We start from the raw sequence: 115,343 nt of genomic DNA, 5'->3' as shown, positions 1-115,343 counted from the left end.
GGCTCCGGGGGTGTCCCCCCGGGAAATCGCGGTCATGTGCTGTGGCGCTCCCGGTCCGGGCCCCGCGCGGTGCGGCGCGCGGGCCTGTTGTGCGCGACACGGTACCGCGCGGGCGGCCTTCTCAGCCGAGCAGGACCACCTCGACGTCGGTGCCGGGCTCCACCGATGTGGTGGCCTCGGGGACGACGATCAGCGCGTCCGCGTGCGCGAGCGCGGCGATCAGATGCGAACCGGAACCGCCCACGGGCGTCACTTCACCGGCCTCCGCGTCGTACTTCCCGCGCAGGAACTGTCGGCGTCCCTCGGGAGAGCCGAGCGCCTTGTCCGCGACCAGCTCCGCGCGCGTGGTGGGCCTGTGCACCTCCGGGAGGCCCATCAGGGCGCGGATCGCGGGGCGCACGAAGATCTCGAAGGAGACGTACGACGACACGGGGTTGCCCGGCAGCGCGAGGAGCGGCGTGTGGTCGGGGCCGATCGAGCCGAAGCCCTGCGGCTTGCCCGGCTGCATGGCGAGCTTGCGGAACTCCACGCCGCTGCCCGCCCCGATGCCCTCCTCGTCGTCGGGGTCGCCGATGGCGGACAGGGCCTCCTTGACGACGTCGTACGCGCCGACGCTCACGCCGCCCGTGGTGACGATGAGGTCGGCGCGGATCAGCTGGTCCTCGATGGTGGAGCGCAGCGTCTCCGCGTCGTCGGCCACCGCGCCGACCCGGTAGGCGATGGCTCCGGCGTCCCTGGCGGCCGCCGTGAGGGCGAAGCTGTTGGAGTCGTAGATCTGCCCCTCGGCCAACTCCTCGCCCGGCTGGATCAGTTCGCTGCCGGTGGACATGACGACCACGCGCGGGCGCGGGCGCACCTTCACCGTGCCGCGGCCGATCGCGGCGAGCAGGGCGATCTGCGGCGCACCGAGCACCGTGCCCGCGGTCAGGGCGCGGTCGCCCGCCTGGACGTCGCTGCCACGCGCGCGTACGTGCGCGCGTGCCTCGGCGGGGCGGTGCACACGGACCTCGCCCGACGCGCCCTCGGGGGCCGCGCTGTGGGCGCGCATGCCGGAGACGGGGCCCTCGCCGAGGCCTCCGTCGGTCCACTCCACGGGGACGACGGCCTCGGCGCCGGGCGGCAGCGGGGCACCGGTCATGATGCGCGCGGCCTGCCCCGCGCCGACGGTGGGTCCGGCGCCCGCGCCCGCGGCCACGTCGCCGATGACGGTCAGGACGGCGGGGAACTCCTCGCTCGCGCCCGCGACATCGGCGACGCGCACCGCGTACCCGTCCATGGAGCTGTTGTCGAAGGGCGGCAGCGAGACGGGCACCGTGACGTCCTCGACGAGCACGCAGCCCTGGGCGTCGAGGAGTTGGAGCTCGATGGGTTCCAGCGGGCGGACCGTGCCGAGGATGTCGTCCACGTGCTCGTCCACCGACCAGAGGTGGTTCTGGCCGGTGACCGGTGTCGTCGTGCTGCTGCTCAAAGTGCTACATCTCCTCGGTGACGTAACTGCGAAGCCAGGCCTGGAAGTCCGGGCCCAGATCTTCACGTTCGCACGCGAGTCTGACAATGGCACGCAGATAGTCGCCGCGGTCCCCGGTGTCATAGCGGCGGCCCTTGAAGACGACGCCGTGCACCGGGCCGCCGACCTTCTCGTCCGCGGCGAGCTGCTGGAGGGCGTCGGTGAGCTGGATCTCGCCGCCGCGGCCCGGCTCGGTCTTGCGCAGCACGTCGAAGACGTTCGGGTCCAGGACGTAGCGGCCGATGATCGCGTAGTTCGACGGGGCGTCCGCGGGGTCCGGCTTCTCGACCAGGTCGGTGACCTTGACGACGTCGTCGCCGTCGGCGGTGGCCTCGACGGCCGCGCAGCCGTAGAGGTGGATCTGCTGCGGGTCCACCTCCATGAGCGCGATGACGCTGCCGCCGTGCCGCGCCTGGATCTCGACCATGCGGGCGAGCAGCGGGTCGCGCGGGTCGATGAGGTCGTCGCCGAGGAGGACGGCGAACGGCTCGTGGCCCACGTGCGGAGCGGCGCACAGGACGGCGTGACCGAGCCCCTTGGGGTCGCCCTGACGTACGTAGTGCATGGTCGCCAGGTCGCTGGGCTCCTGGACCTTGGCGAGGCGGGCCTCGTCGCCCTTCTTCAGGAGGGCGGACTCCAGCTCGTAGTTGCGGTCGAAGTGGTCCTCCAGGGGGCGCTTGTTGCGGCCCGTGATCATGAGGACATCGTCGAGACCGGCGGAGACGGCCTCCTCGACCACGTACTGGATCGCCGGCTTGTCGACGACCGGCAGCATTTCCTTGGGAGTCGCCTTCGTGGCGGGCAGGAAGCGCGTGCCGAGGCCGGCGGCGGGGATGACCGCCTTGGTGATCCTGGGGTGCGGGGGGTGAGACTCAGTCATGGCGACCACCATATCCGGTACGTATGCGCGGAATCTGTGGGTCCAGATAATTGATTGTGATATGCGAGCACACGGAAGGATTTGTGATTGCCGATGAGCGGAACCGACCCCGGCGGGCAGCCAACCAAGCGGACGTTGCGGCGGGACTTCCTCGCGGTGAGGAGCCGGTTTACTCAGGATGACGTGGAAAAGGCCGCTTCGGTTCTCGCCGGGCGCGCACTGGAACTCCCCGAACTGGCCGCGGCACGCACGGTAGCGGCCTACGTCTCCGTGGGCGGCGAGCCCGGCACGCGCGCCCTCCTCGACGCCCTCCACGCGCGCGGGACACGGGTTCTGCTGCCCGTACTACTCGCCGACAACGACCTGGACTGGGGCGTGTACGACGGAGCGGGCGCACTCGCCCGCGTGCAACACCAGGGAAAGATCGAGCTGTTGGAGCCCTCCGGGGAGCGGCTCGGCCCCGACGCCGTCCTGACGGCCGACGCCGTGCTGCTTCCGGGGCTCGCCGTGGACGAGCGCGGGATGCGGCTCGGGCGGGGCGGCGGATCGTACGACCGGGTCCTGGCCCGCCTGGAGCGCGCGGCCGCCGATCCCGCGCTCGTGGTGCTTCTGTACGACTCCGAAGTGGTCGCGCACGTCCCGGTGGAGGCACACGACCGAGCGGTGCACGCCGTCGTGACGCCGTCGGGCGCGCGCCGCTTCCGCTGAGCCCTCCGCCGAGCCCCCTCCGATGCTGAAAGGGCCCTCCACGCGTGCGTGGAGGGCCCTTTCAGGATGTGCCGTGCGCGGTCAGGGAGTCAGCACCAGCTTGTCGCTCGTGCTGTCCTCCACCGCCTTGTCGTTGAAGGCCCACGGCAACAGCTCGCCCTTGGCCCACTTGTCGGTCTGGTCGGTGTAGTGCGCGTTGTACGCGTGTCCCGAGGCGCCGGTGAGGTTGATCCACTTGGACTTGTCGAGGTCCTTGAGGTTGACCACCATGCGCATCGACGGCACCCAGACCACTCCGTAGCCGCCCGCCGCGTTCCAGCCGGTGGCGTTGACCGCGGCCTCGCCGCCGCCGAGGTTCCACGGGCCGCGGTTGAGCACGAACTGCAGCCAGCCGGGGCCTTCGGTGCCCAGCGTCTGGTTCTTCAGCGTGAGGCGGTGCAGGCGGCCCCAGCTCCAGGTGTCGACGTCCTTGCCGAGCTTGGCCGTCAGGTCCCAGCGCGCGTCCTCCAGGGCCCGCTTGAACAGCTGGTCGCGGGTCTTGGTCTCGTCGTCAGTGCGCGTCGCCGGGGACTTCCACCAGTCGTTGTCCTCGTCGTCGATGATCTTGCGGATCACCTCGTAGTAGCGGTCGCCGCCGTCGGGCTGGGCCGAGTCCGCGTCGCGCTCGCCGCACTCGCGGACCTTCTCGCCCTCGTCGGCGGGGCCGGTGTTGCCTGCCGGTTCGACGTTCAGGCACTGGCCCTTGACGCGCAGCTCCTTGGGGAGCTTGTTGCCGAAGGCGAGCTTGAGGACGCTGCGCCAGACCGCGTTGAAGTACGCGGCGGCCGCCGAGTCGGCGTCCTGGGTGTAGTCCCAGCCCTCCAGGAGCTTCTGGGCCTCACGGACGTACTTGTCCTTGACGTCGATCTTGAGCAGCTTGGGCACGAGCAGCTTGGCGATCTCGCTGCTGTTGTCCATCTGCATGAGGCGCATGTCCTCGGTGGAGATCTTGCCGCCGTTCTTGATCTTCGACTGGATGAGATCGTCGATCCGCTGGCTGCGCGCCCCGTAGCCCCAGTCCGCGGTGAGGTCGTAGGGGTAGCTCTTGCCGACCACGGCCTGGTTGGCGGTGACGATGTAGCCGCGCTTCGGGTCGTACTCGTAGGGCAGCGCGTCCTGCGGGATGTAGCCGGTCCAGCGGTAGGCAGGGTCCCAGCCGGGGGCGGGGAGCGAGCCGTCGCCCTTGCCGCGGACCGGGATCTTGCCGGGTGCCTGGTAGCCGATGTGTCCTTCGGTGTCCGCGTAGATCAGGTTCTGGGAGGGCACTTCAAAAGAAGCGGCCGCCTTGCGGAACTCCGTGAAGTCCTTCGCCCTGTTGAGCTCGAAGACGGCGTCCATGGACTTGCCCGGGGTCAGCGCGGTCCAGCGCAGCGCCACTCCGTAGCCGTCGCCCCGGTCGGGGGCCGCGGTGTCGACATGGGCCTTCTTGCCGACCTTGACCAGCTCGTCGTCGCGGTCGGAGATCAGCGGACCGTTGTTGGTCTCGCGGACCGTGATCTTCTTCGAGCTGCCGCCCGCGACCTTGATGACCTCTTCGCGGGTCTTGAAGGGCAGCACCTTGTCGTCGTACTGGTAGCCGTCCCCGGTGAACTTCTCCAGGTACAGGTCCGTGACGTCGGCGCCGAGGTTCGTCATGCCCCAGGCGATGTCCTTGTTGTGGCCGATGACCACGCCCGGCATGCCGGCGAAGGTGTAGCCCGAGACGTCGTACTGGCACTTCGAAGAGACCGAGCGGCAGTGCAGGCCCATCTGGTACCAGACGGACGGCAGCTGCGGCGCGAGGTGCGGGTCGTTGGCCAGGAGCGGCTTGCCGGTGATGGTGTGCTCGCCCGAGACCACCCACGAGTTCGAACCGATGCCGTTGCCGTTCGGGCCGAGGATCGCGGGCACCTTGTCCAGGACGTTCGACAGGCCCGAGAGCTGGGACTGCAGTCCCGACGGCGCCTGCGCGCCGCCCGCCAGGCCGGTGCCCGTCGCGCCGTTGGTGCCCGTCTGGGTGCTCGTGGTGCCCTCGGGGTCGTACTCCTTGGTGACGCTGTTGAGGGCGCCCTCCTGGACGATCGGCTTGTTCCGCTTGTACGGGTAGGCCGGGTACAGGTCCTTGATCTGCTCGGGGCCGAGGCGGCTCGTCATCAAGGAGCGGTCGATCTCGTCCTGCATGTTGCCGCGCAGGTCCCAGGCCATCGCCTTGAGCCAGGCCACGGAGTCGACGGGCGTCCACTCCTTGGGCGCGTAGTCGTTCTCGAAGCCGAGCGCCGCGTACTCGACGGAGATGTCCTTGCCGTCCTTGCCGGCCAGGTAGGCGTTGACTCCCTTGGCGTACGCCTGGAGGTACTTCTTCGTCTCCGGAGAGAGCTTGGAGTCGTACTCCTTCTTCGCCACCCGGTGCCAGCCCAGGGTGCGCAGGAATTCATCGGTCTTGACCTGACCCTTGCCGAACATCTCGGAGAGCCGCCCGGAGGTCATATGACGGCGTACGTCCATCTCCCAGAAGCGGTCCTGCGCCTGGACGTAGCCCTGGGCCATGAAGAGGTCGGCGTCGGTGTCGGCGTAGATCTGCGGGATTCCGTTGCCGTCGCGCTTCACCTCGACATTGCCGGAGAGGCCGTCGAGTTTGATCGATCCCTTGGTCTGCGGGAAGGAGGCGCGCACGGTGCTGACGCTCCAGTACGCGCCGAAGCCGATGCCTCCGACGATGGCCAAGACCAGGACGATCACGATGAGTCGGGCTCGGCGCCCCTTCTTCTTGCCGGACTTATGACCGGAAGAGGCGGTGGTGTTGGAGGGCATCGCTGTCCTTGCTGTCCTTACGCGAGCGGCAGGGCGGGCTGTGCTGTCGACTGGGCGGCTCTGGGAGCGCTGGAGCAACCATAGGCGCAGGGCGTTGCGGCTCCGGACGCGGAGTCAGGAACGCGAGGCCGTCGAGTCCGGAACCTACATGCCCGGATATCGGAAGAGTGTTCGATGGCATCAAGAAGGCGTTAACAATTAGGTAAGGTAACGAAGTACTTGGCTCGGTACTTGGCTCGCATGAGGTCCCAAGTACGCGCACGGAGGAAGGAACGGCCCCTGACTGTCCACCACCTCAACCAGCTCCTGCTCGTCTGCTCGCTCGTTCTGCTCGTCGCGGTGGCGGCGGTCCGCATCTCGTCGCGCAGCGGGCTCCCCAGCCTGCTGCTCTACCTCGGAATCGGCGTCGCGATAGGCCAGGACGGCATCGGCAACGTCACCTTCAACAACGCCGAGCTGACGCAGGTCATCGGCTACGCCGCCCTGGTCGTGATCCTCGCCGAGGGCGGCCTCGGCACGAAGTGGAAAGAGGTCAAGCCGGCCCTGCCCGCGGCGGCCGCGCTCTCCACCCTCGGCGTCGCCGTCAGCGTCGGCGTCACGGCCGCCGGAGCGCACTACCTCGTCGGCCTGGAATGGCGGCAGGCCCTGATCATCGGCGCGGTGGTGTCCTCCACGGACGCGGCGGCGGTCTTCTCCGTACTGCGCAAGGTGCCGCTCCCCTCCCGAGTGACAGGTGTCCTCGAAGCGGAGTCGGGCTTCAACGACGCCCCCGTGGTGATCCTCGTCGTGGCGTTCTCCACGGCGGGCCCCGTGGACGCCTGGTACCTGCTGATCGGCAAGATCGCCCTGGAGCTGGCGATCGGCGCCGCGATCGGCCTCGCGGTCGGCTGGCTCGGCGCCTACGGCCTGCGGCACGTGGCCCTGCCCGCCTCAGGCCTGTATCCCATCGCCGTCATGGCCATCGCGGTCACGGCGTACGCGGCGGGCGCCATGGCCCACGGCAGCGGCTTCCTCGCCGTCTACCTCGCCTCGATGGTCCTCGGCAACGCCAAGCTGCCGCACTGGCCCGCCACCCGAGGCTTCGCCGAAGGGCTCGGCTGGATCGCCCAGATCGGCATGTTCGTCCTGCTCGGCCTCCTGGTGACCCCGCACGACCTGCTCGACGACACCTGGCCGGCGATCATCATCGGCCTGGTCCTGACGATGGTGGCGCGCCCCCTGGAAGTCGTGCTCAGCCTGCTGCCGTTCCGCATGCCCTGGCAGGAGAAAGCACTGCTCTCCTGGGCGGGCCTGCGCGGCGCCGTGCCCATCATCCTGGCGACCATCCCCATGGTCGGCGGCGTCGAGGACAGCCAGCGGATCTTCAACATCGTCTTCGTCCTGGTCGTCGTCTACACCCTGATCCAGGGCCCCACGCTGCCCTGGCTGGCCCGGAAGCTGCGCCTGGGCGACTCCTCGGAGGCCGCCGACCTCGGCATCGAGTCGGCGCCCCTGGAGCGGCTGCGCGGGCATCTGCTGTCGGTGGGCATCCCCAAAGGGTCGCGGATGCACGGCGTCGAGGTCGGCGAGCTGCGGCTGCCCCAGGGCGCCGCGGTCACGCTCGTCGTACGCGACGGCGAATCGTTCGTTCCGCTACCGGCCACGGTGCTGCGGCGCGGCGACGAGCTCCTGGTGGTGGCCACCGACCCGGTGCGGGACGCCGCCGAGAAGCGGCTGCGCGCGGTCGGCCACGGCGGCAAGCTCGCCGGATGGCTGGGAACTGCTGGAGAAAAGCACCAATCGTAGGTGGCAGGGGTCTCATCGGCTGCGATCACAGGGGCAGATGAGGCCCTTCCCTGTAGGATGAAGGCACCAGATCGAACCAACTCTGCCTGAAGCAGAGCTGGCGCGACCGTATGGCGGTCGAGGCACCCCCGCAGTGGAGCCCGGCATCTACCGCAGTTCCGCGCAAGAGGACAGCTCTCGGCGCCCCCGCACGGGCGCGCTACCAGGCGGCAGAAAGGCACGGGCCGTGGCATCCACGGTCACCGAATCCCGCCCGGGCTACGGACAGCTCCTGCGCACCCCTCGCGCCTGGACGTTCCTGCTTCCCGGCTTCGCCGCACGTCAGCCGTTCGCGATGCTCACCATCTCGATCGTGCTCCTTGTGCAGCACACCACCGGCTCCTACGGCATCGCGGGCGCCGTCTCCGCCGTCACCGGCGTCTCCATGGCGATGTTCGCGCCGTTCAGCGGCAAGCTCGCCGACCGCTTCGGACAGCGCGCCGTGCTGCTGCCCGGCGTGCTCGTGCACTCCGCCTCGGTGCTCACCATGACGGTCCTCGCGCTCTCCGACGCCCCCTTGTGGGCACTTTTCGTCGCCGCCGTGCCCGCGGGCGCCTCGACGCCGCAGATCGGCCCCATGGTGCGGGCCCGCTGGGCCGCCAAGCTGCAGGACTCCCCGCTGGCCGGTACGGCGGCCGCCTTCGAGTCGGTCACCGACGAGCTGACCTTCGTCCTCGGCCCGCTCTTCGCGACCGCGCTGTGCACCACGATCGACCCGGCCGCCGGACTGCTCACCGAGGCCGGACTCACGCTGGTGGGCGGCCTGCTGTTCGCCGCCCAGAAGAGCACCCAGCCCAAGCCCGCCGCGCACGGCGCGGAGCACGCACGCGTGGAGCACGTTTCCGCGCTGCGCATCCCCGGTGTGCGGGTCCTGATCGTCACGTTCCTCGGCATCGGCGCCGTCTTCGGCGGCATGCAGGTCTCGCTGGCCGCCTTCACCGAGTCGATCGGCGAGCCCGGCCTGAACGGTGTCCTGTACGGGACGTTCGCCGCGGGCAACATGCTCTCCGGCATCGCCTGCGGCGCCATCGCCTGGAAGGTCTCCCCGCAGCGGCGCCTCCTCGTCGGTTACGCGGCGCTGACCCTGATGGCCTCCGGACTGTGGGCGGCGCACTCCGCGCTCCTGCTCGCCGGGCTAGGCCTGCTCGTCGGCGTCTGCATCGCTCCCGCGCTGATCAGCGGCTACACCCTGGTCGACAAGCTGGTCCCGCCGACCGGGCGCACGGAGGCCTTCACCTGGCTCACCGGCGCCGTCGCGCTCGGCCAGGCCGCCGCCGTCACGGTCGCGGGACAGCTGGAGGACCGTTTCTGGGACGGTGCCGGATTCCTGGTCCCCCTGGGGGGCACGGCACTGGCCTTCGTGGTGCTGATCGCCCTGCGGTCACGGCTCGTGCCGAAGGCGCCGGGGCGGACGGTGGCGCGTGGCGTGAGTCACCGCACGCCGGTCACGGTGGACTGATCTCGCGGAATACGTCACTATGGACCGTCGTTAGCACTCATCGAGTGAGAGTGCCAGGAGGAAGCAAGTGCCGACGTACCAGTACCAGTGCACCGAGTGTGGCGAGGGCCTCGAGGCGGTGCAGAAGTTCACCGATGACGCCCTGACCGTGTGCCCCAACTGCGACGGACGCCTCAAGAAGGTGTTCTCGGCGGTCGGCATCGTCTTCAAGGGATCCGGCTTCTACCGCAACGACAGCCGCGGCTCGTCGTCGAGCAGCACGCCGGCCACGTCGAAGGGCTCCTCCGACGCGAAGTCCTCTTCGTCGTCCTCGGATTCTTCTTCGTCGTCGTCTTCCTCGTCGACGTCCTCCTCCTCGGACTCGAAGTCGTCCGGCTCCTCCTCGTCGACGTCGTCGTCCTCGTCGTCGAGCTCGGCCGCGTAGCGCTTCAGCATCTTCCTCAGGACCTCGCCGTTCTCTACGGCGGGGTCCTTGGTGTTCTCCGGGGTCCACGGGATCTCCGGGTTCCCCGGGTCCTCCGGGTTCTCCCGCTTTTCGCGCGCGGATACTGTGCGGTCCATGGTGAACACGGCGAACGCGACGCGGGCCGAGATCGGCGTGATCGGCGGATCCGGCTTCTACTCCTTCCTCGACCGGGTGACCGAGGTCCAGGTCGACACCCCCTACGGAGCTCCCAGCGACTCCCTCTTCCTCGGTGAGGTCGCGGGACGCCGGGTCGCCTTCCTGCCCCGGCACGGCCGCGGCCATCATCTGCCACCGCACCGCATCAACTACCGCGCCAACCTCTGGGCGTTGCGGTCCGTGGGCGTACGCCAGGTGCTCGGTCCCTGTGCGGTGGGCGGGCTGCGGGCCGAGTACGGGCCCGGGACGCTGCTGGTCCCCGACCAGCTGGTGGACCGCACGAAATCGCGTGCGCAGACATACTTCGACGGGGTGCCGCTGCCCGACGGCGACGTGCCCAACGTCGTGCATGTCTCGCTCGCCGATCCGTACTGCCCCGTGGGGCGCGGCGCCGCGCTGAAGGCGGCGCGCGGCCGGGAGTGGGAGCCGGTGGACGGCGGGACGCTCGTGGTGGTCGAGGGGCCGCGCTTCTCGACCCGTGCGGAGTCGCTCTGGCACGCGGCGCAGGGCTGGTCGGTGGTGGGCATGACCGGGCACCCCGAGGCGGCGCTCGCCCGCGAACTGGAGCTCTGCTACACGTCGTTGACACTGGTCACCGACCTCGACGCGGGTGCGGAGACCGGCGAGGGCGTCTCGCACGACGAGGTGCTCCGGGTGTTCGCCGCCAATGTGGACCGGCTGCGGGGCGTCCTGTTCGACGCGGTGGCGGGGCTGCCGGCGGACGGGGAGCGGGAGTGTCTGTGTGCGGGGGCGCTGGGTGGGATGGAGCCGGGGATCCGGCTGCCGTGACCGGCGGGACCGGCGGGTGACCGGCGCGTGACCGGCGGCTGAGGGCGCGGAACTTCCCCTTCGGGTGAGGGAGTTATCCACAACCGGCGGGCAGTCCACAGGGCTCAGCGGGATTCGGCGCGGGCCTGCATCGTGAGAGCGCAAGCCCGGCTCTTCGCATCGCAGGCGGTGGTTGTCGTGTCCCACGTCCCTTCTCAGCCCTCTGACGCCCTTCAGTCCCGCGTCCCTTCGCAGGCCCCATCTCCAGACCGTTGCCCGGTCCCGCTCTTCACCCCCGTGCGAGTGCGCGGCGGGCATCCGCGGCTGCGCGGGCTGCTGCGGCACAGACGGCGTGCCATGGCCGCGGGCCTCGCGATGGCCGCGGCGGCGCTCGCGGCCGCGGGCCCCGGGGACACCGCGCCGCCCCGGGCGCGCGCGGCGGCCGCGGAGCCCGCGCGCGAGCGGCGGCCCGTGGAGCGGGTGACGGCGCCGGTGCGGATCGCCGACGCGGACGCGGTGCGTCTGCTGCGCCCCGGCGACCGGGTGGACGTGATCGCCGCGGACGGGTCACCCGCCGGCGGCGGCGCGCCCCGTGTGGTGGCCGCGGGGGCGCGGGTTTCGGAGGTGCCCGAGCGAGGGGAAGGTCCCGTCGAGAGCGGCGCGTTGGTGGTGCTCTCGGTGCGCCGGGACACGGCGGCACGGCTCGCGGGAGCCGGTGCGCAGGCGCGTCTGGCGGTGACCCTGCGGTGAACAGGAGTGTTCACGATCGCACTGAACCCCTGTCAAGTCGCCCATTCGTGCGAGCGAATTGGACAGGCCAACCACGGTCTGACGTAGGTTGCGAAGTTGTTTGTTCCGCAACCCGCACATGCAACGAAAGGCCTCGTGGTGAGCGAGAAGAAGGAACCGGGCGTCTGGGAGGGCTTCAAAGCCTTCCTGATGCGCGGCAATGTCGTCGACCTGGCGGTCGCGGTGGTCATCGGCGCCGCGTTCACGAACATCGTGAACTCGGTGGTCAAGGGTGTCATCAACCCGCTCGTCGGCGCCTTCGGGACGAAGGATCTCGACCACTACAGCTCGTGCCTGAAGGCACCGTGCGAGATGAAGGCCGACGGGACGGTCGCCAGCGGCATCCCGATCATGTGGGGTTCCGTGCTCAGCGCGGTCCTCAGCTTCGTGATCACCGCGGCCGTCGTGTACTTCCTGATGGTCCTGCCGATGGCCAAGTACCTGGCCAAGCAGGCCGCGCGGAAGGCCGCGAAGGAGGGCACCCAGGAGGTCATGGAGCTGTCCGAGCTGGAGGTCCTCAAGGAGATCCGCGACGCCCTGGTGGCGCAGCGCGGCTCGGGGCACCGCGAGGAGTAGCGCCCGCTCAGAGGTGGTGGGGCGGCTTCTCGTCGAGGAAGCGGGCCAGGTCGGCGGCGCTGTCGCCACCGGCTTCGGCCCGCTCTCCCCACCCTCGGTCCGTGTCGTCCGAAGACTGCTGCGACAGCGGGTCGTCGAAGATCAGCGCGTTCTTCGGCTTCTTCGGCCCCTCCGGATCACGCGGTTCGGGGGCGGGGGCGGTGCTCATGCCTCCAGGGTACGTCCAGGGCGCGGACGGACCCCGGTCAGCTCGGGGCCTCCGCGCCCTTGCGGACGTAGAACCACCAGCAGACGACCAGGCACGTGGCGTAGAAGCCGATGAACATCCACAGCGCGGTGGTGACGGCCAGGTTGGCGAACATCGCGGGGATGAAGAAGAAGCCGTACGCCGCGATGGCCGCGGAGAACCCGGTGACCGCGCCCGACTCCATCTCGGCCTGCTTCAGCGCGGCGCCCTCCGCCTCGGGGCCCTGGCCCGCCGCCTTCTTCAGGTGCAGGTCCCTGAAGATCACCGGGATCTGCCGGAACGTCGAGCCGTTGCCGACGCCGGAGAACGCGAAGGCGCAGAGGAACCCGACGTAGAAGGCCCAGAAGCTGCCCTTGTCCCCGCCGGACGGCAGCGCGCTGATCACGACGACCAGCGAAGCGGCCATGCCGACGAAGGACACCAGGGTGACCCGGGCGCCGCCGATCTTGTCCGACAGCCACCCGCCGGCCCAGCGGGTGAGGGCGCCGATGAAGGGGCCGATCCAGGCGTAGGTGGTGGCCTGGTAGCCCGAGGCCGAGAAGTTGTTCTTGATCAGCAGCGGCAGGCCCGCGGCGAAGCCGATGAACGAGCCGAAGGTGCCGACGTAGAGCCAGGTCATCAGCCAGTTGTGCTTGCGCTTGAAGATGACCTTCTGGCGGCTGAAGGGCGCGGCGGCGACCTTGAGGTCGTTCATCAGGAACCAGGCGAGCAGCGCCATGATCACCAGGAGCGGCACCCAGAGGAACGCGCCGTTCTGCAGCCAGACGTCCTCGTTCTTGACGGTGTCGCGCTGGGGGTCGCCCGCGGGGGCGCCGAGGACGGCCGCGGTGACGACCAGCGGGGCGACCAGCTGGACGACGGAGACGCCGAGGTTGCCGAGGCCGCCGTTGAGTCCCGCGGCGCTGCCCTTCTCCTTCTTGGGGAAGAAGAAGCCGATGTTCGCCATCGACGAGGAGAAGTTGGCGCCGCCGATGCCGCAGACCGCGGCGATCAGGGCGAGCTCCCAGTAGGGGGTGCCGGTGTCCTGGAGCGCGAAGCCCAGCCAGAGCATGGGGGCGATCAGGATCAGCGTGGAGAACGCGGTGAACTTCCGCTCGCCGAAGATCGGCCCGATGAAGGTGTAGAGGATCCGGAAGGTGCCACCGGTGAGGCCGGGGATGGCCGTCAGCCAGAACAGCTGCGAGGTGGTGAGGCCGAACCCGACGTCGTTGAGGCGGACCGCGGTGACCGACCAGACCTGCCAGACGACGAAGCCGAGCATCAGGGCCGGGATCGACACCCACAGATTGCGGTTGGCGACCTTGTGTCCCGTGGTGCGCCAGAAGGAGTCGTCCTCGGGCTGCCATTCCGCGATCGCCGATCCGGGACGGTAGGTGTCGCCCGTCCGCCGGTGGCTGGTGGGAGCACTCATGCGGCCACGCTAGGCACAGCCCCTGGTGAGCGCCTGTTCGATGGACCGTTCGATGGGCCGTTCGGGTGGCGCGGGCCGGGTGGACCGGGTGGGCCGTGGCCGACGTCAGACGGCCTTGAGGCCCTGCGCCTCGAAGATCTTCTTGGCGGCGGCGACCTGCTCCGGTGTCGGCGAGGGGGTGTCACGCAGCGTGAAGTCCTTGCCGAGCGCGTCCCACTTCGCCTCGCCCAGCTTGTGGAAGGGCAGCACGTCGACGCGCGAGACGTTGCCGAGCGAGGCGGCGAAGCGGGCGACGCCCTCGATGTTCGCCGGGTCGTCGGTCAGGCCGGGCACGAGGACGAAGCGCACCCAGACGTCCTTGCCGAGGTCGGCCAGACGGTGGGCGAAGTCGAGGGTGGGTGCCAGCGGACGGCCCGTGACCTTCTGGTACGTCTCGGGGTGCCAGGACTTGATGTCGAGGAGCACCAGGTCGACGTCGCGGAGCAGGGCGTCGGTGGCGCGTGCGCCGAGGAAGCCCGAGGTGTCCAGGGCGGTGTGCAGGCCCAGTTCGTGCTTGAGGCGGTGCAGGAGTTCACCGGTGAAGACGGGCTGCAGGAGGGGCTCGCCGCCGCTGACGGTGGCTCCTCCTCCGGCGGCCGAGATGAACCTGGTGTACTTGGCCGCTTCCGCGATGACGTCGTCGGCCGTGGTCCGCTTGCCGTCGCGCATCCGCCAGGTGTCCGGGTTGTGGCAGTACAGGCAGCTCAGCGGGCAGCCGGCGAGGAAGGTCACGAAGCGCGTGCCGGGGCCGTCGACGCCGGTGGACAGGTCCCAGGAGTGGATGGACCCGGTGACGGGCCGGTGGGTCGCGGCCGCGGCGGGCGTGGCCGCGTCCTCATCGGCCACGACGGGGCGTACGGGGATGTCGGTACCGAGCAGGACAGCCATGGCGGAACTCCCGAACTACTGGCAGGACGTGGTGTGCGCGGCACCCGGGGCCGGGGTGAGGGCCCGGCCCCGGGGCCGCGGATCGGGGGCGGCTCCTTGGTGGGAGCCGGTGGCTCAGAGCGAGCCGTGGAAGGTGCGGTTGATGACGTCGAGCTGCTGGTCGCGGGTGAGCCGGATGAAGTTGACCGCGTATCCGGAGACCCGGATGGTCAGCTGCGGGTAGTTCTCCGGGTTCTCCATGGCGTCCTCGAGCGTCGTCTTGTTGAGCACGTTGACGTTCATGTGGAAGCCGTCGCTGGCCATGAAGCCGTCCAGGACGCCGGAGAGGTTCGCCACCCGCTCCTCGGGGGTGCGGCCGAGCGCGTCCGGGGTGATGGTGTTGGTCAGCGAGATGCCGTCCTCGGCGTCGTCGTAGTTGAGCTTGGCGACCGACATCGCGGAGGCGATGTAGCCGTGCTCGTCGCGGCCGTTCATCGGGTTGGCACCCGGGGCGAACGGCTCGCCCGCGCGGCGGCCGTCGGGGGTGTTGCCGGTCTTCTTGCCGTAGACGACGTTCGAGGTGATCGTCAGGACCGACTGGGTGTGCACCGCGTTCCGGTAGGTCGGGTGCTGGCGGATCTTGCCCATGAAGTCGGAGACGATCCGCTGGGCGATGGCGTCGGCCCGCTCGTCGTTGTTGCCGTAGGCCGGGTAGTCGCCCTCGATCTCGTAGTCGACGGCGAGGCCCGTCTCGTCGCGGATGACCTTGACCTTGGCGTGCTTGATGGCCGAGAGGGAGTCCGCCGCGACCGAGAGACCCGCGATGCCGCAGGCCATCGTGCGCAGGATCTCCTGGTCGTGCAGGGCCATCTCGATGCGCTCGTAGGCGTACTTGTCGTGCATGTAGTGGATGACGTTGAGCGCGTGCACGTACGTCTTGCCGAGCCAGCCGAGCATCGCGTCGTACTGCGCGGCGACGGTCTCGTAGTCCAGGTACTCGTCGGTGATGGGCTCGAAGCCCTCGACGACGAGCTTGCCGGACTTCTCGTCGCGGCCGCCGTTGATCGCGTAGAGCAGCGCCTTGGCGACGTTCACGCGGGCGCCGAAGAACTGCATCTGCTTGCCGACGGCCATCGCCGATACGCAGCAGGCGATCGCGGTGTCGTCGCCGTACTTGGGGCGCATCAGTTCGTCGGACTCGAACTGGATGGCCGAGGTGTCGATGGCGACCCTGGAGGCGAACTCCTTGAAGCCCTGGGGCAGTCGCTGCGACCAGAAGACCGTGAGGTTCGGCTCGGGGGCCGGGCCGAGGTTGTAGAGGGTCTGCAGGGCGCGGAAGGTGGTGCGCGAGACCAGCGGGCGGCCGTCCTCGCCGATGCCCGCCATCGACCAGGTGACCCAGGTCGGGTCGCCGGAGTAGAGCTCGTTGTACTCGGGGGTGCGCAGGAAGCGGACGATGCGGAGCTTGATGACGAAGTCGTCGATGAACTCCTGGGCCTCGGCCTCGGTGATGCGCCCTGCCTCGATGTCGCGCTGGAGGTAGATGTCGAGGAAGTTGTCGATGCGGCCGATCGACATGGCCGCGCCGTTCTGCTCCTTCACGGCGGCGAGGTAGGCGAAGTACAGCCACTGGATGGCCTCGCGGCCCGTGGTGGCGGGCTTCGAGATGTCGTAGCCGTACGACATCGCCATGGTCTTCAGTTCCTTGAGGGCCTTGATCTGCTCGGAGACCTCCTCGCGGCCGCGGATGACCTCTTCGGTCGCCCACTGCTCGCCGAGCGCGGCCTTGTCGGCCTCCTTCGCGGCGATCAGGTGGTCGACGCCGTAGAGGGCGACGCGGCGGTAGTCGCCGATGATGCGGCCGCGGCCGTAGGCGTCGGGCAGGCCCGTGATGATGCCGGAGGAGCGGCAGGCGCGGATCTCGGGGGTGTAGGCGTCGAAGACGCCTTCGTTGTGGGTCTTGCGGAGGTGGGTGTAGACCTCCCTGACCTCGGGATCGGCCTCGTAGCCATAGGCGTTGAGGGCGGTCTCGACCATGCGCCAGCCGCCGTTGGGCATGATCGCGCGCTTGAGGGGGCCGTCGGTCTGCAGGCCCACGATCAGGTCGCGGTCGGCGTCGATGTAGCCGGGCTTGAAGGCGTCGATGCGGGACGGGGTCTTCACGTCCACGTCGTAGACGCCCTGCTCGATCTCCGCGGGGAACATCGAGAGGAGCTTCTCCCAGACCTGGGTGGTGCGTTCGGTCGCACCGGCCAGGAAGGAGTCGTCCCCTTCGTACGGGATGTAGTTCTGCTGCACGAAGTCGCGGACGTCGACGGCGTCGCGCCACAGACCGCCCTTGAAGCCGTCCCAGGCCCCGTCGTGCACTGTCGTTTCCGCAGGAGTGGCAGTCATGACCCGCACCTTCCGTATCGCTTCGTCGCTACGCCTCCATTCCACTCCTGTTTGATCGATCAGGGGCCCCGCAATGGTCCTCGATTGGGGACCGATAGTCCCCAATTCCCGCACGCCGGGGCCCACATCAACGCTCTGACCAGGTGTTTTCCATGGGACTTTGGACCTAAGTTCGCTTGTGAATGCATTCACAAGAAATTCCCGGCCGCCCCGTGGTACGGGATGACCGGGAAAGGCGGGTGGCGCGACGCGTCAGCTCGGGGCCTCCGCGCCCTTGCGGGCGTAGAACCACCAGGCGACCGCGATGCAACTGACGTAGAAGCCCACGAAGCCCCACATCGCGCTGGTCACCGCGAAGTTGGCGAACATCGCGGGGATGAAGAAGAAGCCGTACGCCGCGATGGCGGAGGTGAAGCCGGTGACGGCGCCCGCCTCCATCTCCGACTGCTTCAGCGCCTTCGTGTACTCGGGCGTGCCCTCGGTCAGGCCCTTCAGGTGCTGGCTGCGGAAGATCACCGGGATCTGCCGGAACGTGGAGCCGTTGCCGATGCCCGAGAAGAAGAACGCGCTCAGGAAGCAGGCGAAGAAGCCCCAGAAGTTGCCGTTGTCGCCGCCGGAGGGAAGGAAGTTGATGACGCCGATGATCGAGATCGCCATGCCGACGAACGAGATGATGGTGACCCGCGCACCGCCGATCTTGTCGGCGATCCAGCCACCGGCCCAGCGGGCGAGCGCGCCCACGGCCGGGCCCATCCAAGCGTAGGTGGCCGCGGAGTAGGCCGCGTCGATCGGGGTGAACGTGGTCTTGATCAGCATCGGCAGGGCCGCGGCGAAGCCGATGAAGGAGCCGAAGGTGCCGACGTAGAGCCAGGTCATCAGCCAGTTGTGCTTGCGCTTGAAGATGACCTTCTGCTGGCTGAAGGGGGTCGAGGCGACCTTGAGGTCGTTCTGGCCGAACCAGGCGACGACGGCCAGGATCACCAGGACGGGCACCCACAGGAACGCGGCGTTCTGCAGCCACACGGGAGTGCCGTCGGCCTTGTGCTGGGCCGAGCCGACCGCGATGACCGAGCTGGTGATGACGATCGGGGTGAGCAGCTGGACGACGGAGACACCGAGGTTGCCGAGGCCGCCGTTGATGCCCGTGGCGTTGCCCTTGTCCTTCTTGGGGAAGAAGAAGCCGATGTTGGCGAGCGACGAGGCGAAGTTGGCGCCGCCGATGCCGCAGAGGGCGGCGATGGCGATCATCACGCCGTACGAGGTGTCGGGGTTCTGGACCGCGATGCCGAGCCAGATCAGCGGGATGACCAGGACGATCGTGGAGAGCGCGGTGAAGCGGCGCTGGCCGATCATCGGGCCGAGGAAGGTGTAGAAGATGCGGGCCGTGCCGCCCGTCAGGCCGGGGACGGCCGTCAGCCAGAACAGCTGGGAGGTGGAGAAGCCGAAGCCGACGTCCTTCAGGTTGGTCGCGGTGACCGACCACACCTGCCAGACGACGAAGGCCACCAGGAGGGCCGGGACCGCGATCCACAGGTTGCGGGCGGCGACCTTCTTGCCGGTGGACTTCCAGAAGAGTTCGTTCTCCGGCTCCCAGTCGGTGATGGTGCGACCGGGGCGGTACTGCGCGGGGTCGTAGGACGTTCCCTCGGGCGCGGTCCGCGCTCGTTGGGCGGCAGGCGATCTCATGTTGGTTCCCAGTTCGCTCAGGGTCCCGACCTTGCCACGGGGCCTGACGTATCCACCTTCCGTCGCACCGGTCCCTGGCAGCAGAGGCGTAGGACACCAGCTGACCAGGCCAAAGACCGGGAGTGCGACGGGACTTCAGACCTCGTCCACGGACACCTGGGGTACCGGCACCACGTGCACGGGCAGCGTGACCGACGGGTCGTCCAGGCACTCGCCGGTCCGCAGGTCGAACTCCTGCTTGTGCATCGGGGATGCCACGACGGGGCGGCCGTCACGCGTGCCCAGGACGCCGTGGGCGATCACGTCGGTGCCGGAGAACGGGTCGCGGTTGCCGACCGCGTAGACGATGCCGTCGCTGTCCTTGAAGAGGGCGGCCTCGGAGCCGTCGGGCAGGACAGCCGCCCGGCCGCGGCCCGGCTCAAGGAACTCGGGCGACGGCTGCGGCAGGTGCCGCTCGAAGCGCGCGAGCGCCTGCGGGTCTTCGAGCACGGCCTGCCACTCGTCCCGGTAGGCCGCCGCGTGACGGTCCATCTGGGCCTCCAGCTCGGCGCGGATGCCAAGGGAGTCGTCGATCAGGACGGACTTCAGGTGGTCGAGGCCGCCGATGCGCTCGAACCACGGGGCGGTGCGCTCCAGTCGCTCGCCGGTGCGCAGGTAGTACATGAGGAAGCGGTCGACGAGGCGCAGGAGTTCGTCGGTGGACAGGTCGGCGGCGAGCAGGTCGGCGTGGCGCGGGGTGGCGCCGCCGTTGCCGCAGACGTAGAGGTTCCAGCCGTTGGCGGTGGCGATGACGCCGATGTCCTTGCCGCGGGCCTCGGCGCACTCGCGCAGACAGCCCGAGACGCCGCCCTTGATCTTGTGCGGGGTACGCAGACCCCGGTAGCGCAGCTCCAGGTCGATGGCGAGCTGGACGGAGTCGCCCTGCCCGAACCGGCAGAACTTGGCACCGACGCAGGACTTCACCGTACGCAGCGACTTGCCGTAGGCGTGGCCGGACTCGAGACCGGCGTCGACCAGGCGGCGCCAGATGGCGGGGAGTTGGTCGGCGCGTGCCCCGAAGAGGTCGATGCGCTGACCGCCGGTGATCTTCGTGTAGAGGCCGAAGTCCCGTGCGACCTCGCCGATCACGATGAGCTTGTCGGGGGTGATCTCGCCGCCGGGGATCCGCGGGACGACGGAGTAGGTGCCGTCCTTCTGGAGGTTGGCGAGGAAGAGGTCGTTGGAGTCCTGGAGGGTGGCCTGCTCGCCGTCCAGGACGTGGCCGAGGCCCAGTTCGGGGGCGAGCGTGCCGAGGACGTTGCCGACGACGGGCTTGCAGACGACGCAGCCCTCGCCGCCCAGGCCGTGCTTGGCCAGCAGTTCGGTGAAGGAGCGGATGTGTTCGGTGCGGACCGTCTCGTAGATCTCGGCGCGGGTCAGCGCGAAGTGTTCGCACAGGCCCTTGGGCCTCTCGATCCCCGCGGCGGCGAGCTCCGCGTCGAGCACGGACTGGAGGGTGGAGAGGCAGCCGCCGCAGCCCGTGCCCGCCTTGGTGCAGCGCTTGATGCCGCCGATGTCGGTGAGGGAGTTCTCCGCGACGGCGGCGCGCACGGCGCCCTTGGTGACGTTGTGGCAACTGCAGACGACGGCGTCGTCGGGCAGGGTGTCGGCGCCGGGGAGTTCGACGCCGGACGCGGGCAGGACGTAGGCCTCGGGGGGTGCGGGCAGGGCGCGGCCCGCGTGCGGCCTCAGGGTGCCGTAGGCGTCGGCGTCGCCGACCAGGATGCCGCCGAGGAGTCGCCCGTCCGGGCCGAGGAGCAGCTTCTTGTAGACGCCCTCGCGGGTGTCGGAGAAGACGACGGAGACGGCCCCGTCCACGCCCTCGGGCGCGAAGGGATCGCCGAAGGAGGCGACGTCGGCGCCCATCAGCTTCAGCTTGGTGGAGGTGTCGGCGCCGGTGAAGACCGCGGTGCCCTCTCCCGCGAGGGCGTCGGCCGCCGCCTCGGCCATCTGGTAGCCGGGGGCGACCAGGCCGTAGACGCGGCCGTCGGCGCTCTGGGCGCACTCGCCGATCGCGTAGACGTAGGGGTCGGTGGTGCGGCAGTGCTCGTCGACGGCGACGCCGCCCCGGTCGCCCACGGCCAGACCTGCTTCGCGGGCGAGGCGGTCCCTGGGGCGTACGCCCGCGGAGAAGACGACGACGTCGGCGTCGATGGTGCGGCCGTCGCTCAGCCGCAGCGCGCGCACGGAGCCGTCGGTGTCCGTCTCGACCTGACTCGCCCCGACGCCCGTGTGCACGGCGACACCCATCGACTCGATGGTGGCGCGCAGCGCGGCCGCGCCGCCGTCGTCGACCTGGAGCGGCATGAGGCGGGGTGCGAACTCGACGACGTGGGTGCGCAGCCCGAGCGTGCGCAGGGCGCCCGCCGCCTCCAGGCCGAGCAGGCCGCCGCCGATGACGACGCCGTGGGTACGGCCCTCGTCGGCGGCGTACGCGGTGAGGGTCTCGACGTCGTACAGGGTGCGGTACGTGAAGCAGCCGGGGGCGTCGGCGCCCTCGATGGGCGGTACGAAGGGGTAGGAGCCGGTGGCGATGACCAGGGCGTCGTAGGCGACGGTGGCGCCGGATGTCGTGGTGACCGTGCGGGCGGCGGTGTCGATGTGCTCGGCCGGGTCGCCGAGGCGCAGGTCGATGCCGTGGCGGGCGAGGAAGTCGGCGTCGCAGAGGGAGAGTTCGGCGTCGGTGGCGCCGGTGAACGCGGAGGACAGGTGGACCCGGTCGTAGGCGGGCCTGTCCTCCTCCGCGAGCACGGTCACCTGCCAGCCGGGGCCCTGCGGAGCGGCGGGGTCGGCCAGGGCGCCACGCTCGGCGAGCACCTCGAGGAAACGCTGGCCCACCATTCCGTGGCCGATGAGCACCAGGGTCTGGATCATGGGGGCACACTCCGTCGTCTGAGGTGGCTGCGTTGCCTGAGGTGGCTGCGTTGCCTGAGGTGGCTGCGTTGCCTGAGGGGGCTGTGTTGCCTGAGGGGGCTTGGTGCGTTCCTCTTGACGGTAGGCCGGTCGGAGCGGGCCGCCGGGCCGATAAGGACCCCTCTGCGGGGGCCCAACGGCCCATGGGGTCGGGGCTTTTGGCGGCGTTCGACCGGCGGGCGCGGGCGTAGCGTCGTCGGTGACGGGCTGCTCCCCGACCATGAGCGCAGCCCGACGCGATGCGGTTTCGGGGCGGGAGTGCGGCGACACCACTTTCCCGCTCCGGGCCCGCTCGCCACGATCCCCCGTCGTCGAGTTCCGGGTGGGCCGAGCTGTGCGACCTTTCGTCCTCGCCGTGCACGGCAGTTCCTTGCCGACGGCCGCGGCCACGCTGGAGCGGCTGTGCGACGCCGTCGAGAGCCTCGGTGGGATCCGTCCTGTCGTGGGGCATCTCGACCACCAGGCGCCGTCCCTCGCCGAGGCGCTGTCGGAAGGAGCCGTCGTCGTCCCCCTCCTCCTCGGGGACGGCTACCACCGCACCGTCGACATCCCCGCCGTCGTCGCGGAACACGGAACCGGCTGCCTGCTCGCGCGGGGCCTCAGCGGGGAGCCCGCCATCGCCGTCGCCCTGCGGGACCGGCTGCGCGAGGCCGAGGAGCGGGCGGGGGTGCGGGCCGACGCGGTCGTGCTCGCCGCCGCGGGGTCGGCGCGGCCGGGTGGCAATGACGGGGCGCTCGTCGCCGCGCGGCAGTTGCGGCTGCTGCTGCCCGGGGTGCCGGTGCGGACGGCGTACTGTTCCGCCGCTGAGCCCTCCGTCGCCGAGGCGGTGGCGGGGTTGCGGGGCGCTGGGCACCGGCGGGTGGTTGTGGCTGCGCATCTGCTTGCGCCTGGGCGTTTTACGCTTGCGCTTGGCTTGGCGGGGGCCGATGCGGTGGGCTCGCCTCTGGCGGATCATTCGGGGGTGGCGGGTCTGGTGCTACGCCGCTACGAGGCTGCGGCGCTGCGCCTCGGGGTGTCCCTGTCACCCGAGACGACTCTGCTCTCCGAGGCCGCCTGACCCCGGCCCTCCGCACCGTGGCTTGTGCCCGCCCGCGCCGGGGCCTGTGCCCCCGTTCCCGCCCCTCGGCGCCGGGGGCTGTGCCCACCCGTTCCGCCCTGCGGAACAATTGCCCACAGCGGGAGCGGCAACGGCACGACCCACGGCGCGCGGTCGCCACAGCGCGAGCGCCAGCGGCCCGGCCCACGGGCCCGCACCAGCCCACAGCCGCGAGCGTGCCCCGCCCCCCAGACTTCGCCCGTGGCGCAGCCCCGTTCCGCGTGGCGGTTCTGCTGTTGTGGACTTATGACGTCCGCTTCTGCACGCCCCGAACCGCCCGACTTCGCCAAGCCGCTCCGTCCCCTGCTGGCCCGCGGCCGTGACGAGGAGCATCGCGCCGCGACGCCGCTGGAGCTCTTCTTCGACCTCTGCTTCGTCGTGGCGGTCGCCCAGGCCGGTGCCGAGCTCGTGCACGCCGTCGCCGAGGGGCACGCGGGCGAGGGCGTCCTCAACTACGCGATGGTCTTCTTCGCGCTGTTCTGGGCCTGGGTCAACTTCTCCTGGTTCTCCTCCGCGTACGACAACGACGACGCGCTGTACCGCGTGGTCACGCTCGTGCAGATCGCGGGCGTCCTGGTCTTCGCCGCCGGGGTCTCCCGGGCCTTCGAGGAGCACGACTTCCTCCTCGTCTGGCTCGGCTACCTGATCATGCGCATCGCGCTCTCCTCGCAGTGGCTGCGCGTCGCACGAGCGGCGAGCGGCGCCGAGCGGGCCACGGCGATCCGGTACGCCGTCGGGGTGCTGATCTGCCAGATCGGCTGGACGGGACTGCTGTTCCTGCCCGAGGCCGGAAGGTCTTGGCTGTTCCTGGGGATGGCGGTCGCCGAGATGTGCGTGCCGGTGATCGCCGAGCGGACGTACACCACGGCCTGGCACCCGCACCACATCTCCGAGCGGTACGGCCTGTTCACGATCATCGTGCTCGGCGAGACGATCGCGGCGGCGACCGTGGCCGTGAAGGAGGGCATCGAGGAGCACGACGCCCTCGACGAGCTGCTCCCCATCGCCGCGGGCGGTCTCCTCATCGTCTTCGCCGCGTGGTGGATCTACTTCGTGGTGCCGATCCACGGACGGCTGAACAGCAACCGGCAGGCGTTCCTGTGGGGTTACGGGCACTACGTGATCCTCGGCTCGGCCGCGGCGATCGGCGCGGGGATCGAGGTCGCGATCGAGCAGGCCGTGGGCAAGGCGCACCTCTCGACGCTGGCGGCGTCCGCCGCGGTGACCGTGCCGACGGCGCTCTACCTGATCACTGTCTGGGCGCTGCACTCCCGCTACTTCAAGGTGGGGCTCGCTCAGCAACTGGTGTTGCCGGTCAGCGCGTTGGCGGTGCTCGTGAGTACGTTCGCGGGGCGCTGGGCGGTGCTCGTGGCGGGCCTCGTGGTGACGGCGACGGTCGCCACAGGGGTGACCCTCACCACCCGAACGAGCCGACGCGTCTAGCCCACGCCCCGTGATACGCATCGAGGCATGACTGACACAGCTCGTACGGACAGTACGCACAGTGCGGACAGTACGGACAGTACGGACGCCGGTTCCCTGACCGATGTCGCCGGACTGCGCGTCGGGCACGCCACGCTCATCGGCGACGGACACCTCACCGGCACCACCGTCGTGCTGGCGCCGGAGGGCGGAGCGGTCGCCGCCGTCGACGTACGCGGCGGCGGCCCCGGCACCCGGGAGACGGACGCGCTCGACCCGCGGAACCTGGTGCAGCGCGTGGAGGCCGTCGTCCTGACCGGCGGCAGCGCGTACGGCCTCGACTCCGCGGCCGGGGTCATGGCGTGGCTGGCGGAGCGGGGCCGGGGCGTGCGGGTCGGGCCCGACCCCACGCACGTCGTGCCCGTCGTCCCCGCCGCGGCCGTCTTCGACCTGGGCAGGGGCGGGGAGTTCGCGGCCCGCCCCGACGCGTCGACGGGCCGCGCCGCGGTCGAGGACGCCGCGCGTACCGAGCTGTTCGCCCCCGTCAGGGAGGGCAACGTCGGCGCGGGCACCGGCGCCGTGGTCGGCAAGGTCAAGGGCGGCGTCGGCAGCGCGAGCGTCCGCCTCGCGTCGGGGATCACGGTCGCGGCGCTCGCCGTGGCGAACGCGGCGAGGTCGGGGATCGATCCGGCGACGGGGGTTCCGTACGGGGAGTACTTCGCGGGGCGGCGGGTGGACTACCCCGCCCCCGGGGCGCACGAGGAGGCCGTGCGGCGGCTCGCCGAGGCCGGGCCCAAGAACGGGGCGCCGCCGCTGAACACCACCCTCGCCGTCGTCGCCACCGACGCGGAACTCACCAAGGCCCAGGCGCAGAAGCTGGCAGGCACCTCGCACGACGGCATGGCGCGCGCCGTGCGGCCCGTCCACCTCCTCAACGACGGGGACACCGTCTTCGCCCTCGCCACCGGCGAGCACGCCCTGGCTGCCGAGAACCCCCTGGCCCTCAACGAGGTGCTCGCCGCGGGCGCGGACGTGGTGACGAGCGCGATCGTGCGGGCGCTCCTCGCCGCGGAGTCCGTCCGGACGCCGGGCGGAACCTTCCCCTCGTACCGCGACCTCTACGCCCGATAACGCCACCAAACCGCCCATACGGTCAAGCCCCGTCGCCAGACGGCGCATTGGGCATCTCCGCGCGCCCCAATGTGCCCGTACTCACACCAAGCGGAGGGAACCTCTCCGCACCACAGGCCGCTCTTTACTCGTACTGGATCAGAACGTACTGGATCAGAAAACGTACTTGGAGCAGCCCGTGACAAGGTCGGTCATAGTCAACCCCCGGCGCCGTGCCCTGCTGGCAGCCACCGCGCTCGCCGCCGTGGGCGCGCTGACCCTCACGGCCTGCGGCGGTGACGCCGATGCCAAGGACGACAAGAAGGGCGGCAGCTCCGCGGCCAAGGGCGCGGACATCACCATCTCCTCGAAGGACGGCGCCACCGACGCCTCGATCAACGCCACCGGCGTGAAGGTCAAGGGCGGCAAGCTGACCGACGTGAAGATGACGGCCGTCCCGTCCGGCACCGCGGTCGAGGGCACCATCTCGGGCGACGGTTCCAGCTGGAAGCCCAAGTCCCAGCTGGAGCGCGGCACCAAGTACAAGGTCACCGCCAACGCCAAGGACTCCGGCGGCAACGCGGCGACCGAGAACGCGACGTTCACCACGGTCTCCTCGGCCAACAGCTTCATCGGCAGCTACACACCCGACGGCGGCACCAAGGTCGGCGTCGGCATGCCGGTCTCCTTCACCTTCGACAAGGCGATCACGGAGAAGAAGGACGTCCAGTCGCACATCACGGTCAGCTCCAGCAGCGGCCAGAAGGTCGTCGGCCACTGGTTCGGCAACCAGCGCCTCGACTTCAGGCCCCAGGAGTACTGGAAGGCCGGTTCGACGGTCACCATGAAGATCGCCCTGGACGGTGTGAAGGGCGCGAACGGCGCCACCGGCGTGCAGAACAAGACGGTCACGTTCACCATCGGCCGCGCGCAGGTCTCCACGGTCGACGCCAAGACCCACCAGATGACGATCGAGCGCGACGGCAAGGTCCTCAAGACCATCCCGATCTCGGCGGGCAGCCCGTCCAACCCGACGTACAACGGCAAGATGGTGATCTCCGAGAAGTTCACGCAGACGCGGATGAACGGCTCGACGGTCGGCTTCGGCGGCGAGTACGACATCAAGGACGTCCCGCACGCGATGCGCCTGTCCACCTCGGGCACGTTCATCCACGGCAACTACTGGGGCGCGCCGTTCGGCAGCGGCAACACCAGCCACGGCTGCGTCGGCCTCCAGGACGCGCAGGGCGCGGGCGACCCGAACACCCCGGGCGCGTGGTTCTTCAACAACTCCCTGATCGGCGACATCGTGACGGTCAAGGGTTCCCCCGACAAGACGATCGCCCCGGACAACGGCCTCAACGGCTGGAACATGTCCTGGAGCGAGTGGACGGCGGGCAGCGCGGCCTGAGCCCCGCCCCGGCGGCCTGAACCCCGCCACGGCGCGCAGGGCCTCCTCCCGGCGGCCCGGCGCGCGCCCCCTTGCGCGCCCCAACTGAGCGAGCCACGTGGGAACTTCCCACGTGGCTCGCACGTTTTCCCGTTCCCGGGCATGATGTCCGACCCAGGGGCTACGGTATGCACTCACCAGGTGACATGCAGCAACGCCGGGAGAAACCTTGAGCGTTCCGTACGAAACTGCGTACGAACCACCCGAGTCGCCCGAGCCGGACTCCCCCGAGGAGCATCTCGAGCGACTCCTCGGCCGTGCGCTGAACTCCTTCGACCTGCCGGACGAGGTGATGCACCGCCTCGACTCCGCCCTCGCCCACAACAGCTCGCTGCACTCCGCGCACCACAGCGCGGGCCTGCACCGCGAGACGTTCAGACACACCTGGCTGCTCGCCGACGCCTCGGTGCTCACGCTCTGGGAGCTCGTCCACAACACCGCGCCGGGCCGCGCCCCGCAGCACGAGATCTACACGGACGAGGAAGAAGCGGGCGTCGCCACCTCACGCCTGCCGCTGCCGCCCGACACCCCCGCCTGCGACCGGCCCGTCGTGCTCCAGCTCCCGGCCGACCCGGGCCCCCGGCACGCGTACGCCCTGGACGACTCCGCGGACCACGCGCGCAGGCTCCTGCGCCGCGCGGAGAACACCGGCGACCGCCCCGGCGACGACGCCGCGCGCCTGCTGCGCTCGGCGTTCGCCCACCAGATCACCCAGGCCTTCGGCCGCCCCTGCCTGGCCGGTGAGGCCCGCCTGTGCTTCTCGCTGTACGAGCACGCGTTCCTGCTCTTCGACGGCGGCGAGGTCAGCCTCTGGGAGGTCGAGCACACACTCACCCCCGACGGACACCACCGTTGCGAGGTGTACGAGACGGAGGAGGCGGCCCGCGCCGCGATGGAGCGGACGGCCCGCGAGGCGGCCGCCCCGGACAGACCGTAGGACCGGACAGGCCGTAGGACCCTGCCGCCAGGGTCAGGCCCTGTCGCCGAACCGCTGGACCAGACCCGCGAAGGCGTCACGCTCGTCCGCCGAGAGCTGCACGGTCTCCGCGCGCGGCGGGCCCTGCTGGGCCGGAAGCACGCGGAGCGCCTGGGACTGACGCCACGCGTCCACGTCGAGCCGGTCCCTGCGCATGACCCGCACCAGGCCGACGGCCCAGCCGACGGTCGCCACGGCGAGCACGGTCACGCCTATCTGCTGAACGATCGAGACACCCTGGAACATGCGGCCCAGTAGACAACACGGGCCAGGACTTACGACAGGGGGGTTATGGGACTTAGGTCCCGAAGTGACGCAAGTCGCATGCTCCGGGACCAACGTGCCTCAGACGGCCGCGGGGACTCGCTCGCCCTCGGCCGACGCGGCCTCGGCGGCCTCCGGCTCCGAAGGCACCTGCTTCCGCGCGCCCTTGAGCAGGACGACCACGACCGTCGAGACGCACACGCCCGCGGCGATGGCGACCAGGTAGAGCAGCGGCTGGCCGATGAGCGGGACCACGAAGACACCGCCGTGCGGGGCGCGCAGCGTGCAGCCGAACGCCATCGACAAGGCACCCGTGACCGCGCCGCCCGCCATCGAGGCGGGGATCACGCGCAGCGGGTCGGCCGCGGCGAACGGGATCGCGCCCTCCGTGATGAAGGAGGCGCCGAGGAACCAGGCGGCCTTGCCGTTCTCGCGCTCGGTCTTCGTGAAGAGCCGCCCGCGTACGGTCGTGGCCAGGGCCATGGCGAGCGGCGGGACCATGCCCGCCGCCATCGCCGCGGCCATGACCTTGAGGCTGCCGTCCGTCGGGTGCGCCAGGCCGCCGACCGCGAAGGCGTACGCGACCTTGTTCAGCGGGCCACCTAGATACCTTGAAAGCACATCAAGGCATCAAGGAGACCACCGATGTCAACAACTCGCCCACTGACCAGCCAGAACGCAACTACCCTCCCCCTCAACGACGTTGAGGAGGAGGCCCCGCGCGTGCTCCAGTTAGGTGCTTATCTTCGGATCTCCGATGACGACCGAGACCCCGAGACGGGTGAGCTCAGCCGAGAGGGAGTCACCAACCAACTCAAGGAATGCCACGCTCTCGCGGCCGACCTGAGGGGAGAAATCGTCAGGGTCTACGACGACAACGACACGTCGGCGTCCGACCCCTTCATCGTGCGCAAGGACTTTGAACAGCTCCTCAAGGACTTGCAAGCAGGCATTATCGACGGCTTCGTCTTCAAGCACTCTGACCGCGTAGCGCGGCAGGCATTCGACGCGGCCCGCGTATGTCAGATATTCGAGCGTAACGACAAGCTTGTTGGTCGCGCCGTCACGGGCGGCACCGACCTCAGCACCGATAATGGCCGCGCAATGTTCGTCATGCAAGCCGTCATGGGTGGAGTTGAGGCATCCTCGATCCGACGCCGCAAGGCAGACGCCAACCGCCACAAGGCCGTTGACGGAAAGGATCACACCGGCCGTCGAGCTTGGGGATGGGACGAGAATGGGAGATTGGTCCAGCCGTACGCCGAGCTGCGGAAGAAGGCAATCCTCGACATCGGTGATGGCGCTACAGTTTCGCAGATTCAGGCAGACTGGGCAGAAGCCGGGATTCTTGGAAAGAACGGAAAGCCGGTCCTCTATAAGACCGTCATCCTGCGAATCACCCACCCGCGCAATTGCGGGTACAAGGCATACATGCCTACGCGCGAACGCCGGGGCAACCCTCCCCCATGGGGGCCCGACATCATCATGTACGACACAAAAGGGAAACCCGTCATCGGGGAATGGGAGCGTCTCGTCACCCCTGAACAATATTGGCGAGCTATTCGAGTTCTAGAGAAGCGAAAAGATGCCGCCAAGCAGAAGGGGCAAACCGGAGGCAGTAGGCCCGGGCACAGAACACACCTCCTATCTGGCCTCCTTCGGTGCGGAAAATGCAGCACTCGCCTTACCGCCTCTGCACGCACAATCAAGGGCGAAAAAGTCCCGTTCTATCGGTGCCCCATAACCAACAACGGATGTGGAGGAATTACACGTTCGGCAGCAAAACTTGAAGAGTACGTAGAAGAGCTTTACTTAGAGGCATTCGCCAAGAAGATCGCACGACAGGCAAAGCGAACCGGCGCCACGGAGACAAGGAAAATCACTGCCGCCGAATCTCGCCTTTCGGAAATCTCCAAGGAGATCGAAGAAGTGATGGCACGAAGGAAGCCTGAGGCAAAGCGGCGAATCTCCACAACCCAAGCCCTGGATCTTATTTCTGAACTTGAAGAGGAGCGGGGAAAGCTACGGCATCAGGTCCGCGAGCTATCCGCAAAGATCGAGGAGCACAGGAAGACCAGCCCAGCCCTCCTGAAGGAGTGGGTGGATTACACGACGGACAAGAAGCGCCACGAGATGGGGAAACTCATCAAAGCCGTCATCGTGGAGAAAGCTCCCCGCGGAAGGCATTTCGACCCCAACTCCGTCGATATCGGATGGGTAGAGGAAGACTGAAATCCGGGGAGCCCTCAATCATCGAAGGGCTCCCACGTTTCTCTACAGTTCTAGGCCCCAGCCCCGCAGGAGCCTCCTACGGAACTCATCACTGTAGTCAGGCATCTTCGCCAACTGCTTTGCTTTCCAAGCTTCCTTGGCCAGGCTCTCTCTACCCCAACGATTCAACCGAGCTCGACATTTATGGCATTCATCCATAACCGCCACCCCCAGCTTCTCCGACTTCGGCGTAGAGCTCCCGAGACTGCGCGAGGTCTTCCGCGATGCCTGCCGCTAGTTCGGCTTCCGCCAGGGAGTGCCCCGAGCCGACGTAGCGCCAGGTCGATTCCGTGACCGTCGGGTTCTCCGGGTCGGGCGGTCTGTCCGTGCTGCGGTAGTGGGTCCGTGCGTTCCGGAGTGCTCCGTAGGTCGTGGAGTAACAGCGGGACTTGGTCAGGACGTGGCCCCGGAAGCCGAGGGTGTGAGTCCAGGAGCGCAGGTTCAGACCCGCCAGTTCGGGCAGGCCGCCCAGGCGCCAGCAGGTGCCCATGAGGGCGCGTAGATGGGCGTTGACCGGAGCCAGCCGGATGCTGTCGACGTCCGTGATCCGATGGTCGATCCCGCCCGCGTCGCCGACAGACTTGGATACGTACTTGGCGACGTAGGCCGCAACAGCGTCATCGGTCACCGCGGATTCCGTGAAGGCCCTGCTGCGGATCGCGTGCACGTCGAGCTGAACGCCCCAGCGAATGACCCGCTCACCCGTCGCCGGAGAGTAGGGCGTACGGACCTCTACAGAAGCCGCAGCGGACCGCACGGCGGCTTCCAGGAGTTCCGTCGTGGCCCACAAGGGTGGGGGCGATGCAGGACCGAGTGGACCGTCCAGACGGACGACGGCATGGAAGTGCACTGCCCCGCGCTTTTGGTACTCGGCGACCTTGGCGAAGGAGAGCGTCAGGTGCTCGCGAAGCCGGGTCTGTGTGATGCCTGCGGCCGAGGCCAGGTGCCGCCGCACGGTGTGGACGTAGCGGCTCCACAAGAGGCCAGCGGACGCGTGCCACAGGACGTGGCCTGTGTAGTCGTAGCAGTCCGGGCAGAGTGGCTGGCCTAGTGCCGGGTCGGTGTCGGAGTGCTGCCTGCCGCATCCCAGCGGCCGCCCGTGTGAGCATTGCCCGCCCTCGCGCCGGGGGTGGCAGTAGGCCGAGTTGGCAGTGCCGGACCGGTGCACGCTGCCGAAGGAGGGAGCGGTCAAGGTGACGAAGAGCCGGGGGTGCAACTGGACGCGGTCAGCAACGCCCTTGCCGCCGACCAGGCCCGCGCGCACGAGGTGGAAGGTGTCGCCCGCATGCAGGCGTGCGCAGGGCTGGCAGCGGGATGCGCGGCGGTTGCGGCAGCGGACCGGCATCCGCCCGCCAGGCTCGCCGCTGGTGTCGTAGTGGCGCAGCACGGTGCCGGTGGCCGCGTCGCGCACGGTGGTGTGCCCGCTCAGGTAGATGGGGTGGGCACAGCCGCCGGTGGCTTGGATCTGGTCGAGCCAGCGCGGGAATCCCGGCTCATGTACGAGCCGGATCAGATCGCGCTCGGTGGATGAGAGAAGGCGCAGACGCTCAGCCTGATCGAGCACTGAACGCCGCGCCTTGTCCGTGGTCGGATACATGCGGAGGTCCCCTTTCGCGAGGGGTAGGCACAGCGGTCATGGCAACTCCTGATATGTCGTGGCTCAGCTATGGCAAAGATGCGCAGCAGAGAAATATTCGATGAGTGAGAGCGTCAATTCTGGATTTCACACCTCAATGGGGACTGGCCCGTCTTGAGGCCGGATCGGTCCCGTACGGGTTGGCGCACTGCGCCGGGACGTATCCGTTGATTCGCTTGCCGTCTTGCTTTCGGGTCACCTTGCAGACGCTTCCCGGGTACGCGGCCCGCATCCGCGCGACTTCCGCGACCGACCGGGTAAGGGTGTTGAGCTCCATTGCCGTCCTTTTCGTTGAGTGTCAGCCGAATAGATGGTTTCCGACGAACAGGAAGCTCCACCAGACCGGATAGCCGAAGGGCGTCATGGCCATGAGGAATCCGCAGAGCCCGATCAGGATCACCTGATAGGTCTTGATCTCCCGGGACCGGGCGAGCATGAACGCGTACAGCACTAGGAAAAGGTCGATGATGACGATCGTGCTTTCCGTCATGGCGCCGTCCCGCCTTTCCGCACGGACACGGTGGCCGACCGGTCCCGCAGGAACGGGTCCACCGGAGCGGGAGCAGTGGCGATGACCGCGACGTCGGACGCCGTGACGAGGTGCGAGCGAGCCCGGACCCATTGGCCGCCCGAGGCGTAGACCGCTACGCCTTTCTCGTCTTCGGTGATGGTCTGCGCGACGATCACCGCGTCCGGGTTGATGTCGCCCAGCGTCATCTGTGCCGACGCTTCATCGTGGGCCCGATGCGCGATCCGGCCGCCCAGTTGAGCCCGCAGCGCGGTGACCCGGGGGCCGAGATCGGAGCCGACCCGCTGTCCGGCCACCACCAGGTGCAGGCCGAGGGCCGCGCCGAGCTGGGTCAGCCGCAGCAGCAGTACCCCGCATTGCTCCGCCTCGTCCCGCTCTTCGCGGGAGCCATCGGTCAGGTACAGCTCTGCCAGCTCATCGACGATCACGACGACCGGCACCGGACGCTCGATCTCGGGCAGGTCCCAGATGGAGCGCACGCCCTCAGCCCGGCACAGTGCCATGCGTTCGCGGATCTCCTCCACCAGGTGGAGGAGCAGGACCAGGGCCTGTGTGCGGTCGGTGGCCAGCTTGGTCAACCGGCCGCCGAACAGGCCGAGTTCCATGCCGCCCTTGCAGTCGATGCCGACCAGGGCGACCCGCTGTCTGCTCAGCCCGCGCACCAGGGCCGCCAGGAGGGACGACTTGCCGCTTTGGGTGGCCCCGGTCACCAGCCAGTGCGGTACCCGCCGCAGGTTGATGATCCAGGCCGGGCCGTCCTCCAGGGTGCCCACGTCCGCCGCCAGCAGTTCCGGCGGATCAGGACGGCCCTGCGGTCGGGCCCCGGTCAACGGGTCCAGGGCGATCACGGTGATCTGGACGAACCCGCGACGCGGTGAGGCGACCCGGACGCGGTAGACGCGCCAGGCGTGTTCCATCGCGCCCGCCGCCGCGAAGTACGGCGCAGGGGTCTGCCCGGGGTGCAACAGCACAGTGACGGTCAGCCCGTTGCGGGTAGGCCGGGCGATGCGCAACCGGGGCGTCCTGGGGCGCAGCGCCTGACCTTGCACCACCACGTCACCCAGCAGGCGCCCGGTCGGGCGGTGACTGACCGAGAGGGTGTTGAGCAAAGACAACTGACGCCAAGTCAGCCGCATCCGTAGGACGACCCGGGGGTAGCCCAGCAGCCACCACCGCCAGGGCCAGTCAGCGGTGTTGACGCCCCGCGCCGCCAACTTGGGCTCCCACCAACTCTGGGTCAGCGCACCCAGGGTCAGCAGTGCCGAGAGGATCCAGACGATCAAGGAGCCGGGCATCAGTCCTCCCGCAGCGTCATGCGGGCAAGGAGCTTGCGCGAGCGGATCATGGCCTGCTCGGACTGCACCGCCGCCATCTGCAACAGGAACCGGAGGGTGGCCAGGTCGTCCACGGTGGCGAGCAGCGCTTCCGCGCCCACCAGAATGCGCAGGTCCCGCAGCAGGCGCCCGAACTCGCCGTCGGCCCCCAGGCCGCTGTCGTCCGCCTGTCCCGCCGATTCCCGCATCTCACGCGCCAGGCGTTCCGACTCCTCCGCGATCCTCACCGCGCACGGCTCCGCACAGGCGTACACCTCCCGGTCGGTAGCCGGATCACGTCCGACCGGAACGTGCCGCATCTGCTTGCCCAGGTCGACGCCGCACACCACGCAGGCCAGTCCCCGCGCCTGCGAGGGCGACAGGTGCCAGAAGTAGCGGTCCATCAGGAGTCACCACCCTTGCCCCGACCGCCCGCCGCCGAGGGCGAGGCCGAGGGCGCCGAACTCGCCGTCGGCACGGGGGTGATCGCATCTGCCCGCCACGATGTGCCCGTCCGGCCGTCGACCGCCCATTCATTGGCCCACAGACCCGTGACCCGCACCTCCGCGCCCTCGATCACGCCCTGCGGCTCGATGCCGGACACGATCACGTGGATCACGTCCGTACGGCGCCCTTCCGCCTGTCTCACCGATAAACCGGTGATCCACTGCGGGTTTCCCTCCCGGTCCCTGCGCACCTCCCCTTCCGGGGTGACCCGCGCTTCCGGTGCGATCACGCACCTCATGGACCCCAGCCGACTCACGTCAACCGGCTTGTTCTGCATGGAACTTCACCCACTTCCTTCGTTAGACCTCATCTCCACATAACCGGTTATGTGGAGACCACAAGAGTTGCTCTCTATGCCGGTGAGCGTCAACCACTTATGCTCATCTGTGGCGCAACAGCCGCTAGCACAGAGCGCCGACGAAAGCCCGTGGAACACGCGCGCATTCAGCCACTCCCTGAGGAGAGCGCATGACGAAGAAGCCCCTAGCGCGCCCGCGCCCCATGTACCTGGAGATGGCGCAGCAGCTAGCCGCAGAGATCAAGAACGGCGACTACCAGGCCGGTGACCTCCTCCCCTTTGACGGAGATCTCGCCGACACCTACGGGGTCAGCAAGCACACGGTGCGCTCCGCCATCGCCGAGTTGCGCAGCATGGGCCTGGTCTACACCCAGCAGGGCAAGGGGACCCTCGTGCGGGACCAGGGCGGCGCCGCCCCGGCAGTCACCATCGACCGGTCCGTTCAGCGCTCCGGGAAGGCGTGGCGACTGTCGGATCTGCCCGAGCACGAGCCGCCCGCCGTCACGCGCACCACCCTGGAAGGGCGCGTTGCGGCACTGCTCGGTCAGCCAGACCAGGATGCGATCAGCGTTGACCGACTCCTCAGCGACCCCGCCACGGGGGTACGGGCCGCCCACCGGATGCTCATCCCGCTCGCCACGGCCGCCGAGGTGCCCTCGCTCGCCGAGGTCCCGGACGTGCCTCCCAGCGATCTCCTCAAGCAGCTCTCCGAGGCGGGCAAGACCCTCACCTTCAAGGAGCACGTCACCGCACGGGCCCCCTACCCCGACGAGCGGATCACCCTGGGGCTGACCGATTCCAGCCCGCTCCTGATCAGCTACCGCATTACCGCCGAGACCCGGGACGGTGAGGAACACCCGCTGCTCTGCGAGGAGTTGAGGGCACCCGCCTCGTGCGAGCTGGTCTTTGCGGTGGCTGCGGCCAAGGCAGCCACCCAGCGGACCCCGCGCCGGTCCGCATCGGCGTAACTCTTCTCTACTTGCTCCAGGGCGCGCCTTCGGCGCGCCGGGCGGCTTGGCCGTCCCGGTCGGGCATGCGGCCTTCGGCCGGTCCCGACCGGACGACCACCGCCCGACCGCCGACCGGTCCCAGCAGCAGAAGGCCCCCGCGATGCATCCCGCAGGGGCCTTCGTTCTGCCCCGCCCCACCCCCAGGACCCAGGTGCCGGCCGGTGGCCAAACTCCAGGTCAGAGCGCCGATGATGACCGCACCGGGTTCGGCGTCTCCTCGGCCCCGGGGGGCCTGCGGTGCCCCGACGGGGACCGCGCGAGCGTCGGCGTCCCAAGGTCGTCGGGGGTGGACAAGACATGGGTAGCGTGGCCAGGGCCGGGACAGGGTTCAGGTGGCCACTGCCGCACCGCGGATTTCCGCGCCGCCGCTGGGGCTGACTTTCGGTGGTGCAGGCCGCAGACCAGAGACGATCATCTGCGGAGTCATTTCCGGCACTCCTGCGCATGCTGCCGGGCCGCGAACATCGCCGGACCGACACCCGTGATCTTGATGTCGCGCCGACAGCCGTCACAGTCGATGAACTCACCGCGCCGCGTGGTCTTGATCCTCACCCGCGAGCCCGCCTTGGTCCGCCACTCATCGCGCGACATTCCCGCCCTCCTCAGCGTTCGCCGTACCCCAACGAGCCGTACTTGCCCCGCCCCCGCAGGGGTGCGCGCCGTTCCTCGCATCCAGTGCCGCCGCGATCATCCGGGCATCGGCCGGACGCAGCCACACCACAGACTCACCCACGGCCGACGCGTGCGGTATCGCCCTCACCACATCACGGCCTAACCCCACCGTCTCAGCGGCTCTGTTGATCGCTAAGGCCGCTTCGTGAGCCGCCTGCCACGCCGACACGTAGTCCATGCCCCGCGTGAACGTCATCTCATCAGATATGCCATTGCAGTCATCCCCCCGCGTGCCAGTCATTTGCACCCTCCCTGGTCAGGCCCTCAGGGTCTCGCCGACCTTGCGCAGAGTGGCGCAAGTGGCCCACGTCCGCCCGGAATTGGGCGGCATGTCATCCGTACCGCGCCCCAGATGCTACGCGCGGTCACCCTGCAACGCAGTAGGTTGGAGTACTCAATTGCAAATCAAGATGCAAACGTCCGTTCTCGTGGCATATGTCGAGCGCCCGTGACGCACTCACGGCGCAGGCCCCCTCTCCGCCGCAGCAGAGAGGGGGCCCAACTCACCCAGCCACACGGCCAGAGCGGATCGCTCAGTACAGATACGCGGCGGTCACCCAGCCCTTGAACCCGCGCGGCAGCCCGCCCGCCGAGTGCCGCTTGAGGACCACGCGGTGCCATATCTGCCCGCGCTTGTCCTGTCGCGCCCCGATCAGCGTCACGCGTTCACCCTCGTATAACTGCCCCAGGATGCGCCGGGACGTGCCGGGCCCTGTGCGCACCCGCAAACCGTCCACCGTCACCGAAGCGACGTCACCGCGCTTGGCCTTGCCACCGGAGGAGTAGGCACTCCTCTCATGCCCGGACGGAGCACTGTTGCGCGACGAGCCGACACCATCCGGCCCCGGCAGCGGCGCAGCCGAGGCGACCGCCGCCCCCGTCATGCCGACACCCGCCACCAGCGCACCGGAAACGATCAGCGTCCGCAGCTTGGTTCCCATCATCTGACGACCTCTCAGGTTGAGTTGAGACGAGCCGCCGACCGACGGTCAGCGACTCATCCGGTTGAGTGGCCAGCATCGAACACTCGCAACCTATGGGTCAACCACATAACCGGTTCTGTGGTTGGGGGGGGTCTCCTTGAAAGTGCCGTTAGAGATCGGTGGCCAGCACAGAACGACCGCGTTCGACGGGGGCGAGGGCAAGAGGGGCGAGTTGGAGCCCCTCTCCTCTCACTTACGCGGTGGCCAGGGGCTTGGACCTGCACGGAGGAAGCCCCGTCAGCACGGGGGGTACTGACGGGGCGGTTGAGGGTGCCGCTAGTAGCCCGGGGCTTGAGCTACAAGAAGGTTGTCCACCCCCAGCCGGAACCGGGAACCGTCAGCAACTGCCGGGGGTGGTATCGCTTCCCCCTCGATCGCCGACGACCGAGGGGGAAGTCCATTACTCGGAGTCGAACCGAGATCCCCGAACGCCCCGGGGTGCGATTCCAATACCCCTACGTTCAGACTCTTCCACATTGAGCTACAAGGGATAGAGAGCGCCTACAGGACCCTTGGCGCTCTAAGACTGACGTCAGTTCCGACGGAACGACCGTCCTCCGGATGTCCATAGGTCTTGTGCACTGCCATGGCTAAGACAACCTCGCGGGCACTCCTCAGATCCCTACTTCGGTCGGCCGCCCGAATCTTCTTACGCAGCGTCGCGCACTGAAGACACGACTCCGGGTCAACTTTGCCCCCTCGCTGCACGATCAGACTCAGCAGTTCCGATACTGACATGGCCACTCCTCTCGCTGTCGCCTCTTGTCTCAACCTCACCGCCCAACAGGAAGGACTCGGAGTCAGTAGGTGGCTTCAGGTGAGCAATCCGCCTGCTGACCGTGGAGTTATGTACACCGAACTCTGCGGCCACCTCCCTCTGCGTCAGCCCATCCCGGTAATAGCGCGTAGCCATGGCCCGAGACTTCGCGTCATCCTTAGAGAGGGCAGGCTTACCGACCGAGCGAAATTTAGTGCCCATTCGACGAAGCTTTTTCGCTACGCCTTCGCGACTGAACCCAAACTCTCTCGCTATCTGCTGCGACGACTGCTTGTCGACCTCATATCGACGCTTCATGGCAGCAGCCTGCTTATCACTGATTTTGGGCACGTTCCCTATACCTGATTGGACCACCCCCAGCCGAAGCGGCTGCTATCCACGGTCAAGCAACGGCCAGGGGTGGAGTCTGTTTTTAAACGATCACCGAGTGCCTATCTGGTTCGTCGCGATGAGGTAGACCAAGAAGGCGATTGATCCACACCCCATCAGGACGAGAAGGCCGCTCACGATGGCGCCGTCCGGGTCGAGCCTGCGAGGCCGCCCCTTCCGCGTGGTCACGGGTGGGCCCTAGCGGCGTGCACAACCATTTGCTCGTCGATCTTGTCGGTTGATTCGTTGCGCGCAAGCAGACTGGCACGCTCCGATTGGAGCGCCCCGCAGTGGTCACAGCATGGAACCGGTGCGGGGAGCCGCCTGCTGCCCTTCATGCCGCCGAGCATCCGAACCGTGAGATCCCAGTCCCGACGCTCAACTTCTGTCGCGTACCGGAGGTCTTCGGCACCCACAACCCACGCGAGGCCGGAGGGTCGCATCACGACCAGCGTGCCTGAGCCGCCCTCACCAGCGACCTTAACGATCTTTGCCCGCGTCGTGTCCACCACGATTTCACCGGAATCGAACTCCGTCGCATCGGTCACTTGCTGCCACCTCCCTTGGGAGCATCTGTCAAGCTGACGTTCGCAAGGTCACCAAGAGACGCTTCCCATTCCTCGCCACCACCGAGGGAGCGGAGTAGGAACAACCCGCATTCACGACCAACGACCTTGCCCACGCGATCACGTGACGCGTCCCAGACAAGTTGATCCATGACTGACTGTGCCGTCATCTACCGGTCCTTGGTGCCTAGTTGACCTGTCGCTGTTCTGGTTCGAGCTTGGCCCGTTCCAACCAGGGTGACTAGGGGTAGCGGTATCAACACGGAGCCCTTGATATGGAGATGATCATGCCAGCTGCGAATCAACTTGACCCCACAACCTCTGTGGCTCACCTACTCGGGTACAGGGTCAAGAAGGGGCGCGAAGTGCTGGGTTGGACACAGGCGCAGCTAGCCGCAAAAATCCCGACCAAGCAAAACCGGATCTCCCAGATCGAGAACGCAACCGATCCCCCAAGTCTCCGGATGACGCAGCAACTTGACGCGATCTTGGGTCTCAACGGCACTCTTGTGGAACTGTGGCACTTCGTTGGCATGTCCGGCTTCCAGGACTACGCACAGACGTTCCTTCAGCGACAACAAAGCGCGCGCACTATCCACGAGTTCTCGCTGACCGTCCCAGGCCTGTTGCAGACGGCGGAGTACGCGAACGCAATCATGAGTCTCGGCGTCCCCGACGGTAGTAGAGACCTTGCCGACAGCGTCGCGCGACGCATGGAACGCCAAGAGATTTTTGAGCGGGAAGAGCCACCATGGCTGTGGGTGCTACTAGATGAAACCGCCCTCAACCGCGTGCAAGGGTCTGTAGAGACGATGGCGGCACAGATAGAGCATCTACTTACCTCGATGCAGCGCCCGTTCATCAACATTCAGGTACTACCGGCGACGAAGCCATGCATCCCCGGCTCGTTCAGTCTGCTGACCATGCCGGATGGCGAACGCGCGGCGTACTCGGAAGGGTTCAACACCGGCGCGTTCTTCGAGGAACCGGGCAACGTCGACAACTGGCAGAGGATCTATGATCGGCTGCACTCTGACGCCCTGGGGACCAACGAGTCAGCAGAGCTCATGCGGAACGCACTGGAGAAGCACAGATGACACCCAATTGGCATAAGAGCACATACAGCGGCAACAACGACAACTGTGTTGAGGTTGCCACCGACCCGAAGACGGTCATGGTGCGTGACACGAAGGACAACGAGACGGGTCCGGCGCTCGCCTTCGGTACTGCGGCATGGGGTGCCTTCATAGACGCCACGCAGCGCTAGAACTGTCCGTGCCCTACGCAGAGGGCAATGGTCACAAGCCCCCGGCATCACGCCGGGGGTTTTACCGTGCGCCAAGTTCGTCGTCAGGGGCTTGCAGCGACGGGATGCGGCCACTCGTCAGACCTGTGTACTCCCTAGAACTCGCCCTGATGTGCCTCTGGACACCATTGGTCCGCCGAGGTCGAAGCACATCATCAGGCCGAGGATGACGCCGAGGATGATCGCGTTGGCACCGGAGAGGCCCTCCAGCCAGTCCGTCAACGCGCTCTGCAGGGACGCGATCGGCTTGCCCACGACGAGGAACATCAGGAAGCCGACGACCGCCGACGAGATCAGCGGGATCACCACGACCGGCATGATGCCGCGCAGTACCGCGGGGATCCTGACCCGCTGGATGCCCAGCACCACGGCGCCCGCGATCAGACCGGCGGCGAGGCCGCCGAGGAAACCGGCGTTGATGGTGACCGCGACCGAGCCGCCGACGAATCCGGGGACGAGGCCGGGCCTGTCGGCCATTCCGTACGCGATGTAACCGGCCAGGACCGGGACGAGGAAGGCGAAGGCGAGGCCGCCGATCTGGAACAGGAGCGCGGCCCAGCTGGTGTGGTCCGTCCAGATGAAGTGCTCGGCGACGGACGGAGCCTTGTCGATCTTCCAGCCGCCGATGGCGAAGCCCAGGGCGATCAGGAGGCCGCCCGCGGCCACGAACGGGACCATGTAGCTGACGCCGGACATCAGCCACTTGCGGAGCTTGGTGCCGTAGCCGTCGCCCTCGTCGCCGGTGCCTTCCACCGGGGTGGGGCCCGTCGGCGCTGTGGTCTCGCCCCTGGCCGCCTTCTCCCGCGCCTCCGCGATGAGTTCGGCGGGGCGGTTGATGCCCGCCTTCACTCCTACGTCGACGGTGGGCTTGCCCGCGAAGCGGGGCTTGTCCCTGACGGGGACGTCGTGGGCGAAGACCACGGCGTCCGCGGCGGCGATGACGGCGGGGTCCAGGCGCGTGAAACCGGCCGAGCCCTGGGTCTCGACCGTGATCTCCACGCCTGCGGCGCGGGCCGCGTTCTCCAGGGACTCGGCGGCCATGTAGGTGTGGGCGATGCCCGTGGGGCAGGAGGTGACGGCGACGATTCTGAAGGGGTCGGCCGCGCCGGGGCTTGTGCCATCGTCATCTTGCTCCGCACCGGGGGCTGTGCCCACCCGTTCCGCCCCAGCGGAACTGCTGCCCACAGCAGTAGCGGGCTCGTCGCCCCGGATCAGTGCCGCCGCCGACTCCGCGTCGGCGGCGCCCCGCAGCGCCCCCGTGAACTCCCCGTCCATCAACTGCCGCGCCAGCGACGAGAGGATCGTCAGGTGCGCGTCGTCCGCGCCCGCGGGAGCCGCGATCAGGAAGATCAGGTCGGCGGGGCCGTCCGGGGCGCCGAAGTCGATGCCACGGGCCGACCGGCCGAAGGCCAGGGTCGGCTCGGTGACGTGCGCGCTGCGGCAGTGCGGAATGCCGATGCCGCCGTCCAGGCCGGTCGGCATCTGCGCCTCGCGGGCCGCCACGTCGGCGAGGAACCCCTCGAGGTCGGTCACCCGGCCGAGCGCCACCATGCGCTCGGCGAGCGAACGGGCCGCGGCTTCCTTGGTTTCCGCGGACAGGTCGAGTTCGAGGTCGACCAGATCCGCAGTGATCATGTCGGTCATCGCGGGCTCCTTCGCACGCGTATCGCCCAACGGGCGGCGGACATTCGGGGAGGGGGGTTCATGACGCGGGTTCCGTCAGCGGGCGGTTCAGCGGGGGCTCGGCCGTCAGCGTGACCGCGTCCGGTGCCAGGTCCGACGGGGACGGCATGGCGCTGCCGGGGAGTTGGACGGCGGCCGCGCCGTGGGCCACGGCCGAGGCGAGCGCGGCCGGGCCCGTACCGCCCGCGATCAGGAAACCGGCGAGCGAGGAGTCACCCGCGCCGACGTTGCTGCGCACGGCGTCGACGGGAGCGCTCGCGAAATACGTGCCCGACGCGTCGACCAGGAGCTGGCCGTCGGCGCCGAGGCTGGCGAGTACGGCGCGGGCGCCGCGCTCGCGCAGCTCCTCCGCCGCCTTGACCGCGTCGCCGACGGTGGCGAGCGGGCGGCCCACGGCCTCCGCGAGCTCCTCGGCGTTCGGCTTGACGACGTCGGGCCGCTCCGCGAGCGCGGCGAGCAGCGCGGGGCCCGAGGTGTCCAGGGCGATCCGGGCACCGGCGGCGTGCGCGCGGGCCACCAGATCGGCGTACCAGGAAGGCTCCAGGCCGCGCGGCAGGCTGCCGCAGCAGGCGATCCACTCGGCGCCGACGGAGCGTTCGCCGACCGTGGCGAGGAGCGACTCCTGCTCCGCGTCGGAGAGTTCGGGGCCCGGCGCGTTGATCTTCGTGAGCGTGCCGTCCGGCTCGGCGACCGCGATGTTGGACCGGGTCTGCCCGGCGACCGGGACCGGGGCGGCCTCGATGCCCTGTTCGTCGAGGAGCTGGGCGACCAGCGCGCCCGGCGCGCCGCCGAGCGGCAGTACGGCGACCGTCCGCACGCCCGCCGCCGCCACGGCCCGCGAGACGTTGACGCCCTTGCCGCCCGGGTCCATGCGGTCGCCGGTGGCGCGGACGACCTCGCCGCGGTCCAGGGAGGGGACCTCGTAGGTGCGGTCGAGGGAGGGGTTCGGGGTGACGGTGAGGATCATGCTCGTACCGGCTGCTTCCTTGCTCATGCGCGTACTACTTCCGTCTTGCTCATGCGCGTACTACTTCCGTGCCTGCGGACTCGATGGCCGCGGCGTCGTCGGGGTCGAGGCCGGTGTCGGTGATCAGGAGGTCCACGTCGGACAGGTCCCCGAAGCGCGCGAAGTGCTCCTGGCCGTGCTTGGCGGAGTCCGCGAGCAGCACGACCCGGCGCGCGGCGGCGACGGCCGCGCGCTTCACGGCGGCCTCCGCGAGGTCGGGGGTGGTGAGGCCGCCCCCGACGGAGAAGCCGTTGGCGGCGAGGAAGAGGACGTCGGCGCGGATCTCGCCGTACGCGCGCAGGGCCCAGGCGTCGACGGCCGCGCGCGTACGCTGCCTGACCCGGCCCCCGATGAGGTGGAGCTGGATGCCGGGGTGGTCGGCGAGGCGGGCCGCGGTGGGCAGTCCGTGCGTGACGACGGTGAGCGTCGACTCCAGCGGGAGCGCCGCGGCGACCCGTGCGACGGTCGACCCGGCGTCGAGGATGACGCTGCCCTCCGCGGGCAGTTCGACGAGCGCGGCGCGCGCGATGCGGTCCTTCTCGTCGGCGGCCGTGCCCTCGCGCTCGGCGAGGTCGGGCTCGAAGTCGAGCCGCCCCGCCGGTATGGCGCCGCCGTGCACGCGCCGCACGAGCCCCGCCCGGTCGAGCGCCTTGAGGTCGCGCCGGATGGTCTCGGCGGTGACCTTGAACTCCTCGGCGAGGGAGAGCACGTCGACCCGCCCGCCGTCGCGCGCGAGCCGCAGGATCTCCTGCTGCCGCTCCGGTGCGTACATGTCCGTTTGCCTCCGCCGCATGCCCGAACGTGTGGTTTCACTCGGAGACTACGGCCGGATTTCCGGAAAGTAAACAGATTCGGGGGTCAACCAGACATGAACGGACTTCAGTCCCGACGGGACACCCCCTTGGCCCCGGGGTGCGCGGGGACCTACGGCCAGGGAAAGCCGTCCAGCGCCCCGAGGCAGCGCACGGCGAGTGCGGCGAGCCCTCCGGCTCCCCCGGCCGGGGCGTCCCCGGCCGCCCACGACTCGACGGCCACCCGCACCGCGGCGCTGGCCACGCCCGCGGCGAGGCGCAGCTCGGGCGAGGGCTCGGCGGCGGACACCCGCTCCATCAGGAGCGCGAGCAGCGTCTCCTCCGAGGCGTGGCACGCGTCCGCCCACACCGCGCGCAGCGCCGGACTCTCCCCCGCCATGCGCAGCAGGGACCGCACCCAGTCCAGGGACGCCACCGCCGCGGCGTCATCGGCGGCGAGCGCGTCCGTCACCGCGTGCCGCAGCGCCTGGGGGACCGAGAGCCCCTCGGGGGCGCGGCGCACCGCCTCCGCCCACTGCTGCGCGCCCGCGGCGAAGAGCGGCGCGACGGCCTCCTCCTTGGTCGCGAAGTAGCGGTAGAAGGTGCGCGGCGCGACGCCCGCGGCCCGCGCGATGTCCTCGGCGCGGGTGGCGCGCAGCCCGTCCGCGACGAAGAGCGACGCCGCCGTGCGGGCGATGTCCAGGCGGGTCTCGTTCTTGCGTCGCTCCGTCAGCGAACTTGCAGCCATGTCAGGCAGGTTATGTCAGCCCTCGGGCGGGTCGTTCCGGCCTCCACACGGGGGCCCGAAGGCATGTACTGCCTGTGTGGCAGAATCTGCCACCGTAAGGCGCGGTGCGAGGCGCGGTGCGAGCAGCGCGCACCCGCGCACGCGGTGCGAGCAAGAGGTGGCAAACAGCGGTGCGTCGTCGGCAGTTCCTTCTCCACACGGCCGGTCTCACCGGCGCCACCGCACTCGGCACCGCCGGTCTCAGTGCCTGCTCCGCGGAGACGGACACCCCTCTCAAACTCCTCGTCGCCAGTTACGACGAGAGCGTGGGCTCCTCGATCGGTGACCAGTGGGGCAGCGTCATCGGCGCCTTCGAGAAGGCCCACCCGGACATCAAGATCGCCCTCGAACGCATCCCGTTCGGCAAGCTCGACCAGACCCTCGCCCGACGCGTGAAGGACGGCGACGCGCCCGACATCGCGCAGTCCAACTTCTTCGCGCCCTACGCCGAGGAGGGCAAGCTCTACGGCGCGTCCGACCTGTTCGACGTACGCACCGAGGGCGACTTCATCCGCTCCTACGCGGAGGCGGGCATGGTCAGCCGCGTCCAGTACGGCATGCCGTTCCTCGCCAGCACGCCCCGGCTCTTCTACAACAAGGCCCTGTTCAAGCAGGCCCGCATCACGGCCCCCAAGTCCTGGGCCGAACTGCGCGACGCCGCGCGGGCGTTGAAGGGGATCGGCGTGGAGACCCCCTACGGCCTCCAGCTCGGCCCCGAGGCCGCCGAGGACGAGGCGCTCGCCTGGCTGCTCGCGGACGGCGGCAGCTACTCGGGCCTCACCGGCTACGACTTCGCCAACCCCAGCAACATCGAGACCTTCACCTGGCTGCGCGACAACCTCGTCACACCGGGCCTGGCGGGCGCCAACCCGGCGACGCTGACGAGGACCGACGCGTACGCCCAGTTCCTGCGCGGCAAGATCGGCATGATGATCGCCCACCCGGTCCTGATGGGCGCCGCCGACAAGGCCAAGTTCCCCTACGCGCACGCCGCGTTCCCCAAGAAGCTCGGCGGCGCGGCGCCGCCGGTGGGGCTCAACGACTGGCTGATGGCGTTCAAGCGCAACGGGCGGCGCGAGCAGTGCGGGACGTTCATGAGCTTCCTGTACGGCCGCAAGACCGCGATGGCGTACGGCGGCGGGCAGTCGGCCCTGCCCGTCACCAGCTCGGCGTCCGACGCGCTGCGCAAGGACCCTCGGCAGCGGCCCATGTGGGACTTCATCGACCAGATGCCGTTGGCGCAGTTCCAGCCGACGAACCTCGGGTCGTGGCCCGAGGTGCGCGGGGCCGTCCGCAAGCGGATCGGCTCCGCCGTGGTCAAGGGCGGTAGGCCCAAGGCCGTCCTTGAGGAGCTGGACTCCGCGGCTGTGCAGGCTGAGCTTTAGCGCTCCGCTGGGTTGAGTGGAATTCTGCGGGCCGCAGGGGGCTGGGCGCGCAGTTCCCCGCGCCCCTTACGGGGCGCGTCTGGCCCGCGCCCCCTTGAGGGCGCGGGCCAGACGTCGATCAGGAGGCCAACGCGGGCTCCCGGTCCGTGAGTTCGGCCTCCGGGGGCGCCGTCTCGTCCTCGCCGCCGCCCTCCACGTGCTGGCGCGGCTTGGCGGGCAGGGCGAACATCAGGAGGAAGATGACCGTGAGTACGCCCGTCACCCACCACAGCGCGTTCTGGAAGCCGTCCACGAACTCCAGGGGAATCCGCCCCGGCGCGACCCGCTCGTCGATCACGCCGAAGAAGACCACCGAGACCAGGCCGAGGCCGAGCGCGGTGCCCATCTGCTGCACGGTGTTGATGAGCCCGGAGGCCGAACCCGCGTGCTCCTTCGGGACGTTCGAGAGGACGGCGTCCGTCAGCGGGGCCACGATCAGGCCCATGCCGAGGCCCATCACGGTCAGCGGCAGCGCCATCTGCCAGGACGTGATGTCCGCGCCGTACCGGTCGGCCTCCCAGATGTAGATCAGCACGCCCGCGGCCATCGTGAGGGCGCCCGTCTGCAGCACCTTGCGGCCGAACCGCGGCACGAACTTCTGCACGGAGAGACCGGCCGCCACCGAGACGGCGATCGAGAACGGCACACCGGTCAGGCCCGCGCGCAGCGCCGTCCAGCCGAGGCCGACCTGCATGTAGAGAGTCCAGACCAGGAAGAAGATGCCCATCGCGACGCCGAACACGGTCTGCACCGCGATGCCCGCCGCGAAGCTCTTCACCTTGAACAGGGAGAGCTCGACGAGCGGCGAGCCGTCCTTCGCGGCCTTCCACTTCTCGTACGCGATAAGGGCGCCGAAGACGACGACGGAGCCCGCCATCATCACGTAACCCCACACCGGCCAGCCCAACTCCCTGCCCCGGGTGAGGGGGTAGAGCATCATCAGCAGGCCGAGCGTGACCAGGACGACGCCGACCAGGTCGAGCTTGAGGGCCTTCGGCGCCTTGGACTCGGTGATGAACTTCCGTCCGAGGATGATGCCCGCGATGCCGACCGGCAGGTTGATGAGGAAGATCGGCCGCCACTCCAGGCCGAAGATGTTCCACTCGGTGAGCAGCGCGCCGAGCAGCGGTCCGGAGACCGCGCCGAGGCCGACGATCATGCCGAAGAGCCCGAAGACCTTGCCGCGCTCGTGCGCGGGGAACGTCGCGTGCACGATCGAGAGCACCTGCGGCACCATCAGCGCGGCCATGGCACCCTGAAGGATGCGCGAGGCGACGAGCATCTCCGGGTTGGCCGCGAAGCCGCAGAGCGCGGAGGCGACGGTGAAGCCGGTGATGCCTATCAGGAACAGCCGCTTGCGGCCGTGGATGTCGCCGAGCCGCCCGCCCGTGATGAGACCGGCGGCGAAGGCCAGGGTGTAGCCCGCGGTGATCCACTGGATCTGGCTGAACGTGGCGCCCGCGTCGCGCTGGATCGACGGGATCGCGATGTTGACGATCGTGACGTCGACGAGGTCCATGAAGGCGGCGGTCATCACGATGGCCAGCGCGAACCAGCGCCGCCGGTCGCCGGCGGGTGCCGGTTCCTCCGGGGTGGAGAGGGTGTTCGGTGAAGTCATGCCACCAGGCTAGAAGGCATATAGGACAGTGTGTGACCTAGTTCTCCGGCACGCTGGGCGTATGACGATGGGCAGCAGTACGGAGGAGGCGGTCGGCGCATGACAACGACGCACGGTACGGCGGAGGCGGTCGGCGCATGACATCGACGCACGGTACGGCGGCGGGTGCCGACACCCCCGCGCGGCTCTTCCAGCTTCTCTCCCTCCTCCAGACGCCCCGCGAGTGGCCCGGCGCCGAGCTCTCCGAACGGCTCGGCGTCAGCAGGCGCACCGTGCGGCGCGACATCGACCGGCTCCGCGACCTCGGCTATCCGGTACGGGCCAGCCAGGGCGCGGCGGGCGGCTACCGGCTCGTCGCGGGCAAGGCGATGCCGCCGCTCGTCCTCGACGACGAGGAGGCGGTGGCGATCGCGGTGGGGCTGCGGGCCGGGGCCGGGCACGCGGTGGAGGGCATCGAGGAGGCGTCGGTACGGGCGCTCGCCAAACTGGAACAGGTCCTGCCCGCCCGCCTGCGCCACCGGGTCTCCGCGCTGCAGATCGCCACGACGCCGCTGACCAGCGGGGACGGGGCGAGCATCGCGCCGGAGACGCTGACGGTGATGGCGTCGGCCGCGGCGGGCCACGAACGTCTCCGCTTCGCCTACCGCGCGGGCGACGGCACGGAGTCGCGCCGCCTGACCGAGCCGTACCGCCTTGTCTCCACCGGGCGGCGCTGGTACCTCGTGGCGTTCGACATCGACCGCGAGGACTGGCGCACGTTCCGGGTCGACCGGGTGTCCGACCCGTTCGCGACGGGGGCGCGGTTCGTGCCGCGGGAGCTGCCGAAGGGGGATGCGGCGGAGTTCATCCGGGAGTCGATGTGGCGGGGCCGTCAGACGTACGACGTGGACATCACGTTCGCGGCGCCCGCGGTGTTCGTCGCGGCGCGGTTGCCCGCGGTGCTCGGTCCGCTGGAGGTGCTGGACGACGACAGCTGCCGGCTGCGGTGCGCGGCGTCCGACTCCATCGAGTGGCTGGCGGTCCGCCTCGCCCTCACGGACTGTGAGTTCACGGTGCGTGAGCCGTCGGATCTGGTGGCCCACCTGTCGAGCCTGGCGGAGCGGCTGTCGCGTGCGACGGGGGGCGCGGCCCGGCCCTGACGGCGGGTTCGGGAGCGCGGTGTTTGAGGACTGCACGGGCCCCGGCGCCGAGGGGATGGCGCCGGGGTCCAGGCACAGGGGCCCGCGAAAGGCCGGCCGCCTAGGCCGCCGCGTCGAACCCCGTGTCCCGCGCCAACTTCTTCAGCTCAAGAAGCGCATGCTTCTCGATCTGGCGGATCCGCTCGCGGGTCAGACCGTGCTCCTTGCCGACCTCCGTCAGCGTCCGCTCCCGGCCGTCCACGATGCCGTACCGCATCTTGATGATGGAGGCCGTGCGCTGGTCGAGGCGGCCGATCAGGCCGTCGAGCTCCTCGCTGCGCAGCAGCGAGAGGACGGACTGCTCGGGCGAGACGGCCGAGGTGTCCTCCAGGAGGTCACCGAACTGGGTGTCGCCGTCCTCGTCCACGCCCATGTTGAGCGAGACGGGGTCGCGCGCCCAGTCCAGGACGTCGACGACGCGCTCGGGCGTCGAGGACAGCTCCTTGGCGATCTCCGTGGGCTCCGGCTCCCGGCCGTTCTCCCTGTTGAACTCGCGCTGGACGCGGCGGATCCGGCCCAACTCCTCCACCAGGTGGACGGGGAGGCGGATGGTGCGCGACTGGTCGGCTATCGAGCGCGTGATGGCCTGGCGGATCCACCACGTGGCATACGTGGAGAACTTGAAGCCCTTGGCGTAGTCGAACTTCTCGACCGCGCGCACCAGGCCCGCGTTCCCCTCCTGGATGAGGTCGAGCAGCGGGAGGCCGCTGCGCGGATAGCGGCGGGCGACCGCGACGACGAGCCGGAGGTTCGAGCGGATGAAGACGTCCTTGGCCCGCTCGCCGTCGGCGACCAGCGCTTCCAGTTCCTCGCGGGACGCGGTGACCGCGCTGTCCTCGACCGCTCCGGCGAGGATCTTCCGCGCGTACACACCTGCCTCGATGATCTGGGACAGCTCTACTTCCTTGGCGGCGTCGAGAAGCGGCGTACGCGCGATCTCGTCGAGGTACATGCCGACCAGGTCGCGGTCGGCGATCTCCCCGCCTACGGCGCGAACACTGCGTGCCGCGTCGGTCTCGCCGGAGGCGGACTTACGACGGGCGACGGCACGGGTTGCCATGCGTGCTCCCTTGCGATGAGTGCGGTCTGGTCGGCCCATTTCTGGAGCCTCTGTGGTGGATGGCACACCCTCGGGTGCCCTGCATCCGATGGAAACAACGACTGGAATCCGGACAGAATTCCCAAGCCGCCCATCTTTTTTCCTGACGTTGCAGTACCCTGTGCCGCCACAAGGGGAGGCAGGATGCCGTCGATGCCGGAAGAGGTGCAGGTCAGGCCGGGGGCCGAGGCCGACCTCAAGGCCCTCACGGACATCTACAACCACTACGTACGTGAGACGGCCGTCACCTTTGACACCGTCGCCTTCCTGCCGGAAGAGCGCCGCCCTTGGCTGCTCTCCCACCTCAAAGACGGCCCCCACCGCTTGATGGTTGCCCGGGAGCGGGATTCGGCCGCCCGTCCCGGGCGGCTGCTCGGGTACGCCACCAGTAGCCCTTTCCGACCCAAGCCCGCCTACTCCCCCTCGGTGGAGGTGAGTGTCTACTGCGCGCCGGACGCCGCGGGCCGCGGCATCGGGACGCTGCTCTACAAGGCCCTCTTCGAGGCCCTCGCGGACGAGGACCTGCACCGCGCGTACGCGGGCGTGGCGCAGCCGAACGAGGCGTCGGTGCGGCTGCATGAGCGCTTCGGCTTCCGGCACGTGGGGACGTACGGGGAGGTGGGCAGGAAGTTCGGCCGGTACTGGGACGTCGCCTGGTACGAGCTGCCCCTCGGCACCGGATCCCCGCCCGCCCCAGGACCTCGGACCTAGGGCCGCAGCCCGTTACGGATCACGAGGTCAGCGGCCTACCGTCCCGGCATGACCGACACCACAGGCACCCTCGACGAAGCCCTGCAGCGGCTGCACTCCTCCGGTCCCGAGCGGCTCGGGCGGCTCACCAACCACGCCCCGATGGCCGTCGAGGCGCTCGCCGCGCGCGGGCGGGCCGGAGCGGTCCACCGGTGGCTCGATCTCTACGCGCCGAAGCTGGAGGAGTTCCCGGCTCGCGTCGAGCCGGTCACCGACGCCGACTGGCGTGCCGCGCTCGGTGACCCGCGCAGGGCCGCGGACTGGATCGACTACTTCGTACGCCGTGTCGCCGATGCCTCCGACCAGGCGCGGCCCTGGCGCGAGGTGCTCGCCGAGTGGTGGCCGCGGCTGCTTCCGGGGATGTACGGGGGTTCGACGCATCCGGTGATCCGGGTGGGCCACGCCGTCCGCACCCTCGAAGCGGGCGACGTGACGGAGCCGCGCCTCGCCGAGCTCGCGCACGGCCTCGGCTACTGGGCCGCCCGGCATCGCACCGTCACCGGCGTCGCCCTCCTGCCGGGCGCCGTCGCGGCGGCGGACGCGCTGGACGCGGTGCCGCCGATCGCCGACCGGGCGGAGGGCGGCTTCCCCGCCCGCCTCGGCCGGGTCGAGGCCCTGCCGGTGTGGGCCGTGTCGGTGGACGAGCCCGAGGAGGCGCGGCGCGCGCTGACCGAGCTGGTGCGGGCGGCGACCCATCGGTACGCCACGCACGGTCATGGCGAGGCGACGATGCTGGTGCACGCGGCGACTGCGCCCAATGCCGTGCTCCGCGCCTTGCCGGCGCTGCCGCGGGTGCTGTGGGTGCCTAGTCTGCGGGCTGCCTGGACGGCGTCTGCGGCCGTCACCGCGATGTACGCGCCGGACGCGGCCGTGGCGTACGTCGCGCCCGGCGCGCCCGGCGCGCCCGGCGCCCTCCGTGCGGAGGAGGTCTTCGAGCGGGCGCTTGCCCATGGGGACGAGCATGTCATCAAGCTGACGGACACGGCGTTGGATGTCGGCGACGAGAAGGCCCTGGCCGCGGCCCTGCGCGCCGTCGAGCTCAGCGAGCCGTTGGTTTGAGCGGCGCCCGGTGCCGGTGGGCTCGGATTCCGCGGGCCGCGTGTGGCTGATCGCGCAGTTCCCCGCGCCCCTGAAACCCCGCCTCTGCGCGGGCCGTACGTGGCTGGTCGCGCAGTTCCCCGCGCCCCTAAAGGGGCACCCCACCCCTGCGCAGGCCGTATGTGCCGGTCGCGCAGCCCCCGCGCCCCTGAAACCCCGTCCCCCGTGCGCGCCGCATGTGGCTGAGCGCGCCGTTCCCCGCGCCCCTTGCGGGGCCGTCCCTACCCGAACTGCACCGACCTCTTCGCCAGCCCCATCCAGAAGCCGTCGATCACGCTTCGCTGGTCGGTCAGGTCGCCCGCCGCGTCCGCCGCGCCCAGTGTGACGAACAACGGGGCGAAGTGTTCGGTGCGCGGGTGGGCCAACTGGCCCGCCGGGGACTTGTGGGTGAAGTCGAGGAGCGCGTCCACGTCGGCCGTCTCCAGGGCCTCGTGGCCCCACGCGTCGAACTCCGCCGACCAGGCGGGGATGCCGCCCTGGCGCAGCGCGGCCAGGTTGTGCGTGAAGAAGCCGCTGCCGACGATCAGGACGCCCTCGTCGCGCAGCGGCGCCAGCTTGCGGCCGATGTCCATGAGGCGGCTCGGGTCGAGGGTCGGCAGTGAGATCTGGAGCACGGGGACGTCGGCGTCCGGATACATCTCCACCAGCGGTACGTACGCGCCGTGGTCGAGCCCGCGGTCCGGCACGTCCTGGACGGGCGTGCCGGGGGCGTGCAGCAACGCGCGTACGGAGGCGGCCAGTTCCGGTGCGCCCGGCGCCGCGTACGTCACCTCGTAGTAGTGCTCGGGGAAGCCCCAGAAGTCGTACACGAGGGGCAGCGTCTCGGTGGCGCCGAGCGCCAGCGGGGCCTCTTCCCAGTGGGCGGAGACCATGAGGATCGCCCGGGGGCGCGGCAGCCCGGCCGACCAGGCGGCGAGCTCGCCGGGCCAGAGCGGGTCGTCGGCGAGCGGCGGGGCTCCGTGGCTGAGGTACAGGGCGGGCATGCGGGACATCGCGCACCTCCAGGAGGACGGCCAAGACCTCGTAGAGGAAATACGCCCTACGAAGTACTGGATACTTGAACTCTCAAGCTCTACGGTCCCAGCGTACGTATGGTTTGTTCAAGATTCAAGGAAGGGCCTCGTACAGTGGAGTACATGGATATGGCACCCACTCCGCCCCCGGCCGCTGAGCCGCGCTGGCTGGACGGCGACGAGCAGCGCGTTTGGCGGGTCTACCTTCAGGCGTCCACTCTCCTAGACGACCACCTCGACCGCCAGCTGCAGCGCGACGCGGGCATGCCGCACATGTACTACGGCCTATTGGTCCAGTTGTCCGACGCCCCCAGGAGGCGGCTGCGGATGACCGAATTGGCCAAGAACATGAAGATCACCAGGTCCCGGCTCTCGCACGCGATCGCGCGCCTGGAGAAGAGCGGCTGGGTGCGCCGCGAGGACTGCCCCTCCGACAAGCGCGGGCAGCTCGCGATCCTCACGGACGACGGTTTCGAGGTGCTGCGCAGGACCGCGCCCGGACACGTCACGGCCGTCCGGCAGGCGCTGTTCGACCGGCTCACCCCGGAACAGCAGAAGTCCCTCGGCGAGATCATGACGATCGTCGCCGAGGGACTTCAGCCGAAGGAGGCCGGGGCGGACCTCCCCTGGCTCCGTTAGGCGGGCTTGCGAGCGGGCTTTCGCCTGCCGTGGGCGGGCCGGATCAGTGGGCCATCACCGGCACCTTCAGCTCGTCCTCCACGCCGTCCGCCGAACCGGCGGAGGCCGAGGAGCCGCCCTGGGCGCCGGTGTTGATGAACGTCGCCGCGATCAGCGCGGAGACCGCCAGGATGCCGACCGCCCACCAGATGGCGCTGGTGTAGCCCTCGACCATGGCCTGCGCCTGGAGGAGCTTCGGGTTGGTGGCACCGGCCGCGTGGTCCGTGAGGTACGCGGTGGTCGCCGACGCGGCGATGGTGTTCAGGAGGGCGGTGCCGATGGCGCCGCCGACCTGCTGCGAGGTGTTGACCATCGCGGAGGCGACGCCCGCGTCACGGGCCTCGACGCCGTGCGTGGCCAGGGACATCGCGGGCATGAACGCCGTACCCATGCCGAGGCCCAGCATCAGCTGCGCGGGCATGATCAGACCGGCGTACGAGGTGCCGATCTCCAGCTGCGTCAGGAGCAGCATGCCGAGGGCGGCGAGCAGGAAGCCCGGGGCCATCAGCAGGCGCGGCGGGACGCGGGTCATGAGTCGGGCGCCGATCTGCGTGGAGCCCGTGATCATGCCGACGATCATCGGCAGGAACGCGAAGCCGGTCTTGACCGGCGAGTAGCCCTTCACGATCTGCAGGTAGTACGTGAGGAACAGGAACAGGCCGAACATCGCGATGACCGCGAGGCCGAGCGACATGTAGACGCCGCCGCGGTTGCGCTCGGTCAGGACGCGCAGCGGGAGCAGCGGCGACTTGACCTTGGCCTCGGTGATGACGAACGCGGCGAGCAGCACGACGGACGCGACGAACATCGTGATCGTCACGGTGTCGGACCAGCCCGCGGACTCGGCGCGGGTGAAGCCGTAGACGAGCGCGACCAGACCCAGGGTGGACAGGACCACGCCGGGGATGTCGAGCGGCGAGCGGTTGCGGCCACCGGCCGGCTCACGGATGACGAAGTACGCGCCGAGGGCGGCGACCACCGCGAACGGGATGTTCACGAAGAAGGTCCAGCGCCAGTTCAGGTACTCGGTGAGGAAGCCGCCGAGGATCAGGCCCACGGCGCCGCCACCACCGGCGATCGCGCCGTAGATGCCGAACGCCTTGGCGCGCTCCTTGGCGTCGGTGAACATCACCGCGAGCAGCGAGAGGGCGGCGGGCGCGAGCAGCGCGCCGAACACGCCCTGGAGGGCGCGGGCGCCCAGCATCATGGCCTCGCCGGTCGCGGCGCCGCCGAGCGCGGAGGCCGCGGCGAAGCCGATGAGACCGGTCACGAAGGTGCGCTTGCGGCCCCACAGGTCGGCGATGCGGCCGCCGAAGAGCAGCAGACCGCCGAAGGCGAGCGCGTAGGCCGTGATGACCCACTGGCGGTTGCCGTCGGATATGCCGAGGTCCTGCTGGGCCGAGGGCAGCGCGATGTTCACGATGGTGGCGTCGAGGACGACCATCAGCTGGGCGAGCGCGATGAAGATCAGCGCTTTCCAGCGGTTGGAGTCGGATCCCGTGCCGGGCCCTGAGCCCGGCTTGAGAGCTGTTTCAGACATGGAAGTGCCCACCTAGCGGTACGGAGTGGTGAAAAAGAGACCTACGGGTTGTGCGTAAGGACGTGGCTCAAGGGTCAGTGCTGCCGGAGTGCCTCCAGAGTCGTCGCCTCGCCCGGGAGCTCCGAACGGGCGGGCGCCATCAGACCGTCGAGGAACAGCTGCAGATGACGGTGGATGAAGCTGTCGGCGCCGGGGCAGGCCGTGCCCGGCAGGGGCCGCGCGAGCTGGGAGAGCGCGACCATCAGGTCACCGACGGCGATGTCGGTGCGCAGCTGCCCGGCCGCGCGGGCGCGGTCCATGAGCCCGGTGATGGCACCTTCGAGGCGCTCCCGGCCGTCGAGCAGCTCGGGGTGGTACGGGTCGAAACCTTCCGAGAGGAGCGGGCACAGGGCGCCGATCCGCTCGTCGGCGGCCGCGTGCACGAAGGTGCGCAGCGCGTCGAACGCCTTGTCCGGATCGGCGTCCGCGGTCGCGATGCCCGCCTCGGCATGGTCCGCGACGCGGTCCGTCACCGAGAGGACGACCTTGCGCACCAGTTCGGGGCGGTCGGCGAAGTGGCGGTAGACCGTGGCATTGCCGACGCCCGCCCGGCGCGCGACCTCGTCGAGGGGCACGTCGGGTCCGTGCTCCACGAACATCTCGCGCGCGGCGGCGACGATCCGCTCCCGGTTGCGCAGGGCGTCGGCCCGCGGGCGGGGCACTCGGCGCTGCGTTGCGGTGGCGGTGTCCACGGCTCCTCCTCGGTTGGATTCGGTTCGGTTCGATTCGGTTCATTCGTTCGCTGGTGCCGGATCCCGGCGATGCGGAGAAGAACTCCCCGTTTCACGCGAACACACTTCTAAACGGGGAGAGAGTCCCCGGATATTTCCCGCCGCCGCCCTCAATCCATGTGACCTGAGTCACACGCTTTTCGCCGAGAAACCCACGATCGGTCCCACTCAGCGAGCGCCCGCGCACCCCCCGGCACAGGGTGATCGGACAGGGTGCAGCCAGGACCGGCGGCTGCCGCGGAGTGGAAGGCCCACGCATGCAGCAGCCGACCCGGCGGCGGATACGCCCCGCCCGCCGCGGCATCGCCCTCGCCTCGCTGACGGCGCTCGCCCTCACGGTCACCACGTCGGCGAGCACCGGCCGCCTGATGGAGGAATCACCGAGCACCGCGGGCCCCGTCTCGCTGGCCCGCAGCACCGCACTCGGCCCGTGCATGATCGGCGGGACGCTGGGTGTGCAGATGTCGGAGGGCGTCCCGACCCCGCCCGGCTACGCGCGCTCCACCGGCACCGTCCGGGCCCTGAACCTCATGGTCGACTTCTCGGACGCGCCCGGTCAGGGCAGCGCGATGGACCGCCTCGCCGAGTTCTTCCCGCAGACCTCCGACTGGTTCCGCGCCAGTTCGTACGGGCGCCTCGACTACCGCCCCGAATCGCCGGTCCCGCACTGGCTGCGGATGCCCAAGTCGTTCGCCGAGTACGGCATAGAGCGCGGCGCCCCCTTCGACCCGGGCTACCGGGAGCTGGTCGAGGACATCGTGGCGGCCGCCGACCCGGACGTGGACTTCCGCTCGTACGACCTGGTGAACATCCTGATCACCCCGAACGCGGGCCCCTCCGCGCTCGACACGGTCCTCTCGGTGACCTTCGCGGGCAACCACGAGGCGCCGGTCGCGGACGGCGTGCCCGTCGCCAACGCGTCCTTCGTCTACAGCCGCCAGGACGACGGCTCCGGCAGCTACCGCGAGACCGGCTACCGGGTGCTGCCGCACGAGAACGGCCACGTCTTCGGCCTGCCCGACCTCTACACGCAGGACGGCGGAGGGGCGGCGGGCCACTGGGACATCATGAGCGAGGACTGGGGCGCCAACAACGACCTGCTCGCCTGGCACAAGTGGAAGCTGGGCTGGCTCGACGACGACCAGATCAGCTGCGCGGCCAACCCCGGCACCACCGAGCACGTCCTGTCGCCGCTCGCGGGCCCCGGCGGCACCAAGCTCGCCTTCGTCCCGCTGAGCGCGAAGACGGGGTACGCCATCGAGGTCCGCACCCCGGGCGGCAACGACGAGGCGGTCTGCAAGCCGGGCGTCCTGATCTACCGCGTGGACGCGGACGTCGACACGGGCCACGGCCCGGTCACGGTCGTCGACTCCACGCGCGACAGCGGCGGCTGCACGCGCCGCCCCAACGTCCACGCGGAACTCTCCGACGCCCCCTACGGGCCCGGCGAGACCTTCACCGACCGCAGGACAGGGGTACGGGTGACGGTCGCGGGCGTGACGGACGAGGGGAACTACCGGGTGCACGTCACCCGGCCGTAGCGCCGGGACCCGCGACGGCGCCCGGCACGGTCTGGCGCACCTGCCGCAGGAACGCGGCGTTGCTGGGGGTCTTCTTGACCTGTTCGAGCAGCGCCTCGAGGCTGCTCTGGCCGTCCCTGCCGCGCAGGGCGCGCCGCAGCCCCCACATGGCGGCCAACTCGTCGGCCGGTACGAGGAGTTCCTCGCGCCGGGTGCCCGAAGGCGTGACGTCGACGGCCGGGAAGACGCGCCGCGCGGCGATGCCCGCGTCGAGCCTGAGCTCCATGTTGCCGGTGCTCTTCAGCTCCTCGAAGTAGTAGTCGTCGGCGCGCGATCCGGTCTCCACGAGCACGGTCGCGAGCATCGTCAGGGAGCCGCCCTCCTCGGCGAGCCGGGCCGCGCCGAAGAGCTTCTTGGGGCCCTGGATGGCGGCCGCGTCGACGCCACCACTGAGTGTGCGCCCGCCGCTGGACGCCGCGTTGTTGTACGCCCGGCACAGGCGCGTCAGCGAGTCGAAGAGCATGACGACGTCGCGGCCGTCCTCGACCATGCGCTTGGCGCGCTCCACGGCGAGTTCGGCGAGGGCGATGTGCTGTTTGGCGGGCCGGTCGAAGGTCGATGCGAGCACCTCGCCGCTGACCGAGCGCCGCATGTCGGTGACTTCCTCGGGGCGTTCGTCGAGCAGCACCACCATGAGGTGGGCCTCGGGGTGGTTCTCGGCGACGGCGGCGGCGATCTGCTGCAGGAGGACGGTCTTGCCGGTCTTCGGCGGCGCGACGATCAGGCCGCGCTGCCCCTTGCCGACGGGGGCGACGAGGTCGACGAGCCGCCCGGCGACGGGCCCGCCCGCGGTCTCCAGGTGGAGCCGCTCGCGGGGGTGCAGCGGGGTGAGGTCACCGAACCGCCGCCGCCCCCTGAGCGCTTCGGGCACGCGGCCGTTGACCCGGTGGACCCCGCTGAGGGTGCGGGTCCTGGCCCCGTGCTCACCGTCGAGCACGTCGCCGGTGCGCAGACCGAGCTGGCGGATGAGCGGGGCGGACACCTGGATGTCGGCGGAGGTGGGCAGGCAGCCCGGCCCCCGCAGAAACCCGCGGCCGTCGCGGGCGATGTCGAGAACTCCGGTGCAGGACACGGGAGTCGCGGTACGGGTGGTGGTTACTGGTTCTGTTGCTGTGGCGGTCATGATGTGGGTCCTTTCGCGGACATGCGAATGAGGGGCCCGGCGGGGCGGCATGAACCACGCCCCGTACTACGGGCGGAACGCGCGCTGTCGAGAGCGCGAAGCGAGGGCCGGACAAGCGGCCTGAGGAAGACCCCGGATGATCGGGGGAAATGAAGCGACGCTCCCGAAGCGGGGAGCGGAAGGTCAGTACGGGCGCCCCGACAGGGCGTAACACGCGTACTGATGGCAAGGTAACACACGAACCGACGGCGGCCACAGGCCAAAGGTCCCTACGCCCACGCGCCGGTACGGAGCAACGGGTGGGCGGGCGGGGAATATCCGCCGCGAAGCGGCGGTACAGGGTCAGCTAACGACGGCCCGAGGCCGAACCGCAGGAACAACCACAGGCGCCCCATCCGAAGCCGACCGAAGAATCTCCGCCTCAATGCCATAAAGCTTCCGCACGAGATCCTCGTCCACGACAGCCCGCGGCGCCCCCGTGGCAACGATGCGCCCCGCCAGCATGGCGACGACGACATCCGCGTACCGCGCCGCCGCGGCCAGGTCATGGACGACCATGACGATCGTCCGCCCCTCCGAGGCGACCTCTCGTACGAGATCGAGCACCTCCACCGCATGCCCGATGTCCAGCGCGCTGGTCGGCTCGTCGAGGAGTACGACAGGGGTCTCCTGCGCAAGGGCCATGGCGAGCCAGCACCGCTGCCGCTGGCCGCCGGACAGCTGGTCGATGCGCCGCTCGGCGAGCCCCGCGGTCCCGGTGGCGTCGAGGGCGCGCGTCACCGCGGCCTCGTCCTCGGCGGACCACTGGCGGAAGAGCCCCTGGTGGGGATGGCGTCCGTACCGTACGAGCCCCGCGACGGTGACCGCCTCGGGGGCCTGCGGCGACTGCGGGAGCAGGGCGACGCGGTGCGCCGTCTCGCGCTGCTTGAGCCGCCAGATGTCGGCGTCGCCCGCGAACACCCGCCCGGACGTGGGCTGGTGGAGCCGCGCCATGCAGCGAAGGAGCGTCGACTTGCCGCAGCCGTTGGGGCCGACGATGGCGACGACCTGGCCGGATTCGACGGTGAGGTCGACTCCGTCGACGGCGGTGTGACCGCCGCCGTATCCGGCGGTGAGCTGCTCGACGCGGAGTTCCACGGGACGTGCCTTTCCGTGTTCGAGGGGCTTCGAGGGGCTTCGAGGGGCTCAGCCCTTGCGACGTTGGCCCGAGGCCCTTGCGGGATTGGCCTAAGGTAAGGCTAACCTTAGCGAAAAAGCATGGTCGCTGACGACCATCTCATCATGTCCACTTGACCCCGGAGCTGTTGATGACCGTCCCCCGCCGCCCCTTCTCCATCGCCTCCCGACGCGCGACCCAGTCGGTCGCCGCGCTCGGTGCGGCGGCGCTGCTCCTGACCGGCTGCGGCTCGGACGACGGCTCCGACAACGACTCGTCGGGCAAGGCCGGTTCCGGCTCCTCGGACACCCGGACCATCAAGGACGCCACGGGCAAGGCCGTGAAGGTGCCCGCGCACCCCAAGCGCGTGGTGACGCTGACGCAGGAGGACCTGGACGCCGTCCTCGCGCTCGGCGTGAAGCCGGTCGGCATCACCAACGGCCAGGGCCTGGACAAGCCCCCGGCCTACCTCGCCGACAAGGTGAAGGACATCGACGTCGTCGGCAATCTGCTGCAGCCCGTGATGGACAAGGTCGTCGCCGCCAAGCCCGACCTGATCCTCGCCGGTGACATGCAGGACGAGCAGGTGCTCAAGCAGCTGCGCGAGATCACGCCCGCGACCGTCGTCACGATGGCTCCCACGGACGACTGGAAGCTGACCCTGCGCGGCATCGGCAACGCCGTGAACGACCTGCCCAAGGCCAACAAGGTCATCTCCGACCACGAGGCCGCCGCCAAGAAGGCGGGCACCGAGCTCGGCACGAACAAGGGCGCCGAGGTCTCCATCGTCCGCTGGAACCCGGACGGCCCGAGCTGGATGGAGAACAAGCAGTTCGCCAGCGGTGTCGCCCTGGAGATGGGCCTGAAGCGGCCCAAGAACCAGAACAAGGACGGCAACGCGCACACCCCGTCGCTCAGCCTGGAGAAGATCAACGAGATCGACGGCGACTGGCTGTTCCTCTCCACCCTGACCTCGGACGGCGACAAGGCCCTCAAGGACGTCCAGAAGAAGCCCGCCTACAAGGACCTCGGCGCGGTCGAGAAGAACCACGTCGTGACCGTGGACGGCTCGGTCTGGTCGACCCGCGGCGGCCCGCTGGCCGCCGCCGAGGTCATGAACGACTACACCAAGGCGCTCAAGAAGTAGCGGCACCGCGGGCGTGGGCGGCGGTGCCCGCGAAGTCGGCCGCCGTCCACGCCATCCCCAACGCGCCGTCGAGCAGCGCCTGTTCGGCGGCCGGGGAGACGGCGGCCTCGGCGAACTCCCGCTCGTGCGGGCCGCAGGCGCCGCCGCTGATGTCCAGGACGGGGTGGATGGACGGCACCAGGTGCGAGACGTTGCCCATGTCCGTGCAGGCGAACGGCTCGCGCTCGACCGGCTCGGCGCGCCCGAGCGCCCGCGCGTTCGCCTTCCACAGGGCGATCAGCGCGGGGTCGCCGCGGAAGTCGAGGTAGTCCGGTTCGGGCCGCTCCAGAGTGACCTCGCAGCCGGTCGCGAGGGCTCCGGCGCGGAAGCAGTTCTCCACGCGTTCGCGCAGCTCGCGCAGTTCCTCGGCGGCAAGCGCCCGGATCTCGTACTCGGCGGTGGCGCGGTCCGGTATCGCGTTCGGCGCCGACCCCGCGGCCGTGGTGACGCCGTGCACCCGCCACTGCGGCGGGAGTTGCTGGCGCAGCAGACCGATGGCGACCTGGGCGACGGTCAGGGCGTCGGCGGCGTTGCGGCCCTCGTGCGGATTGAGGCTGGGGTGCGCGGACTTCCCCGTGTACGTCACCGAGAGCGTGCCGAGCGCGAAGGAGCGGAAGTCGGCCATCTCGAACGGACAGGGGTGCACCATCATCGCCGCGTCCACGCCGTCGAAGGCGCCCGCGTCGATGAGCAGCGCCTTGCCCGCGCCGCGCTCCTCGGCCGGGGTGCCGAGCACCCTTACGGTGAGCCCGAGTTCATCGGCGTACGGAGCGAGGGCGAGCGCCGCGCCGACGCCCGCGGCGGCGATCAGGTTGTGACCGCAGGCGTGGCCGAGTCCTGGCAGCGCGTCGTACTCGCAGGCCAGGGCGATGGTGACCGGCCCCGATCCGATGCTCGCGCGGAACGCGGTGTCCAGGCCGAAGGCGGGCGCGGTCACCTCGAAGCCGTGCTCGCCCAGGAGTTCGGCGCACCAGGCGGCGGCGCGGTGCTCCTCGAAGGCCGTCTCCGGGTGGCCGTGGATGCGGGAGCTCAGCGCGAGCAGGGTCTCGCGGTGGCTCTCGATCTCCTTGCGCAGGGCGGACTTGAGCTCGGCGGGGGCTGCGGGCGGCTCGGCCGGGGCGGTGTTCGGCTCGGTGGGGGCGGTCGTCTTCTCCATGACCAGCAAGATAGCTTAGGCTAACCTAAGTTAGTACTGGTAGGTTCAGGTTCACGGGAGTCGTCACACACATGCATCAGCGACCTGATCGCCTTCCCCTGCTCACCGCGCAGGCCGGCATCCTCTACGCGCAGCAGCTGGCCCCGGAGAGCACCGCGCTCAACACCGCCGACCGCGTGGAGATCCAAGGCCCTCTGGACGACGCCCTGTTCGAGGCGGCGCTGCTGCGCACGGTCGCCGAGGCGGAGACGCTCTCGCTGCGCGTGACGGAGGACGCGGCGGGCGACCCGTGGCAGACCGTCGACCAGGACACCGCCCCCGTACGCCTGCACCGGCTCGACGTGCGCGCCGACGCCGACCCCGAGGCGGCCGCCGACGCGTGGATGCGGGCGGACCTCGCGAACGCCGTGGACCTCACCGGCGACACCGGCACGAACGGCCTGGTCACCCAGGCCCTCATCCGCGTCGCCGACGACCGGCACTGGTGGTACCAGCGCGTCCACCACTTCGCCGTCGACGCCTACGCCCTCCAGCTCATCGGCGCCCGCGTCGCCGAGCTCTACACCGCGCTCGCCGCCGGGCAGGAGCCGCCCGCCCGGCAGTTCGCCCCGATGGCCGAGCTGACCGGCGAGGAGACCCGCTACCTGGGCAGCGAGCAGTACGCCACCGACCGCGCCTTCTGGGCCGAGCGGACCGCGGGCCACACCGCCCCCGCCACCCTCGCCGCCCGCCCCGACGCCCCCGGCACCGACGCGCTCATCCGCCGCGTCACCGACCTGCCCGAGGGCTCCGTGGACCGGCTGACCCGCGCCGCGCAGGCCGTGAAGGCCACCTGGGCCGAGCTCGTCATCGCCGCCACCGCGGGCCATCTGCACCGCGTCACCGGCGCCGAGGACATCGTGCTCGGCCTGCCGCTCACCAACCGGCGCGGCCCTGCCGCCCTGCGCACCCCGGCGATGACCGTCAACGTCCTCCCCCTGCGCATCGCCGTACGCCCCCGGGACACCGGCGCCGAACTCCTGCGCCGCGTCGTCCTCGAAGTCCGCGCGGTCCGCCGCCACCAGCGCTACCCGCAGGCCGAACTCCGCCGCGACCTCGCACTCGGCACCGCGGGCGAACCGCTGACCGGCCCCATGGTCAACATCAAGCCCTTCGAATCCGACCTGGACTTCGGCGGCCTGCCCGGCACCGTGCACAACCTCGCAGCGGGCCCCGTCGAGGACCTCGCGGTCGGGGCTTCTCCGCGCGCCGACGGACGGCTCGGACTCTCCCTCGACGCCAACGCCGGACGCTACGGGGACGCCGAACTCGCCCGCCACGAACACACCTTGGCCACCTACCTCGACGGCCTCGCCGAACTCCTCCTCACCGACCCGCACCGCACCCTCGCCACCCTCGACCTGCTGACCCCCGACGAGATCCGCGCGGCCACCGCGGGCCGCACCGAACCGCCCGCCGAGCGGACCCTGCCCGACGCGTTCGCCGCCCAGGCCGCCCGCACCCCCGACGCCGTGGCCGTACGCAGCGGCGCCGCCGCCCTGACCTTCGCCGAACTGGACGCCTCGGCCGACCGCCTCGCCCACCGCCTCGCCCAGGACCTGGCCCCCGGCACACCCGTCGCCCTCGCCCTGCCGCGCTCCACCGACACGCTCGTGGCGCTGCTCGCCGTGCTCAAGGCGCGCGGCGTCTGCCAGCCGCTCGACCTCGGGCACCCCGCGGCACGGACCCTGGACGTCCTCGCCGACGCCCGCCCCGCGTACGTCATCGGCACCCGCGAGACCCTCGCCGCGCTCCCCGCGCACGGCCTGCCCGAACTCGCCCTCGACGACCCGGAGACGGCCGCCGCGATCGCCGCGCTCCCGGCCGGGGCGCCCGCCTCCGCTCCCCGGCTCACCGACCCCGCCTACATCATCCACACCTCCGGTTCCACGGGCCGCCCCAAGGGGGTCCTCGTCACCCACGCCTCCCTCGCCAACCTCCTCGCCGGGCACACCGACGACCACATCGCACCCGCCGTCGCCCGCACGGGACGCGACCGGCTGCGGGTCGCGCACAGCGCGTCGTTCGCCTTCGACGCGTCCTGGGACCCGGTCCTGTGGATGGTCCACGGCCACGAGCTGCACCTGCTCGACGACGCCACCTACCGCGACCCCGCCGCGCTCGCCGCGTACGTCGACGAGCGGCGCGTCGACTACCTCGACGTCACCCCCTCCTACGCCGAAGCCCTCATCGCCGAGGGCCTGCTCGACGACGGCAGGCACCACCCCGCCGTCGTCGTGGTGGGCGGCGAGGCCGTGCCCGCGCCGCTGTGGGAGCGCCTCGCGGCGGTCAAGGGCTCGCGGCCCACCAACCTGTACGGCCCGACCGAGACCACCGTCGACGCCTACTACTGGCTGCCAGGACCGGACGGCACCACCACCGGCCACCCCGTGCGCGCCTCCCGCGTCTACGTCCTCGACTCCTCCCTCCGTCCCACGCCCCCCGGTGTCACCGGTGAGCTGTACGTCGCCGGGGCCTGTCTGGCCCGCGGCTACCTCGGCCGTCCCGAGCTGACCGCCGAACGCTTCGTCGCCGACCCCTTCGGCGCGCTCCACGGCGCCCCCGGCGGCCGCATGTACCGCACCGGCGACCTGGTGCGGCGGCGCCCCGACGGCACCCTGGAGTTCCTCGGGCGCGGCGACGACCAGGTGAAGATCCGCGGCTTCCGCATCGAACTCGGCGAGATCCAGGCGCGGTTGGCCGCCCATCCCGCGCTGGCCCAGGCCGCCGTGATCGCCCGCGACTCCGCGCACGGCAAGCGCCTCCTCGCCTACGCCGTGCCGCGCGAGGGCACCACCGCCACCACCGTCACCCCGGACGCCCTGCGCGCCCACCTCGCCGAGACCCTCCCCGCCCACATGGTCCCGGCCACGGTGACGCTCCTGGCCGAACTGCCGCGCACCGCCAACGACAAGCTCGACCACCGGGCGCTGCCCGACCCGGAGCCGACCACGCCCGCAGCCGCGTCGGTAGTCGCGGCCCACACCGGCTCCGGCGACCCGCACACCGACGCCCTCTGCGCCCTCTTCGCCGACGTCCTCGGCCTGGAGTCCGGCTGGCCCTCACCCGACGCAGGGTTCTTCGACCTCGGCGGTCACTCGCTCCTCGCGGGCCGCCTCGCCGCCCGTATTCGCGAGCGGTTCGCCACCACGCTCGGTATCGCCGACGTCTTCCGCGCCTCGACTCCCGCCGCCCTGGCGGCAGTCATGCGCGCCTCGGACACCACGACATCCACAGCGACCACCCCCGCGCTCGTCCCCATCCCCCGCACCGACACCCTCCCCCTCTCCCCCGCGCAGCAGCGCCTGTGGTTCCTGCACCGCCTCGAAGGCCCCAGCCCCACCTACAACATCCCGCTCGTCCTCGCCCTGAACGGCCCCGTCGACCACGGCGCGCTGCAGCTCGCCCTGCACGATCTGACCGCACGCCACGAGACACTCAGAACGGTATATCCCGCCACTGACAACGCCCCGTCCGCCGACGCCGACGACCGCCCCCACCAGCGCATCCTCGACGCGAGCCACCCGCTGGCCCGCCCCGCACTGCACCGCGGGGAACTCGCCGACGGCGCCCTGACCGACGCCGTGCGGCACTGCTTCGAGCTCGCCGACGAACCCCCGCTGCGCGCCACCCTGTTCACCGACCCCGCCGACCCCACCCGCCACACCCTCCTCCTGCTCCTCCACCACATCGCGGGCGACGGCGCCTCCACCACACCCCTCGCCCGTGACCTCGCGACCGCCTACACGGCCCGCGTGGCAGGCCGCGCGCCCGGCTTCGCCCCGCTGCCCCTGCAGTACGCCGACCACGCCGCCCACCAGCACAAGCTCCTCGCCGACGGCCTCGCGCAGACTCACCTCGCGCACTGGAAGGAGGCCCTCGCGGGCCTGCCCGACCAGCTGGAGCTGCCCACCGACCGACCGCGCCCCGCCGTGGCCACCTCGGCGGGCGACACCGTCCCCTTCGCCCTGACCCCGGCCACCCACCGGGCCCTCAAGCGCCTGGCCGCCGCGGCCAACAGCACGGTCTTCATGACCGTGCAGGCGGGCCTCGCCGCGCTGCTCACCCGGCACGGCTGCGGCACCGACATCCCCCTCGGCACCCCGGTCGCAGGGCGCGACGACGACACGACGGCCGACCTCGTCGGGTTCTTCACCAACACCGTCGTGCTGCGCACGGACACCTCGGGCGACCCCGGTTTCCGTACGCTGCTCGACCGCGTGCGCGGCACCACACTCGCCGCGTACGAACACGACGTACTCCCCTTCGACCAGCTCGTCGAGGAGCTCAATCCGCCGCGCTCGCTCGCCAGGCATCCGCTGTTCCAGGTGATGCTGGCCTGGCAGTCGCTGCCCGACGGCGACTTCGCTCTCGGCCCCGACATCACGGCCCGGCTCGGCGCCGTGCCGTCGGGCACCGCCAAGTTCGACCTGACCCTGAACGCGGGCGAACTCCCCGGCGACGGCGGGATATCGGGCTTCCTGGAGTTCCGCACCGACCTGTTCGACCGCGCCACCGCGCAGGGCCTGGCCGACCGCCTCGCCCGCCTCCTCACCGCGGCCGCCGAGACCCCCGAAACGCCGCTCGGCCTGCTCCCCCTCCTCAGCGGCTCCGAGCACCACCAGGCCCTCGTGGCCGCCAACAACCAGCACCACCAGGCGAGTTCAGCACCCAGCACACTCGCCGAGGTCTACGAGCGGGCGGCCGCCCTCCACCCCCACCGCACCGCCGTCACCCACGAGGGCCACGCCCTCACCTACACCGAACTCTCCGCCCGTGCCCACCAGTTGGCCCGCCTCCTCGCCGCCCGCGGCATCGGCCCCGGCTCGATCGTGGCGCTCGCACTGCCCCGCTCCACCGACCTGGTCACGGGCCTGCTCGCGGTCGCGCTCTCCGGCGCCGCCTACCTCCCGCTCGACCCGGACTACCCGGCGGACCGCCTCGCCTACATGCTCGACGACGCGCGCCCCGCCGCCCTGGTCACCGACACCGCGACCGCGCCCCGGCTGCCCGCGCAGGCGCACGCGCTGCCGCTCGTCACGGTCGACGGCCAGGATCCGGACGCGTACGACACGCACCCCCTCGCCCAGCACGAGCGCACCCGCCCGCTCACCCCGCGCGACCCCGCCTACGTCATCTACACCTCGGGCTCCACGGGCCGCCCCAAGGGCGTCGTCGTCACCCACCACAACGTGACGCGGCTGCTCACCGCCACGGACCACTGGTTCGGCTTCGACGAGAACGACGTCTGGACGCTCTTCCACTCCTACGCCTTCGACTTCTCCGTATGGGAGTTGTGGGGCGCGCTCCTGTACGGCGGCAAGGTCGTCGTCGTACCGCATCTGACGAGCCGCGACCCGGGCGCCTTCCGCGCGCTGCTCGCCGACGAGGGCGTCACCGTCCTCAACCAGACCCCGTCGGCCTTCTACCAGCTGGCGGCCGCCGACCGCGAGGACGGAACGGGACGCGAACTCGCCCTGCGCTACGTGGTGTTCGGCGGCGAGGCCCTCGAACTCGGCCGCCTCGACGAGTGGTACGACCGGCACGGCGACAGCGGCCCGACGCTCGTCAACATGTACGGCATCACCGAGACCACCGTGCACGTCTCCTACTTCGCGCTCGACCGCGCGACGGCCGCCTCCTCCACATCGAGCACCATCGGCGTGAACATCCCCGACCTGCGCGTCTACGTCCTCGACGACCGGCTGCACCCGGTGCCGCCCGGCGTCACCGGCGAGATGTACGTCGCGGGCGAGGGCCTCGCCGACGGCTACCTCGGTCGCCCCGACCTGACCGCGACGCGCTTCGTCGCCGATCCGTACGCCGCGCTGTTCGGGGAGAGCGGCAGCCGCATGTACCGTTCGGGCGACCTCGCCAGGCGCCGCGCCGACGGCGCCCTCGAATACTTCGGGCGGGCCGACCACCAGGTGAAGATCCGCGGCTTCCGCATCGAACTCGGCGAGATCGAGGCCGTGTTGGCGGGCCATCCCGCGGTCGCGGACGCGGCGGTGATCGTCCGCGAGGACGTCCCCGGCGACAAGCGGCTCGTCGGCTACGCGGTCGCCGACGGCGCCGACCCCGCCGCACTGCGCGAGCACACGGCGGCCGAACTCCCCGTCCACATGGTCCCCTCCGCCGTCGTCCTGCTCGACCGGCTGCCCCTCACCAGCAACGGCAAGCTGGACCGCAAGGCACTGCCCGCCCCCGAACGCCCCGCGTCGGCCGCCACGGGCCGCGCCCCGCGCACACCGCGCGAGGAGCAGCTGTGCGCGATCTTCGCCGAGGTGCTCGGCGCGGACCGGATCGGCGTCGAGGACAACTTCTTCGACCTGGGCGGCCACTCGCTGCTCGCCGTACGCCTCGCGGGCCGCGTCAAGGCGGCCTTCGGTGCGGAGGTCTCCATCGGCACGGTCTTCCAGTCCCCGACACCGGCGGCGCTCGACGCCGCCCTTGACGCGGAAGCCGGTCACCACGACGACCCCCTCGACGTCCTGCTCCCGCTGCGCCCGGCCCGCCCCGGCGACGCCGCGCCCGTGCACTGCGTGCACCCGGCGGGCGGCCTGAGCTGGTGCTACGCGGGCCTGATCCGCCACCTCCCGGCCGACGTGCCGATCTACGGCCTCCAGGCGCAGGGCGTCGGTACGGCCACGGCTTCGCTCGAACTCCCGCGCACGCTGGAGGAGTTGGCAGCCCACTACGTCGCCCGCGTCCGCGAGGTCCAGCCCACGGGCCCGTACCGCCTGCTCGGCTGGTCGACCGGCGGCATCATCGCCCACGCGATGGCCGCGCACCTCCAGGAGACGGGACACGAGGTGGAGCTCCTCGCGATCCTCGACGCCTACCCGGCCGAAGGCTTCCGCGAGCTGCCCGTCCCCGACGAGGCCGAGGCGCTCGAATCCCTGCTCACCATGGGCGGCTACGGCCCCGACAGCCTGGCGGGCAAGGCCCTGACCACCTCGAACGTCATCGACGTCCTGCGCCGCGAAGGCAGCCCGCTGGCCGCGCTCCCGCCCGCCACGTTCGAGGCGCTGCGCGACATCTACCTCAACACCAACCATCTCGTACGGGCCTACGACCACCGGCGCTTCGACGGCGACGTGCTGTTCTTCCGCGCCACGGTCGACACCATCGACGACACCCTGACGCCCGAGACCTGGACGCCGTACGTGAGCGGGCGCATCGCCAACACCGACGTGGCCTGCTCCCACAAGGACATGACCCTGCCCGAACCGATCGCGCACATCGCCCGCGTGGTCGCCGACCGACTGACCGAACCGACCGGTCACACCGACCTGGAGAAGCAGCAGTGACGACGAGCGAAGCCCCCGCCAACCCCTTCGACGCGGACGGCGAGTTCCTGGTCCTCGCCAACGAGCGCGGCGAGCTCTCGCTGTGGCCGCTCTTCGCCGCCGTGCCCGAAGGATGGTCGGCGCAGCACGGCCCGTGCCCGCGCCAGGACGCCCTGGACTGGGTCAAGTCCCGGTGACCGGAACCCTGTTGGTCAAGCCTCGAATACGTCCGAGGGTCGCCGTCGTCCTCGTCTACACGGCCGCGATGTGCATGAACGGCCTCGACTCGACGATCGTCAACCCGGCCCTCTTCACCATCGCGGAGGACTTCGGCCGCCCGGTGTCGGCGGCGAACACGGTCGAGACGGCGTTCCTCGTCGCGCTCGCCCTCGCGCTGCCGGTGGCGGGCTGGCTCGGCGACCGGTTCGGCACGAAGCGGGTGTTCCTGCTGGCCCTCGCCGCGTTCACCGCGGCGTCCGCGGTCTGCGGCCTGGCCCCCGACCTCACCACCCTCGTGGTGGCGCGCGCGGCCCAGGGCCTGGCGGGCGGCCTGCTCACCCCGGTCGGCATGACGCTGCTGTTCCGCGCGTTCCCGCCCGAGGAGCGCGTGAGGCTCTCCAAGGTCCTGATCGTGCCGACCGCCCTGATGCCCGCGCTCGGCCCGCCGCTCGGCGGCTTCCTCACCGAACACCTCTCCTGGCACTGGCTGTTCTTCGTCAACGTGCCTGTGGGGGCGGGGGCGGTGCTGCTCGGTGCGGTGGCGCTGCGCGAGCCTGCGGTGGGCTCGGTGGACCCGGTGGCCTCGGATGCCTCGGATGCCTCGGATGCCCCGGATGCCTCGGAAGGGGAGTCGGATTCGGGGGGCCGGTTCGACCACGTCGGTTTCTGGCTGGCCACGCCTGCGCTCGGGCTCCTCACGTACGCGCTCGGCTTCGGGCCCTCCCACGGGTGGGGCCGTCCTTCGGTGGCGGTCAGCGCGGTCGCGGGGGTGGTGTTGCTTGTTGCCGCGGTGACGCATCAACTCCGGTCTCCTGACCCCTTGTTGAAGCTGCGGCTGCTCGGTGACCGGGTCTACGGGGCTGCCTCCGCGCTCGCCCTGTTCAGCGCGGCGGGCCTGATGGGTGTCCTGTTCGTCTTCCCGCTCCTCTACCAGGCCGCGCTCGGCGCGTCCGCGCTCGACGCGGGTCTGTCCGTCTTCCCCGAGGCGCTCGGCCTGATGCTGGCGTCACAGGCCGTGGACCGCCTGCTGCCCCGCCTCGGGCCGCGCCGCCTCGCCGTGCCTACGCTGCTGCTCGCGGCGGGGGTCTTCGCCGCGCTCGCCGTGCCTGGTGTCGCGGAGAACGCGTGGGCGGTGCGGGCGTTGATGTTCGCGGTGGGCCTCGTCCTCGGCACGGCCGTCCTGACCATCCAGATCGCGGGCTTCGAGGACATCTCCCCGGCGGACATGGGGCAGGCGATGGGGCTGTTCCAGATCGTGCGTACGTTGGGTGGGGCGGTGGGTATTGCCGCGTGCGCGGCGGTCATCGGGGGGCATGGCACGGGGGTCTCCGACCCGGGGCCTTATCGGGTTGCGGTGCTGGTTACTTCGGGGCTGGTGGGGGTTGGCGCGGTTGTCGCTGCGCGACTGCCGCGGGTGGTGGCGGGGCCGCCCGGTCCGCCTTAGCCCGGCGGTGGCGCTTCGCTGCGCGGGCGGGTGGGGGCGCTTCGCTGCGCGGGCAGGTGGGGGCGCTTCGCTGCGCGGGCAGGTGGGGGCTTGTCGCGCAGTTCCCCGCGCCCCTTAAGAGATCCCCACCTCCGCACCACCACGATGCAGCGGGCCTCCCCCGGTTCGCCGCCCGCGGGAGCTTCGTGGCTGGGCGCGCCGTTCCCCGCGCCCCTGACGGGGCCGCCCGCAGGCTTCGAGGCGCGGGGAACGTGGCGGGCTTCTAGGGGCGCGGGGAACTGCGCGATCTTTTAGGGGTGCGAGGAACGGCGCAATCCTTTAGGGGCGCGGGGAACTGCGCGGCCAGCCCCCACCCACCCGCAGGTCGCGAACCCGGCGAAGTCCACCCGCCTACGGAGCCAGCAGCCGTGCCAGTCCCTCCGCCAACCCGCCCCTCCAACACGCATAATCATGACCCCCGTTGAACTCCTCATACGTCACGTCATAGCCCCGCGCCCGCAAGACATTGCGCAAGCGGCGGTTTTCCGCGAGGAGCATCCATTCCTGGGTCCCCACCTCCAGGTGGATCCGGACCGGGCGGCGCGGAGCGTGGGCGTACTGGCGGGTGAGCCATTCCGGGCCCGCCCCGTCGGGGGCGTTCTCGTCGGGCCACCAGAAGGAGCCCGACTGGGAGAGCGCGCGGCCGAAGCGGTCCGAGCGGCGATGAGCCGCGTACGCCGCCGTGAGGCCGCCCGCACTCTGGCCCGCGATGACCGTCCGCTCACGGGGAACCGCGACCCCGTGCGTCTGCGCCGCCCACGGAAGCAGCCCGTCGGCGAGCCAGTCCACGAACTCCCCGCTGCAGCTGAGGTCTTCCATCCGCCGCCCCATCGTGTCGACCAGGAGCAACGCCGTGGGCGGCAGCGCCCCCGCCGCGTGCAGCCGGTCGGCCATGCGGGGCGCGCCGAGCACGGGCCCCCACATCTCGCCGTCCAGGAGCACCGCGACGGCGAGGGCGGGGGCTGCGGGCAGGTGCACGGTGACGCGGCGGCCGTCGACCTCGGCCGACAGGGTCTGCCCGGTCCTGGCCGAGTCCCCTTGGACGTACGGCTGCGCGGGCGCGTGCGGAAGTTCCATCACGGACGCGGGGTTGCGGCCGTCGCGCGACGGGAGTCCTGGCGCGGCCGCGTACGGGTCGGGCAGGGCCTCGTCGAGGACCTTCAGCCAGGCGGCGCGGTCGGTGCGCAGCGTCTCCTCGCGGGGGCCGCGGGCGACGTAGAACTGGTAGGAGGCCCGATGGTCAGCACGAAGGCGGTGGCTGAGCGCCCACACTCCGGTGCCCGGCACCCGCTCCGTCAGGTGCGGCGTGAGGTCGCCCGCGTGCCGGTCCTTGTCGGTGACGGTGTGCAGGAGCGCGAGGACGTCGGTCGCGGGGCGCTCGGGGTCGTCCCGCCACAAGAACGTGACGAGCCGGTACGCGGGGTCACCGGACGGGTCGTCCTCGACCAGTGGGGTGCCCTTGGCCGACATCCGGTCCCAGAAGTCCCGTTCGGCCGATGGTACTTGGGCTCGCACGGCCTGACGGAGCGTACGGAGAAGGGGACTGTGCACGACGAAAGCCTTTCTGAACTCATACGCGTGTGGCCGCCGACCTGCCCAGCAGCACCCAGAGCAGGAAGGGCCCGCCCAGGACCGTCGTGACGATGCCCACCGGCAGTTCCGAGCCGTCGAAGGCGATCCGGCCGAGCGTGTCGGCGACGACCACGAGGACCGCGCCGGTCAGCATCGAGCCGACCAGCGGCACCCGCAGCGGCCCGGCGAGGCGGGACGCGATGACGGGTGAGGCGAGGGCGACGAAGCCGACGGGCCCGGCGATCCCGACGGCGAGCCCGGCGAGGGCGACCGCGAGGAGCAGGCAGATCAGGCGGGTGCGCCCGGCGTTGGAGCCGAGCGAGGCGGCGGTGGCGTCGTCGAAGCGGAGTACGCCGAGGTGCCGGGCGACGGCGAGGGCGAGCGGCACGAGGACGGCGAGCCCGATGAGGACCGGCACGGCGACGGAGTACCCGCGGCCGTTGAGGCTGCCGGAGGTCCATACGTACAGCGAGCTCGCCGAGTTGAGGGAGCGCCGGGAGAGGACGACCTGGGTGGCGGCCGAGGCGAGCGCGGACATGGCCAGGCCGACGACGAGCACGCGGTAGCCGCGCTGCCCGAGCCCGCCGGAGACGACCGTCACCACGATCACCGCCACCAGCGCGCCGATCGGCCCGGCCCACCAGGCGCCGAAGGACCCGGACGCGCTGAAGGTGACGGAGACGAGGACGGCGGCGGTGGCCCCGTCGTTCACGCCCAACAGCTCCGGTGTGGCCAGGCGGTTGCGGGCGAGGGTCTGGGTGAGGCAGCCGGCGAGCCCGAGGGCCGCGCCCGCGGTGAGCCCGGCGACGATGCGCCCGAGCCGGAACTTCTGCACGAGCAGTACGTCGAAGTGGTCGCCGTAGCCGAAGACGGCACGGAAGGTGCGGCTGACGCTCATGTCGCTCTGCCCCGCGTACGCGGAGAACACGACGGCGACCACGAGCAGCGCGGCCAGCAGCAGCGCGGCGAGGGTCGCGCGCCGCGCGACGAGGAACGAGAGGGGCCCGCGCCGCAGGACGAAGGTGTCGGCGGGCCGCACCCGGGGCGCCCGCGCCGCACGCCCCGGCAGCCGGAAGGCGAGACGCCGCCGCTTCTTCTCGGTGCCGCGCCCTTCGTCCGCGGGGTCCGTCATCCCCATGGTGGCGAGCTGCTTGGACCGAACGATCAGGATGAGCACCGGGGCGCCGATCAGCGCCACGATGACGGAGACGGGCGCCTCGTACGGCCGGGACACGACCCGGGCCGCCACGTCCGAGACGGTGAGCACGCACGCCCCGATGAGCCCGGCGAGCAGCAGCCGCGCGGGCAGCCGGGTGCCCGCGATGGCGCGGGCGAGGAAGCCCGCGAGCAGGCCGAGGAAGGAGATGGGCCCGGCGAGCGCGACGGCGGCGGCGGTGAGCAGCGTGACGCCCACCGCGACGACCGTGCGGATCACCGGCGGCCGGTGCCCGAGGCTGCGGGCCAGGTCGTCGCCGAGCGCGAGGGCGGACAGCGGCCTGGCGACGAGCAGCGCCACCACGAATCCCACCACGAGCACGGGGGCGAGCCGCCCGAGCTCCCCGTATCCCTCGACCCCGGCGAGCGAGCCGAGCACCCAGAAGCGGAACTTGTCGTAGGTCTCCGCGGAGTTGACGACGATGACGCTGGTCAGCCCGCCGAAGGTGGCGCCGAGCGCGGATCCGGCGAGGACGAGCCGCATGGGGGACCCGCCGCCCTTGCGCCCGGCGATCAGCAGCACGAGCCCGCTCGCCACCACGGCGCCCACGAACGCACAGACCAGATAGGCGTATCCGGAATCGAGCCCGAGCAGCGCGATGCCCGCGACGACGCCCAGTGAGGCACCGGCGTTGACGCCGAGCAGCCCGGTCTCGGCGAGCGGATTGCGCGTCACGGCCTGCAGCAGGCAGCCCGCGACGCCGAGGGCGGCGCCGACGAGGACCGCGGTGAGCGTGCGCGGGACGCGCAGGTCGCCGACGACGAGGTCGAGCCGCGAGTCGCCGCGCGCGCCACCGCGGTTGAGCAGGTAGTCGAGTACGCCACCGGCGCCGACCTCACCCGCGCCGACGCAGAGCGAGAGGCCCACGAGTACGACCAGGGCGACCACGAACCCCGCCACGGCAAGAGCGACGGATCGCCCGGGGGAACGCCCGGGACCCGGCTCAGGTGGGCGACCTGACCCCAACTCGCCTACGTGCTCTACGGGTTGGGGAACGGAGGCTGTGGTGCCCGCACTCGGCATGCGCATAAGGTGAGGCTAGCCTAACTGTTTGAATGGGGTAGCGACCTCTGGGCAGTAGTTATACGTTAGGTTAGGCTTACCTAAAAAGTTGGGGGAGGTCGCTCACACCATGCCAGAGCACATACCGCAGGAGCCGGGCGAGTTCACCGGACGCACCGCGCTGGTGACCGGCGCGGGCCAGGGCATCGGCGCCGCGGTCGCCACCGCGCTCGCCGCGCGCGGCGCCCACGTCGTCGCCACCGACCGCGACGCCCACGGCATCGACGAACTGGCCGCCGCCACCCGCGGCTCGACCGCTGCCCCCGGCACGCTCGCCACCCGCGGCGCGATCACGCCCCGCGTCATGGACGTCACGGACCACCGCGCCGTCAGCACGGTCATCGGCGACGTCATCCGCGACCACGGCTCCCTCGACCTCCTGGTGAACGTCGCGGGAATCCTGCGCACCGCCCCCGTCGCCGAACTGACCGACGCCGACTGGGCCGACACCTTCGCCGTGAACACCACCGGCGTCTTCCACACCTCCCGCGCCGCCGCCGCGCACATGACCGCGCGCGGCTCCGGCTGCATCGTCACCGTCGCCTCCAACGCCGCGGGCATCCCCCGCACCGGCATGGCCGCGTACGCCGCGTCCAAGGCGGCGGCCACGATGTTCACCAAGTGCCTCGGCCTGGAGATCGCCCGCAGCGGCGTGCGCTGCAACGTGGTGGCCCCCGGCTCCACGGACACGGCGATGCAACGCTCCCTCTGGACGGACGACGAAGCCCCTCGACGCGTCATCGCGGGTGACACCGAGACGTACCGCACGGGAATCCCCCTGGGCCGCATAGCGGACCCCCAGGACATCGCCGACGCGGTCCTGTTCCTGGCGTCGGACAGGGCCCGCCACATCACGCTCCAAGAGCTGTACGTGGACGGCGGCGCGACCCTGCGCTGAGAGCCCCACAGGGCCGCAGCCGCGATCGCACCCACACCCGCACCCGAGAACTCCCGAGAACACCCGAGAATTGGAGCCCCCGTGTCGACGGCACCCGAGGTCGCCACACACGTCACGACGACGGCCGAACAGGCCCACCCCGCCGTAGGAGCGGCCACCGCCCTCCTGGACGCCTACACCCCAGGCGAACGGTTCCTCGCGACGCCGACCCGCACCCTGCTCACCGAGGGCGTCCACGCGGAGGTCCCGCACGACGAGAGACCCTTGCCGCAGCGCATCGCGGCCTCTCTCGCCGACGCCCGCCGCACCGGCCTCACCAAGCCGTACGTCGTGGGCGCGATCCCGTTCGACCACACGGCCCCGGCCGCCCTGGCCGTACCCCGCGCCCTGCGCACCGCGCCCCCGCTGACCGCGGACCCCCTGATCGCGCTGCCCGCCGACCCGCCCGACGCGGCCGACTGGCAGATCCGCCCGGTCCCGGCCCCCGAGGCGTACGGCGCGGGCGTGGCCGCCGCGGTGGAGCGCATGTGGCGCGGCGACTTCAGCAAGGTCGTCCTCGCCCGCACCCTGGAACTCACCGCGCGGGCCCCCCTGGACCTCCCCGTGATGCTCCAGCGCCTGGCCCGCCGCGACCCCTCCGGCTACACCTTCGCGCTGCCGACGGCCCCCGGTCGCACCCTGATCGGCGCCAGCCCCGAACTCCTGGTCTCGCGCCGCGGCCACCAGGTCGTGGCGAACCCCCTCGCTGGCTCGACCCCCCGCAGCGACGACCTCGCGGAGGACGTGCGCCGCGCAGCCGCGCTCCTGGAGTCCGCCAAGGACCTGCACGAGCACGCCGTGGTGGTGGACGCCGTGCACCAGGCCCTCGCGTCCTTCTGCACGGACCTGACGGTCCCGGCCCGCCCCACCCTGATCCGTACGGCGACGATGTGGCACCTGTCCACGACGGTCACCGGCACGGTCGCGTCGCCCGAGACCTCCGCCCTCGAACTGGCCTGCGCGCTGCACCCCACCCCCGCGGTCTGCGGCACCCCGACGGCCACCGCGCGCGAAGTGATCCGCGAGACCGAGCCGTTCGACCGCGGCTTCTTCACCGGCATGATCGGCTGGGGCGACGCCAACGGCGACGGCGAGTGGGTCGTGACGATCCGCTGCGCCGAGGCCGAGGAGCGCAGCCTGCGCCTGTACGCGGGCGCGGGCGTGGTCGCCGCCTCGGAACCGGAGGCGGAGACGGCCGAGACCGGCGCGAAGTTCCGTACGTTCCTGAACGCGGTGGGAGCGGAACTGTGAGCACGCCCCAGACCCCCGTGGCACTCGAAGCCCCCACCTGGCCCGAGGAGTTCGCGACCCGCTACCGGGAAGCGGGCTGGTGGCGGGGCGAGACGTTCGGACAGCTGCTGAGCGACCGCGCCACCGAGCACCCCGACCGGATCGCGATCGTCGACCCGGCGTCGAACCGCCGCTGGACGTACGCGGATCTTGACCTCCGCGCCGACAGGCTGGCCGCGGGCTTGATCGCCCGGGGCATCGCCAAGGGCGACAAGGTGGTCGTCCAGCTCCCCAACATCGCCGAGTTCTTCGAGACGATCTTCGCGCTGTTCCGCATCGGCGCGCTCCCCGTCTTCGCGCTGCCCGCGCACCGCGAGACGGAGATCCGCTACTTCTGCGAGTTCACCGGCGCCGCGGCCTACGTCATCCCGGCGGAACACGGCGGCTTCGACTACCGCGACCTCGCGACGAAGGTGCTCGCCGAAGTCCCTTCCCTGCGGCACGTGTTCGTGGCGGACGGCGACCCCGGCGCCTTCGAGGCGCTGGCGGACGTACCCACGGAACCGACCGGGATCCCGGACCCGCCCGCCCCCTCCGACCTGGCGTTCCTCCAGCTCTCCGGCGGCTCCACCGGCGTACCGAAGCTGATCCCACGCACCCACGACGACTACATCTACTCGCTGTGGGGCTCCAACGAGCTGTGCGCGGTGGACGAGTCGTCCGTCTACCTGGTCGCCCTCCCCGCGGCCCACAACTTCCCGCTCTCATCCCCCGGTTCGCTCGGCGCGCTGTACGCGGGCGCCCGCGTGGTGCTCTGCCCGCAGCCGAGCCCCGACGTCGCCTTCCCCCTCATCGAGTCCGAGGGCGTCACCATCACGGGCCTGGTGCCCCCGCTGGCCCTGGTCTGGACGGAGGCGGCGACCGCGACGGCGTACGACCTGAGCACCTTGGACGTACTCCTGGTGGGCGGCGCCAAGTTCAGCGAGGAGGCGGCGCGCCGGGTCAAGCCCGCGCTCGACTGCACGCTGCAGCAGGTCTTCGGGATGGCGGAGGGCCTGGTCAACTACACACGCCTGGACGATGACACGGAGACGATCGTCACGACGCAGGGCCGCCCGATCTCCCCCGACGACGAGATCCGCGTCGTCGACGACGAGGACAACGACCTGCCCGTCGGCGAGACGGGCCACCTCCTGACCCGCGGCCCCTACACGATCCGCGGCTACTGGAACGCGCCGGAGCACAACGCCCGTTCCTTCACGGCCGACGGCTTCTACCGGACCGGCGACATCGTCCGCCTCACCGGGACGGGCCACCTGGTCGTCGAGGGCCGCGCCAAGGACCAGATCAACCGCGGCGGCGAGAAGATCGCGGCGGAGGAGGTCGAGAACCACCTCCTGGCCCACCCCGCCGTGCACGACGCCAACGTGGTCGCCGAGCCCGATCCGTATCTGGGCGAGCGGACCTGCGCGTACGTGATCCTGCGCGCGGGAGCCGAGCCGGTGAAGCCGATCGCCATCAAGAAGTTCGTACGGGAACGGGGCCTGGCGGCGTACAAGGTGCCGGACCGCGTCGAGTTCGTGACGGCGTTCCCGCAGACGGGGGTGGGCAAGATCTCCAAGAAGGACCTACGAGCCGCGGCCTCCCCGACCGCGTCCTCCCCCGCCACACCCTCCGCGCCCTCCACCCAGCAAGCCTGAACGGAATCACCCTCCCCATGGCCCTCCCCGCCATCACGCCCTATCCGATGCCGTCCGCCGACGAGCTGCCCGCGAACCGGGTCGACTGGACCGTCGACCCCTCCCGCGCGGTGCTCCTCGTCCACGACCTGCAGAACTACTTCCTGACCGCGTACGACCGCGAGAAGTCCCCGATCCCCGAACTGCTCTCCTCCGTAAGGGTGTTGAAGGAGCAGGCGGCGCGGCTCGGCATCCCGGTCGTGCACACCGCGCAGCCCGGCGGCCAGACCCCCGCCGAGCGCGGCCTCCAGCAGGACTTCTGGGGCCCCGGCCTGCCCGACGACCCCGAGGCGGCGGCGATCGCCGCCGAGATCGGCCCGGCCCCCGCCGAGACGGTCCTCACCAAGTGGAAGTACAGCGGCTTCGTCCGCACCGACCTCCTGGAGCGGCTGCGCGAACAGGGCCGCGACCAGCTGGTCATCACCGGCGTCTACGCCCACATCGGCGTCCTGATGACGGCCTGCGACGCGTGGATGCAGGACATCCAGGCGTTCGTGGTCGCCGACGCCGTGGCCGACTTCTCCGCCGACGACCACGCGATGGCGCTGCGCTGGGCGGCGGGCAAGTGCGCGGTGGTCACCACGGCGGAAGCCGTCTTCTCCCCCAAGGAAGGCTGACCCCATGGCTCTGACTCTCGACCAGCTCCGCGCCGACGTGGCCGACGTCCTCGGCGAGGACCCCGCCGACATCCCCGCGGACGAGAACCTCGTCGACTACGGCCTCGACTCCGTACGCCTGATGACCCTCCTGGGCCGCTGGCGCCGCGACCACGGCGTCACGGCGTCCTTCGCGGACCTGGCGGAGCAGCCCGCACTGGAGAAGTGGGTGCCGCTGCTGGCGCGGGGAGCGTAAGCCGCACCACCGCACCACCGCACCACCGCACCACCGCACTACCGCACTACCGCACTACCGGGCCATCACTCGATGGTCGTGTCACCGAGGGCCTCCAGCACCTGCCGGAGGCCCTCCGCCGCTTTCGCGACCAGTTCGGGGTCCACGTCGGCGAGGATCCGCGCGTAGCTCGCCAGGTGTTCGGCGAAGACGGCCCGGGTGACCTCGTGCCCGCTCTCGGTGAGGCGGATCTTCACGGTGCGCCGGTCGTCGCCGTCGCGCACCCGTTCCACCAGGCCCTTGGCCTCCATCTTGTCGACGCGATTGGTGATCGTGCCGGAGGACACCATGGACGCCTTGAGGAAGGTGCCCGCGGTGAGGGCGTACGGCGGCCCCGAGCGCTGCAGCGTGGTGAGGACGTCGAACTCACCGACGTCCAGACCGTGCTTGGCGGCGGTCGCCTTGACGGACTTGTCGACGACCAGATCGAGACGCTGGACGCGCCCGAAGAGCTGTACGGGCCACAGGTCCTCGGCCGCGTCGGGGCGCTCCTTGGTCCACTGACCGACGATCGCGTCCACGGCATCACTCATGGCCGTCACTCCCTCTTCCGTTCTCTTCCGTGCTCTTCCGTCCTCATCTTCCCTCGAACGGGACTTTATCAGCCTCGACTCTCTTAGTTTCGAGATACTTGACCTTGGGATGGTCTGATGCTTTTATCTCAACATTGAGATTGCCGGATCCGAGTGGACCGGTGAGCACACGACAGGAGCATCCGATGTCCGAGCTGAACCTCCACCCCACCGCCCAGGACCTCCTCTTCCGCGAGGCGCGCACCGCCAACACGTTCACCTCGGAGCCGGTGACCGACGAGCAGCTCCAGGCGGTCTACGACCTGGTCAAGTACGCCCCCACCGCGTACAACCAGTCACCGCTGCGGGTGGTCCTGGTCCGGTCCGACGAGGCCCGCGGACGGCTCGTCGACCTCATGTCCGAGGGCAACAGGCCGAAGACGGCGGCCGCCCCGCTGGTCGCGATCCTCGCCGCCGACAACGAGTTCCACGAGGAACTCCCCGCGCTGCTCCCGCACTTCCCCCAGGCCAAGGACCTCTTCTTCGCCGACCGCGCGGTCCGCGAGGAGTCCGCGTTCCTCAACGCGGCGCTCCAGTCGGCCTACTTCATCCTCGGCATACGCGCGGCGGGCCTCGCCGCGGGCCCGATGACGGGCTTCGACTTCCCGGCCGTACGCAAGGAGTTCCTCGACGACGACCACACCCCGCTGATGGTCGTGAACATCGGCCGCCCGGGCCCCGACGCGTGGTTCCCGCGCTCGCCGCGATTGGCGTACGAGGAGGTCGTGACAGCGGTCTGACGACGACCCGGGCGCCCCGCGCCCCGCTTCCCTGCCCTCTTCCCTGCCCTCTTCCCCGTCATCCGCGCCTCAGGAGCCTGCCATGCCACTGTCCGCCGCGACGCCGCACCCCAGCCCTGCCCCCGCCGCCGCCCTTACCCCCACGCCCACGCCCACCCGTCAAGTCCACGCCCTATGGCTGGCGTTGCTGGCGACCCCGGTCGCGGCGAGCGCGAACAGCCCCGTCCTGATCCTGCCGGACATGGCGGGCTCGCTCGGCGTGCGCACGGCCACCGCGACGTGGCTCGTCACCGCCTTCGGCTGGGCGATGGCCGTCGGCACCCCGCTGATGGCGGGCCTGCTGCGCCGCCGCGGCCTGGGCAGCGCGCTCAAGCTGAGCGCCGTCCTGATCGTCACCGGTACGGCGATCGTGGCCGCGGCGCCCTGGCTGCCCCTGGTCATGGCGGGCCGGGTGGCGCAGGCCGTCGGCGGCGCGGGCCTGATCACGGCGGCGATGAGCCTGGCAGGCTCGGTCCGCAGGATGGGCGTGATCACGGCGGGCTTCGGAACGCTGGGCGCGGTCGGCCCGCTGCTCGGCTCGACGATCGCGGACGCGGCGTCCTGGCGGGTGTCACTGACGGTCGGCGCGCTGGCGCTCCTCGCGATACCGGCCGTACTGCGCCGGGCGGACCTGTCCGCGCCGAGCTCCGACACCACCCCGTTCGACGGCCGGGGCGCGGCGCTCCTCGTCCTGACGGCGACGGCGCTGGTGCTCATCCCGCGCCACCCGCTCCCGGCGCTCGCGGCGTCACTGGTGACGGCCGGGCTGCTCACCCTGCACATCCGCTCCCACCCCACGGGCTTCGTACCGAGGTCGCTCCTGCGCACCCGGACGTTCGTCCTCTCCGCGGCGCTGGCCTGCACCCTCGCCACGTCGTACTTCACCCTCCTGTTCGCCGTCCCGCAGCTGCTCCAGGACCGCACGGCCTGGTCGTCCGCGACGATCGGCACGGGCCAGCTGATCGCGCTGCTCACCGGCTCGGCGCTCTCCATGGCACTGGCGGCCGCGGCGGCCCGCATGAGCCGCCGCACGGTCCTGACGATCCTGCTCACCGCGGGCGCCCTGGCCCCGCTGGCCGCGGCGCTGACCCCTTGGGCACCACTGCTCCTGCTGGTCGCGACGCTGGCGGTCTTCGCGACGAGCGCGGGCCAGGCGACACTGGCGGTCTACGCCACCACGGCCGCGCCCCCGGCCCAACGCCCCACGGCAATCGGCCTGTTCAGCCTCTGCTACCAGCTGGGCGGCGCGTTCGGCCCGGCGATAGCGGCGACGCTCACGCTGAGCGCCTGACTGTGACCGTCAAGCCTCCTTCCCGAAGACGAGCACCTCGGTGGAGGCGAAGCCCATGGGAGCCAGGAAGCTGCCTTCCAGGCCGCAGCCGAGGGCCGCGAAGAGGTCCACGCAGGCCTGGCGGGGCATGGCGGCCGGGTAGGAATCGTGCCCGTCGCCGCCCTTCGCGACCCAGGCGCGCATCGTGGCCGGGTCCAGGCAGGTCTCCGTCATGACGTCGAAGACGATCCGACCGCCGGGTCGCGTGACGCGTGCCATCTCGAAGAAGTAGCGGGAGGCGCTGAGGAAGGTCACGGTGTTGAAGACCTTGTGGGCCTGGACGACGTCGACGCTGTTGTCGGGTGTCGGGGCGAGACTGCACTCCGCGGTCGGTTGAGCGACCACCTTGAAGGTGTCCACCAGGTAGTCGGCCCAGGGCGCCGCCGTCTCGTAGATCTCGTAGCGGCCCGGAGAGCACTCCTTCAACGTCCGCTCCAGGTACCGCCCCGACCCGGGGCCGATCTCCAGGACCGTGTCCGGGGCGGCGGCGAAGACGCCCAGAGCGCGCAGTTCGTCGATGGTGGACTGGGTGGCGCCGGGCGTCCCGTTCATGACCTCGTCGATGTAGTCACCGACGGAAAGACCGACCGACCGCGCGGCCCGCGCGGTCGCCTCGAACGGGAGGAAGTCATCTACTCCTCCCCGGTTGTTGGTGCTGCGCACGATGTCGAATCCAGCGCGCCCTAATAACCGCCTGATCCCTGACTTCAACACTGACTTCCCCTCCCTGTGATGCCTGTGAGCGCACGCCGAAGTCACGGCATGCGTGATGTCGTGGTGCGGTGGAGTGCCCAGGCGCTACGGGGCGCAGGGCTGCGCGCGGTGCAGCAGGACCACCAGTGCGTGCGGTGGTCTCGGCGGCACGAGGGCAGACCGGGGCGCCCGCCGGGGCTTCGGCAGCGGCTCGTACGTACGGTGCGGAACGAGACTGACGACGTACAGCAGACACACCCGCCAGCGGCGCGCGGCGCTGGCCACCGCGTACGACAGGCGGGCGGGCAGATGGTCCGTGCCGCGCAGGAGGACGACCAAGGCGAGCCAGGAGAGGCCGGAGCCCCTCGTCATGGCGAGCGCGGCACCGGCCGCCGCCAGACCAAGGGCGACGGCACGGATCGCAGCGCCACTCGCGGAAGGGCGCTGAGCCGAGCGGTGGCGGTCGAGTGCGCGTGCGCGGAAGGCGGACATAACTGGACCAGCATGGCGTACGCACGCCCGGATCCCGGTAGGAATACGACATTCCGGCGGATAGGGAGGAGAGTTGGGTGCCCGCCCTCCGGAACCGGCCGACGGTACCCCCGCGGCGCTCCGCGGCACGGCGTACCGTCAGCCGCTGACGCCGCTGACGCCGCTGACGGTACGCAGAAACTGATCGGCGTCGTCCGGCTCGGCAAGTCGACCGAGCTCCAGCCAGGAACCGTCCTGGAAGCGGAGCCGGAAGGTGGCGAACCCGCGCGGCTGCCCCGCCTCACCTTCGACACGAGCCTGGTCCAGCTGGAATTCCGCGACGGTATCGAAGTCATCCGCCCGGGTGGGGGACAGCCGACGACGCGGGGACGCGGCCACGCACAACCGGTCGGGTGTCAGCATGACCAGCCGCCGAGGGCTGGGCGAATCGCTGTACCACCGCAGCAGCAGGCGCCCCGCGGTCAGACCCCAGTCCCCGTCGAAGACACCACTGTCCGCCGAATCACTCTCAGACTCACCCCCGACAGCCGATCCGCGCTCGACCCGACCGCTCCCCTGCCTCTCCCGCCCCTCCCGCGAACGGCGCGCCCGCCGCCCCGGCTCCCGGTTCAGCAACAGCCGGTCGATCTTCTTCCCGAGCATGTCGATCAAGATGAACGGCACGACGACGAAGCAGAACACCACGGCCCCGACGTAGAACAGCCAGTGATGCCGCGACCGCAGCCGCCCCTTGCCCGCAGCCCGGTGAACGTCCTTGGGCGGAACGGGGATCGGCTTGAGGAGCTCGCACCAGACCAGGGCTATGGGTTCCTCACCCAGAATCACCCGAACCCGCCGCCGAACCTTGCGCTTCGCCATGCGGACGATCATAGAAGCTCCACGAGCCCCCACCCCGGCGCCAGGGCACCCGCACCGGGGCGGCCCGAGCCCGACCTCCTCCCACCGCGTCCGCCCCATCCGCTACGCTGTGGTGGGCTGCTCACAAAAGCCGCCCAGCGCCTTGCCTTCGTAGCTCAGGGGATAGAGCACCGCTCTCCTAAAGCGGGTGTCGCAGGTTCGAATCCTGCCGGGGGCACCAGGTCAGAACAGCTAAGGCCCAGGTCACGGAGCAAGTCTCCGGTCCTGGGCCTTAGTTGTGCGCACTCTGGCTACACACTCAGACAGCCTCGCTACACCCTCACTACCGAAGATCATCGTCCAAATATCGCCCAAACGATCTTCGTCTTTCTGCAGGTCACTCCAGACAAGGGACTACCCCCGACTCCAGGGATGCGGAGCGCGGGGGCAGTCGAGTGCCGGGCCGCCACTGAGGGGGGCACCACGGTGAGACGACCCGACACGTTCTTGGCAGGGACCCATATACCCATATGTGACAGATCGCCATGAGTGGGGCATACCCATTTGCGAACACCTGTTCCATTTAAGACCGTACCCCCCCCGCACCACGGCATATGCCACCACCGCAGGGTCAGGGACCGCCGCGCGAGCGGCGAGGCACGACGAGGTACGGACGACGGCCCCGGCGTGGCAGGTCCGGGCAGCACGCCGAGGTACGAGGTCTTGCCGTCATCTCACACCGGAACGCCCTGGGAAAGGAATGTGCGCACATGGCACGCGTCTGCACTCCAGTCACACGGGGCGCGAAGCTGCGAGCGGCCGCCCCTGGAATGGGAGGGGGCGGCCGCCCCCGAGATGAGCTCCCAGCTGAAGCGGCCACCCCTTCCCGACGCTGGCTCTACTCCGGGACGCCAGCTCGGGGAATCTGGGGATCGGTCCGGGCGCGGGCCGCGGCTCGCGCCGTCTGGAGGGCCTCGCTCTCCTCCTCCTGAGGGCAGTGGCACAGGCAGTCCGTCTCGGGCCCGACGGTGAGCCGGTCGCCGTCGACGGAGAGCGGGGTCGTCATCTGGCAACGGTGCGGCCCGTCGTCCCCTGTCAGGAGCGCGAGCAGGCACGGAGGACACGGAACGACCGCGGTAGGCAGATCGGCGGGGCAGACCGGCGTGTGGATCACCCCAGGCATGGGCCCGGCCGAGTTGGTCTCCCCCATGCGGTCCTCGCAGGTCTCACCCTCGCGGATCGTGTGCGCACACCGGCCGCATTTCGCGGGGCTGTTCGGCGGCGCGGTCATGACGCCTCGCCCCCGGCGCCGGAGCTGGGGAGCGCGGTGTGAGTGAGGGCCTCGCGGGTTGCCCGGTGCGCGCGACGGAGACGATTCCCGGAGCCGTTCACGCGGCCGCCGGGGCGCTGTCTGACTCATGGAATCGACCCGCTACATAGCGTGACAGGGACGGAGCGTCCTACTTTTGCGCTATTCGGCAACCCCCAGGAACTCGGCCAACGACCGGAGCCCCGGAGGGCGGTTGGGGAGCGACCACAGGTCGCGCACGATTGCCACGGCCAGTGTGTGGTGTTGCATCCATGTCGGCGCCGCGCGGCGAAGCGACTCCAGGGCCTTCACGGCGCCGGTAGCGTCCGCGAGGTCCGTATGGGCTCGGGCCACATCCAGGAGCAGCCACGTTCGCCATGACGGCGGGGTGTCCTTGCTGAGCCGCATCCCCTTAGCGAGGGCCAGGGCTTCCTCGGGGTGCCCGTACTGGACGGCCAGGCGGACGCGCTCGATGCGTACCGAGGACGGGCTGAAGACGCTGACCATGCGGCTGTCGCTGCCCTGCGGCAGCTTGGCCACCCGGGCGGCTTCCTTCTCGGCGTGTGCCATCAACGCAGTTGCCCGCTCATAGTCGTTGCTGCGCGCGGCCGACGTCGCGGCGGACATGGTCAGCGCCCCCCAGACCTTCAGGCCGTCGGCGGTGCCAGTGTGCCCGTTGTCCTTGATGTCGGCGGCGGCGTGCAGGGCGATGCTCAGGGCGTCGCCGAGGCGCCCTTGCCGCTGGTACGTCCACGCAACAGAGTTGACGATCATGGCGCGGAGCAGAGGGTCAGACGATCGGCCCGCCGCGTCTATGGCCCGCTCCAGGCCGATCAGGGCGAGGTCGGTTTTCCCCATCCGCACGGCGACGTGCCCCGCCAGCTGGAGGGCCTTGCCCAGCGCCGCGAATCCGGCAGCCTGGTCCGTGCTGTCGGGCGATGCCGTGGCGGTGCGCGCGTCCGAGACCATGTCGGGCAGCGTCTTCATCACACTGTCGAACTCGGCGGCGTGGTACTGCGTCCAGCCTTCTGCGATCTGCTCGCGCAGGCCGGGCAGTGAGAAGTCGGGCCCGGGCGCTTTGGGCTCGGCCACCCAGAGGGCAGGCATGATGGCGCGCCGCACGGCCACGAACCGGGGCCCGTCGTTCTCTCCCGCCGAGACGGCAGGAGGGTCGCCTAGGAGAGTCGTCAGCTCTACGCCGAGACCGTTCGCCAGGGCGTGCAGCGTGGGCAGGCGCGCCGAGTGTTTGCGTCGCTGCTCAAGCTGCCGGATCACGTCTACGGACACGTCGGAGCGCTCGGCCAGTTCCTCTTGTGTCAGGGAGGCCAGGCGGCGCAGGCGTCGGAGAGTTCGCCCCAGGTCGTCGTTTGCCACGCGGTCACGGTACGCCGACCTTGTGGCCAGGGAGAGTGCGCGTCTGGAGCGGACATGACGAAGGGCCCCCACCGCCCGAAGACGGCGGGGGCGTTCGTGGTTCAACTAGTGTCGATGACTCCCACCCGGGAACTCTCCCGACAACCGACGACCGGAGCCAAGTCCCCGCGCCGATGTCACCGGCCCGCAACTCCCGTAGGCACCTGCACCTCCCGCGACGCAGGCGCCCGCGGCCGAGGCAGGCCCGGCCGCGGGGAGGGGGAGCCGAGCCGCGGCCGGAACTGCCCTTCACCGAGCCTCCAGCCGAAAGCTCAGGACGTCCAGCCGCGTCTGGCCTGCTACGTCGCAGGCTGTACCTCAGGCGTACTGGCGCCGCTGCGGATCGAGCGCCGCAGCCTGCGGAGTCGGTTCGGGGTCCGGGGGCGGCGCGCCATCGCGGCGGCAGATCAGCGCGTCCGGGTCGTCGGCTGGTGCCTGGAGGCCGTATCCGTCTGGGCAGATCTGCCCGGTCGTGCCGTCCTTGCCCGGGGGCCCTGCGGGTCCCTCGGGCCCGGCCGGGCCCGGCTTGCCCTCGGGGCCGGGTGGCCCGGCCGAGCCTTCGACTCCCGCGGCACCGGTCGATCCGGTCTCGCCCACACCGTTCGCGCCCGGCTTGCCGTCTTCGCCCTTGCCCGGCTTCCCCGACGCCCCGGCCGGGCCCGGCCCGCCCCGCGGCCCGCGCGGCCCGGTGACGGATCGCCCGGGATCGCCGCGGGATCCGGGCGGACCCGCGATCGGTTTGCCGCCGAGCTCCTGTACCTGGCGCGCGAGTTGGTCGCGTGCGGTGTTGGCATCGCTTAGCTCCGTGGCGAGTTGCTGCACGGTGAGGAGCGCGGCGCCCGTCAGGAGCGCGCCGCGGATGGCGAGGAGATCGCCGCGCCATGCGCGCGTGCGCGGCCGCCCGCGGGTGCCCTTCATGCCCCGGCCCCCTTCACCACGGCGGACAGGTACGGCAGTACGGCGACGAAGGCCGTGAGCGTACGCAGGCGCTCGCAGCCGACAGCGGTGGAGGCGGTGGAGGCGATCCGCACCGCTAGCCCTGGACCGCACCTCTAGCCCTGCGGCGTACCTCTAGCCCTGCGGCGTACCGCACCACCGCAGGGCCAGGGACCGCCGCCCGAGCGGGGAGGCCGCGAGAGCGGGCGACGGCCTCGGCGCCGCAGGGGCCGGGCGGCGCGCCGAGGTTCGAGGTTCAACCGTCATCTCACACCGGAATGCCCCGGGGCGGGAGTGTGTGCAGGCGGCACATGACTGCGTTCCGTTCACACGGGGCCCGAAGCCGCGAGCGGGGTCCGTAGGGCCTACGCGCGTACGAACCCGTGGCTCCGTTCCACCTTCGCCACGTGCAGCGTGTAGCTGTCGTACCACTCGGCTCGGCCGCGTTTTTGCGCTGCGCGGTGCTCGGCGTTCGTTCGCCACTCCGTGAGGGCGTCCGCGTCCCGGAAGTATCCGACGGTGATGCCAAGGCCGCCGGGAGTCTGCGCGTGGTCCATGCCCAGGTAGCCCGGGACGTCCTTCACCAGGTCTTCCATGCGGGCGTTGGTCTCGCTGTAGCCGGTTTGTTCGCGGGCTCGCAGCGTCGTGAAGACAGCTACGTAGTAGGGGGTTCGTAGGCTTCGACGGGCGTGACGGGCGTGGCAGGCGCTTCCGGGTTGTCGTCGCTCATGGCGTCACCGTAGGGCGGGGTGTGCCCGGCCATCCAGCGTCATTTCTGAGCGGGCGGGATCGGCCGGTGCGGCGCTAGAACACGTCGCGCAGGGCGTCCAGGAGGCGGGCGATGTTCGCCTCGTCGCGGCGGTAGTAGGTCCACTTGCCCCGCCGGGTGGCGATGACCAGTCCTGCTTGCCGCAGTATCGCGAGGTATTGGGACGTGGTCGACTGTCCCAGGCCCGCGCGCTGCTGGATGTCGGTCACGCAGACGCCGATCTCGACGTCCTCGGGCTCCTGGCCGGGGAAGCTCATCGGCTCCTTGAGCCACACCAGTATCTGGCGGCGGGCCGGATTGGACAGGGCCCGGAACACCGCCAGCAACTCCGCCTCCGAGAACACGCGGCGATCTTAACGCACGTACATATTGGCAATTCGCGATATCTCGATCTAAGGTCATCGCATGTCGACTTCGATGCGTGTGATGGAACTCGTCCGCTTCGGTGCCGCGGACACCGCGTTCGCCGCCCGTGAGGTGCCACGACCCGCTCCCGGGCCCGGCCAGGTGCTTGTGCGCGTCCTTGCCACGTCCGTGAACCCCCTCGACCTGCAGACCCGGCGCGGCGACTACCGCGACCAGGTGGCGCTGCCCGCGGTGATCGGCAATGACGTGTCCGGCGTGGTGGTCGAGACCGGCCCCGGGGCGGGCGACTTCCAGCCGGGCGACGAGGTCTGGTACCTGGCGCCGGTGTTCGCCGGGCAGGGGACCTACGCCGAGTTCCACGTGGTCGACCAGGCACTGGTCGCCCGTAAGCCCGCACGGCTGTCGCACGTCGAGGCCGCCGGGCTCGCGCTCGTGGGCGTGACGGCGTGGGAGGCACTGGTCGAACGCGCCGGGGTGCGGGCCGGGGAACGGGTCCTGGTGCACGGCGGAGCGGGCGGGGTCGGCTCGGCCGCCGTCCAGGTCGCCAGTGCGCTGGGAGCCGAGGTCGTGACCACCGCGCGGGCACGGGACCACGAGTTCGTCACCGGCCTTGGAGCCGACCACGCCATCGACTTCTCGGCCGGTGACTACGTTCCGCGGGTCCGCGCCCTTGGTGGGGTGGACGTCGTACTGGACACGGTGGGTGGGGACACCCTCACCCGCAGCCCGGAGGTCCTCGCCGACCGGGGCCGCGTGGTGTCCATCGTGGACATCCCCGAACCTCAGAACCTGCTCGCCGCGTGGGGCGTGAACGCGACCTACCACTTCCTCTTCGTCAGCCCCGGCCGGGCGAAGCTCGCGGCCCTCGGCGAGCTGGTCGAACAGGGCAGGCTCCGGCCGGTGATCGGCGCGGTGCTGCCGCTGGCCGACATCGCGCGGGCGCATGCGCTGTTGGGAGGTGGCTCTGCGGGCGGAGGAGGCGAGGGCGGTGAAGGCGGCGGGGGCCGCGAGGGCTACGAGGGCCGCGGGCGTCCACGCGGCAAGATCGCCATCGCTGTGCATCCCGTGGACTAGCCACCGCCCCTCACCGCTCCGTACAGATTCCGTACGAGACCCGTCAGGCTGCCCCGCCTACACGCACGGCCACGCCGTCTTGGAGTACGTGTCCTTGTGCTCCACGTCCCTCCCGTGGCCCGGTGGCCAGGTGCACCGGCCGGGGCCCGTCGGGTTTCGGTGCCAGCAGTAGCCTGCCGCTCGGCCGGCGGTCGGGAATCCCTCGGGCTTGGGGTGGTCGGTCCTCTCGGCCTTGCGGGCCTCGCTCATCTCTTGCCAGTCCTCTCGTCTGAGCGCGCGCTGCCCGGAGCGCTTCGCTCTTCTTGTGCCGGGTGATCCGGGTGGCCCGGATGGTCCGGATGGTCGTCTCGCACTCAGCGTGCGGCCTGGTGGCCCGGGCCTCCAGGAGCATGGGGAGACACGGCGGGCACGGCACACGAGTGGGTGTCTCCCGGCGACACGGAGGAGCGGCTCGGCCAAGCCCTGGTCCCTAGAATTCGCCCCATGGTGATAGCGACCGTCCGTGAGTGGCGAGACGAAGAAGGGTGGGGAGTGTTCGACTCCCCCGAGACGCCCGGTGGCTGCTTCGGGCACTTCTCCGACATCCAGATGTCCGGGTTCCGCACCCTGTCGCCCGGGCAGGAGGTAGAGCTCACCTGGGAAGCGCCCGGGTTCAAACAGGACGGGTACGACTACCGCGCGGTGAGCATCGTGCTCCGGTCCTGAGGGGACGCGCGCGCTGGAATCCACCGGTAGGTGCCCTTCCCGCGCCTGATCCTGCCGGGGCGGCGCGCGTGGCTTGGGGGGAGGGGGGGGAGGCGTTCGGATGCTGGTGCGGTCCGGTCCTGAACTGCCCCCGCCCAGCGGAAGAGAGACCCCCATGGAGTCCATGGCGTCCCGCGCCCAAATCCCCGTCGTCGACCTCGGCGACTGGCACGCGGATCCCTACGACGACGGTGCCCGGCGGCACCTCCCCGGGCACGACCACGCCCACGACGACAGCCCCCACGACGGCAGCGCCCGCCGCCGCCTCGCCCACCACGTCGACCAAGCCCTCCAGAGCACCGGTTTCCTCCTCGTGACCGGGCACGGCATCGACCCCGGCCTGCCCGGTCGGCTCCGGGCCGCCGCACGCGACTTCTTCCGGCTCCCGTCGGACGTCAAGAACGCGTACGCCCAGTGCGCGGATCGGCGCGGATGGACCGCGCGGGACCGCGTGGTCACCGGGCGGTCCGAGGGGACCGAGACGCCGCCGGACCTGCTGGAGGTCTGGTCCTGCGCGGCCGATCCCGCCACGCCCTGCCACTGGCCCGACGAAGTTCCCGCCCTGCGGCCCCTGGTCGCCGAGTACACCGATCGGATGCGCGGCCTCGCCGACACCGTCCTCGAGGTCATGGCGACGGCCCTGGACCGGCCCGTCGACTTCTTCACCCGGCACACCACCGACCCGAACTGGGACTTCACCGTCAACTGGTACCCGGCGGCGGACGAGACGGGGCCCGCCGCCCCGGGCCAGTTCCGCATCGGGCCGCACACCGACTTCGGGCTGGTCACCCTCCTCGACCGGCAGACCGGCCGGGGCGGGCTCCAGGTCCACGACGACGAGCACGGCTGGCAGGACGCTCCGTACGAGCCCGGCGCGATCACCCTCAACATCGGTGACCTGATGGCCCGTTGGAGCGGTGACCGCTGGCGCTCGGGGCGTCATCGCGTGCTGCCGCCGCCGGTCGACGCCCCGCGGGAGGAGCTCACCTCGCTGGTGTACTTCCACGCCTGCGCCCCCGGCACCAGCATCGCGTCGTTGCCCGCCCCCGTGGGACGTACGCCCTACCCGGCCGTACGCGCGGGGGACTATCTCCAGGAGAAGATGCGGGCGATCCTCGCCGACGGGGGCGCATAGCGAAATGGCTCCCATTCAGCGCCGCCCGCCGATGTCCATTCAGCGCCGCCCGCCGATGTCCATTCACCCCCTCCCGATGCCCCTCTCCGTGCCCATTAGGGCATCCCCTTGCCCATTCGGCCCGCCCAACGCATTTCAGAGTCCGGCCGATTCGGCCCCGTGAACTCATGAATTTACGTTTAACCACGCCTTAAAAGCGATCGTCCGACGGTCGAGCACCCCGCCAACATGCCAGTTCAACAGGGGTTTCAGTGGAGCGGAAGGGTCAGCTTCGGATATCGCGGAGCTTCTTTGTCCGCAACCAACCGCAAAGCCCGGATGTCCCACCCAATTGCAAGGACCACATACGCATCATGGAGGTTTTGCAATGCCCTCTCACTTCGTCGGGCGCCGTACCGTGCGTACCGTCTCGGCCGTGGCGCTGGCCCTCGGCACCGGGATCTCCGCTCCGCTGCTGTTCGCCGGGACGGCAGGTGCCGCGGGCTCCGCGGCCTCCTCCGCGGCCTCCTCCGCCGCCTCCTCCGCGACCGCCGCGTTCAGCCCGTCCGATCACGGGATCCTCTACACGGCCGCTCCCGGCCAGACCAACAAGGTGACCGTCACCGCCACGAAGAGCACGGGCAAGGTCAGTTACCTGATCGACGACGCCGTCTCGATCGACGCCGGGGAGGGCTGCTCCTACCCGGACAGCGCCGACCACACCAAGGTGTCGTGCTCCGTGGAGACCCTGGAGAGCCAGGACCCTTACCCCACCCTCCTGTTGAACCTCGGCGACGGCAACGACACCGTCAGCTACGACAACAAGGGCGACGAGACCTACTACTTCGCCCGTGCCGACCTGGGGGCGGGCAACGACACCTGGAAGCACGTCGGCGGCGTCGACGGCAACGCCGTGCTCGGCGGGACCGGGGACGACAACCTCACGATGGGCGACTACGGCACCGCGTCCGGCGGCGACGGCAAGGACACCATCCACACCAAGAAGGGCGGCATCGCGCAGGGCGGCAACCAGAACGACGTCATCTACGCGGACGGCGAGGAGAGCGCCGTCGAGGGCGGCGCGGGCGACGACGAGATCCGCGGCGGTGCCGGGCGCCAGACCCTGAACGGCGACGACGGCAACGACAAGATCTACGGCGGCGACGGCGACGACTTCATCTACGGCGGCAAGGGCAACGACATCCTGTACGGCAACAACGGCAACGACACCATCTACGGGAACAGCGGCGACGACGAGCTCTACGGCGGCCCCGGCCAGGACGTCCTGTCCGGCGGTCCCGGCCGCAACATCGTCCGCCAGGACTGACACCACCGACCGTCCGGGGCACGGCGCGCTCGGCGCGCCGTGCCCCGGACCCGGACCCGGATCGGCTCAGAACGTCTCGTTGGTGACCAGCGCGTTGCCGAACACGTCGTACACCGACACGTAGCCCTCCTTCGAGTCCTTCCAGTCGTCGAAGGCGGCCGCGAGCGCGCGGGCGGTGGCCATGGGGTCCTTGACCGGCGTGGTCCCGCCGTTGATGTCGGTGGAGACGTAGGCGTTGCCGGTCTTGTCGTCCCACTCACCGATGACGCGCCGCACGCGGGAAGCCGCCTTCTTCTGCTCCTTGGTGCCGTGCGCGTCGACCCACGCGCGGAAGTCGTCCGCCTGCTCCTTCGACCGCGCCTTGTCGGTGTCGGGCGGCAGGGTCTCCTGCTCCGTGGCGGTGCCCTGGGCCGTCGTGTCGGTCCACTCGCAGCCGCCCGTGAGACCGATGGCGACGCATGCGCCGAGGGCTACGGCCGCCGACCGCATCGTCCGGGTGCGCATCAGGTGATTCTCCTTCCAGGACCCCAGAACTTCCGGGACCTCAGAACTTGATCGCGTCGGCCTTGTCGTTCCAGTTGCCGCCGTAAGCGTAGGAAATCTTCGTGAAGTTCGGGTAGCGGGTGTAACCGGCCCCCAGGAACAGGTGCGGGTCGGGCATGCCGGAGCGGAAGTCGTACAGCTCCACGCCGCGCTGCGGCCGGTTGACGTACGCGGAGGACGCCTTGTCGCGGAAGCTCGGGCTGTACTGGTCCAGGTGGCGGGTCTTCGCCGTGTCGTACGTCGGCCACTGCAGGCGGCGGCCCTTGAAGTCCGCGTCCTGCCACAGGCACACCCAGCTCTTGGGGCAGTCCAGCCAGCTGCTGCGCAGGGCGGCGGCGCGCGCGGCCTTCGGAGCCGCCTTCGGAGCCGCCTTCGATGCCGCCTTCGATGCCGCCTGGACGGCCGCCCCCTCGCGCGACTCCGGAGTCGGCGCGCGCTCCGCGAGGACGGAGTTGGCCTCCTCCTGGTCGTCGAAGCACTCCATGGTGCCGTCCTGCGACACCTCGGCGCAGACCTGCGCGCCACCGAGGTCGTCCGACCGGGAGTCGATCTTCTCGCCGTGGTAGTACATCTCGACCTTCGGCGCGTCTCCCACCTCCTGGTGGACCCGCGCCTCCTCGTCGGTGTTCAGCGTGCCGGAGACGGCGCCCGGCACCTCTTGGGCAGCGGAGGCGTCGGCGAAGGCGGGAGCGGCGGCGATCCCCGCGGTCGCGAGGGCGAGAGCGGCGGCGGCCACGGTGGTACGGGCGCTTATGTGCATGGGTGGTCCCCAGAAAGACGGTGTGTTCGAGCGGATCCACGGAGCTCCGGGCTCGCCGGAGTGCGGATCCGATCAAGGAACCTATTGCGTGAACCGTGCACCGATCTTGCGGATGAATCACCTTAAAGACGACAAGTGCCACCCATCCCATCTGTGGCGTTAAGCATGGTTGTACGGCGAGGGGTAACGGCCGTATCAAGAACAACTCACGGCGCGATCAAGCACGTCATGACACACCGTCAAGCCGCCCTTATCCACGCCTTACGATGATCAATCCCATTTCCCCCACACCTCACAGCTTGACCGGCAACGCACCATCGGTGCTGCTTTGCCATGCGCCAACTGTGAGAGGAAGAGCATGAGTTGACATCGCACATACGGAGACCGGCCCGTGCCGGGATCGCGGGCCTCGCGGCCGCCGCGGTCCTCACAGGGCTGCTCCAGACCGGCGCGGCGCACGCCGCGCCCGACGACCCGTCCGCCGCTTCTCGGCCGAAGTCCGCCGGGAACGAGCCGGGTTCGGGGCGCGTCGCCGACCCCGACAAGCGCCTCGGCAAGGACTGGGACACCTCGAAGGACCGGGCCGTCACCGCCGCCGCCGACTCCGGGGGGCTGCGCATCCTCGCCGCCGCGTCGGACGACGCGTACGCGTGGAAGACCGCGGCCGTCCTCAACGAGCCCGGCATGCCCGCCGATTCGTGGATCGGCAACCAGTGCGCCATGGACGACTCCCACGTCGCCGCCGTGTACGCGCCCCGCGCGTTCACGAACAAGCCCGACCTGATGCAGGGCGGCGCGTTCACCGCGATCGTGAACACCAGGACGGGGGCGGTGACGAAGCTGCCGTTCACCGGCACCCTCGCCTACTTCGACCCCACCTGTAACACCACCACGCACACCGCCGCCTTCACCCAGTACCGCGACATGAACGACGTGTCCCGGGTGAAGACCCAGGTGATCACCGTGGACACGGCGGGCAAGACCGTCGCGACCACCGGTGAGCTGCGCGGGCAGGTGTCGTCGGCGGCGCCCGTGAAGGACGGCGTGGTCGCCGGTCTTGGCCGCGACCTCGTCCACGTCGACGGCAAGGGCAAGATCCGCAAGGTCGCCGGTGCCGACAGCGTCCCCTTCGACATCCGCCCCATGACGGACGGCCGGATCGGCTTCGTGGACCGCAAGGGCACGAAGACGGCGCAGGCGAAGGTGTACGACGGACAGGGCAAGCGTGGCGGGAGCGGTGCGCACGGCGAGCCCCGCACCATCGCCACCGGCCGCCTCGGCGAACTCGGCCTCGAATCCGGCGCCCAGGGCCGCACCTTCCTCACCGGTGAGGCCAAGGACGTGAAGGTGCGGGGCAGCGGGGTCACCCGGATCGACGCCCCCGCCGACACCGACCTCTCCTCGCACGGCCGTCTCGCCGTCGAGCCCGTCCTCACGCCCGGCGTCCGCGCCGGGCTGACCCGCATCAAGGGCGCGGGCAAGGGCTTCGACAAGGCCGACGAGCCCGAGGCGGGCGTGCGTTCGCGCTCCGGGCAGGCCCCGGGGACGGCGGACGACGACACCACGATCACGGTGACGTCGACCGCCACGACGACCGGCGAGGAGGTCGAGCAGCGCGTCACATCGGCGCCGCCGCGCACCACCGAAGGACTCTCCCCCGCCCTGACCGGCGACGCGAAGCCGCGCACGCTCACCCGGGCATCCACCGCCGGGTCCGCGGCCCGTACGAAGGCGACCACCGCGGCCGCCACCCCCGCCGCCGCCACCGCCCCCGTCTCCCACGACCCCGTCGACACCGACCGCTGGTGCTCCGTCTCCCGCAACGACATGAGCGCGCAGGCGCTGCAGCCGACGCCGAACCAGGTCGAGTGGGCCGTGGACCTCGCCGTACGCGGTGAACTGCGGTCCAAGTGGATCCGGCAGGGCGACTACCGGAGCCAGGCGGGGCTCGGCACGATCGATCCGCAGGGGCTCTTCCCGCTGCCGAAGCTGAACGGGGGCGGCCGGATCCCGGCCAGCGTCCTGCTCGGCATCCTGGCGCAGGAGTCCAACCTGTGGCAGGCCGAGTCCGGCGCGATCCCCGGCCAGATGGGCAATCCGCTGGCCGCCGTGGACGGCTACTACGGCCACAAGGCGAAGGACACCCTCCTCGGCTACTGGCGCATCAACTGGGACAAGTCCGACTGCGGTTACGGCGTCGGGCAGGTCACCGACGGCATGCGTCTGAAGGGGCACGAGAAGAAGGGCGAGACCAGCCTCGACCCGAAGCTCCAGAAGATCATCGCGGTCGACTACGCGACCAACATCGCCGCCTCCATGCAGATCCTCGCCGACAAGTGGAACGAGGTGCACGAGGACGGTCAGAAGATCACGGTCAACAACGACGATCCGTCCCGCATGGAGAACTGGTTCACCGCCGCCTGGAACTACAACCTGGGCTTCAACCCCAAGTCGGAGTCCGGCAAGAACGGCGGCCACTGGGGCCTCGGCTGGTACAACAACCCGGCCAACCCCATGTACAAGAAGGGTGCCTGGGACCACCCGTTCATGGACGTCAGCCTCAACGCGAACAACATCCGCGACGCGGCGCACCCGCAGGACTGGCCGTACGAGGAGAAGGTGATGGGCTGGTCCGCCTGGTCCATCGACACCGGTTTCTCCTACGGGACGGACGGCAGGCAGGACTGGAAGGGCGACTCCGGCTTCAACACCGCCGGTTTCCGTCCCGCGTGGTGGGCGAGCATCGCCGACCGCTCCCGGGTCAGCCCGCCGCTCGACACCTTCTGCAACAAGAAGAACAACTGCGACCCGGCCAACCCGGTCGACTGCCCGGACGAGGCCTGCTACCGGCAGTTCTGGTGGACGCAGGAGAACGCGACGTGGAAGCCCGACTGCGACCAGACGTGCGGGCACGAGTCCATCAAGTACGTCACCCTGCGCGCCGAGCCGGGACGCGGCTACCGGCTGAAGAACGGCGACCCGGTGTGCGGCGGGGCCCCCGCGGGCTCCGACGTCGTCGCCTCCGTGCCCAACTCCACGCCCACCTGGTCGAGTTGTGGCAAGGCTTCGTCGACGGGCTCGTTCCGGTTCACCTTCCATCCCGACTGGGACAAGCACTACGAGGCGAAAGCCGATCTGCATTCGATCGGCGGCGGCCACGGCGGCCACTTCTGGTACACCCACACCCGTAACGAGGACCACCTCGGCGGCGACGGCAACCGGATGACCATCGACGGCGAGTGGACGGCGGGCAAGAAGTACGACCTCGCCGCCGTCTACGCGTACATCCCCGACACCGGGGCGCAGACCAGGCACGCGAAGTACGTCGTCGAGGGCGCGTCCGGCGGACCGTACGAGCGGTTCGTCGACCAGAACGCGAACAACGGCAAGTGGGTGCCGCTGGGCGCCTACAAGTTCACGGGAACACCGAAGGTGAAGTTGAGCAACTACACGAAGACGGGCACCGCCGACCGGGACCTCGCCTGGAACTCCGTGGCGTTCAAGCCGATCAAGGGCAAGTTCGTCCACCGCTCCCTGACCGCCGCGGCGATCTTCGACCCGAACCAGGAGCTGAACTCCAACTGGCCGGTGTCCTCGGAGATCAACTCGCCCGTGCAGTCGATGAAGGCGCTCTACGACTGGGGCCTCGGCCTCGCCGACCACGGTCCGCTGTGGAACAACCCGGAGGGCGCCGACGCCGTCGGCATGTCCTCCAAGGCGCGCTGCCCCTCGGCCAAGGCCGTCGGCGAGTGCACAGGACAGAAGACGTATGACGCGGCCGCCAAGTGGGCCAAGGACATCAGGGCGGGCGGCTGGAAGCCGCGCGCCGACGGCTCCGCCCCCGCGATGTCCATCCCGAAGTGGATGGCCATGTCCAACACCAGGCCCAACCCGAAGGCGTCCGCCTCCTCGGCGTACGCGGACCCGAACAGCTACAAGATCAAGTCCGATGTGAACGTGACGTTCGTGGTCGGCGAGGACGGAAAGATCGTCGAGGGCAGCGTGGGCTCGGACCACCGCGCCCGGGTCGGCAACGCCCACCTCCCCACCTTCGTCACGGACATCATGCAGACGATCGAGGCGGACTACGGCATCCCGGCGCCGGACATCGACTACACCACGCAGGACGCCCTCGAATACGGCAACGTCCACACCTCCCACCCGTACAAGGACGGGGACACCCCCGGCCAGGCGTACTTCCCGCACTTCCGCGGCGCGCGCCTCGACGACGCCAAGCAGTGCGTGGACTTCCGCGCGGTCGGCGGCGGCGTGCACGGCTACCGCGCGATGATCGGCCACAAGTCCATCAACGACAACGTCAAGAAGTGGGTGGACCAGGTCAACGCGGACCTGGAGACCAACCACACGGTGCGGCGGTTCGCCGGTGACGTCTACTCGATGTTCTTCAAGAACACCGGGTCGTGGAACAACAACATGTTCGGCTCCATGATCGGCAACGCGCCGCCGATCTGGCAGGACATCGCCGCGGCCTTCTGCGCGGACGGCTCCGTGAAGCCGACCCACCTGCAGAAGAACCGGGACGCCAACCCGTCCGACGGCATCGTCTTCCAGTCCTACATGCCCGACCTCTACCTGTACGTCGACGACAAGCTGACCGACAACCTGGGCCGTCCGACGGACCACCGGATCAGCGGCGGTGACTGGCGGAACTTCTCCAACTTCCCCCTCACCGCGCCGAACGGCAACGCCTTCTCCTCCTGCTCCGCCTACCACCGGGGCAGCGGCGGCAATCCGTGGGGCGTGGACGCGCCTGTTCCGTTCCTCGGGGACGGGCCGGGGAACCGGCCGAACGGTGTGGTGCACTGTGACGAGCCCGCGAACAAGTTCACGGAGCACCTCACCCGCTGAACCGAAGTAGGGGAGGGGGACAGGCCCGCACCGGCCGGTTCCCCTCCCCCACGCACGTCAAGCACGTCAAGGAGCAATCCTCATGGGCTTTCTGTACCTGGCCTTCTTCGCCGCGATCCTCTACCTGGCGCCCGTGGCCCTCCTCTGCCGGAAGGTCGCGAACAGGACAACGGCCAAGATGGGCTGGACCATGGCTTTCCTGCTGATCGCCTTTCCCGTCATCCTGCTGGTCATCGGCGGGGTGATCGACGCCAACAGGGCCGCGTCGTAGGCAACCGTCACCGAGGGAGCACGGCATGCGCATTCCTGGACCCGAGCCGAGGCCGGACGGCGGTGTGGGCGCCATCGGTGCCGCCGGGGGCCTGCACACCTACCAGCTGTGGCTGCACCGGGAGTACGGACCCGTCGTGGAGTTCCAGCTGCCCGGTGTGGAGACGGCCGTGTCGGTCGCCGATCCCGTGCTCCTCGAAGCCACCGCGCACATCGACAGGCGGCCGGAGAACCTCTTCGCGTTCCTCTCGCCGCTGTGCGAGGCCGAGAACCTTCAGGTGCTCGGCGCCAAGGAGCACGCCCCCTGGCGGCGCATCCTGCTCTCGGTCCTTGCCGGACGCCCCTCCCACGAGCGGCACTTGCCGCAGTTCACCGCGCTCGCCACGGAGTTCGCCGACCGGCTCGCGGCGTCCGCGTCGGCCTCGGCGCCCGTCGCGCCCGTCGCGCTCCAGAAGGAGCTCACCGAGCTGTCACTGCGCATGATCGCCGCGTACGCGCTGGGCGGCGCCGACGGTCTCACCGACCCCGAACAGGCCGTCGCCGCCTTCGAGGTGGTGCTCACCGAGCACCTGGGGCGGCTCTACCAAGTCCCCGACCCCGACGAGGGCGAGGCGGCGGCCGCGGCGCGGGCCCAGCGCGTCGACGACGCGCTCGGGCAGCTGCGCGCCACCGTCGACCGGCTGATCGCGGCCCACCGCTCCGGCGGGCGCACGGACCGCAGCGACCTCATCGGCGCGCTCGTCGACGCGGGCCAGCCGCCCGCGCGGATCCGCGACACCGTCATGATGACGCTCCTCGCCGCCCACCACACCACGGGCGTGGCCGTCTCCTGGACCCTGCACCTGCTCGGCCGCCACCCCGAGGTGGCCGACCGCGTCGCCGACGAGCTCGACCGGGTGCTCGGCGACCGTGCCGCGCCCGACTACGCCGAGCTGCGGCGGCTCACCTATCTGGACATGGTCGTCAAGGAGTCGATGCGGCTCTTCCCGCCGGGTCCTTACGGCGCGCGCGAGACGACCGAGGCCCTCACCCTGGGCGAGTACGAGGTACCGGCGGGCGCCACGGTCTTCTATCCGTTCTGGGCCGTGCACATGAACCCCCGGTACTGGCCGGAGCCCGAGGCGTTCCGGCCCGAGCGGTTCACCCCGCAGGAGGCGGCGGGGCGGCCCAGGCTCGCCTACATCCCCTTCGGCGTCGGGCCGCGCAGCTGCGAGGGCGCCCAGCTCGCCATGGTCGAGGCCAAACTCGTCCTCGCCGTCCTGCTCAAGCGCTTCCGCTTCAGGACCGCGCCGGGCCACGAGGTGACGCCGATCGAACGGTTCGTGCTGTGGGCGGCCGACGACATCCGCATGACGGTGAGCCCGCGGACTTCCCCGTAGCTCCTCAGCCGCGGATGCGGACCCCGTACCGCGTCCGCATGCGGTGCAGCTCCCACAGCGCCACCGCCGTCACGGACAGCGGCCCGCCGAGCACCGCGCACCACTGCGCGAGCGGCGGGCCGTGCGGCAGTCCGCCGTCCAACGCGATGCTGCACAGCGTCAGTTCCCAGACGAGTACGACGGTGAGCGCGGCCGGGAGCGAGGCGTGCACGTTGGCCGTGTTGAACGCGTACCGGGCCGCGTAGGCGGAGGAGAAGAGCATGAACGGCAGCAGCCAGATCAGCCCGATGAGCAGCGCGAGCGCCACGAGCCCGTTCAGGAGCGTGCCGTAGTTCTGCTTGAGGAGCAGCGCGGCGCCGAACATCACCGCCACGGTGCCCGCCAGGATGCCGACGTACCAGCCCACCGCCTTGAGCGGGGCGCGCAGGCGAGAGCGGAGCACGGGGCGCTGGGTGGCCGGTGCCAGGCCGATGAAGGCGAGGATGGCGAGCGGTCCGGTGATCATGAGGAGGATCGGCGCGAGGAGCAGCTTCACCACGCCGTCGTTGGCGACGCCGCTCCAGCCGTCGTCCGCCCCGTAGGCGTAGATGAGACCGAGGCTGGCGGCGGCTCCCACGAGGGCGCGCCACAGCTGCACCCGCGACACGATCCGGTCCTCCACGCGCCCGCCGCCGGGCCGGTTGAAGATCGACTCGGCGTGGCGGCGGGAGGAGCGGATCACCGGGATCAGCGGTGAGACGAAGAGGCCCGCGCAGCCCAGGCGGCGCCGCCTGAGGGCCGGTTGGGGCCGCGGCGGGTACGGCTGGGGGTGCGGGTAGGGGTGGGGCGGCGGCGGACCGTACGGATACTGGCCGTTCGGCGGCGGGCCGTACGGGTTCGGCTGCTGCGGCACCCCGTACGGATTCGTGCCGTTCCCCTGCCCCGGGGCGTTACTCGGGCCCCAGCCCCCCTGTGCCATCGAGTCCCTCGTCCCTGTCCGGCGTGTCGAGCGCGCGAAGTCTACTCGGTGGCGACAACCCCGCCAGGGACCAAAAGGTTGCCTGTGGGCATCACTTGATCTTGGGAGCCTCGAACGCGAAGCGCACGTCCGTCGCGCGCTCCGACACCTCCCACAGGCGGCGGGCCGTCGCCGGGTCCTTCGCGGGCGCGCCGAGTTCCACGCGCGTGGGGGAGCCGCGCAGTTCGCCCTTGCCGTCCGGGCCGATGAGGTGCCCGCCCTCGGCCTCGGGGGCGGCCGCCGCGTACAGCAGGGGCAGGGCGCCTTCGGCGGGTGACTGGGCGAGGGGCTTCAGGATGCGGCCGAAGAGAAGGGAGACCAGCTTGGTCGGGCCGTCCGTCTGGAGGTTGGTGGCGGTGTAGCCGGGGTGGGCGAGGACGCTGCGCACGGGGCTGCCCGCCTCGGTCAGGCGGCGGTGGAGCTCCCGGCCGAAGACGGCGTTGGCCAGCTTCGACTGGTCGTAGTAGCCCATGGGCGAGTAGCGGCGCTCGCCGGTGAGGTCGTCGAAGTGGATCGTCGCCTTGCGGTGGTTGACCGAGGTCACCGTGACCACGCGCGGGTCGCGGCCGGTGGCAAGGAGGTCGAGCAGCAGCCCGGTGAGCGCGAAGTGGCCGAGGTGGTTGCCCGCGAACTGCAGCTCGTGGCCCTGGGGGCTCAGCGCGCGGGGCGGGGCCATCACGCCCGCGTTGTTGATGAGTACGTCGATGCTCCCGCACTCGGCGTGCAGCCGGTCGGCGAAGGCCCTGACCGAGTCGAGGTCGGCCAGGTCGAGCCCGCGGACTTCGAGCCGGAACTCCGCTCCGGGGTGCGCGGCGGCGATGTCCCCGACCGCCCGGCGCCCCTTGTCCTCGTCGCGCACGGCGAGGATCACCTGTCCGCCGCGGGCCGCGAGGGCGCGGGCGGTGGCGAGGCCGAGGCCGCTGTTGGCCCCCGTCACCACGGAGAGGCGACCGGTCTGGTCCGGGATGTGTTCGGCGGTCCAGCGCTGCTTCTGCGTCATGCGGCACAGGCTGCCCTTCGTGGCACTTGGTGTCAAGACGTTACCGAGTGCCATGCGAGGCAGTGCGCGGCGGCGTGGCGTTACGATGGCCCTGTGACCTCCGCTTCCCGCCCCCAGAACAGCCTGGCCCAGCGCAAACGACAGCTCGTCGCCGACGAACTGACCGAGGCCGCGCTGCAGTTGCTGGCGTCCAAGGGCTTCGACGCGGTCACCGTCGACGAGATCGTGACCAGCGCCGGGGTCTCCAAGCGGACCTTCTTCCGGTACTTCGCGTCCAAGGAGGACGTGGTCGTCCAGTTCCTCGCCGAGATGGGCACCGGCATCCACGCGGAGCTGACGGCAAGGCCCCTTGACGAGCGCCCGTCCGTGGCGCTCCAGCACGCGATCTGGGTCTCCATCGCCGTCTGCGGACAGCAGTCGGACCGGGCGCTGCCCGTGGTCCAGCTCATCCTGCGCACACCCGCGCTGCTCGCCCGGTTCCTGGAGCGCCAGGCGCAGTGGCGCGAGGACCTGGCCGCCGAGCTCGCCCGGCGCCTGGAGCTCGACGCCGACACCGACCTCTATCCGCGGATGGCCGCGGGGATGGCGCTCACCGCCTTCGACTCCGTGCTGCGGCACTGGAGCGCGAGCGACGGCGCGCAGGACCCGGCAGACCTGATGGACCGGGCCTTCGCGGTCATCGCTCCGGCGCTCGACACGGTGCCGCCCGCACGCTGAACGACAGCGACGTCAGCGTGGTCTCGATCCGCTGCCGCAGCGCCCCTGCCAGCGGGCGCAGCTGGTCCGCGCGCCCTGCGGGCAGCGAGATCGCGAGGGCGGAGGGGACCGCGCCAGCCGTGATGGGAACGGCCGCGCAGACCGTGCCCGGCGTGTACTGCTGCCACTCGTGCACGGGACCGCCGCGGTCCATGCGGGCGAGCTTGCGCAGCAGGGCCCGTTCGTCGGGGACGGTGAACGGGGTGAGGCGTTCCACCGGGTGGCGCGCGAGGTGGTCGCGGCGCTCCGCGTCGTCGAGCTGGGCGAGCAGGCACTGGCCGATGGCGTGCGCGTGCGCGGTGCGGCGGAACTCCGCCCACTCCTGGACGGCGGGGGCCCCGGCACCCTCGGCGGTCAGGACGACGTTGACCTCGCCGTCCTCGTACAGGGCGTAGTAGACGGCGGCGCCGAGGTCGTCGCGCAACCTGCCGAGCCAGTCGACGAGTTCGGCGCGGGCCGCCTGCGCGTCGGCGGGGCCCGACAGGCGCCTGGCCGACTCGCCCATCGCGTAGAGGCCGCCCTCGTGGGTCAGATAGCCGTCGTGCACGAGGGTGCGCAGCAGGTGGTACGCGGTCGCGAGCGGCAGCCCGGCCGCCCTGGCGAGACGTTTCGCCGTCGCCCCGCCCGGCTGCTCGGCCGCGGCTTCGAGCAGGCGCATCGCGCGCCTGACCGAGCCGATGAGGGTGGGGCCCCGGCCTTGCCCCGCCGTGCCTTCGGTCATCTGTCGCTCCCCATGGGCACGGAATGGTCGGTTCCAGATGAAGTCTGTGAGGTCCTGGCCACCACATGGGCCGATTTGCCGGAAAACATCAGATCGGGGGTGGTCCCGGGCTAACGTTGCAGATTTAACAGTGCTGTTGGCATGTGTACAGGGCAATTGCCCCGAACGTTTCCGCACGCTTTCGTGCGGCAGCGCGTGCCTCTCGTACGGTGGCTCATGTGCCTCGTGCGGCACGGCGTGCGCCCCGCGCACCATGCCACCCCCTCGCCCTCCCGTTCACGGCGCCACCTAGGCTTCGGGCCGACCACGATCAGTACGGGGCCACCGGCCGGGTGCCTGCCTGGCCCGGAGGGGGACCATGGAACAGCGGGGGAAGCAAGGGGCGCAGGGGGCGCAGGGGAAGCGGGAGAAGCGGGAGAAGCGGGAGAAGCGGGAGGACGCGCGGCCCGACGAGAGCGCGCGGGCGACCGCGCCGACACCGGAGCCCGCCTCACCCGCCCCACCCACCGGCCCCTCCTCCCCCACGGCCCCCTCCTCCGCATCCCCGCTGCGCCTCCCCGCCTTCCGCCGGTTCCTCCTCGCCAACCTCGTCTCCGCCACCGGCTCCGCGATGGCTCCGCTCGCCCTCGCCTACGCCGTGCTCGGCGCGGGCGGCGGGGCCGGTGCGCTCGGTGTGGTGCTCGCCGCCAACACCGTGCCCACCGTGGTGTTCCTGCTGGTCGGCGGGGTGCTCGCGGACCGGGTCTCGCGCAGCAGGCTGCTGTTCGGCGGCAATCTGCTCGCCGCGGTGGCACAGGGCGTCCTCGCCGTCGTGGTGGCCACCGGGCGGGCCACCCCCGCCTCGATCGCCGCGTGCGGATTCGTCTCGGGCATCGCGGTGGCCTTCACCACGCCCGCCGCCCAGGGCGTGGTCACCCAGCTCGTCGCGCCGGGCCAACTCCAGCAGGCCAACGCGCTGTTGCGCCTTCCGACCAACGCGGTCAAGGTCGTCGGCCCGGTGACCGGCGGCCTGATCGTCGCGTTCGGTGGGCCCGCGTGGGCGCTCGGCCTCGACGCGCTGACCTTCGCCGTCGCCGCGCTGCTCCTGCTCGGCCTGCGGCTCGGCGCCCCGGTCGTCGCGAGCGGCGCCCTCGCCGATCTGCGCGCGGGGTGGCACGGCTTCTGGTCGCGGACCTGGCTGTGGACGTACACGGCGGCCGGGACGGTGCTCGTCGCCGCGTTCCTCGCGGGCTACCAGCTGCTCGGCCCCGTGACCGCGCAGGAGCAGTACGACGGGGCCCGCACCTGGGGATTCGTGCAGGGCGCCTTCTCGTTCGGCCTCTTCGCCGGGACCGTGATGTGTCTGCGCTGGAAGCCGCACCGGTTGCTCGGCGTCGCGGTCGCGGCCTCCGGGGGCCTCGCCCTGCCGCTCGTCGCCCTCGCGCTCGCCCTGCCGCTGCCCTGGCTGCTGCTCGCCACCGCGCTCGCGGGCGTCGGTCTCGACGTCGCGGGCGTCACCTGGGTCACGGCGTTCCAGCAGCACGTGCCGACCGAGGAACTGGGGCGGATGAGCTCCTTCAACCAGGTCGGGGAGCGGCTCGCGATTCCGCTCAGCTATCTCGTCGTCGCGCTCGCCGCGGGCGCCTGGGACCAGCGGGCCATGCTCCTGGTGTGTGCGGGGACCGTGCTCGGCGCCACCGTCCTCAACCTCTGCGTGCGCGACATCCACCGCGTCAACAGATTGCCCGCGCAAGGTAGTTGATGCCGTGACGTTATCGCCGATTGGCATCGGTCCAACTCGGCCCGCGCTCCCGATACTCGTCCCGACCGGAGACCTACCCCGCAGGCCTCCATCCCGGAAGGGACACACCCCCATGAACAGATCCAGAACCGGCGTCGTCGCGGCCCTCGGCGCGGCGGCACTCGTGGCCACCCTGAGCGCCCCCGCGGCGTTCGCGGCCCCCGCCCCCGCCGCCGAGCAGGCGGCGCCGGCGTTCCGCACCTCGACGTACGCCCCTTCGGCGTCCTCGGCCGAGGACCAGGCGGCCAACCGGCAGTTCTTCGAGGCCGTCATGAAGTCGGCGCTGAAGAAGCAGGCGGCCAAGCCCGGCATCCAGGTCGTCACCGTCACCTACAACACCAGCCGGGCGCCCAGCTTCCGCGGCCAGATATCCCAGAGCACGCAGATCTGGAACTCCTCCGTCAGCAACGTGAAGCTCCAGGAGACCAGTGCGGGCGGCGACTTCCAGTACCGCGAGGGCAATGACTCCCGGGGCTCGTACGCCTCCACCGACGGGCGCGGCCACGGCTACATCTTCCTGGACTACCGGCAGAACCAGCAGTACAACTCCACCCGCGTGACGGCCCACGAGACGGGCCACGTGCTCGGTCTGCCCGACCACTACTCGGGCCCGTGCAGCGAGCTGATGTCGGGCGGCGGCCCCGGCACGTCCTGCACCAACGCCTACCCGAACGCCCAGGAGCGCCAGCGGGTCAACAGCATCTGGGCCCGTGGCATCGCCGTGCTCAAGGACGAGGGCGCGCTGACCAAGGTCCGCTGACCGGGGGTCCGCCGGGCCCAAGTCCCGGCGGCCACCACGCTGTTACGAACGGCAAACAGGTTCACAACAGGTTTCTGACCAACCCGGCCGCGCCCGGAACCCTCTCCTCCGGCATGGGGACACACTCTCGTGCTCAGGGGACGAAGGCGCCGCGACGCGGCCGGCGCCGCTTCGTCGACTACCCGCGCTCCGGCCGCTCCGGGGTGCGCCGCTGGCTCCCCTCCTGGCGTCAGTGGCTCGGCTCCTTCGCCTTCCTCGTCACCGCCGTCGGCACGCTCTTCGTCTGCGTGTACGTCAGTGTGGACGTCCCCGACGAGAACGCGGCGGCCCGCCGCGAGGCCAACGTCTACTACTGGGCCGACGGCACCCAGATGGTCAGCACCGGCGACGTCGACCGGCAGAACGTGGAGCTCGACCAGATCGCGCCGTCCGCCGTGCACGCGGTGATCGCCGCCGAGAACGCGTCGTTCTACCGGGACTCCGGCGTCTCCCCCAAGGGCCTGCTCCGCGCGGGCGTGAACATGGTCCGCGGCCAGGAGACGCAGGGCGGCTCCACCATCACCCAGCAGTACGTGAAGAACACCTACCTCTCGCAGGACCAGACGGTCACGCGGAAGGTCAAGGAGTTCGTCATCGCACTCAAGGTGGACCGCAAGAAGAGCAAGGACGAGATCCTGGAGGGCTACCTCAACACCAGCTGGTTCGGGCGCGGCGCCAACGGCATCGAGGCGGCCGCCCACGCCTACTACGGCATCCCCGCGCGGAAGCTGAACCCCAGCCAGGGCGCCTTCCTCGCCGCGATGCTCAAGGGCGCCGAGCTGTACGACCCCTCGGGCGGGCCCGGCAACCGCGAACGGGCGCGCGGGCGTTGGTCCTGGATCCTGGACCGGCAGGTCGACGTGGGGCTGATGACCGAGAAGGAACGCGCGAAGTACCGCGCCTTCCCCGAGCCGCGCAAGCAGTCGCGCTCCACCAGCCTCGGCGGCCAGACCGGCTACCTCGTCGACGTCGCCAACAGGTACCTGCGCCAGCACATCGGACTCACCGACAAGGACCTGTCGGCCGGCGGCTACCGGATCCACACCACCTTCGAACGGACCAAGGTGCACCGCCTGGAGCAAGCCGTGCGCAAGGTCCTCAAGCGCGACATCGACGCCAAGAAGCGCGCGGCCGACAAGGGCGTGCAGGTCGGCGCCGCGTCCGTGCGCCCCTCCGACGGGGCCCTGCTCGCGCTCTACGGCGGACCCGACGCCACCACGCACTTCACCAACAACGCCGACACCTCGGGCGTGCCCGCCGGTTCCGCGTTCAAGCCGTTCGTGCTCGCGGCCGCCCTCCAGCACGGGGTGTCCCAGCGCGCGCCGTCCATCGCCGACGTGGGCTTCAGCCCGGCGGGCGGCGCGCGCATGCCGATCACCTCCGACAGCGCGTACGCCCCCGACGGCACCCTGAGCATCCTGGCGGGCGCCCCCGACCCCGACCACCCCACGCTCGGCACGGCCCTGACGACCGGCGGCAACGCCACCTACGTACGCCTGGGCAAGGAGGTCGGCAGGGAGAAGGTGCGCGACACCGCCGTCGACGCGGGACTGCTGCGGCAGAGCATGGCCCGCCTGGAACCGACCTTCTCCATCGGTACGTCGACACCCAGCGCGATCCGCATGGCCACCGCGTACGGCACCTTCGCCGCCAAGGGCGTGCGCCACGACCCGTACTCGGTGACCAAGGTCGTCAAGAACGGCGCGGATCTTGAGGGACTCGACAAGCCCGTGTCGCGCCGCGCCCTCGACCCGCAGGTGGCCCACGAGGTGACCCGCGCGCTGCGGGCCGGTGGCAAGCGCTCCGGCGTGGACGTCGCGGCGGGCCGCACCGGCGACCAGGACCGGCTCAGGTCGGCGTGGTTCGCGGGCTTCACCGAGGACATGTCGACGGCGGTGACGATGTTCCGCGTCCGCGCGGGCGAGCCCCAGCTGCTCCCCATGTCGGGCGTGGGCGGCGCCAAGTCCGGTCGGGGCAACGCGTTCCCGCCGCGGATCTGGAGCGCGTACGCCCGGCCCTGAGACGGGCCTCGGCGGGTTCCCGGTCGGTTCCCGGTGGGGCGTTGACCTTGCCCCTGGGGCAGACCCCATCGTCCCTGTCACCGGGCCGACCGGCCCGGTGACGGAGGATGACCCAGTGCACCCCGAATCCGACGAAGAGCTGCTCTCCATCGGTGCCTTCGCCGCCCGCGCGCGGCTCTCACCGAAGGCGCTGCGCCTCTACGACAGGCTCGGGCTCCTGAAGCCCGCGCACGTCGACGGGGCCAGCGGCTACCGCTACTACCGCGTCGGCCAGATCGAGGCCGCCCGCACGGTCGCCCTGCTGCGCCGCCTCGACATGCCCCTCGCGGGCATCGCGGACGTGGTGCGCCACGGCGGGACGCGGGCGGCCAGCACGCTGGACGCGTACTGGGCCGGGGCCGAGGAGCGCTTCGCCGAACAGCGGACGCTCGCGCGCTACCTCCGTGGACGACTTTCGGGAAGGAACACCGAGTTGTACGCGACATTCGAGGTGAAGACCGTGGACGTGCCCGAGCAGCACGTCATCAGCGAGACCCGGCACGTGCGCGCCGAGGAGCTGCCCGCCTGGATCGGCGGCAGTGCCGAGCGCCTGGAGAAGGCCGCGGCGGACGAGTGCGGGGGCATCGCCGAATCGCCCTGCCCGCACTACGTCATCTACCACGCGGAGGTCACCGAGGAGAGCGACGGGCCCGCCGAGTCCTGCGTGCCGGTCGTGGACGCGGGGGCCGCCCGCGCCTGGGCGCAGCGCCAGGGCAGGGCATCGGATGCCAAGGTCCGGGTGGAGCCCGCGCACCGGCTCGCCTACACCAGGATCACCAAGGCGCAGGTCTCCTATCCGCAGATCATCGCGGCGTTCGACGCCGTGGAGGCCTGGATCGCCGAACAGGGCCTGACCGTCACGGGTCCTTGCCGCGAGGTGTACTTCGCGGACTGGTCGACGACCGGGCCCGACGACGAGGTGTGCGACGTGGCGTTCCCGGTGGCGGGGCGGTAGTTCCCGGTGACGGGGCGGGAGTGACGGGGTAACACCCCTGGGGCCCGGCGGTTCCGTCGGGCCCCTTTCCCCCCACGACCTCCCCATGCAGCCCAGGCGCCATCGCCCGCCCCCGCACCTATCCTGAGGAAGCACGGAGGGGGATGCACGAGCGACGGACGGGGGCGTCGACTCTCCTATGGATCACGCGAGTTGGCGTGTGCGACTGCGCCGGTGGGGCGTTTCGGGGAGCGGTGACGTCCTCGGCGCCGGAGTGCTGTTCGGCACCGACCGCGTACTCACCTGCGCGCACGTGATCCTCGACCCGGAGACCGGGCTGCGCCCCGAGCGCGTCCAGGTCGAATTCCCCATGCTGCAGGGCCTGCCCCGCACCCCGCGCCGCACCGCGACCGTGGCGGCCGGGCACTGGGTGCCGCCCTTCGGCAAGGCGCAGGGCGACCTCGTGGTGCTCGTCCTCGACGAGGCGGCGCCCGTGCCCTCGCCCGTCACCCTGCACCGCACCCTCGACTACCGGGGCGCGCCGGTCCTCATCGACGGATTCCCCGAGTACCAATCGGGCGGCCAGTGGCTGACCGGTGCCTGCATGGGGCCGGGCGGCGAGGGCGACGAGCGGGTGCAGATCGACGTCACGGGCCCCGGCGGGCTGCGCGGCGGCTTCAGCGGTGCCGGGGTCCGCGAGGAGGGCACCGACCGGCTGCTCGGCATCGTCGCGCAGGCCGACGAGAGCGGCGCGCACGGGTACATGATCCCGGCGGCGACCGTCGCCAAGTACTTCCGCAGGTTCGCCGAGCGGTACGTCACCGGGCCGCACGCCGTCCCCGGCCACCGCGTCGTCTCCGCCGAGGCCGCCCGCGCGGCCCGCCCGCACGGACTGCAGCGCACCGTCACCCGCTGGCTGAACGGCGACGCGGACGCCTGGGACACCGAGATCCTCTTCCTCGCCGACAAGGACGCGCGGGCCCGGCAGGCGCTGTACGTCGTCCTGAACATGGCCGATCGAGAGCTCTCACCCCAACTCGCGGTGAAACCAGTCGAGTTGGCCCAACCGCCGGGCGAAGCACCCGCGCCGCACGCGTCACACGAGCCACCCGAACCCGCGGGCACCCCGCTGCTCTCCCGCGCGGGCATCTCCCCCCGCGTCGGCAGCATCGGACTCGTCCTCGACCTGGAGGGCGTCGCCCTCGACGACCCGGACGTACCCGAACTGCGCGAGGCGCTCGCCGTGCTCCGGCACGAACTGCGGCACGCCCCGCGGCGGCACCCCGCCGTCGCCGTGCTCTTCGCCGACCGGTCCGACACCGAGCCCGCGGCCGCCGTCCACATCCTGCGCGAACTCGCCTCGTCCGGCGCCCGGTTGCTGCTCGTGGTGCGCGACAGCGCGCACGGCTTCGCGTACGCGGCCGCCGAACATCTGCTGCCCGCCGACCACGCGCAACGCTGGCTGCAGCGCATCGGCACCCGCGTCGACGCGCTCGCCGACACCGAGCGCAGGGCCAGGCGGCTCTTCCAGCGCGTGGAGCCGCACGTCGTGGACCCGCCGACCGCCACCAGCCTGGCGGCGCGGGCCGCGCTGTGGACCGTACAGCTCAGCACCGAACTGCGGCCGCCGCCCCGGCGGGGCGGGCCGCGCCTCCTGGAGAAGCTCAGCCATGCCGAACAGGCCGTGGAGACACACCTGTTGCGGGCCACGGCCGTCGAGTACGAGCTGCGCGGGATGCTGGATGACCACCTGCGGCTGCGCGCGCTGCTCCGCGACCACCAGGCCAGGCTCGCCCGGCGCGGCCTCGCCGAGCACCCCGAGGCGGTCGGCCCCTACCGCGAGGCGCAGCGGCTCCTGATGGCGGGGCCCTGCCCGCTCGCCGACGCCGAGCGCGCGGTGGAGGCGTTCGCCCGGGTGGTGCGGCGGCTCGCGGAGCCGGACGGTGCCGCGTGACGCCCGGCGCGAGCTGCCCGCACCCGGGCTGCGCGGGCACCCTCACCTCCACCGGGTACTGCCTGGCCAGCGGCGAGCGCGTCGACCCGGACACCGGCCTGCACTCGGCGGCGCCCGCGCCCCGCGCCCCGGTCGTGCCCGGCGCCCCCGACGAGTCATCGCAGCACTGGATCGTCGACCCGGGCGTCGGCGCCGCCGCCCCGCCGCGCCCCGCCCGCGTCGAACTCCCCCCGGAGAACCCCGACCCCACCGTCCTGCCCGCGATCACGCTCCTGGACCGCGCCGACAGCGAGGACGCCGCCGAGGCCGTCGCGCCCGGCGAACTGCCGCTGCCGCCCGGCACCCTGCTCGCGGGCCAGTACCGGCTGGTGCGGCCGCTCGGCTACGGCGGCCTCGGCGAGGTGTGCCTGGCCCGCGACACCAAGGTCGACGACCGCGCCGTCGCCATCAAGATGCTCCACGCCGAGCTGGCCGCCGACTCGTACAGCCTGCTCAAGGGCGAGCGCAAGGAGCTGGTCGAGCTCAACCACGACGGTTTCATCCGGGTGTTCAACTACGGCCACCACACCGGGATCGGGGACTTCCTCGTCCTCCAATACGTCGACGGGCTCACCCTCGAAGAAGTGCGCGACCGCGCCCTCGAACACCCCGAGGAATTCGGCCACGAACGCCTCCTCGAATTCGCGCTCGCCTACGGGGTGCGGATCCTCGCGCCGCTCGCCCATCTGCACGCGCCCGTACGCGGCAAGGTGTACGGCGACCTGAAGCCGTCGAACGTCATGCACGACGGCTCCACCACCAAACTCATCGACGTGGGCAGCGTGCGCCGCGCGGGCGCCCCCGGCCTCACCACCTCCCTCTACCGCGCGCCGAGTGTGGGCGAGCGCGGCGAATCCACCCCGCGGGACGACCTGTTCAGCCTCGGCGAGACGCTGCGCACCCTGTGCGGGCTCGGCAGGAACCGGCACGACCTGGCCGACCTCGCCGCGCTCGGACCGCTGAACGGCCCCGGCGCCGACCCGCGCGGCCTCGGCCCGGTCTCGCTCGCCAGGGCGCTGCGCCGCGCCACCCGCACCGCGCGGGCCGACCGGTACGCGACGGCCGGTGAGATGGCCGACCAACTGCGCGGCGTCTTCCGCGAGTTGCGCTCGCTGCGCACCGGCGCCGAGACCTTCGAGCCGTCGCCGCTGTTCCACCAGTCCGCGTACGCCCTGGACGGCGGCCTCGGCACCGCCCCCGAGGTCTCGCACTGGGCGGCGGCCCCGCCGTCGGCGCCGCACCGCACCACCCCCGACCCGCCCGAGGTCGCCCAGCGCCTGCCCGTGCCGCGCCCCGACCCGGACGACGACCACCACGGCGAGCTCAGCAGGCTCGGCGACGACGACCCCGAGGCGCTCCTGCAGCACACCGGCGACTGGCGGGACTCCCCCGAGGTCCATCTCCTGCGCTGCAGGCTGCGGTTGCGGGCCGCGCTGCGCTCGGACGGCGACCTGACGTCCGCGGGGACCGCGCTCGCCCTGGCCGAGGCAGCCATAGGGCCCGTCGACGCCCCGCGCGACTGGCGGCTCGACTGGCACCGCGGCCTGCTCGCGCTCGCCCGCTCCCGGGTGCCGGAGGCCAGGGACCACTTCGACCGGGTCTACGCCGCGATCCCCGGCGAGTACGCGCCCAAACTGGCCCTCGGCCACTGCGCCGAGCACCTGGGGCGCTGGCACGAGGCACTGACGTTCCACGAGGCGGTACGGCTGCGCAATCCCTCCCTGGGCAGCGCCGCGTTCGGCGCCGCACGCGCGCGGCTCGCACTCGGCGGCCCCGACGCCCTCACCGCCGCGATCGCCGCACTCGACGCGGTCCCCCAGCACTCCCGCCACCGCACGGCCGCCCGCACCGCGGCCGTCCGCATCCACATCGGCCACGCCCACGACGCCACGAGCCTCGGCACGGCACTGCGCCGCCTGGCCGGTCTCTTCTCCGCCCACGGCCTGACCGACGAACAGGCACGCGTACGCATGAAGGCGGAGGCGTGGGACACCGCGCACCGGCTGCTCGCCGAAGGCATCACCCCCGCCGAGCTGCGCGCCCTGGCGGCGGATGCCGATCCGAGGCTCGAATTCCCGGGCGACGTCAGGGAGTTGCGCAAGGACCTGTCCCGGTTCTACCTGGGCCTTGCCCATCAGGCCGCCAGGGACGCGCCGCCCGGCGACGGCGACGACGGCGCGTCGCTCGGCGAACTCCTCCTGGACCGCGCCTACGCGGTACGCCCCTTCGCACTCCTGCACTCCCGTCACTCCCGTCACTCCCGTCACTCCCGTCACGACAGGGACACCCCATGGTTCGGCACGAAGATCAGGAACTGGATCGGAGCGAGCGCGCCCGCGCCGCGATCGACCTGGAGGTGAGCCAGGTCGTCGAACTGCCGCGCCCGCGCGCCCCGCACACCGAGGAGGCGGCGCGGATGTACGCGGTCGTGACGGTGACCGTGCGCAGGCCGGGCGCCGCGCACGCCGCGCACGCCGCCTACGTACCCGCCCGGCGCGACCCCGTGTCGGGCCCCCGCCTCGCCGAGGTCCTCCTCATCGACCACTCGTCCTCGATGGTGATCCCGCCGAGCAGGCTCGCCGCCGCCCGCGCCGCCGCCGTCAGCGCGCTCGCCCGCATCCCGGACGGGGCGTTCTTCGCACTGGTCGCCGGGGCCGACCGGGCCACCATGATCTACCCCAGGCGCCCCGGCCTCGCCGTCGCGAGCGCCGAATCGCGGGCCGCCGCCGAGGCCGCGCTGCGCGAGTGCACCCCGGGCGGCGGCACCGCGATGGGCACCTGGCTGGAGCGCGCGGCGCGCCTCTTCCGCGAGCTCCCGGCCGCCGCGTCACCCGCGTCCCCCGCGTACGTACGCCATGCGCTGCTGCTCACCGACGGCAGGAACGAGCCCGGCTACGAGACGGTCGACGAGCTGCGCGGGCGCGTCGAGCGGTGCGCGGGCGCCTTCGACTGCGACGTGGTCGGCATCGGGGACGCCTGGGAGACCGACGAACTCCTGCTGATCACGGGCGCGTTGAGCGGGCGGACCCGCGCCGTCGCGGATCTGACGCGGCTGCCCGACGAGCTGGCGGCGCTCGCCGGGCGGGCCGCCGAACGCGACGTCACCGGGTTGCGCCTTCGCCTCACCCACCGGGCGGGCGCCCACCCGCACCTGTTCGAACAGGTCCACCCCACCCGGGCCGCGCTCACGCCCGCACACATCGACCTCGCCGGTGTCGGGGCGGGCGCGGGCGGCCCCGTCCACGAGTACGAGCTGCCGCCGTGCGGCACGGAGACCCGCGCCTACCTCATCGGCGTCGG

General features: G+C 70.8%; 94 protein-coding genes, 1 tRNA gene and 3 pseudogenes (2 of these 98 only partly in view). 49 read left to right on the top strand and 49 right to left on the bottom strand.

What is annotated here, in order from left to right; all coding sequences use genetic code 11:
- The 3 genes from moaC to galU form a co-directional block, all read right to left on the bottom strand.
- On the bottom strand, positions 1 to 36 hold the beginning of the coding sequence (gene moaC / locus CP970_RS25300) for a cyclic pyranopterin monophosphate synthase MoaC (protein WP_055548531.1). Its footprint begins 498 nt before the window's first position; only the first 36 of its 534 coding nucleotides appear in the window; it begins with the start codon at positions 34 to 36; its stop codon lies beyond the left edge, outside the window.
- A gap of 85 nt (positions 37 to 121) precedes the next feature.
- Positions 122 to 1,468, bottom strand: a complete 1,347-nt coding sequence (gene glp / locus CP970_RS25295) for a molybdotransferase-like divisome protein Glp (RefSeq protein ID WP_055548529.1) — start codon at positions 1,466 to 1,468, stop codon at positions 122 to 124.
- Positions 1,469 to 1,472: 4 nt separating this feature from the next.
- Positions 1,473 to 2,387 (bottom strand): UTP--glucose-1-phosphate uridylyltransferase GalU, encoded by a 915-nt coding sequence (gene galU / locus CP970_RS25290; RefSeq protein ID WP_055548551.1) that lies wholly within the window; start codon positions 2,385 to 2,387, stop codon positions 1,473 to 1,475.
- A 93-nt stretch (positions 2,388 to 2,480) separates the two neighbouring features.
- Here galU and CP970_RS25285 point away from each other — a divergent pair, with 93 nt between their 5' ends.
- Positions 2,481 to 3,095 carry a 5-formyltetrahydrofolate cyclo-ligase gene (locus CP970_RS25285; protein ID WP_063806109.1) on the top strand — a complete coding sequence of 205 codons (615 nt, stop codon included), beginning with the start codon at positions 2,481 to 2,483 and terminating at the stop codon, positions 3,093 to 3,095.
- An 81-nt stretch (positions 3,096 to 3,176) separates the two neighbouring features.
- Here CP970_RS25285 and CP970_RS25280 read toward each other — a convergent pair whose 3' ends face one another.
- Positions 3,177 to 5,924 carry a penicillin acylase family protein gene (locus CP970_RS25280; protein ID WP_055548523.1) on the bottom strand — a complete coding sequence of 916 codons (2,748 nt, stop codon included), beginning with the start codon at positions 5,922 to 5,924 and terminating at the stop codon, positions 3,177 to 3,179.
- Between the two features lie 240 nt (positions 5,925 to 6,164).
- Between CP970_RS25280 and CP970_RS25275 the strand changes: the two genes are divergently transcribed.
- The 6 genes from CP970_RS25275 (at position 6,165) to mscL (ending at position 11,962) form a co-directional block, all read left to right on the top strand.
- Entirely contained in the window at positions 6,165 to 7,709 is a 1,545-nt protein-coding gene (locus tag CP970_RS25275; protein WP_055548521.1) for a potassium/proton antiporter, read from the top strand.
- Positions 7,710 to 7,935: 226 nt separating this feature from the next.
- Entirely contained in the window at positions 7,936 to 9,207 is a 1,272-nt protein-coding gene (locus CP970_RS25265) for an MFS transporter (protein ID WP_055548519.1), read from the top strand.
- Between the two features lie 67 nt (positions 9,208 to 9,274).
- The gene (locus CP970_RS25260; protein WP_079043577.1) at positions 9,275 to 9,631 is read left to right on the top strand and encodes an FmdB family zinc ribbon protein; all 357 of its coding nucleotides are present in this window, start codon (positions 9,275 to 9,277) and stop codon (positions 9,629 to 9,631) included.
- 135 nt (positions 9,632 to 9,766) lie between these two features.
- Positions 9,767 to 10,618 carry an S-methyl-5'-thioadenosine phosphorylase gene (locus CP970_RS25255; protein ID WP_055548515.1) on the top strand — a complete coding sequence of 284 codons (852 nt, stop codon included), beginning with the start codon at positions 9,767 to 9,769 and terminating at the stop codon, positions 10,616 to 10,618.
- Positions 10,619 to 10,894: 276 nt separating this feature from the next.
- The gene (locus tag CP970_RS25250; RefSeq protein ID WP_107098954.1) at positions 10,895 to 11,347 is read left to right on the top strand and encodes a hypothetical protein; all 453 of its coding nucleotides are present in this window, start codon (positions 10,895 to 10,897) and stop codon (positions 11,345 to 11,347) included.
- Between the two features lie 138 nt (positions 11,348 to 11,485).
- Positions 11,486 to 11,962, top strand: a complete 477-nt coding sequence (gene mscL / locus CP970_RS25245) for a large conductance mechanosensitive channel protein MscL (RefSeq protein WP_055548549.1) — start codon at positions 11,486 to 11,488, stop codon at positions 11,960 to 11,962.
- Positions 11,963 to 11,969: 7 nt separating this feature from the next.
- Here the strand turns inward: mscL and CP970_RS25240 are convergent, their stop codons facing one another.
- The 6 genes from CP970_RS25240 to nirB all read right to left on the bottom strand — a co-directional run bounded on the left by CP970_RS25240 (position 11,970) and on the right by nirB (position 21,519).
- Positions 11,970 to 12,170, bottom strand: a complete 201-nt coding sequence (locus tag CP970_RS25240) for a hypothetical protein (protein WP_055548511.1) — start codon at positions 12,168 to 12,170, stop codon at positions 11,970 to 11,972.
- A gap of 37 nt (positions 12,171 to 12,207) precedes the next feature.
- On the bottom strand, positions 12,208 to 13,620 hold the full coding sequence (locus tag CP970_RS25235) for a NarK family nitrate/nitrite MFS transporter (protein WP_055548509.1): 1,413 nt from the start codon (positions 13,618 to 13,620) through the stop codon (positions 12,208 to 12,210).
- 105 nt (positions 13,621 to 13,725) lie between these two features.
- Entirely contained in the window at positions 13,726 to 14,547 is an 822-nt protein-coding gene (gene pflA / locus CP970_RS25230) for a pyruvate formate-lyase-activating protein (protein WP_079043574.1), read from the bottom strand.
- Between the two features lie 114 nt (positions 14,548 to 14,661).
- The gene (gene pflB, locus CP970_RS25225) at positions 14,662 to 16,920 is read right to left on the bottom strand and encodes a formate C-acetyltransferase (protein WP_055548507.1); all 2,259 of its coding nucleotides are present in this window, start codon (positions 16,918 to 16,920) and stop codon (positions 14,662 to 14,664) included.
- A 252-nt stretch (positions 16,921 to 17,172) separates the two neighbouring features.
- Entirely contained in the window at positions 17,173 to 18,606 is a 1,434-nt protein-coding gene (locus CP970_RS25220; protein WP_079043573.1) for a NarK family nitrate/nitrite MFS transporter, read from the bottom strand.
- A 135-nt stretch (positions 18,607 to 18,741) separates the two neighbouring features.
- A complete protein-coding gene (nirB, locus tag CP970_RS25215) occupies positions 18,742 to 21,519 on the bottom strand; it encodes a nitrite reductase large subunit NirB (protein WP_055548505.1) in 2,778 nt (925 codons plus the stop codon).
- 373 nt (positions 21,520 to 21,892) lie between these two features.
- On the opposite strand from nirB, the gene CP970_RS25210 reads away from it, so the two are divergent.
- From CP970_RS25210 to CP970_RS25190, 5 genes are all read left to right on the top strand, one after another.
- Positions 21,893 to 22,615, top strand: coding sequence for a sirohydrochlorin chelatase (locus CP970_RS25210; protein WP_055548503.1), 723 nt, complete (start codon positions 21,893 to 21,895; stop codon positions 22,613 to 22,615).
- Positions 22,616 to 22,900: 285 nt separating this feature from the next.
- Positions 22,901 to 24,097 carry a low temperature requirement protein A gene (locus tag CP970_RS25205; RefSeq protein WP_055545105.1) on the top strand — a complete coding sequence of 399 codons (1,197 nt, stop codon included), beginning with the start codon at positions 22,901 to 22,903 and terminating at the stop codon, positions 24,095 to 24,097.
- A gap of 27 nt (positions 24,098 to 24,124) precedes the next feature.
- Positions 24,125 to 25,207: a P1 family peptidase gene (locus CP970_RS25200; protein WP_079043302.1), complete on the top strand. Its 1,083-nt coding sequence runs from the start codon at positions 24,125 to 24,127 to the stop codon at positions 25,205 to 25,207.
- A 166-nt stretch (positions 25,208 to 25,373) separates the two neighbouring features.
- A complete protein-coding gene (locus tag CP970_RS25195; RefSeq protein WP_107098858.1) occupies positions 25,374 to 26,597 on the top strand; it encodes a L,D-transpeptidase in 1,224 nt (407 codons plus the stop codon).
- 208 nt (positions 26,598 to 26,805) lie between these two features.
- Positions 26,806 to 27,573, top strand: coding sequence for a DUF6227 family protein (locus CP970_RS25190; RefSeq protein WP_055545106.1), 768 nt, complete (start codon positions 26,806 to 26,808; stop codon positions 27,571 to 27,573).
- 33 nt (positions 27,574 to 27,606) lie between these two features.
- Here the strand turns inward: CP970_RS25190 and CP970_RS25185 are convergent, their stop codons facing one another.
- Together CP970_RS25185 and CP970_RS25180 are read right to left on the bottom strand one after the other, a co-directional pair.
- On the bottom strand, positions 27,607 to 27,858 hold the full coding sequence (locus CP970_RS25185) for a hypothetical protein (RefSeq protein WP_055545107.1): 252 nt from the start codon (positions 27,856 to 27,858) through the stop codon (positions 27,607 to 27,609).
- Positions 27,859 to 27,957: 99 nt separating this feature from the next.
- Positions 27,958 to 28,482, bottom strand: a pseudogene (locus tag CP970_RS25180) (fructose-specific PTS transporter subunit EIIC); the annotation flags it as partial.
- Between the two features lie 39 nt (positions 28,483 to 28,521).
- Between CP970_RS25180 and CP970_RS25175 the strand changes: the two are divergent.
- Positions 28,522 to 30,108 (top strand): recombinase family protein, encoded by a 1,587-nt coding sequence (locus tag CP970_RS25175; RefSeq protein ID WP_150493943.1) that lies wholly within the window; start codon positions 28,522 to 28,524, stop codon positions 30,106 to 30,108.
- A 190-nt stretch (positions 30,109 to 30,298) separates the two neighbouring features.
- Here CP970_RS25175 and CP970_RS25170 read toward each other — a convergent pair whose 3' ends face one another.
- The 5 genes from CP970_RS25170 to CP970_RS25145 form a co-directional block, all read right to left on the bottom strand.
- Complete coding sequence (locus CP970_RS25170; RefSeq protein WP_055545111.1) at positions 30,299 to 31,744, bottom strand: replication initiator; 1,446 nt, start codon at positions 31,742 to 31,744, stop codon at positions 30,299 to 30,301.
- Positions 31,745 to 32,081: 337 nt separating this feature from the next.
- Positions 32,082 to 32,273, bottom strand: coding sequence for a hypothetical protein (locus CP970_RS25160; RefSeq protein WP_055545112.1), 192 nt, complete (start codon positions 32,271 to 32,273; stop codon positions 32,082 to 32,084).
- Positions 32,270 to 33,607, bottom strand: a complete 1,338-nt coding sequence (locus CP970_RS25155) for an FtsK/SpoIIIE domain-containing protein (RefSeq protein ID WP_055545113.1) — start codon at positions 33,605 to 33,607, stop codon at positions 32,270 to 32,272. The genes CP970_RS25160 and CP970_RS25155 overlap by 4 nt, the downstream gene beginning before the upstream one ends.
- The gene (locus CP970_RS25150) at positions 33,607 to 34,029 is read right to left on the bottom strand and encodes a hypothetical protein (protein ID WP_055545114.1); all 423 of its coding nucleotides are present in this window, start codon (positions 34,027 to 34,029) and stop codon (positions 33,607 to 33,609) included. Before CP970_RS25150 ends, CP970_RS25155 begins: the two co-directional genes overlap by 1 nt.
- Positions 34,029 to 34,370, bottom strand: a complete 342-nt coding sequence (locus tag CP970_RS25145; protein ID WP_317987166.1) for a hypothetical protein — start codon at positions 34,368 to 34,370, stop codon at positions 34,029 to 34,031. The genes CP970_RS25150 and CP970_RS25145 overlap by 1 nt, the downstream gene beginning before the upstream one ends.
- Before the next feature lie 230 nt (positions 34,371 to 34,600).
- Between CP970_RS25145 and CP970_RS25140 the strand changes: the two genes are divergently transcribed.
- Positions 34,601 to 35,398, top strand: a complete 798-nt coding sequence (locus CP970_RS25140) for a GntR family transcriptional regulator (RefSeq protein WP_055545116.1) — start codon at positions 34,601 to 34,603, stop codon at positions 35,396 to 35,398.
- Between the two features lie 465 nt (positions 35,399 to 35,863).
- Here CP970_RS25140 and CP970_RS44305 read toward each other — a convergent pair whose 3' ends face one another.
- The 4 genes from CP970_RS44305 to CP970_RS25130 form a co-directional block, all read right to left on the bottom strand.
- Positions 35,864 to 36,031 carry a hypothetical protein gene (locus tag CP970_RS44305; RefSeq protein ID WP_157877671.1) on the bottom strand — a complete coding sequence of 56 codons (168 nt, stop codon included), beginning with the start codon at positions 36,029 to 36,031 and terminating at the stop codon, positions 35,864 to 35,866.
- 614 nt (positions 36,032 to 36,645) lie between these two features.
- Complete coding sequence (locus CP970_RS25135) at positions 36,646 to 37,056, bottom strand: SH3 domain-containing protein (protein WP_055545117.1); 411 nt, start codon at positions 37,054 to 37,056, stop codon at positions 36,646 to 36,648.
- Positions 37,057 to 37,780: 724 nt separating this feature from the next.
- Positions 37,781 to 38,008, bottom strand: coding sequence for a transposase family protein (locus CP970_RS46015; RefSeq protein ID WP_224059298.1), 228 nt, complete (start codon positions 38,006 to 38,008; stop codon positions 37,781 to 37,783).
- Positions 38,009 to 38,427: 419 nt separating this feature from the next.
- Entirely contained in the window at positions 38,428 to 38,790 is a 363-nt protein-coding gene (locus CP970_RS25130; RefSeq protein WP_055545118.1) for a hypothetical protein, read from the bottom strand.
- A 293-nt stretch (positions 38,791 to 39,083) separates the two neighbouring features.
- Between CP970_RS25130 and CP970_RS25125 the strand changes: the two genes are divergently transcribed.
- Entirely contained in the window at positions 39,084 to 39,905 is an 822-nt protein-coding gene (locus CP970_RS25125) for a helix-turn-helix domain-containing protein (RefSeq protein ID WP_224058693.1), read from the top strand.
- Positions 39,902 to 40,075 (top strand): DUF397 domain-containing protein, encoded by a 174-nt coding sequence (locus tag CP970_RS25120; RefSeq protein ID WP_079043304.1) that lies wholly within the window; start codon positions 39,902 to 39,904, stop codon positions 40,073 to 40,075. The genes CP970_RS25125 and CP970_RS25120 overlap by 4 nt, the downstream gene beginning before the upstream one ends.
- Positions 40,076 to 40,240: 165 nt before the next feature.
- On the opposite strand, the pseudogene CP970_RS25115 reads toward CP970_RS25120, so the two are convergent.
- The 4 genes and pseudogenes from CP970_RS25115 to CP970_RS25100 all read right to left on the bottom strand — a co-directional run.
- Positions 40,241 to 41,758, bottom strand: a pseudogene (locus CP970_RS25115) (PTS fructose transporter subunit IIABC); the annotation flags it as partial.
- Between the two features lie 58 nt (positions 41,759 to 41,816).
- Positions 41,817 to 42,764 carry a 1-phosphofructokinase gene (gene pfkB, locus CP970_RS25110; protein ID WP_055545119.1) on the bottom strand — a complete coding sequence of 316 codons (948 nt, stop codon included), beginning with the start codon at positions 42,762 to 42,764 and terminating at the stop codon, positions 41,817 to 41,819.
- 49 nt (positions 42,765 to 42,813) lie between these two features.
- On the bottom strand, positions 42,814 to 43,575 hold the full coding sequence (locus CP970_RS25105) for a DeoR/GlpR family DNA-binding transcription regulator (protein WP_055545120.1): 762 nt from the start codon (positions 43,573 to 43,575) through the stop codon (positions 42,814 to 42,816).
- Between the two features lie 152 nt (positions 43,576 to 43,727).
- Positions 43,728 to 44,342, bottom strand: coding sequence for a TetR/AcrR family transcriptional regulator (locus tag CP970_RS25100; RefSeq protein ID WP_191094948.1), 615 nt, complete (start codon positions 44,340 to 44,342; stop codon positions 43,728 to 43,730).
- 170 nt (positions 44,343 to 44,512) lie between these two features.
- Here CP970_RS25100 and CP970_RS25095 point away from each other — a divergent pair, with 170 nt between their 5' ends.
- Positions 44,513 to 45,766 carry an ABC transporter substrate-binding protein gene (locus tag CP970_RS25095; RefSeq protein ID WP_055545121.1) on the top strand — a complete coding sequence of 418 codons (1,254 nt, stop codon included), beginning with the start codon at positions 44,513 to 44,515 and terminating at the stop codon, positions 45,764 to 45,766.
- A gap of 118 nt (positions 45,767 to 45,884) precedes the next feature.
- Here CP970_RS25095 and CP970_RS25090 read toward each other — a convergent pair whose 3' ends face one another.
- Complete coding sequence (locus CP970_RS25090; protein ID WP_055545122.1) at positions 45,885 to 47,423, bottom strand: MFS transporter; 1,539 nt, start codon at positions 47,421 to 47,423, stop codon at positions 45,885 to 45,887.
- A 137-nt stretch (positions 47,424 to 47,560) separates the two neighbouring features.
- On the opposite strand from CP970_RS25090, the gene CP970_RS25085 reads away from it, so the two are divergent.
- Entirely contained in the window at positions 47,561 to 48,562 is a 1,002-nt protein-coding gene (locus CP970_RS25085) for a helix-turn-helix transcriptional regulator (RefSeq protein WP_055545123.1), read from the top strand.
- A gap of 100 nt (positions 48,563 to 48,662) precedes the next feature.
- Here CP970_RS25085 and CP970_RS25080 read toward each other — a convergent pair whose 3' ends face one another.
- Entirely contained in the window at positions 48,663 to 49,661 is a 999-nt protein-coding gene (locus tag CP970_RS25080; protein WP_055545124.1) for a sigma-70 family RNA polymerase sigma factor, read from the bottom strand.
- A 183-nt stretch (positions 49,662 to 49,844) separates the two neighbouring features.
- On the opposite strand from CP970_RS25080, the gene CP970_RS25075 reads away from it, so the two are divergent.
- Together CP970_RS25075 and CP970_RS25070 are read left to right on the top strand one after the other, a co-directional pair.
- On the top strand, positions 49,845 to 50,411 hold the full coding sequence (locus CP970_RS25075) for a GNAT family N-acetyltransferase (protein ID WP_055545125.1): 567 nt from the start codon (positions 49,845 to 49,847) through the stop codon (positions 50,409 to 50,411).
- 48 nt (positions 50,412 to 50,459) lie between these two features.
- Complete coding sequence (locus tag CP970_RS25070; RefSeq protein ID WP_055545126.1) at positions 50,460 to 51,509, top strand: questin oxidase family protein; 1,050 nt, start codon at positions 50,460 to 50,462, stop codon at positions 51,507 to 51,509.
- 260 nt (positions 51,510 to 51,769) lie between these two features.
- On the opposite strand, the gene CP970_RS25065 is transcribed toward CP970_RS25070, so the two are convergent.
- Positions 51,770 to 52,531, bottom strand: coding sequence for a dioxygenase family protein (locus tag CP970_RS25065; protein ID WP_055551706.1), 762 nt, complete (start codon positions 52,529 to 52,531; stop codon positions 51,770 to 51,772).
- A gap of 153 nt (positions 52,532 to 52,684) precedes the next feature.
- Here CP970_RS25065 and CP970_RS25060 point away from each other — a divergent pair, with 153 nt between their 5' ends.
- Complete coding sequence (locus CP970_RS25060; RefSeq protein ID WP_055551704.1) at positions 52,685 to 53,200, top strand: MarR family winged helix-turn-helix transcriptional regulator; 516 nt, start codon at positions 52,685 to 52,687, stop codon at positions 53,198 to 53,200.
- A gap of 43 nt (positions 53,201 to 53,243) precedes the next feature.
- On the opposite strand, the gene CP970_RS25055 is transcribed toward CP970_RS25060, so the two are convergent.
- Positions 53,244 to 54,779, bottom strand: coding sequence for an MFS transporter (locus CP970_RS25055; protein ID WP_055551702.1), 1,536 nt, complete (start codon positions 54,777 to 54,779; stop codon positions 53,244 to 53,246).
- A 74-nt stretch (positions 54,780 to 54,853) separates the two neighbouring features.
- Positions 54,854 to 55,510 carry a TetR/AcrR family transcriptional regulator gene (locus tag CP970_RS25050; RefSeq protein WP_055551700.1) on the bottom strand — a complete coding sequence of 219 codons (657 nt, stop codon included), beginning with the start codon at positions 55,508 to 55,510 and terminating at the stop codon, positions 54,854 to 54,856.
- Positions 55,511 to 55,806: 296 nt separating this feature from the next.
- Between CP970_RS25050 and CP970_RS25045 the strand changes: the two genes are divergently transcribed.
- Positions 55,807 to 57,090, top strand: a complete 1,284-nt coding sequence (locus tag CP970_RS25045) for a M6 family metalloprotease domain-containing protein (protein WP_055551698.1) — start codon at positions 55,807 to 55,809, stop codon at positions 57,088 to 57,090.
- On the opposite strand, the gene rho is transcribed toward CP970_RS25045, so the two are convergent.
- Positions 57,077 to 58,252: a transcription termination factor Rho gene (gene rho, locus CP970_RS25040; RefSeq protein ID WP_055551696.1), complete on the bottom strand. Its 1,176-nt coding sequence runs from the start codon at positions 58,250 to 58,252 to the stop codon at positions 57,077 to 57,079. The two genes, CP970_RS25045 and rho, sit on opposite strands and share 14 nt — an antisense overlap.
- Positions 58,253 to 58,594: 342 nt before the next feature.
- Entirely contained in the window at positions 58,595 to 59,389 is a 795-nt protein-coding gene (locus CP970_RS25035; RefSeq protein WP_150493941.1) for an ABC transporter ATP-binding protein, read from the bottom strand.
- Positions 59,390 to 59,559: 170 nt separating this feature from the next.
- Between CP970_RS25035 and CP970_RS25030 the strand changes: the two genes are divergently transcribed.
- Positions 59,560 to 60,555, top strand: coding sequence for an ABC transporter substrate-binding protein (locus CP970_RS25030; protein WP_055557077.1), 996 nt, complete (start codon positions 59,560 to 59,562; stop codon positions 60,553 to 60,555).
- On the opposite strand, the gene CP970_RS25025 is transcribed toward CP970_RS25030, so the two are convergent.
- On the bottom strand, positions 60,545 to 61,750 hold the full coding sequence (locus CP970_RS25025; RefSeq protein ID WP_055557075.1) for a M20 family metallopeptidase: 1,206 nt from the start codon (positions 61,748 to 61,750) through the stop codon (positions 60,545 to 60,547). The two genes, CP970_RS25030 and CP970_RS25025, sit on opposite strands and share 11 nt — an antisense overlap.
- A 71-nt stretch (positions 61,751 to 61,821) precedes the next feature.
- Here CP970_RS25025 and CP970_RS25020 point away from each other — a divergent pair, with 71 nt between their 5' ends.
- From CP970_RS25020 to CP970_RS25010, 3 genes are read left to right on the top strand one after another with little or no spacing between them, the layout of a single operon-like run.
- Positions 61,822 to 69,099: an amino acid adenylation domain-containing protein gene (locus CP970_RS25020; RefSeq protein ID WP_150493939.1), complete on the top strand. Its 7,278-nt coding sequence runs from the start codon at positions 61,822 to 61,824 to the stop codon at positions 69,097 to 69,099.
- Positions 69,096 to 69,275 carry an MbtH family protein gene (locus CP970_RS25015; RefSeq protein ID WP_150493937.1) on the top strand — a complete coding sequence of 60 codons (180 nt, stop codon included), beginning with the start codon at positions 69,096 to 69,098 and terminating at the stop codon, positions 69,273 to 69,275. Before CP970_RS25020 ends, CP970_RS25015 begins: the two co-directional genes overlap by 4 nt.
- The gene (locus CP970_RS25010) at positions 69,272 to 70,741 is read left to right on the top strand and encodes an MFS transporter (RefSeq protein ID WP_224058690.1); all 1,470 of its coding nucleotides are present in this window, start codon (positions 69,272 to 69,274) and stop codon (positions 70,739 to 70,741) included. The genes CP970_RS25015 and CP970_RS25010 overlap by 4 nt, the downstream gene beginning before the upstream one ends.
- 390 nt (positions 70,742 to 71,131) lie before the next feature.
- Here CP970_RS25010 and fes read toward each other — a convergent pair whose 3' ends face one another.
- A complete protein-coding gene (gene fes, locus CP970_RS25005; protein ID WP_055556408.1) occupies positions 71,132 to 72,331 on the bottom strand; it encodes an enterochelin esterase in 1,200 nt (399 codons plus the stop codon).
- A 19-nt stretch (positions 72,332 to 72,350) separates the two neighbouring features.
- Positions 72,351 to 74,591 (bottom strand): Fe(3+)-hydroxamate ABC transporter permease FhuB, encoded by a 2,241-nt coding sequence (gene fhuB, locus CP970_RS25000; RefSeq protein ID WP_398656971.1) that lies wholly within the window; start codon positions 74,589 to 74,591, stop codon positions 72,351 to 72,353.
- Between the two features lie 109 nt (positions 74,592 to 74,700).
- Between fhuB and CP970_RS24995 the strand changes: the two genes are divergently transcribed.
- The 5 genes from CP970_RS24995 (at position 74,701) to CP970_RS24975 (ending at position 79,388) form a co-directional block, all read left to right on the top strand.
- Positions 74,701 to 75,528 (top strand): 2,3-dihydro-2,3-dihydroxybenzoate dehydrogenase, encoded by an 828-nt coding sequence (locus CP970_RS24995; RefSeq protein ID WP_055556413.1) that lies wholly within the window; start codon positions 74,701 to 74,703, stop codon positions 75,526 to 75,528.
- A gap of 81 nt (positions 75,529 to 75,609) precedes the next feature.
- Complete coding sequence (dhbC, locus tag CP970_RS24990) at positions 75,610 to 76,818, top strand: isochorismate synthase DhbC (RefSeq protein ID WP_150493933.1); 1,209 nt, start codon at positions 75,610 to 75,612, stop codon at positions 76,816 to 76,818.
- The gene (locus CP970_RS24985) at positions 76,815 to 78,497 is read left to right on the top strand and encodes a (2,3-dihydroxybenzoyl)adenylate synthase (protein ID WP_224058687.1); all 1,683 of its coding nucleotides are present in this window, start codon (positions 76,815 to 76,817) and stop codon (positions 78,495 to 78,497) included. Before dhbC ends, CP970_RS24985 begins: the two co-directional genes overlap by 4 nt.
- 17 nt (positions 78,498 to 78,514) lie before the next feature.
- The gene (locus CP970_RS24980) at positions 78,515 to 79,153 is read left to right on the top strand and encodes an isochorismatase family protein (RefSeq protein ID WP_150493931.1); all 639 of its coding nucleotides are present in this window, start codon (positions 78,515 to 78,517) and stop codon (positions 79,151 to 79,153) included.
- 4 nt (positions 79,154 to 79,157) lie between these two features.
- Positions 79,158 to 79,388, top strand: coding sequence for a phosphopantetheine-binding protein (locus CP970_RS24975; RefSeq protein WP_055555668.1), 231 nt, complete (start codon positions 79,158 to 79,160; stop codon positions 79,386 to 79,388).
- Between the two features lie 65 nt (positions 79,389 to 79,453).
- Here the strand turns inward: CP970_RS24975 and CP970_RS24970 are convergent, their stop codons facing one another.
- Positions 79,454 to 79,960, bottom strand: a complete 507-nt coding sequence (locus tag CP970_RS24970; protein WP_055555665.1) for a MarR family winged helix-turn-helix transcriptional regulator — start codon at positions 79,958 to 79,960, stop codon at positions 79,454 to 79,456.
- Between the two features lie 185 nt (positions 79,961 to 80,145).
- On the opposite strand from CP970_RS24970, the gene CP970_RS24965 reads away from it, so the two are divergent.
- Entirely contained in the window at positions 80,146 to 80,739 is a 594-nt protein-coding gene (locus tag CP970_RS24965) for a malonic semialdehyde reductase (RefSeq protein WP_150493929.1), read from the top strand.
- An 82-nt stretch (positions 80,740 to 80,821) separates the two neighbouring features.
- The gene (locus CP970_RS24960; protein WP_150493927.1) at positions 80,822 to 82,069 is read left to right on the top strand and encodes an MFS transporter; all 1,248 of its coding nucleotides are present in this window, start codon (positions 80,822 to 80,824) and stop codon (positions 82,067 to 82,069) included.
- Positions 82,070 to 82,078: 9 nt separating this feature from the next.
- Here CP970_RS24960 and CP970_RS24955 read toward each other — a convergent pair whose 3' ends face one another.
- The 3 genes from CP970_RS24955 to CP970_RS24945 form a co-directional block, all read right to left on the bottom strand.
- Entirely contained in the window at positions 82,079 to 82,822 is a 744-nt protein-coding gene (locus tag CP970_RS24955) for a class I SAM-dependent methyltransferase (RefSeq protein WP_055556563.1), read from the bottom strand.
- 84 nt (positions 82,823 to 82,906) lie between these two features.
- Positions 82,907 to 83,293: a hypothetical protein gene (locus CP970_RS24950; RefSeq protein ID WP_055556561.1), complete on the bottom strand. Its 387-nt coding sequence runs from the start codon at positions 83,291 to 83,293 to the stop codon at positions 82,907 to 82,909.
- A 138-nt stretch (positions 83,294 to 83,431) separates the two neighbouring features.
- A complete protein-coding gene (locus CP970_RS24945) occupies positions 83,432 to 84,151 on the bottom strand; it encodes a hypothetical protein (protein ID WP_055556567.1) in 720 nt (239 codons plus the stop codon).
- Positions 84,152 to 84,295: 144 nt separating this feature from the next.
- Here CP970_RS24945 and CP970_RS24940 point away from each other — a divergent pair.
- Positions 84,296 to 84,371, top strand: a tRNA-Arg gene (locus tag CP970_RS24940).
- 657 nt (positions 84,372 to 85,028) lie between these two features.
- On the opposite strand, the gene CP970_RS44300 is transcribed toward CP970_RS24940, so the two are convergent.
- The 5 genes and pseudogenes from CP970_RS44300 to CP970_RS24920 all read right to left on the bottom strand — a co-directional run bounded on the left by CP970_RS44300 (position 85,029) and on the right by CP970_RS24920 (position 88,901).
- On the bottom strand, positions 85,029 to 85,196 hold the full coding sequence (locus CP970_RS44300; protein WP_157877863.1) for a hypothetical protein: 168 nt from the start codon (positions 85,194 to 85,196) through the stop codon (positions 85,029 to 85,031).
- 405 nt (positions 85,197 to 85,601) lie between these two features.
- On the bottom strand, positions 85,602 to 86,813 hold the full coding sequence (locus tag CP970_RS24935) for a helix-turn-helix domain-containing protein (protein ID WP_055556557.1): 1,212 nt from the start codon (positions 86,811 to 86,813) through the stop codon (positions 85,602 to 85,604).
- A gap of 357 nt (positions 86,814 to 87,170) precedes the next feature.
- Positions 87,171 to 87,770 carry a hypothetical protein gene (locus CP970_RS24930; protein WP_055556555.1) on the bottom strand — a complete coding sequence of 200 codons (600 nt, stop codon included), beginning with the start codon at positions 87,768 to 87,770 and terminating at the stop codon, positions 87,171 to 87,173.
- Between the two features lie 383 nt (positions 87,771 to 88,153).
- A pseudogene (locus tag CP970_RS24925) lies at positions 88,154 to 88,518 on the bottom strand (antibiotic biosynthesis monooxygenase family protein).
- A 74-nt stretch (positions 88,519 to 88,592) separates the two neighbouring features.
- Positions 88,593 to 88,901, bottom strand: a complete 309-nt coding sequence (locus CP970_RS24920) for an ArsR/SmtB family transcription factor (RefSeq protein ID WP_055556553.1) — start codon at positions 88,899 to 88,901, stop codon at positions 88,593 to 88,595.
- 61 nt (positions 88,902 to 88,962) lie between these two features.
- Here CP970_RS24920 and CP970_RS24915 point away from each other — a divergent pair, with 61 nt between their 5' ends.
- The 4 genes from CP970_RS24915 to CP970_RS45560 all read left to right on the top strand — a co-directional run bounded on the left by CP970_RS24915 (position 88,963) and on the right by CP970_RS45560 (position 93,182).
- On the top strand, positions 88,963 to 89,997 hold the full coding sequence (locus CP970_RS24915; protein ID WP_055556551.1) for a zinc-binding dehydrogenase: 1,035 nt from the start codon (positions 88,963 to 88,965) through the stop codon (positions 89,995 to 89,997).
- Between the two features lie 483 nt (positions 89,998 to 90,480).
- Complete coding sequence (locus tag CP970_RS24910) at positions 90,481 to 90,702, top strand: cold-shock protein (protein WP_055556565.1); 222 nt, start codon at positions 90,481 to 90,483, stop codon at positions 90,700 to 90,702.
- 154 nt (positions 90,703 to 90,856) lie between these two features.
- Positions 90,857 to 91,876 carry an isopenicillin N synthase family dioxygenase gene (locus CP970_RS24905; protein ID WP_224058684.1) on the top strand — a complete coding sequence of 340 codons (1,020 nt, stop codon included), beginning with the start codon at positions 90,857 to 90,859 and terminating at the stop codon, positions 91,874 to 91,876.
- Positions 91,877 to 92,243: 367 nt separating this feature from the next.
- Positions 92,244 to 93,182 carry a calcium-binding protein gene (locus CP970_RS45560; protein ID WP_055544835.1) on the top strand — a complete coding sequence of 313 codons (939 nt, stop codon included), beginning with the start codon at positions 92,244 to 92,246 and terminating at the stop codon, positions 93,180 to 93,182.
- 66 nt (positions 93,183 to 93,248) lie between these two features.
- Here CP970_RS45560 and CP970_RS24895 read toward each other — a convergent pair whose 3' ends face one another.
- Positions 93,249 to 93,686 carry a hypothetical protein gene (locus tag CP970_RS24895; protein WP_224058681.1) on the bottom strand — a complete coding sequence of 146 codons (438 nt, stop codon included), beginning with the start codon at positions 93,684 to 93,686 and terminating at the stop codon, positions 93,249 to 93,251.
- 40 nt (positions 93,687 to 93,726) lie between these two features.
- The gene (locus CP970_RS24890) at positions 93,727 to 94,485 is read right to left on the bottom strand and encodes a peptidase inhibitor family I36 protein (protein WP_150493925.1); all 759 of its coding nucleotides are present in this window, start codon (positions 94,483 to 94,485) and stop codon (positions 93,727 to 93,729) included.
- A 363-nt stretch (positions 94,486 to 94,848) separates the two neighbouring features.
- Here CP970_RS24890 and CP970_RS24885 point away from each other — a divergent pair, with 363 nt between their 5' ends.
- The 3 genes from CP970_RS24885 to CP970_RS24875 all read left to right on the top strand — a co-directional run bounded on the left by CP970_RS24885 (position 94,849) and on the right by CP970_RS24875 (position 101,003).
- Positions 94,849 to 99,354 (top strand): golvesin C-terminal-like domain-containing protein, encoded by a 4,506-nt coding sequence (locus tag CP970_RS24885; RefSeq protein WP_055544837.1) that lies wholly within the window; start codon positions 94,849 to 94,851, stop codon positions 99,352 to 99,354.
- Positions 99,355 to 99,436: 82 nt separating this feature from the next.
- Positions 99,437 to 99,625: a hypothetical protein gene (locus CP970_RS24880; protein ID WP_055544838.1), complete on the top strand. Its 189-nt coding sequence runs from the start codon at positions 99,437 to 99,439 to the stop codon at positions 99,623 to 99,625.
- Between the two features lie 25 nt (positions 99,626 to 99,650).
- Positions 99,651 to 101,003 (top strand): cytochrome P450, encoded by a 1,353-nt coding sequence (locus tag CP970_RS24875; protein ID WP_055544839.1) that lies wholly within the window; start codon positions 99,651 to 99,653, stop codon positions 101,001 to 101,003.
- A gap of 4 nt (positions 101,004 to 101,007) precedes the next feature.
- On the opposite strand, the gene CP970_RS24870 is transcribed toward CP970_RS24875, so the two are convergent.
- On the bottom strand, positions 101,008 to 101,961 hold the full coding sequence (locus CP970_RS24870) for a hypothetical protein (RefSeq protein WP_150493923.1): 954 nt from the start codon (positions 101,959 to 101,961) through the stop codon (positions 101,008 to 101,010).
- Positions 101,962 to 102,052: 91 nt separating this feature from the next.
- Positions 102,053 to 103,000, bottom strand: a complete 948-nt coding sequence (locus CP970_RS24865) for an oxidoreductase (RefSeq protein ID WP_150493921.1) — start codon at positions 102,998 to 103,000, stop codon at positions 102,053 to 102,055.
- A gap of 93 nt (positions 103,001 to 103,093) precedes the next feature.
- Between CP970_RS24865 and CP970_RS24860 the strand changes: the two genes are divergently transcribed.
- Positions 103,094 to 103,717, top strand: coding sequence for a TetR family transcriptional regulator (locus CP970_RS24860; RefSeq protein ID WP_055553758.1), 624 nt, complete (start codon positions 103,094 to 103,096; stop codon positions 103,715 to 103,717).
- Here the strand turns inward: CP970_RS24860 and CP970_RS24855 are convergent.
- Positions 103,677 to 104,477, bottom strand: a complete 801-nt coding sequence (locus CP970_RS24855) for an IclR family transcriptional regulator (RefSeq protein ID WP_224058678.1) — start codon at positions 104,475 to 104,477, stop codon at positions 103,677 to 103,679. The two genes, CP970_RS24860 and CP970_RS24855, sit on opposite strands and share 41 nt — an antisense overlap.
- Positions 104,478 to 105,024: 547 nt before the next feature.
- Here CP970_RS24855 and CP970_RS24850 point away from each other — a divergent pair.
- The 7 genes from CP970_RS24850 to CP970_RS24820 all read left to right on the top strand — a co-directional run.
- Entirely contained in the window at positions 105,025 to 106,218 is a 1,194-nt protein-coding gene (locus CP970_RS24850) for an MFS transporter (RefSeq protein WP_055556357.1), read from the top strand.
- Between the two features lie 112 nt (positions 106,219 to 106,330).
- Positions 106,331 to 107,017: a snapalysin gene (gene snpA, locus CP970_RS24845; protein ID WP_079044041.1), complete on the top strand. Its 687-nt coding sequence runs from the start codon at positions 106,331 to 106,333 to the stop codon at positions 107,015 to 107,017.
- Between the two features lie 113 nt (positions 107,018 to 107,130).
- Positions 107,131 to 109,077, top strand: coding sequence for a transglycosylase domain-containing protein (locus tag CP970_RS24840; RefSeq protein ID WP_055556350.1), 1,947 nt, complete (start codon positions 107,131 to 107,133; stop codon positions 109,075 to 109,077).
- Between the two features lie 115 nt (positions 109,078 to 109,192).
- Positions 109,193 to 110,071 (top strand): MerR family transcriptional regulator, encoded by an 879-nt coding sequence (locus CP970_RS24835; RefSeq protein ID WP_224058675.1) that lies wholly within the window; start codon positions 109,193 to 109,195, stop codon positions 110,069 to 110,071.
- A 199-nt stretch (positions 110,072 to 110,270) separates the two neighbouring features.
- On the top strand, positions 110,271 to 112,004 hold the full coding sequence (locus CP970_RS24830) for a trypsin-like peptidase domain-containing protein (RefSeq protein ID WP_157877857.1): 1,734 nt from the start codon (positions 110,271 to 110,273) through the stop codon (positions 112,002 to 112,004).
- Positions 112,001 to 114,403: a serine/threonine protein kinase gene (locus CP970_RS24825; protein WP_224058673.1), complete on the top strand. Its 2,403-nt coding sequence runs from the start codon at positions 112,001 to 112,003 to the stop codon at positions 114,401 to 114,403. The genes CP970_RS24830 and CP970_RS24825 overlap by 4 nt, the downstream gene beginning before the upstream one ends.
- Positions 114,334 to 115,343, top strand: the 5' portion of a protein-coding gene (locus tag CP970_RS24820) for a VWA domain-containing protein (protein ID WP_055543730.1). 472 nt of this gene lie beyond the right edge of the window; only the first 1,010 of its 1,482 coding nucleotides appear in the window; it begins with the start codon at positions 114,334 to 114,336; its stop codon lies off the right edge, out of view. The genes CP970_RS24825 and CP970_RS24820 overlap by 70 nt, the downstream gene beginning before the upstream one ends.

This window comes from Streptomyces kanamyceticus (assembly GCF_008704495.1).
GTDB classification, from domain to species: Bacteria; Actinomycetota; Actinomycetes; order Streptomycetales; family Streptomycetaceae; genus Streptomyces; species Streptomyces kanamyceticus.
Note: the sequence above shows the minus strand (reverse complement) of the source record. Positions and strands in the feature narration are given on the sequence as shown.

Excerpts from the sequence above, each read along its gene's own strand:
- CP970_RS25055 (WP_055551702.1), bottom strand. The coding sequence starts at position 54,779 with ATGTCTGAAACAGCTCTCAAGCCGGGCTCAGGGCCCGGCACGGGATCC.
- CP970_RS45560 (WP_055544835.1), top strand. The coding sequence starts at position 92,244 with ATGCCCTCTCACTTCGTCGGGCGCCGTACCGTGCGTACCGTCTCGGCC.
- CP970_RS25030 (WP_055557077.1), top strand. The coding sequence starts at position 59,560 with ATGACCGTCCCCCGCCGCCCCTTCTCCATCGCCTCCCGACGCGCGACC.
- CP970_RS24840 (WP_055556350.1), top strand. The coding sequence starts at position 107,131 with ATGGGGACACACTCTCGTGCTCAGGGGACGAAGGCGCCGCGACGCGGC.
- pflB (WP_055548507.1), bottom strand. The coding sequence starts at position 16,920 with ATGACTGCCACTCCTGCGGAAACGACAGTGCACGACGGGGCCTGGGAC.
- CP970_RS24905 (WP_224058684.1), top strand. The coding sequence starts at position 90,857 with ATGGAGTCCATGGCGTCCCGCGCCCAAATCCCCGTCGTCGACCTCGGC.
- CP970_RS25105 (WP_055545120.1), bottom strand. The coding sequence starts at position 43,575 with ATGTACGCACCGGAGCGGCAGCAGGAGATCCTGCGGCTCGCGCGCGAC.
- CP970_RS24865 (WP_150493921.1), bottom strand. The coding sequence starts at position 103,000 with ATGACGCAGAAGCAGCGCTGGACCGCCGAACACATCCCGGACCAGACC.
- CP970_RS24950 (WP_055556561.1), bottom strand. The coding sequence starts at position 83,293 with ATGTCCGCCTTCCGCGCACGCGCACTCGACCGCCACCGCTCGGCTCAG.
- CP970_RS25200 (WP_079043302.1), top strand. The coding sequence starts at position 24,125 with ATGACTGACACAGCTCGTACGGACAGTACGCACAGTGCGGACAGTACG.
- CP970_RS24870 (WP_150493923.1), bottom strand. The coding sequence starts at position 101,961 with ATGGCACAGGGGGGCTGGGGCCCGAGTAACGCCCCGGGGCAGGGGAAC.
- CP970_RS24875 (WP_055544839.1), top strand. The coding sequence starts at position 99,651 with ATGCGCATTCCTGGACCCGAGCCGAGGCCGGACGGCGGTGTGGGCGCC.
- CP970_RS24930 (WP_055556555.1), bottom strand. The coding sequence starts at position 87,770 with ATGAAGGGCACCCGCGGGCGGCCGCGCACGCGCGCATGGCGCGGCGAT.
- CP970_RS25285 (WP_063806109.1), top strand. The coding sequence starts at position 2,481 with ATGAGCGGAACCGACCCCGGCGGGCAGCCAACCAAGCGGACGTTGCGG.
- CP970_RS25185 (WP_055545107.1), bottom strand. The coding sequence starts at position 27,858 with ATGTTCCAGGGTGTCTCGATCGTTCAGCAGATAGGCGTGACCGTGCTC.
- CP970_RS25170 (WP_055545111.1), bottom strand. The coding sequence starts at position 31,744 with ATGTATCCGACCACGGACAAGGCGCGGCGTTCAGTGCTCGATCAGGCT.
- CP970_RS25045 (WP_055551698.1), top strand. The coding sequence starts at position 55,807 with ATGCAGCAGCCGACCCGGCGGCGGATACGCCCCGCCCGCCGCGGCATC.
- CP970_RS24945 (WP_055556567.1), bottom strand. The coding sequence starts at position 84,151 with ATGGCGAAGCGCAAGGTTCGGCGGCGGGTTCGGGTGATTCTGGGTGAG.
- CP970_RS24910 (WP_055556565.1), top strand. The coding sequence starts at position 90,481 with ATGGTGATAGCGACCGTCCGTGAGTGGCGAGACGAAGAAGGGTGGGGA.
- rho (WP_055551696.1), bottom strand. The coding sequence starts at position 58,252 with ATGACCGCCACAGCAACAGAACCAGTAACCACCACCCGTACCGCGACT.
- CP970_RS25155 (WP_055545113.1), bottom strand. The coding sequence starts at position 33,607 with ATGCCCGGCTCCTTGATCGTCTGGATCCTCTCGGCACTGCTGACCCTG.
- CP970_RS25135 (WP_055545117.1), bottom strand. The coding sequence starts at position 37,056 with ATGATGGGAACCAAGCTGCGGACGCTGATCGTTTCCGGTGCGCTGGTG.
- CP970_RS25060 (WP_055551704.1), top strand. The coding sequence starts at position 52,685 with ATGGATATGGCACCCACTCCGCCCCCGGCCGCTGAGCCGCGCTGGCTG.
- CP970_RS25235 (WP_055548509.1), bottom strand. The coding sequence starts at position 13,620 with ATGAGTGCTCCCACCAGCCACCGGCGGACGGGCGACACCTACCGTCCC.
- CP970_RS25120 (WP_079043304.1), top strand. The coding sequence starts at position 39,902 with ATGACACCCAATTGGCATAAGAGCACATACAGCGGCAACAACGACAAC.
- CP970_RS44305 (WP_157877671.1), bottom strand. The coding sequence starts at position 36,031 with ATGTCGCGCGATGAGTGGCGGACCAAGGCGGGCTCGCGGGTGAGGATC.
- CP970_RS25085 (WP_055545123.1), top strand. The coding sequence starts at position 47,561 with ATGACATCGACGCACGGTACGGCGGCGGGTGCCGACACCCCCGCGCGG.
- CP970_RS25280 (WP_055548523.1), bottom strand. The coding sequence starts at position 5,924 with ATGCCCTCCAACACCACCGCCTCTTCCGGTCATAAGTCCGGCAAGAAG.
- CP970_RS25220 (WP_079043573.1), bottom strand. The coding sequence starts at position 18,606 with ATGAGATCGCCTGCCGCCCAACGAGCGCGGACCGCGCCCGAGGGAACG.
- CP970_RS24895 (WP_224058681.1), bottom strand. The coding sequence starts at position 93,686 with ATGCGCACCCGGACGATGCGGTCGGCGGCCGTAGCCCTCGGCGCATGC.
- pfkB (WP_055545119.1), bottom strand. The coding sequence starts at position 42,764 with ATGATCCTCACCGTCACCCCGAACCCCTCCCTCGACCGCACCTACGAG.
- CP970_RS24880 (WP_055544838.1), top strand. The coding sequence starts at position 99,437 with ATGGGCTTTCTGTACCTGGCCTTCTTCGCCGCGATCCTCTACCTGGCG.
- CP970_RS24980 (WP_150493931.1), top strand. The coding sequence starts at position 78,515 with ATGGCCCTCCCCGCCATCACGCCCTATCCGATGCCGTCCGCCGACGAG.
- snpA (WP_079044041.1), top strand. The coding sequence starts at position 106,331 with ATGAACAGATCCAGAACCGGCGTCGTCGCGGCCCTCGGCGCGGCGGCA.
- CP970_RS25065 (WP_055551706.1), bottom strand. The coding sequence starts at position 52,531 with ATGCCCGCCCTGTACCTCAGCCACGGAGCCCCGCCGCTCGCCGACGAC.
- CP970_RS25145 (WP_317987166.1), bottom strand. The coding sequence starts at position 34,370 with ATGAGGTGCGTGATCGCACCGGAAGCGCGGGTCACCCCGGAAGGGGAG.
- galU (WP_055548551.1), bottom strand. The coding sequence starts at position 2,387 with ATGACTGAGTCTCACCCCCCGCACCCCAGGATCACCAAGGCGGTCATC.
- CP970_RS24970 (WP_055555665.1), bottom strand. The coding sequence starts at position 79,960 with ATGAGTGATGCCGTGGACGCGATCGTCGGTCAGTGGACCAAGGAGCGC.
- CP970_RS24995 (WP_055556413.1), top strand. The coding sequence starts at position 74,701 with ATGCCAGAGCACATACCGCAGGAGCCGGGCGAGTTCACCGGACGCACC.
- CP970_RS25025 (WP_055557075.1), bottom strand. The coding sequence starts at position 61,750 with ATGGAGAAGACGACCGCCCCCACCGAGCCGAACACCGCCCCGGCCGAG.
- pflA (WP_079043574.1), bottom strand. The coding sequence starts at position 14,547 with ATGGCTGTCCTGCTCGGTACCGACATCCCCGTACGCCCCGTCGTGGCC.
- CP970_RS24915 (WP_055556551.1), top strand. The coding sequence starts at position 88,963 with ATGTCGACTTCGATGCGTGTGATGGAACTCGTCCGCTTCGGTGCCGCG.
- CP970_RS25075 (WP_055545125.1), top strand. The coding sequence starts at position 49,845 with ATGCCGTCGATGCCGGAAGAGGTGCAGGTCAGGCCGGGGGCCGAGGCC.
- CP970_RS25240 (WP_055548511.1), bottom strand. The coding sequence starts at position 12,170 with ATGAGCACCGCCCCCGCCCCCGAACCGCGTGATCCGGAGGGGCCGAAG.
- CP970_RS25160 (WP_055545112.1), bottom strand. The coding sequence starts at position 32,273 with ATGACGGAAAGCACGATCGTCATCATCGACCTTTTCCTAGTGCTGTAC.
- CP970_RS25125 (WP_224058693.1), top strand. The coding sequence starts at position 39,084 with ATGGAGATGATCATGCCAGCTGCGAATCAACTTGACCCCACAACCTCT.
- CP970_RS46015 (WP_224059298.1), bottom strand. The coding sequence starts at position 38,008 with ATGGCTACGCGCTATTACCGGGATGGGCTGACGCAGAGGGAGGTGGCC.
- nirB (WP_055548505.1), bottom strand. The coding sequence starts at position 21,519 with ATGATCCAGACCCTGGTGCTCATCGGCCACGGAATGGTGGGCCAGCGT.
- CP970_RS25275 (WP_055548521.1), top strand. The coding sequence starts at position 6,165 with ATGAGGTCCCAAGTACGCGCACGGAGGAAGGAACGGCCCCTGACTGTC.
- CP970_RS25255 (WP_055548515.1), top strand. The coding sequence starts at position 9,767 with ATGGTGAACACGGCGAACGCGACGCGGGCCGAGATCGGCGTGATCGGC.
- CP970_RS25070 (WP_055545126.1), top strand. The coding sequence starts at position 50,460 with ATGACCGACACCACAGGCACCCTCGACGAAGCCCTGCAGCGGCTGCAC.
- CP970_RS25175 (WP_150493943.1), top strand. The coding sequence starts at position 28,522 with ATGTCAACAACTCGCCCACTGACCAGCCAGAACGCAACTACCCTCCCC.
- CP970_RS44300 (WP_157877863.1), bottom strand. The coding sequence starts at position 85,196 with ATGACGACCCCGCTCTCCGTCGACGGCGACCGGCTCACCGTCGGGCCC.
- CP970_RS24890 (WP_150493925.1), bottom strand. The coding sequence starts at position 94,485 with ATGCACATAAGCGCCCGTACCACCGTGGCCGCCGCCGCTCTCGCCCTC.
- CP970_RS25140 (WP_055545116.1), top strand. The coding sequence starts at position 34,601 with ATGACGAAGAAGCCCCTAGCGCGCCCGCGCCCCATGTACCTGGAGATG.
- CP970_RS24965 (WP_150493929.1), top strand. The coding sequence starts at position 80,146 with ATGTCCGAGCTGAACCTCCACCCCACCGCCCAGGACCTCCTCTTCCGC.
- CP970_RS25090 (WP_055545122.1), bottom strand. The coding sequence starts at position 47,423 with ATGACTTCACCGAACACCCTCTCCACCCCGGAGGAACCGGCACCCGCC.
- CP970_RS24960 (WP_150493927.1), top strand. The coding sequence starts at position 80,822 with ATGCCACTGTCCGCCGCGACGCCGCACCCCAGCCCTGCCCCCGCCGCC.
- CP970_RS25205 (WP_055545105.1), top strand. The coding sequence starts at position 22,901 with ATGACGTCCGCTTCTGCACGCCCCGAACCGCCCGACTTCGCCAAGCCG.
- CP970_RS25100 (WP_191094948.1), bottom strand. The coding sequence starts at position 44,342 with ATGGCTGCAAGTTCGCTGACGGAGCGACGCAAGAACGAGACCCGCCTG.
- CP970_RS24975 (WP_055555668.1), top strand. The coding sequence starts at position 79,158 with ATGGCTCTGACTCTCGACCAGCTCCGCGCCGACGTGGCCGACGTCCTC.
- CP970_RS25020 (WP_150493939.1), top strand. The coding sequence starts at position 61,822 with ATGCATCAGCGACCTGATCGCCTTCCCCTGCTCACCGCGCAGGCCGGC.
- CP970_RS24855 (WP_224058678.1), bottom strand. The coding sequence starts at position 104,477 with ATGACCGAAGGCACGGCGGGGCAAGGCCGGGGCCCCACCCTCATCGGC.
- CP970_RS25080 (WP_055545124.1), bottom strand. The coding sequence starts at position 49,661 with ATGGCAACCCGTGCCGTCGCCCGTCGTAAGTCCGCCTCCGGCGAGACC.
- fhuB (WP_398656971.1), bottom strand. The coding sequence starts at position 74,591 with ATGCCGAGTGCGGGCACCACAGCCTCCGTTCCCCAACCCGTAGAGCAC.
- CP970_RS25150 (WP_055545114.1), bottom strand. The coding sequence starts at position 34,029 with ATGGACCGCTACTTCTGGCACCTGTCGCCCTCGCAGGCGCGGGGACTG.